Raw genomic sequence first — 113,297 nt, 5'->3', positions numbered from 1 at the left:
CGCGCCGCCCTCGACGCAATCCGGCAAGCGCGGCGTGCCTGGCATCCGCTCGATCATCGCGGTCGCGTCCGGCAAGGGCGGCGTCGGCAAGTCGACGACGGCAGTCAACATCGCGCTCGGCCTTTCCGCCCTCGGCCTCAAGATCGGCGTTCTCGATGCTGACATCTACGGTCCGTCCATGCCGCGTCTTCTCGGCATCAGTGGCAAGCCGGAGACGGTCGATGGCAAGACGCTGAAGCCGATGGAAAATTACGGCGTCAAGGTCATGTCGATGGGCTTCCTCGTCGAGGAAGAGACGCCGATGATCTGGCGCGGCCCGATGGTCATGTCCGCGCTGACGCAGATGCTGCGCGAAGTGCAGTGGGGCGAACTCGATGTGCTCGTCGTCGACATGCCGCCCGGCACCGGCGACGCGCAATTGACCATGGCGCAGAACGTGCCGCTCGCCGGCGCCGTCATCGTCTCGACGCCGCAGGACCTCGCCCTGATTGATGCCCGCAAGGGCTTGAACATGTTCCGCAAGGTCGACGTACCGCTGCTCGGCATCGTCGAGAACATGAGCTATTTCATCGCGCCCGACACCGGCGCGCGCTACGACATTTTCGGCCATGGCGGGGCCGAGCGCGAGGCCGAACGCCTTGGCGTGCCGTTCCTCGGCGCCGTTCCGCTGACGATGGACGTGCGCGAGACATCGGATGCGGGAACGCCTGTCGTGGTCTCAAACCCGACCGGACCGCAGGCCGGCGTCTATCGCGGCATCGCGCAAAAGGTGCTCGAACGGCTGCGCGCGGAAGTGGCTGCAAGCGAAGCGGCGACGCCGAAGATCGTCTTCGAATAGTTGCGAAAAGGGGGAGGGGAGGCCATGAGCCAGAACGTCGTCATTCACGAGAAGCGGGACGGCTATTCCGTCATCACGCTCAACCGGCCGGACCGGCTGAATTCGTTCAACGAGGCGCAGCACCATGCGCTGCGCGCCGCACTGGACGAATGCGAGAAGGACGCGAACTGCGGCGCGATCCTCTTGACCGGCGCCGGCCGCGGCTTTTGCGCGGGCCAGGACCTTTCGGACCGCGACCCGGCGATGATGGGCGAGCGCCCCGATCTCGGCAAGACGCTGGAAAATTTCTACAATCCGCTGGTACGCAAGCTACGCGCGATGGAAAAGCCGGTCGTCTGCGCGGTCAACGGCGTCGCGGCCGGTGCCGGCGCCAACATCGCCTTTTCCTGCGACATCGTGCTGGCCGCAAAGTCGGCGAAGTTCATCCAGGCCTTTTCCAAGATCGCGCTCGTCCCTGACGCTGGCGGCACCTACTGGCTGACCCGGCATCTCGGCGAAGCGCGCGCCAAGGCGCTCGCCATGACGGCCGAACCGCTTTCTGCCGAAGACGCCGCCAATTGGGGCCTGATCTGGAAAGCCGTTGATGACGAACGGCTGATGGACGAGGCGATCAAGCTGGTCGAAACCTTCGCCAAAGGCCCAACCAACGCCTATGCGCTGACCAAGAAGGCGATCCACGAAGCATCGACCAACGCGCTCGACGCGCAGCTCGACGCCGAGCGCAAATACCAGCGGGAGGCGGGCATGTCGGACGACTACAAGGAAGGCGTCGCCGCCTTCCTCCAAAAGCGCCCGGCCGACTTTCGCGCCGCGCGCAAGGGGTGATTTCGTCTAGGGTAGCGGCTGTGGACAGTGCGCTACCCCCACCCTTTATCCCTCCCCACAAGGGGGAGGGAGGGCATCCACGCTGCGCCCTTCCGCTCGGCCCATTGGCTGAAGTCCGAGCGCAGCGCCCGCGACTCCCTCCCCCTTGTGGGGAGGGTAAGGGTGGGGGTCAATTTACGAAAAATGTGAACCGGAACCGCGCGCGCCCCCGACCCATGGGGCTCAAACCTCTGCCCGACTGCCGCTCACCTTGGCATTGAAATTCGAGAAGAACTCACCCGCCAGCTTCTTCGAGGTCGAGGTGATCAGGCGCGAGCCGAGCTGGGCCATCTTGCCGCCGACATCGGCCTTGGCGGCATAGGTCAGGATTGTGGCGTCGCCGTCTTCCTTCAGCGACACGTCCGCGCCGCCCTTGGCGAAGCCGGCGATGCCGCCCTTGCCTTCCCCTTGGATTGTATAGGAGTGGGGCGGGTTCAGATTGACGAGTTGGACCTCACCATTGAACCGCGCCTTGATCGGCCCGATCTTCAGCGAGACGACCGCAGCCATCTCCGTATCGGATTTCTTGTCGAGGCTCTCGCATCCAGGGATGCATTCGCGCAGGATTTCGGGATCGTTGAGCGCTTCCCAGACCTTCTGCACCGGCGCTTCGATCTTCTCCTCGCCCTCGATGATCATCGCCATGGCAGAAATCCCTCCCTCGATTGTTCTTGCCAACGCCTAGCCCAGCGCCGCCGTCTTGTCCATTACACCAAGGTCAGTGCCCCATCGCGCTGCGCGGCAGGCGAATTTCCGGATGCCGCGCGCGGAGCTTGTCGTCGAGCACGCGCGAGACATGGCGCGGGAAGTGCGTGGCCAGAATGCGCTTCTTTTCGGCGATGGCGCGCTGGAGAATGTCGGGCTTGCCCTTCTCGGCCCATTTCTTCGGGCTGAACCGGTCGGCGATGGCGGGGTAGAAATATTCGCGCTGCATCAGCTCCAGCGTCTGGCTGTGGCCAAGATAATGGCCGGGTCCGTTGAGGCAGACATCGCTGATCGCGTCGATCGACAGGGACGGCTCCGACATGTCGATGCCGCGCACGCAGCGCAGGCACTGTCCGATCATATCGTTGTCGATGATCAGACTTTCGAGGCAGAAGCCGAGCAGCGAGGCGTGCATGCCGGCCGCCTCATAGACGAGGTTGAGGCCGGACAGCCCCGCCATCACGTCGGTGATGCCCTTTTCGAATCCGGACTGGATGTCCGGCAGCTTGGAGTCCGCCATGCCGGCCGCCGATCCGCCCGGCAGGTCGTAATACTGCGCCATCTGCGCGCAGGCTGCGGTCAATAGGGCTTGCTCGGCCGAGCCGCCCGACATCGCGCCGGTGCGCAGGTCGGAGACGAAGGGCCACGTGCCGAAGATCGCCGGATGGCCGGGCTTCAGTGCGTTGACATAGACGAGTCCGGCCAGCACCTCCGCCACCGCCTGAACGACCGCCCCCGCAATCGCCGCTGGCGCGGTGGCGCCAGCTTGCCCGGCGGAGAGAAGCAGAATCGGGATGCCGCCCTTGACGCATTCCTCAAGCACGCCACACGCGTCTTCGGCGAACTTCATCGGCGGCACGACGAAGCAATTGGAGTTCGACACGAAGGGCCGCGCGCGAAACTTCTCCTCGCCGCCGGCGATCGCGTAGAGCATGTCGAGCGCGGGGCGCACGTTGTCCGCTGTGGTGAAGGACGTCCCGACATGCTTGGTGGTCCCGGTCACGCAGGCATAAAGCGTGTTCAAATCCATCTCGAACGGATCGGGAATGTCGCGCGGCACCATCGGGCGCTGGAAGAAATGGATGTTGTCCATCCGGTCGACGATGCGTGCCGCGTCGTAGATATCCTGCAGCAGCGACTCGCGGTATTCGCGCTTTTCCACGTCGACGACATGCACCGCCGCGCCGGCCGTGCCGTAGTGGACGCGGGTGCCTTGGAGCACCAGATCGTGCTGCGGCTCCTGCCCGTGCAGCGTGAACCCGCGCGCGGCATTTCGGATGGTCTCGAGCACCAGACGCCTTGGGAACCGGATACGCTTGTCGGGGCCGTAGCTTGCTCCGGCGCGGGTCAGCGCCTCGAGGCAGGACGGGATCGCATTGGCAAAGCCGACCGTTTCAAGCACGGTCAGCACCGCTTCATGAATACGGTCGAGATCGGCGCGGTCGAGCGGCCTGTAGCGCCCGCCTTCGAGCCCCGCGCGGACGGGGCGGATGTCCTCGGCGAGCGGGGCTGCGCGGATGGCCCGCCGCGCTTCGCGCCCGCCCGAGCGTCGCGACCTTTGGGCTTCGTGATCTTCGAGAACGACCGACATCTGACGCTCCACCCAAGCGAAAAAGGTGGCTCAACTATGCGTCCGAAATTACTGGTCGGTTAGTCCACCGGGATTTTGCCCGATGGACCAAATTCGGCTCAGGCGGCGGCCGGTCGCCGCCCTGCCGCGGTCGCGAGTTCCCGGATGCCCGGCTCGATGTGCTGGAGCGCGATCGACGAGATGCCGAGCCGCACGAAGCGGCCATTCTTCTCCGGCTGGTCGAAGAAGCGTGCGCCTGGCTCGATCAGCACGCTGCGCGAGGCGGCGAGTTCGGCCAGCGCCTTGCCGCTGGTCCCGTGCGGGCCTTCGAGCCAGAGCGAGGTGCCGCCCGGCGTATCGGTGATGCGCCATTCGGGCAGGTAGGACGACACCGCGCCGATCAGCCGCTCGCGCCGTTCCTGGAAGGCGGTCGACAGCCGGCGCACCAACGCTTCGTGATGGCCGAGCGAGAGGAACAGCGCGACGGCGCGCTGGTTGTTGGCCGGCGGGTGACGCAGCATGAAGCGGCGCAGCGCGCGCAATTCGGCGATCAGCTCGGCCGAGGCGACGATGTAGCCGAGCCGCAGGCCCGGCGCGAGCGTCTTCGACATCGAGCCGACATAGATAACGCGGCCGGAGCGATCGATCCCGCGCAGCGCCTGCTGCGGTGCGTCGTCGACGAGCTGGCTGTCATAGCCGTCCTCGATGATGATGCGGTCGTGCTTCTGCGCGTCGGCGATCAGCTTCTGCCGCCGCTCCTCGGAGAGCGACACCATGGTCGGGCACTGGTGGCTCGGCGTGACGAAAGCGAAGCCGCAATCGTCGGGAATGGCGTCGGGATCGATGCCCTCGCGATCGACCGGCACCGGCACGACATCGGCGCCGGAGAGCCGAAAGATCGAGCGCGCATCGGGGTAGCCGGGATTTTCCATGGCGACCTTGGTGCCGCGGCCCATTAGCAGCGTCGCCAGCATGTAAAGCGCGTGCTGCGCGCCGAGCGTGACGATGATCTCGTCCGGATTGGCGAAGATGCCGCGCCGGGGCAGGAGCCGCGCCTGGATCTGCTCGATCAACAGCGGATCGTCGCGGTCCACCATGTCCGACGCCCAGTTGCGGATTTCGAGCACCGCCAGCGCCATGCGGTTGCACTCGCGCCATTCGGCGGTTGGAAACAGGCCCGGATCGAACTGCCCGTAGACGAAGGGGTAGGAGGCCCTGATCCAGTTTTCCTGCTTCGACGGCTCGGGCATTTCGGAGGCGGCGACCTTGCGCCGGCTCTTCCAGTCGAGCGTCGGGTCGCTCTTGCGGATCGCGCCGGGCGCACGCGCCGGCAAGGTCAGCATTTCCGGATTGACGAAATGGCCGCGCCGCTCCTTGGCGATCAGGAAGCCTTGGTCGACGAGCTGCTGGAAGGCGAGGACGACGGTGCCGCGCGCCACGCCCAGCTTCTCCGCCAGCACCCGGCAGGAGGGCAGGGGCATGGAGGCCGCGATCTGGCGGTCGAGAATGGCGGCGACGATCGCCTGGCGGATTTGCGCCTGCAGCGTCTGGCCCGATTCGGGCGAGATGCGGAACAGTCCGGACCAGATAGCGGGATCAGTGCGAGCAGCCATGGCGATATCCTTCACATGCGAACCAGCCTATGCCTGTGGTCCAACGGGATCAAGTCTGGTCCAATTGGTTGCGCCAATGATATTTATTGATCCATCCAGTGTGCAAAAGTGATTGGTCCTTGACGCAAGGGCTGCCCTTGCGCTCGTGAGCGGGCGCTGATTAACCTTCGCGACCCCGTCAGACCGAAAGTTGCCAGCTTGCCAAACTCCACGCTCGAAGCCGCCCGCACCGAGATCATCGCGCATCAGGGAGCCCGCGCGCCGGTCGACATGCGGGTCCTGTTCGCCGCCGATCCGGGTCGCTTCGATGTGTTTTCGCTGACGCTGGACGACCTGCTGCTGGACTATTCCAAATGCGCGGTGGACGCGCAGACGGTCGACCTTCTGGTCGCGCTCGCCGAGGCGGCAAATCTTGAAGCACGGCGCGACGCGATGCTTTCCGGCGAGCCGATCAACATCACCGAAGGGCGCGCGGTCCTCCACACCGCGCTCCGCCTGCCGCGCGAAGCCTCGCTGGTCGTCGACGGCGAGGATGTCGTGCCCGGCATCCACCGCGTGCTGGATGCGATGGCCGCCTTCGCGGACGAACTGCGCGCCGGCGCCATCACCGACGTCGTCAATATCGGCATCGGCGGCTCCGATCTCGGCCCGGCCATGGCGACGCTCGCGCTCGCGCCGTACCATGACGGACCGCGACTTCACTTCGTCTCCAATGTCGATGGCGCGCATATCGCCGACACGCTGAAGGGCCTCGATCCGAAGACGACCTTCTTCATCGTCGCCTCGAAGACCTTCACGACCATCGAGACGATGACGAATGCCGAGACCGCGAAACGCTGGATCGCCGACGCGCTGGGCGAGGCGGCCGTCGCCGACCACTTCGCCGCCGTCTCGACCGCGCTCGACAAGGTCGGCGCGTTCGGCATTCGCGAAGACCGCATCTTCGGCTTCTGGGACTGGGTCGGCGGGCGATATTCGCTCTGGTCGGCCATCGGTCTGCCTGTCATGTTTGCCGTTGGCCCGGACGATTTCCGTCGAATGCTCGCCGGCGCGCATTCCATCGACCGTCATTTCGCAGAAGCGCCGCTGGCGCAAAACCTGCCGGTAATGCTCGGCCTGATCGGCTGGTTCCACCGCGTCGCCTGCCGCTATCCTTCGCGCGCGATCATCCCCTATGACCAGCGCCTCGCGCGCCTCCCGGCCTACCTGCAGCAGCTCGACATGGAATCGAACGGGAAGGGCGTGACCGTCGACGGCGCGCCCGTCGCGACGCCGACCGGGCCGGTCGTCTGGGGCGAGCCCGGCACAAACGGACAGCACGCATTCTTCCAGCTTCTCCACCAGGGCACGGATATCGTGCCGGTCGAGTTCCTCGTCGCCGCCGAGGGCCACGAGCTTGAGTTGAAGCACCAGCACGATCTCCTGCTCGCAAACTGCCTCGCGCAGGCCGAGGCGCTGATGAAGGGGCGCACGTTGGAGGAAGCGCGCGCGCAGATGCTCGCCAAGGGCATGGACGCAGCCGAAGTCGAAAAGATCGCCCCGCACCGCGTTTTCACGGGCAATCGGCCCTCCATGACGATCCTCTATCGCACCCTCGACCCCCTCACGCTCGGCCGGCTGATCGCGCTCTACGAGCACCGGGTCTTCGTCGAGGCGCAGCTTTTCGAAATCAACGCATTCGACCAGTGGGGCGTCGAACTCGGCAAGGAACTCGCGACCGGCCTCCTTCCCATCGTCGAGGGCAAGGAAGGGACGGCGGGCCGCGACGGCTCGACGGCCGGCCTCGTCGCTCGCATTCATGCGCTGCGTGGAAACGCGTGATGGCGATCAAGGCAATCCTGTTCGACAAGGACGGCACCCTGGTCGACTTCAACGCGACCTGGTTCTCGGTCGGCGACCATCTGGCGCTCGAAGCTGCCGGCGGCGACCGCGCCGGGGCAAACCTCCTGATGGAGCGCGCCGGTTACGACTTCGCTGCGGGACAATTTCGTGCCGATTCGGTCTTCGCGGCAGGCACCAATGCCGAGATCGTCGATTGCTGGTATCCGCAGGCGAGCGCCACGGAACGCCGCGAGCACGTTGCCCATTTCGACACGGTCACGGCCATCGAGGGCGCCGCCCGCGCCGTCGCGCTGCCCGGCATCATCGACGCGTTGTCCGCACTGCACGCGCGCGGCTTCCGCCTCGCCGTCGCAACCAACGATTCGACGCAAGGCGCGGAGCGCACGCTGGCGACGCTCGGCGTCTCGCAATTGTTCGAGGCTGCATACGGCTATGACGCCGTGGCCAACCCCAAGCCCGCGCCCGACGTCATCGTCGCCTTCGCCGACATGGCCGGCCTGAAGCCGTCCGAAATCGCAATGGTCGGCGACAACAACCACGACATGGAGACGGGCAGGGCCGCTGGCGCCGGCCTGCGCGTCGCCGTCCTCAGCGGGACCGGCACCCGCGCGACGCTGGAGCCGCTAGCGCATGTGGTGCTCGGGTCCATTGCGGAGCTGCCGGGATATTTGAACGGCCGGTAAGGCCTAACGAAAAAGGCCCGCCGAAGCGGGCCTTTCGATTTCTATCGCAACTCGCGCCGCAGGATCTTGCCGACATTCGTCTTAGGCAGTTCCTTGCGGAATTCGACATGGCGCGGGCGCTTGTAACCGGTGAGCTTGTCGCGCGTGAAATCGATGATTTCCTGCTCGGTCAGCTTCTCGTCCTTCTTGACGACGAAGAGCTTCGGCACCTCGCCTGAATGCTCGTCCGGCACGCCGACCGCGGCGACCTCGAGAACGCCCGGATGCTCGGCGACGACCTCTTCCAGCTCGTTCGGATAGACGTTGAAGCCGGAGACGAGGATCATGTCTTTCTTGCGGTCGACGATCTTGACGAAGCCACGCTCGTCGATGAAGCCCATGTCGCCCGACTTGAAGAAGCCGTCATCGGTCATGACCTTTCGGGTCTCGTCGGCCCGGTTCCAGTAGCCTGCCATGACCTGCGGCCCGCGAATGCAGATTTCGCCGACCTCGCCGGACGACACGTCCTTGCCGTCCTCGTCGCGGATGACGATTTCGGTCGACGGGATCGGCATGCCGATCGTGCCCGAGAACTCGTCCGCGTCGAAGCGGTTGGCGGTCGCGACCGGTGCCGTCTCCGACAGGCCGTAGCCCTCGGCGATGACGATGCCGGTAAGCTTCTGCCAGCGGTCGGCGACGGGCTTCTGCACCGCCATGCCGCCGCCGAAGGTCAGGATCAGCGGCTTGAAGTCGAGCTTCTGGAAGTCGGCATTGTTGAGGAGCGCGTTGAACAGCGTGTTGAGGCCCGGGAAGACGTGGAACGGGGTCTTCTGCAGTTCCTTGACGAAGGCCGGAATGTCGCGCGGATTGGGGATCAGGATGTTCTGCGCACCCTGCTGCATCCCCATCAGCGCGTTCACGGTCAGCGCGTAGATATGGTAGAGCGGCAGCGCGCAGATATAGACGACGTCCTTCGGCTTCGGCTTCTTGGAATAGGCAGCCTCCACCCACAATGCGTTCTGCGCGACGTTGGCGAGCACGTTGCGATGAAGCAGCGTCGCGCCCTTCGAAACGCCCGTCGTCCCGCCCGTATATTGCAGGAACGCGACGTCGTCCTGGCCGACATCGATCTTGCGGAACGTCTTCTTGGCGCCTTCCTTCAGCGCATCGTTGAACGGCACGTGACCCGGAAGCGACCAGTTCGGCACCATCTTCTTGACGCGGCGCACGACGAGATTGACGACGATGCCCTTGAGCCCGAGCCGGTCGCCCATCGCCGCGACGACGACGTGCTTCACCTTGGTGCGGCCGATCACCTGCTGCAAGGTGGCCGCGAAGTTCTCCAGGATGACGATAGCTTCGGCGCCCGAATCGTTGAGCTGATGCTCGAGTTCGCGGGGCGTGTAGAGCGGGTTGACGTTGACGACCGTATAGCCTGCCCGCAGCACCGCCATCATCGCGATCGGGTATTGCAGCACGTTCGGCATCATGATGGCGACGCGCGCGCCCTTCGACAGGCCCTTGCCCTGCAGATAGGCGGCAAACGCTGCCGACTGCTTCTCGAGCTCGGTGAAGGTGATCGACTTGCCCATGCAAGTGAAGGCCGGCTTCGAGCCGTATTTGCGGCAGGAATCGACCATCAGATCGCCGAGCGACTGATATTCGAGCGGTGCGATTTCGGCCGGAACGCCGTTCGGATAATTGGCGAGCCAGGGCTTGTCGGCCTTTGCCGCCGACTGCTTGGCCACCGCTGCCGGGGCAGCGGCAGGCTCAGCCTTCGTTGCCGTGGCGGCAGCCGGCTTGGGCTTGGCGGTGGACGCTTTGGCCTTGGAAGCCGCCGGCTTCGAAGCAGCCGGTGCTTCCGCTGCCTTTTCTGCAGTGGGCTTTGCGGCCTTGGCCGCAGGCTTCTTCGCGGCTGGTTTCGCAGTGGTCTTCGGGGTGGAGACCTTGGCGGCGGCAGACTTTGCGGGTGCGGGCGCAGCCGCCGGTGCATCGACGGGTGTGGCGGCTGCGGCTGCCGCTGGCTTTGCGGCCGGCTTCTTTGCAGCAGTCTTTGCCGGCGCAGATTTCGGCTTGGCGGCAGTGCTCGTCTTGGCGGCAGCGGGCTTTGCGGCTGCGGCCGCCTTTACGGCCGGCGCCTTCTTGGCTGCTGGCTTCTTCGCTGCCGGCTTTGCGTCGTCCTTCGCAGCCTTGCTCGTCTTTTCGGTCGCTTTGGCCAATTCGTCCTCCCTGGGAATGTTTCGCATGGAGGCGGGATCGGTCGACTGACGCGGCCGGATTCTTGATTTGCCCGCTCACCCAGCACCGGATGCCCGCCTGCATCCTGGAATTTGTTGCTCGCGCCAATCTAGGGCCACAATTCGCTGCGGTGCAAGCCGTGCCGCAGCGGAATGCTCAACTGACAGGAATCGGCCGTCACTGGCCGTATCCGGCATGCCCTTCCATGAACTTGCGTTCCGCATCCGTCGTCTGGCGCCCGAGCGCCTTGTTTCGATGCGGGAACCGACCGAATTCCTGAATGATGTCGCGATGCTCGATCGCGTATTTCAGGCCGTCCTCGTTGTCGAGTGAACGGAAGAGATCGACGCAGCGCTCCTGGTCGGCCGAAATCTCCGAATGCATGAACGGCATGTAGAGAAACTGCTTCTCGGTGTTGGTAAGCCCGTGGTCGAGCCGTTTCTCGGTCGCGTTGCGCGCGATCTCGATGGCCAGATTGTCCGTGCCGAAGGCTGCGGGCTGACCGCGGAACATGTTGCGCGGAAACTGGTCGAGCACGATGACCGCGGCGAGTGCGGTGCGCTGGTCGTCGACCTTGTCCGGGTCGAGCCCGGTCTTCAATTGTTCGTAGAGTTCGGCAAAGCGCGAACGGATATTGTCGTCTACGTCGCTCTTGCCGGTGTACCAGTCTTCGGCGGTCAATTCGCCGAACCAGAAAGACAGGACATCGTCTTGCCAACCCTGCTTCATCTCGTCCTCCCTCTTGTTCTTGGAAGAGGGCGCCGATGGCGCCACTCTTCATCTTTTCATTGCATCTAAACGTTGTGTCAGATGCGGCCTTCCTCGACACCGTGACAAGCCGTCTCGCCCTCACCGTTCCACAGGAGCTGCGGAATTTCCATCCGGCAGCGCTCGTTTGCGAACGGGCAGCGCGGATGGAAGGCGCAGCCGGGCGGCGGATTGATCGGGTTCGGAATCTCGCCCTCGACCTTCTTGCGCTTGCGGCCGGTCATCTCCAGGTCCGGCACGGCGTCGAGCAGCATGCGCGTATAGGGGTGGCGCGGCTTGGCGAAGAGCGTCTTGGAATCGGCGACCTCGGCGAGACGGCCGAGATAGAGAACGCCGATCCGGTTCGCCATGTGGCGCACGACCGAAAGATCGTGGCTGATGAACAGGAAGGTCAGGCCGAACTCGTCCTGCAAGTCCTTCATCAAATTGAGAATCTGCGCTTGCACCGAAACGTCGAGCGCCGAGGTCGGCTCGTCGCAGACGATGAAGTCCGGACGCGCCGCGAGCGCGCGGGCGATGGCCACGCGCTGGCGCTGGCCGCCCGAGAATTCGTGCGGGAACTTGACGCCGTCGTCGGGCGAGAGACCGACCAGCGTCAGGAGTTCGCCGACGCGCTTGCGCCGTTCGAGCGACGACAGGCCGCCCTCGAACACTTTCAACGGCTCGCCGATGATGTCAGTGACGCGCCAGCGCGGGTTGAGGCTGGCGAACGGGTCCTGGAAGATCATCTGGAAGCGGCGGCGCAGGCGCCTTGCCTCGCCGCCCTTCAGGCCCTTCTTCAGCGACTTGCCGTCGAAATGGATGTCGCCTTCCGACGGATCGAGCAGGCCGACGATCAGCCGCGCGATGGTCGACTTGCCCGAACCGGATTCACCGACCAGCGCGAGCGTCTCGCCCTTGTTGATGCGGAAGGTGACGTCGTCTACGGCGCGCACATAGGCCTTGTCCGTCCGCTCGATGACGCGGTTCAGCCACGGCTTCGAAACGTCGAACCGGCGTGACAGGTGATTGACTTCGACGAGAGGGGTCTGGGTCGTCATGCGGCTTGCTCCTCGGGCGCATGCAGCCAGCAGGCGACGCGGCGGGTGCCCGAGACGATCGGCTCGGGACGCTCGACGAAGCAGCGGTCGAAGGCATGCGGGCAGCGTGGGTTGAAGGCGCAGCCTTTCGGGATCGCCGACAGGCGCGGCATGGAACCTGGGATCTGCGTCAGGCGGTCGGAGTTGGTGGCGAGCGTCGGGATCGAGCCCATCAGGCCGGCCGTATAAGGGTGCTTGGCATCTGTGATAACGTCGCGCACCGGCCCGATCTCGGCGATGCGGCCGGCATACATGACCGCCACGCGATCGGCCGTCTCGGCGATGACGCCCATGTCGTGGGTGATCAGCATGATCGCCGCGCCATATTCGGCGCACATGTTCTTCATCACATCGATGATCTGCGCCTGCACCGAAACGTCGAGCGCGGTGGTCGGTTCGTCGGCGATGACCAGCGCCGGGTCCGCGCAAAGCGCGAGCGCGATCACGACGCGCTGGCGCATGCCCCCGGAGAACTGATGCGGATAGTCGTCGATGCGCCGGTCGGCGGCCGGAATGCCGACATCGTCGAGGAGTTTGATCGCCCGTTTGCGCGCGTCGGCCTCGGACAGGGGCATGTGCGTGCGGATCGTCTCGATGAGCTGCTCGGCGACCGTGTAGAGCGGGTTGAGCGATGTCAGCGGGTCCTGGAAGACCATGCCGATGCGCTTGCCGCGATAGCGCCGCATCTGGTCAGGGCTCAGATTGTCGATGCGCTCGCCCTGCAGCAAAATCTCGCCGCTCGAGATACGGCCGGGCGGATCGATCAGGCCGATGACGGCCGAACCGGTCATCGATTTGCCGGCGCCGGATTCGCCCACCATGCCGAGCACTTCGCCCGGCATGATGTCGAAGGAGATGTTGTCGACCGCCGTCAGGATGCCACGGCGCGTGGGAAACTGGACGGTCAGGTTCTTGACGGAAAGGACAGGTTGCATACGCCTACCTCAGTCGCGGGTTGAGCGCGTCGCGCAGCCAGTCGCCCAGAAGGTTGACCGAGAGCGCAAGCAGGATGAGCGTGAAGGCGGGGAAGAACAGAATCCACCACTCGCCCGAGAACAGATATTGCTGGCCGATGCGGATCAGCGTGCCGAGCGAAGGCTGCGTGGGCGGAACGCCGACGCCGAGGAACGACAGCGTCGCCTCCTCGATGATGGCGAGCGCAAGCCCGATCGTCGCGATGACCAGCACCGGTCCCATCACGTTGGGCAGAACGTGGCGGGCGAGGATCAGGATCGGATGGACGCCCATGATGCGCGCCGCCGACACGTAATCCTTCTGCCGCTCCACCATCGTCGCGCCGCGAACCGTACGCGCGAACTGTGCCCAGTTGGCAAGGCCGATGGCCACGATCAGCACGTAGACCGCCATGCTTTCCTGTTGCGAGGGCGGGATGATGCCGCGCGCGATGCCGAAGATCAAAAGCGCGATGAGGATCGCCGGGAACGAAAGCTGGATGTCGGTCACGCGCATGATGATCGCGTCCGTCGTCCCGCCCTGGTAGCCGGCGATGAGGCCGAGCGAGATGCCCAGCGCCATGGCGAACAGCGTCGCCGAGAAGCCGACGAAAAGCGAGATGCGCGAGCCGTAGAGGATCGTCGAGAAGACGTCGCGGCCCTGATTGTCCGTTCCGAGCAGATAGTAGTTGCCCATCCGGCTTTCCGAGAAGGGCGGCGTGAAGCCGTCCATCAGGTTGAGCGAGGCCGGGTTGAACGGATTGTAGGGCGCGATCCAAGGCGCCAGCAGCGCCGCGCCGACGATGATGACGACGACGATCGATGCGATGATCGTCACCGGCGAGCGGCGGTAGGAGTAGAAGATGTCCGAGTCCCAGGCGCGATAGAGGCGGCCGGGCGGCTCGGGCGGAAGGATCGGCTTGCCGTCGCCGGCGGCCATGAGTTTGGGATCTGGAAGCGTGGTCATGCGATCACCGTTTGCCAGTGCCGACGCGCAGGCGCGGATCGACCGTGTAGTATAGAATGTCGACGATAAGATTGATGACGACGAAGACGAAGGCGATGAACATCAGGTAGGCCGCCATCACCGGGACGTCGACGACCTGCACCGACTGGATGAAGAGCGAGCCGACGCCCGGCCACTGGAACACCGTCTCGGTGACGATCGCGAACGCGATGACCGAGCCGAGCTGCAGGCCGGTGATGGTGATGACCGGAACCAGCGTGTTCTTCAGCGCGTGGCCGAAATTGATCGCCCGGTTTGAAAGGCCGCGCGCCTTGGCGAAGCGGATATAGTCCGCGCGCAACACTTCCAGCATCTCCGCGCGCACGAGGCGCATGATCAGCGTCAACTGGAAGAGCGACAGCGTTATCGCCGGCAAGATGAGCGATCTCAGTCCGCTTTCGGTCAAAAGCCCCGTTCGCCACCCGCCGACCATTACGGTCGTCCCCCTGCCGAAGGAGGGAAGCCACCCAAGCTCGACGGCGAAGATGTAGATGAGGCCGATGCCGATCAAAAAGGTCGGCAGTGAAACGCCGGCGAGCGACAACGTCATCACCACGGAGGTCAGCGGCGATTTCGGTTTCAGCGCCGTGTAGACGCCGAAGAACAGGCCGAAAACCAGCGCGATCGTCGCGGATGCGAAGGCAAGTTCGATCGTTGCCGGCAAGCGCTCCATGATGAGGCGCGTCACCGGCTCCTGGAGCCGGTAGGAGATGCCGAAATTGCCCTGGACGGCATTGCCGACGAAGGTCGCGAACTGGATGTAGAACGGGTCGTTCAGGCCGAGGCGATCACGCATCGCTTCGCGGTCCGCAAGTCTTGTATCCTGGCCCACCATGGAGTCGACCGGGTCGCCCACATAGCGGAACACGAGGAATGCCACGAGCGAGACCGCCAGCATCACGATGATGGATTGCAGCAGGCGCCTTATGACAAAGGCTGTCATGTTGTTTGTCTCCGGATCGGGAGCGGGACGGCAAAGCCGCCGCTTGAGGCTCCCGGTGTGTCGGTACGGGTGCTGACGGCACTTCAGCTCAGGCAGCGAGATGGGCACGCAACCGGCGCCGGCGCCGCGAAAGGCGCCCTTTTGGCGACTCAGACCGCCACAATCAAGCCCATAATGCTAGCCCGCCGCGCAATTGCTTGCACGGCGGGCGAGGCTTTTAGGAATGTTGCGCGGATTACTCGCCGATCGTCACATTCGACATGTTCGGCTGGTTTTCCGGATGCACGTCGATGGTGAAGTTCGACTTGGTCGCGTAGGCTAGCACCTGGTTGTGGACCGGCAGGAGAACGCGGTCCTCCTGGATCGTCGCCCAGATTTCGGCGATCGTCGCGTCGCGGGCCTCGAGGTCCGTCTGCGTGCCGAGCGACTCGATCTTCGCGTCGAGTTCGGGATTGGAATAGCCGGACGGGTTGTAGGCGCCGTAATTGCCGGCCTTCGTGTGGATCAGATCGTTGAAGATGTAAGCCGAATCGAAGGTCGGGACGCCCCAGCCGAGCAGGTAGAAGTCGGTGTCGCCATTGGTGACCAGCGGCGAGTGCTGCGCGACTGGGCGCGAGGCCAGCGTCACGCGGATGCCGATCTGGCCGAGCATGCCGACGACCGCTTGGCTGATCGCCTCGTCATTGACGTAGCGGTTGTTCGGCGTGTCGAGCGTGACGGTGAACCCGTCCGCATAGCCTGCCTCTTCCATCAGCGCGCGAGCGCGCTCGAGGTCCGGCGCCGGGTAGGCGTCGAGCTCTTCGGTCCAGCCATTGACGAAGGGCGGGGTGGCAACGCCGGTCGGAACCGAATTGCCGCGCATCACGACTTCCTTGATCGCGTCGCGATCGATGGAAAGATGCATGGCCTCGAGCACCTTCGGGTCGGCGAAGGGGTTCTTGTCGGTCACGTCCGAGCTTGCCAGCGGCTCTTCGCCGAGCCGGTAGCCGAAATAGATGATGCGGTTTTCAGGGCCGGTCGCGACCTTGATGCCGTCGGTCGACGAAAGGCGCTCGATGTCCTGCACCGGCACGTCCTGAACGAAGTCGACTTCGCCCGAAAGCAGCGCGGCAACGCGGGTCGCGGCATCCGAGATCGGCGTGTAGATGATCTCGGTCACGGCCGGATCGGTCTCGGCCCAATGGTCGGCGTTGACTTCGAGAACCGAGCGTACGCCCACTTCGCGCGAGACGAGCTTGTAGGGGCCGGTGCCGTTGGTGTTGCGCACGGCGTAGTTGTCTTCGCCGCCGGCATAGTCCTGAACCTCGACGACGTCGTTCGTCTCGGACCAGGTCTTGTCCATCATGAAGGTGTTGGTCAGATTGTTCGGGTAGAGCGGGCTCGGGCCCTTGAGCTTGACCTCGACCGTGTAGTCGTCGACGGCGGTCACGCTTTCGACGTCGGCGTGGAGCTGGCGCATGTTCGAGCGCTCCGAACGGGCGCGGTCGAGCGAGAAGACGACGTCTTCGGCGTTGAACTCGGCACCGTCATGGAAGGTGACGCCTTCACGCAGCGTGAAAACCCAGGTCGTGTCGTCGCCGTCCTTCAGCGCCCATTCGGTGGCCAGGCGCGGGATCAGCGTGCCTTCCGTGTCGCGCCAGACGAGCGTCTCGTAGATGTGGTGGGCGAAAGTGTGGGTGGTGCCTTCGTTCTGCGAATGCGGGTCCAGCGTCAGCGCGTCGGCGCCACGTGCCCAGCGGATCGTTTCGGCCGACGCCGGCATTGCCGTCGCGGCGAGGGCCAGAACGCTGGCCGTCAAGAGAAGTTTACGCATGATTGCTCCCATGTTTTTCTTTTAGAGATCCCCGCAGTGGCATTTTCCGCCTCCCACGATTGGCGCGTACCATAAAAGAGGGTTTTCGATATGGGAAGCGGGCGAAAACGCTTTGGCCGCACAGCGTAAATGACGTTGCGGCAAGAATTCTAGGAAAGTCTAGATTGTCCGGCGTCCACCTTGCTGAGGCGTGACATGGAAGAATAGTCAGTAGAACCGTCATTATCCGCTGCAGGGCCAACCTTACCAAAATGTCATGATGCGGTTCACGTTGAGTTCATGTGGGAACCTTCATTCTGCTTGGGCGTCTTTGAGGACAAAGGAGTTAGCGAAATGAAGAAGTTTCTTTCGATCATCTGTGCCACGACAATGGCGTTCACCGGCGTCGCCGCAACGAGCGTAACCGCGAGTGCATCTCCGGCATTGATCCGTGCCGTCGATGCTGGTGCCGGCACATCGAACGTCATCGATGTCCAGTATCGCCGCGACGACCGTCGTTTCGATCGCCGGACCGAACGTCGTATCGATCGGCGCATCGATCGCCGTCAGAACCAGCGGGCCGCACAGCGCGGTTTCTATCGCCAGGGCAATTACAGCTACTACAACGGCCACCGCGGCTACCGCGACCGCCGTGCCGGCTACCGCCAGCACAACGGCTTCTGGTTCCCGGCAGCGGCCTTCGTCGCCGGCGCCATCGTCGGCGGTGCGGTGAGCCAGCCCTCGCGCACGGTCGTCGTCCAGCCGGGTCGCATGTCGCAGGCCCATGTCGATTGGTGCTACTCGCAGTACCGTTCCTACCGGGCATCGGACAACACCTTCCAGCCCTACAACGGCCCGCGCCGCGCCTGCTCTTCGCCCTATGGCTAAGAGACTGCCAGACGGCTTTAGAAAAGAGGGCGGCCTTCGGGTCGCCCTTTTTCGTCGGTTCAGTTGCGGTGCTGTCGCAGATAGTCGCTGGGTGCGCAGCCGTAGCGGCTCTTGAACGAGCGATTGAAATTCGAGATGTCGTTGAAGCCTGCGCCGAGAGCGGCATCGGTTATCGAATCCGTTCCGCCACCGACACGCAGGAATTCGGCGACGAGCCTCAGCCGCTTTTCTCGCAGAAGGCGCACGAAGCTGGTCCCCCTGGCGAGAAAATCCCGCTGCAACTGGCGTTCCGAAATATTCAGACGCCGCGCCAGCCAGCCGAGCGACATGTCGGGTCGATGCAGATTGCGCTCCATCAACGTCACGGCCATCTCGCACCGGTTCTCGGCGCTGCTGGCGCGTGAGGCGTCGATGCCGTGATCGCCCGGCGTAAACGCGATCCGCGTCAGGTCATAGAGCAGGCGCGGGTCGCCCCGCGTCTTCTGTTCTGCCATCGCCGTGCGTCCGGCGCTGAAAAAACCGCGCATCGGCGCGTGCATCGGATGGTGCGCATCGAGCTTGTGCCCGATCCTGAGCTGGTTGTCGGCTTCGAGCAGGAACGAGCCGCGCGGCATGTGGACGGAAATGAACTGCGCCTCGCGTCCGCCATAGCCGATCGACGCCTCGCGGGTGGAATCGAGCAGGTAGAATTCGCCCGGGTCGAGCGTCTCGCGGCGGCCCCTGTGATCGATACGCGACTGCCCTTTGATCTGCACGACCAGAAAGATGTATTCGCTGTCGTCCTGCTGGATGCCCTTGCGCGTGCGGATGATCTGGTCGAGGTCGCACGCGAAATCCGCAACGTCGAGCCCGTGAAAGGCGAAGCTGCGCACATAGCCTTTGACTTCGCGCTGCCGGGTGCCGGGAACGCCGTAGTAATTGCCGCAAGTGGTGCGCAGCCGCGCATCCCAATCTTCGAAATGCACCCGGAACTCCTCCCAGATTTCCGCGCGGCGAAATTCCGCAAGGGAAGTCTAGCCACGTGAGGCGGCAATGCAAGCGCGGGCAGCAGGACTTTGGTCGCACCATGCCGGCACCGGCTGCGATGGCGTAAAAGTCCAAGCCAAGTGCGAAACGCGCTTCTACGCTGCGATTTGCGATGACGCATGGGAGGAGACCGATGCGCCGTCGCGAACATGACGGGAGGAGCGCATGCCACGTAGCCATCTTCTGGCGACCGCAGCCGCGTTGTCGGTTCTGACATCGGTTGCCGCTGCCCAATCTCTGACACCCGAGGCGATTTCCGCGGCCGTCGCCGGCGTCAATGCCGAGGCGATCATCCAGAACCGCGAGACGACGCGCAACTGGCTGACCCACGGCCTCGACTTTCAGGAAACGCGCCACTCGAAGCTCGACGCGATCGATGCGACAAATGTCGGCGAGCTTGGCCTCGCCTGGGCCACGAGCCTCGAATCGCGCCGCGGCGTGGAAGCGACGCCGATCGTCGTCGACGGCGTCATGTATGTCACCGCGTCGTGGAGCGTCGTCCACGCGCTGGACGCCAGAACCGGCGAGGAAATCTGGCGCTACGACCCGGAAGTCCCGCGCGAGCACGCGTCCAAGGGCTGCTGCGACGTGGTCAATCGCGGCGTCGCGCTGCATGAGGGCGTCGTCTATGTCGGCGCCTTCGACGGCAATCTTCATGCCATCGACGCCGTCACCGGCGAGCGCAAATGGATGGTCGACACCATCGAAAATCGCGACATGGCCTATACGATCACCGGCGCCCCGCGCGTCTACAAGGGCAATGTGATCATCGGCAATGGCGGCGCCGAATATGGCGTGCGCGGCTACATCACCGCCTACGACGCCGAAACCGGCGACGAGAAATGGCGCTGGTATTCGGTCCCCGGCGATCCGTCCAAGCCGTTCGAGAACGAGAGCATGGAAAAGGCCGCCGAGACCTGGGACGCCTCGGTTCCCTATTGGGAAGCGGGCGGCGGCGGCACGATGTGGGATTCGATGGCCTACGATCCCGAACTCGACCTGATGTATGTCGGCACCGGCAATGGCAGCCCGTGGAACGCAAATCTGCGCAGCCCCGCCGGCGGCGACAATCTCTATCTGGCCTCCGTCGTGGCCTTGAACCCCGACACCGGCGAATATGTCTGCCACTATCAGGAAACGCCGGGCGATAGCTGGGACTACACCTCGACGCAGCACATCATCCTCGCCGACCTCGAAATCGAGGGCGAGGAGCGCAAGGTGTTCCTTCACGCCCCGAAGAACGGTTTCTTCTACGTCGTCGACCGCACCGACTGCTCGTTCATCTCGGCGGAAAAATTCGTCGAGGTGACCTGGGCCGAAGGCTACGATGCGGATGGACGTCCGATTGAGAACCCGGCGGCGCGTTCGCGCGAAGATAGCTGGGAACAGGTGCCGAGCGCCTATGGCGCGCACAACTGGCACCCGATGTCGTTCAATCCGCAAACGGGTCTCGTCTACATTCCCGCGCAGGGCGTCCCGCTCGTCCAGCAGCACGATCCCGAATGGTCGTTCAACGAGCATCTGCCCGGACGCGCCCACTCCAATCTCGGCTGGAATCTCGGCTACCTTTTCAACACGACGGCACCGACCGCGACGCCCTTCGGCCATCTTCTGGCCTGGGACCCGGTCGCGCAAAAGGAGGTCTGGCGCGCCGAGCACGTCTCGCCGTGGAATGGCGGCACGCTGACGACGGCCGGCAACCTTGTCTTCCAAGGCACCGCCGACGGTCGCTTCATCGCCTACAATGCTGCGACCGGCGAAATGCTCTGGCAGACGCCGGTAGGCTCCGGCGTCGTCGCCGCGCCCGTCACCTACATGATCGACGACGAGCAATATGTTTCGGTCGCGGTCGGCTGGGGTGGGGTCTACGGCCTTTCGCAGCGCGCGACCGAGACGATCGGGCCCGGCAAGGTCTACACGTTCAAGGCCGGCGGCACGGCTTCGATGCCCGAAATGGTCGAGAACGATCCGGCCGAACTCGTCGAAGGCGTCGCCTACAGCCCTGACGACATCGCACCCGGCGGCGCGCTCTACGTCTCGAACTGCCTGTTCTGCCACGGCGTTCCGGGCGTCAACAATGGCGGCAACATTCCCAATCTCGGCTTCTCAGACGCCGCCATGCTGGAAGGCGCGCCTGAGCTTCTGTTGAGCGGCGCTTTCGTCGAAGGCGGCATGCCGACCTTCGAGGGCAAGCTCACCGAGGCGGAGATCAAGCAGATCGTCGCCTTCATCCAGGGCACAGCGGACGCGGTACGCCCCAAGCCGTGACGCGTCGGGCCGCGGGATCGATGGGTTCCGCGGCCTCTTCAAAGAGAGGTGCGAACGAAGAAAGGGAGGGAAGGAACTGGTGCCGCTTAGGTGACTCGAACACCTGACCCCATCATTACGAATGATGTGCTCTACCAACTGAGCTAAAGCGGCCCGTCGAAAACCGCCCGGAACTGCGGGGGCTCGAAAGTGAGCGCTTGATATCGCCATCGGCCGGCAAATTCAAGCACCCTGCGCGGAATTTCGAGACCCGCGATCGGCACCGGCGCAAATGCCCGCAAGGCGCGGCTCCGGTGCCGTCGATGTGATGCAACGAAGGTTGTAAGTCCTTGCTGCGGCTGTGGACTCCTGACCAAGCTGCGCTAAAGTTTTGCCCAGGCCTTCTGGGCGTGATCGGAAAAGTGGAGGGAGAACGAATGTCGGACGTTTCTATGGTCGTGAATGGCCGCAAGGTCTCGGGCAATGTGGAGGACCGGACATTGCTCGTCCATTATCTGCGCGAGCATCTGGGTCTGACCGGCACGCATGTCGGTTGCGACACGTCGCAGTGCGGCGCCTGCGTGGTTCACATGGACGGCAAGGCGATCAAGTCCTGCTCCATCCTCGCCGCCCAGGCCTCCGGGGCCGAGATCACCACCATCGAGGGCCTCGCTCCCGGCGCCGATCTCCATCCCATGCAGGCCGCCTTCAAGGAGCATCACGGCCTCCAATGCGGCTTCTGCACGCCGGGCATGATCATGACCGCCGTCGACATGGTCCGCCGCCATCCGGAAGGACTGGACGAAAAGACCGTCCGCAACGATCTCGAGGGCAATATCTGCCGCTGCACCGGCTACCACAACATCGTCCAGGCGATCCTGTCGGGCTCGAAGACAATGGCCGGAACGGGCGAGACCAAGGCGGCCTGACCGCCGGTCCGATCCTTTGAAAATTCACTCGGTTCGGTAACCGGAGGAGGTACTGAAAATGGGTATGGAAGGCATTGGCGCCCGGGTGGCGCGTAAGGAAGACAAGAGGTTCATCACCGGCGCCGGGCGCTACACCGACGATTTCGTCGTCCCCGGCATGAAGTTCGCGGCCTTCGTCCGCAGCCCGCATGCGCATGCCCGCATTCGCGGCATCGACGTCGAGGCGGCGCGGGAGATGCCCGGCGTCATAGACGTCCTGACCGGTCCCGAGATGAAGACGGACGGCATCGGCAACATCATCTGTGGCTGGATGATCCATTCGAAGGATGGTTCGCCGATGAAGATGGGCGCCTGGTCGCCGCTGGCGACGGATACGGTGCGCTATGTCGGCGACGCGGTGGCGATCGTCGTCGCCGAGACCAAGGGCCAGGCGCGCGACGCCGCCGAGGCGGTCGACGTCGACTATGAGGAACTCGAAGCCGTCATCCTGCCGGAAAAGGCGATGGACGCGGGCGCGCCGCAGGTCCATCCCGAGGCCGACAACAATTTGATCTTCGATTGGGTGATCGGCGACGAAGGCGCGGTCGAGGAGGCGTTCGGGAAGGCTGCGCATCGCGTCAAGCTCGACATTTTGAACAACCGGCTGATCCCGAACGCGATCGAGCCGCGCTCGGCCATCGGCCACTACAACAAGGCCGAAGATCACTACACCTGCTACACCACCTCGCAGAATCCGCATGTGGCGCGTCTCGTCATGAGCGCGTTCTACAATGTCGCGCCCGAAAACAAGCTGCGCGTCATCGCACCGGATGTAGGCGGCGGCTTCGGCTCGAAAATCTACATCTATCCGGAAGAAATCACCTGCCTTTGGGCTTCGAAGAAGACCGGCGTGCCGGTGAAGTGGACGGCGGATCGCTCGGAAAGCTTCCTGACCGACGCCCACGCCCGCGACCATGTGACGACGGCCGAGATTGCGCTCGACGCCGACCACAAGATCACCGCGCTTCGCGCCGACACGATCGCCAATCTCGGCGCCTACATGTCGCTCTTTTCGTCGGCGACGCCGACCTATCTCTACGCCACGCTCCTGTCGGGCCAGTACGAGATCCCGGCGATCTACTGCAACGTGAAGGCGGTCTATACGCACACCTGCCCGGTCGATGCCTATCGCGGCGCGGGCCGGCCCGAGGCCACCTATGTCGTGGAACGCCTGGTCGAAACGGCCGCGCGCGAACTCGGCATCTCGCCGGTCGAACTGCGCCGGAAGAACTTCATCAAGTCCTTCCCCTACCAGACGCCGGTCATCATGAATTACGATTCCGGCGACTTCAACGCGCTGATCGATGCCGCCACCAAGGCCATCGACTATGACGGCTTTACCCGCCGAAAGGAGGAAGCCAAGGGCCGCGGCAAGCTGCGCGGCATCGGCATGAGCTGCTATATCGAGGCCTGCGGCATCGCGCCGTCGGCTGCTGTCGGCTCGCTCGGCGCCGGCGTCGGGCTTTGGGAATCCGCCGAAGTGCGCGTCAATGCGGTCGGTACGGTGGAAGTCCTGACCGGCGCCCACAGCCATGGCCAGGGTCACGAGACGACATTCGCACAGCTCGTCTGCGACCGCTTCGGTCTGCCGATGGACAATGTGTCGATCGTCCATGGCGACACCGACAAGGTACAAATGGGCATGGGCACCTACGGCTCGCGCTCCGGGCCGGTCGGCATGTCTGCCATCGTCAAGGCGCTCGACAAGGTCGAAGCCAAGGCCAAGAAGATCGCAGCCCATATCCTCGAAGCCGACGAAGGCGACATCGTCATCGAGAATGGCGAGTGCAAGGTCGCCGGCACCGACAAGACGGTGCCGTGGTTCCAGTTGGCGCTCGCCGCCTACACCGCGCACAATTTGCCGGGCGGCATGGAGCCGGGCCTGAAGGAAGGCGCGTTCTACGACCCGACCAACTTCACCTTCCCGTCGGGCTGCTACATCTGCGAGGTCGAAATCGATCCCGATACGGGCAAGACCGAGATCGTGCAGTTCGTCGCCGCCGACGATTTCGGCCGCGTCATCAACCCGATGATCGTCGAGGGTCAGGTCCATGGCGGCCTGGCGCAAGGCATCGGCCAGGCGCTTCTGGAAGGCGCGGCCTATGACCGCGATACCGGCCAGCTCGTCACCGGCAGCTACATGGACTACACCATGCCGCGCGCCGACGACCTGCCATCCTTCCAGGTGCCGATGACCGAAACGATCTGCCCCGGCAATCCGCTCGGCATCAAGGGCTGCGGCGAGGCCGGCGCGATCGGCTCCCCGCCGGCCGTCATCAACGCGATCACCGATGCGATCGGAAACAACGACCTGTCGATGCCCGCCACGCCACAAAAGGTGTGGGCGGCGCTGAACGCGGCAACGCGGCACTAGGAGGACGCACATGTACCAGACCAATTATCACCGCGCGTCGTCCCTCGAAGACGCCGCAAAGCTGCATTCCGGCGCGGATGAGGCGAAGTATGTGTCGGGCGGCATGACGCTCATCCCGGCCATGAAGACGCGCCTGTCGGCACCGTCCGACCTGATCGACCTGCGCCATGTCGATGGCTTGAAGGGCATCAGGGTCTCCGGCCGCGAAGTCGAGATCGGTGCGGCGACGACCCATGCCGACATCGCGCAGTCGAAGGAGATCGAGAGCGCCTGTCCGGCCCTGCACTACATGGCGAACCATATCGGCGATCCGCTGGTACGCCATCTGGGCACCATCGGCGGTTCGGTCGCCAACAACGATCCGGCGCAGGACTATCCGGCGGCACTTCTGGCTGTCGACGGCACGATCGTCACCAACAAGCGCGAGCTCAAGGCCGACGCCTTCTTCACCGGCCTGTTCGAAACCGCGCTGGAAGAGGACGAGATCGTGACGGCAGTGAAGTTCACCGCGCCGGAGAAATGCGGCTACGAAAAGTTCCGCAATCCCGCTTCGCGCTACGCGATGACGGGCGTCTTCGTGGCCAAGGGTGCCGGCGGCGTTCGCGTCGCCGTCACGGGCGCGGGCGAGAACGGTGTCTACCGAGCGAAGGAGTTGGAGGAAAAGCTCGCCTCCAACTTTTCGGCAGGCGCGCTCGACGGGGCCACCGTGCCGTCGTCCAATCTGATGTCCGACATGCACGCCTCGTCGGAATACCGCGCCAATCTGGTGGTGGTGATGGCAAAGCGCGCCGTCGCGAAGGCGGCGGGCTGAATTGGCCGCGGGCGGCTTCGGCCGCCCGCTCGCCTATCTTGTGATCACCGGTGAATTGCGGCGATTGATGCGCTCCCGCCATGCGATGGTGATCGCGCTGGCGATGATCAGCGCCGCGCCGATCCAGCTTGCCAGCGCCGGCACCTCGGCGAACAGGATGTAGTCGTAGAACGCCGCGAAGATCAGCGTCAGGTAGAAGAACGGCATCACGAAGCTCGCTTCGCCGCGCCGCAGCGCCTGGATGAAAAGCGCTTGCACGGAAATCATTGTTGCGCCTAAAGCCGCCATCAATATCCATTGCCCGGAGTTCGGCGCGACCCACACGAAGCTCGCGGCGGTCGCCGCCAGTGCCGCGCCGGCGAAATTGTTGATTGCAAGAATGCGCAGTGGTGGCTCGCTGTCGGCGAGCTTCTTGATCAGAATCGCCTCCGCGCCCATGAAAAGCGCGGCGAGCAACGCCACCAGCGCGATCGGCTGGAACGCTGCCGACCCTGGCTGGACGATGACCATCGCGCCGATGAACGCGACCGCCGCCGCGCCCCAGCGCCACGGCCCCACCTTCTCGCCGAGCAGCGGGATCGAGAGCAGCATCGCGACCACGGGATTGAGGAACGAGATGGCGTTGGCGTCTGCCAGTCGCATCAGCCCCGATGCCGCAAAGAGCGCGCTGACGCCCGCCCAGCCGAACAGAACGCGCAAGGCGTGATTGGCCCACCGCGTCCCGGCGAAGGAGGGGCGCCACGCCATAAGAAACGGCGTCAGGACGAGCGCTGCGAAGCAGAACCGACCCGCCGAAATCTGGAACGGATGAAGCGGGTTGTCTCCGCCCGCAGGTCCCAGCATCTTGGCGACCAGTGTCGTGCCGGCAAGAAGCGCGCAGGCCAGAACCATCAGCCCGACGGCGACGGCCGCATCCTTCGGGCTGTGCTTCGCCGGGCGATCGCTCAAGCGGCGAGCTTCTTCTTCGCGTCCTCGTATTCGCGCGCCAGCCTGTCGACGAGTTCGGCCGCGCCGATAACGGAATCGACCGCGCCGATGCCCTGGCCGCAACCCCAGATGTCCTTCCACGCCTTCGACTTGTCGCCGCCGAAATTCATTTTGGACGGGTCGGATTCGGGCAAATTGTTCGGGTCCATGCCGGCTTTTTCGACCGAGCCCTTGAGGTAGTTGCCATGAACGCCGGTAAAGAGGTTGGAATAGACGATGTCGGCGGCCTTGGAATCGACGATCATCTGCTTGTAGTCGTCGGACGCACGCGCTTCCCGCGTGGCGATGAAGGGCGAGCCGATATAGGCCATGTCGGCGCCCATCGCCTGCGCAGCCAGCACTGCGCCGCCATTGGCGATTGCGCCCGAAAGCAGCAGCGGACCATCGAACCACTGCCGGATTTCCTGGACGAGGGCGAAGGGCGAGAGCGTTCCGGCATGACCGCCGGCGCCTGCAGCAACGGCGATCAACCCGTCCGCGCCGCGCCTGATGGCGTTGCGCGCATGTCGGTCGTGGATGATGTCGTGCAGCACGATGCCGCCATAGGAATGAACGGCCTGATTGACCTCCTCGACCGCGCCCAGCGAGGAGATGACGATCGGCACCTTGTATTTGACGCAGAGCGCCAGATCCTCTTCCAGCCGCGTGTTCGACTTGTGGACGATCTGGTTGACGGCGAATGGCGCCGCCTTTGCTTCCGGGTTCGCCGCGTCATGTGCCGCGAGTTCTTCGGTGATCTGCGCCAGCCATTCGTCGAGCTGCGAGGCCGGGCGCGCATTGAGCGCCGGGAAGGAGCCGACGATGCCGGCCTTGCACTGGGCGAGCACCAGCGGCGGATGCGAAATGATGAACAGCGGCGAGCCGACGACGGGAATGCGCAGATTGGTCTTCAGGATGTCGGGCAGCGCCATTCGGGTCCTCCGCGGAAAATTTGACGTTTGCGTAAACGTCATTACTAGAGCATCGAACCGAAAAGTGGAAATCGGTTTTCGCGCGGCGAGCGTCGTTCGGTCACATGCGGGGCGCTGCGGCATTGAACCTCGCGCCGGGCACGTTTAACGATGTCGCAACGATCGTGGTCAATGATCGGTAAACAATAAAAGGGTGCCGCTTGGACGGGATCGAGCAAGCAATCAGACGAGCCCTCGCCAAGGGAAATTCGGACGACCGCGCTTTTCGCGAAAAGGTCTATCGCTCGGCATTCGCCGCGCTGGATCGCTCGTTGAAGGAAAAGCCAGAGCTGACCGTCGAGAACGCGATCAAGCGGCGCAAGACGCTGCAGGCGACGGTCAAGTCCATCGAAACCGAATATGTGCCTGCATTGGCGCCGGAGCCGATCGCGGTCGCGCCGGTTCAGCCGCAGCTGACGCCTGCCGTCGCGCCCGAACTGCGCGCCGAACGGCGGGTGGCAGTGGCCGATGCCGCGCCGCGTCTCGAACCGGAAACGCCCGCGCAAGCGCGCCGGCCCGTCAGGCTCGACCAGCCGCGCCCGGCACGCGAGCCTCGCAAGAAACGGCGTGGCGGCGGACGTGTTCTTTCCCTCATCACCGGCCTCGTCATCCTCGTGGTGCTCGGCACCGGCCTCTGGTGGGCCTACGCCAATTTCGGCCACTTCATCGGCAGCGACATGCGCCAGATCGAAGCGGCCATCAACGAAAGCCGGGGCCAGTCGGGGCCGCCCCCGCTTTCCGCCGACGGCGCGAATGCCGAAGCGGGATGGACGACCATCTTCCGGCCGGAGGACATCCAGCTCGTCTCTCCGCCCGAAGGTGCCTCAGTCGACGCGATCGAGGATGAAACGGGCGCTTATCTACGGATTCGCTCGGATGCCTCGGGCACCCCGATCGCCTTCAACGTCGCGCAAAATCTTCTCGAGCGCTTCGCCGGTGAGCGCGTCGTTTTCAACATCGTCGCGCGCGGCATCGACGGCGAAGCGACGCAGATGTCCGTCGAGTGCAATTTCGGCGCCATGGGCAATTGCGGGCGCACCCGCTACGACGTGGGAACGGCGCAGGAAGATCATCTGTTCGAAGTCGCGCTTGCCGACGCGGCGGCAGGCCGATCCGCCTCCATCGCAATCAACACGGATGTGTCCGGCGAGGGTCGCGGCGTGGAAATCTTCGCGATCCGCATGCGCGCGGCGGATTGATCAGCCGTCGAGCATCGACAACAGGACATCGAGCCGGTCGGCCTCGCCGGCCGGCTTGTCCCATCGTAGGCGCGAGACGCGCGGAAAGCGCATCGCAACGCCGGATTTGTGCCGCGTCGAGCGATTGAGCCCTTCGAACGCCACTTCGATGACGAGCCCATGGTCCGGCTCCGCCCGCACCGAGCGCACCGGCCCGAAGCGGTCGATCGTGTTGTCGCGGATGTATTTGTCGAGCAGCTTCAGTTCCTCGTCGGTGAAGCCGAAATAGGCCTTGCCGACAGGCACGAGTTCCGGTTGGTCCTCAGGCCCGGTCCACACGCCGAACGTATAGTCCGAATAGAAGCTCGAGCGCTTGCCATGCCCGCGCTGCGCATACATCAGCACGGCATCGACCGTGTAGGGATTGCGCTTCCACTTGAACCACGGCCCCTTCGGCCGCCCCGGGACATAGGTCGAATCGAGCCGCTTCAGCATCACCCCCTCGATCACCGGATGCGGCGGCGTCTGGCGCATGGCGTCGAGTTCGCCCCATTCGGTGAAATCGACCAGCGGCGACAGGTCGAACCGGGTCGGATCGAGCGTTGCCACGAAGGCTTCGAGCCGCTCCCGGCGCTCGGCGAAGGGCAGCTTGCGCAAATCCTCCTCGCCAAGCTGGAGAAGGTCGTAGCAGCGCACGAAGGCCGGAAACTGCTTCTGGATTTTCGGCGCCACGACCTTGCGGTTGAGCCGCTGCTGGAGGCCCGAAAACGTGCCCGTATCCCCGTCCGGCGCGCCGACCAGCAATTCGCCGTCGATCGCGGCATCGAAATCCATCGCTTCGAGAAGGTCGGGGAAGGTGCCGGAAATGTCGTCGCCGGTGCGCGAATAAAGCCGCGCGACGCCGTCCTCGCAAACGACCTGCACCCGAATGCCGTCCCATTTCCATTCGGCCGCGTAGTCCGCCGGCTCGATCCGGGCGAGGTCCGCATCCTCGACCGCATTGGACAGCATGACCGGCCGGAACATCGCCCGCGCGGCGTGGACGGGCTTTTCGCCTTTGCCATCGAGCCAGGCAAAGAGGCTGAGATAGGGCGGCTCCAGCCCGTGCCACAACTCCTCGATCTCGTGAACATGCACCTTGCCGTAATCGGCCAGCGCCTGCTTGGCAAGACGCGCCGAAACGCCGACGCGCAAGCCGCCGGTGACGAGCTTCAGCACCGCGAAGCGCGACGCCGTCTCCATGCGATCGAGCAGTCCGGCGAGCACCTTCGGTGCGTCCGAGCGGCTGGCGGCATGAAGCTGCTCAACCGCTTCGGAAAGCGATACCCCGCCGGGGATCGCTTCCACCTCGGCATCGATGCCCCAGACGAGCGAGACCGTCTCGGCAAGATCGCCGACATAGTCGTAGGAATAGGCGAACAGCGTCTCGTCCATCCGATCGGCCATCAGGGCGCGCAGCACCCCGGGCTTGACCGCGTTGAACGAGAGATTGCCGGTGATCGCCGCCAGCGCCAGCCCGCGATCGGGGTCTGGCGCCTCGCGGAAATAGTCCTGCATCAGCGTCAGCTTCGCATTGCGCGAGGACGTGATCAGCAGCCGGTCGAGCAGTTCGGCGAAGCGGTCCATTATTCTGCTTCGTCCTCGTAGCCGACGAGATGCAGCGGCCGCGCCTTGATGCCGTTGAGCTCGCACCAGCGCACCAGCGCTTCCTCGCGGCCATGCGTCACCCAGACCTCGCCCGCCTTCACCTCGCGGATCGTCGCGATCAGTTCGTCCCAGTCGGAATGGTCGGAGATGATCAGCGGCAGCTCCACCCCGCGCTGCTTCACCCGCTGCCTGATCCGCATCCAGCCCGACGCGAAGGAGGCGACGGGGTCGGGAAAGCGGCGTGCCCAACGGTCGGCGAACGCCGACGGTGTTCCAACGACGATCGCCCCGGCGAACTGCGCCTTCGACCCGCGCTCGATGGTCGCCGGTTCGAGCGATCCCAGGTCGATGCCCTGGCTCTGGTAATAATCGCACAGCTTCTGCAGCGCGCCGTGGATGTAGATCGGCTCGTTATGGCCCGCCTGGCGGATCAACTTGATGACGCGCTGCGCCTTGCCGAGCGCATAGGCGCCGACGAGATGGGCGCGCTCGGGAAACTGGCGGACGGATTTCAAGAGCCGCGCGATCTCGGCCTTGTCGTCCGGATGGCGGAAGACGGGGAGGGCGAAGGTCGCCTCGGTGATGAAGACGTCGCACTCGACGGGCTCGAACTCCTGCGCCGTCGCATCCGGCCGTCGCTTGTAGTCGCCCGACGCCACGATCCGCAGTCCGTCCTTCTCGACCGCGATTTGCGCCGAGCCGAGCACGTGCCCCGCCGGATGAAACGAGACGCGCACCCCGTTGATGTCGAGGTTGTCGCCGAAATCGATCGCCTGCGATGCCCCCGCGAAATTCTCGCCATAGCGGATGCCCATGATGTCGAGCGTCTGCGGCGTTGCCAGCACGTTCGCATGGCCAGGCCGCGCATGGTCGGCATGGCCGTGCGTGATCAGCGCGCGCGCGACCGGACGCACCGGATCGATGAAGAAATCGCCGGGCGGGCAGTAGAGGCCTTCGGGACGCGGGATCAGCAACTGGTGCGGGTTCATGGTTCCCAACAGATAGGATTTCCGCGCCGCTCGGAAAGGGATTGCGAAAGCTGCGAAATTGGCAGATAAGCCGCGCGCCCGATCATGGGTCGCGAGCCCTTCGAACATGAAGACTATTGTGTACTCGTCCGGCGACGCTGCCGCCGACCGTCGTGCCGACTATGCCGAAATGCTGTTCGCCTCAGGCGACCATGGCGCCGCATCGGAACTGATGGCCGACATCATGACCCTCGCGCCCGGCTGGGCGACGGGCTGGTTCCGGCTCGGCGAGATGCGCGAGGCCGCGGGCGAGATCGCGGGCGCGACCGACGCCTGGCGCGAGGCGCTGCGGCTCGACCCGGCCGATCGGCTGGGCAGCGCCCTGAAGCTCGAACTCGTCGGCGCGATCGAGAATGCCGGCGGCATTTCGAGCGCCTTCGCCGAGACCCTTTTCGACCAGTATGCCGGCAAGTTCGACGCCGAACTGGTCCAGAAACTCGGCTACCGCGTGCCCGAACTGATCGCGGACGCCCTGCGCGCGACCGGCCGCACCAGCTTCGCCCACGCGCTCGACCTCGGCTGCGGCACTGGCCTGATGGGCGAGCGCCTGCGCGCAATGGCGAGCTTCCTCGAAGGCGGCGACCTGTCGGAGAACATGCTCAAGAAGGCTCGGGCCAAGGGCGTCTATGACCGGCTGGCAAGGCAGGACCTTCTGACGTTCGAAACCGAGCGCAATTCGGCCGATCTCGTCACCGCCGCCGACGTCTTCCTTTATGTCGGGCGGCTGGAGCGCATCTTCGCGCAGGTCTCGGGCGCGCTCGTGCCGGCCGGTCTCTTCGCCTTCTCCGTCGAGCGCCACGATGGCGCGGGCGATCTCCAGCTCGGCGAATCCCGCCGCTACGCCCATGCGCCCGACTATCTGCGCCGCCTCCTTTCCGAGAATGGCTTCGATCTCGTCGCGATGGACGATGCGATCATCCGCCGCGACCGAGGCACGGATGTCGCCGGCTTGATCGTCGTCGCCCGGCGCCAAACACTGCCCACACGGCTGGACGCCACGGTCACCAACGCGCCAACGCTCGGCGCGCACCCGCACTGACCTTGGCGCGTCGCCGAGCCGACGCTACATCTCGTCCGTGAACCGACCCATCGACGATCGAGCGCTTGAAGGCGCCACCCTGTTGCCCGAGGCCTTTTCGCGCTGGTTCGCCCTGCGCGGATGGCAGCCGCGCGCCCACCAGCTCGACCTGCTCGCCCGCACCGAAGCCGGTCGTTCCGTCCTGCTCATCGCCCCGACCGGCGCGGGCAAGACGCTCGCCGGCTTCATGCCATCGCTGGTGGACTTGGCGCGGCGCGGCAAGCGCAAGCCCGGCGCGGCCGCGCAGGGCGTCCACACGCTCTACCTCTCGCCGCTGAAGGCGCTCGCCGTCGACATCGAGCGCAATTTGACCCGGCCCGTCACCGAGATGGGCCTGCCGATCTCGATGGAAACGCGCACCGGCGACACGCCCGCGCACAAGCGTCAGCGCCAGAAGCAGGCGCCGCCCGACATCCTCCTGACGACGCCCGAACAGCTCGCGCTGATGCTGGCCTCGAAGGATGCCGAGCGCTTCTTCGCCGATCTGCGCTACGTCATCTTCGACGAACTCCACGCGCTGGTCACCTCCAAGCGCGGCCAGCTCCTGTCGCTCGGCCTCGCGCGCCTGCGCAAGTTCGTCCCCGACCTGCGCACGATCGGCCTTTCCGCCACGGTGGCCGAGCCGGACGAATTGCGGCGCTGGCTCGTCAGCCAGAACCCGCCGGGCGAGATGGCGGACCTGATCACGGTCGCTGGCGGCGCAAAGCCGCACATCACCATTTTGCAATCCGCCGAGCGCGTACCCTGGGCCGGGCACTCGGCGCAATATTCGGTCCCGGACGTTTACGAGGCGATCAAGGCGCACCGCACGACGCTCCTCTTCGTCAACACCCGCAGCCAGGCCGAACGCCTGTTCCAGGAACTCTGGCACGTCAACGCCGACACGCTGCCGATCGCGCTCCATCACGGTTCGCTCGATGTCGGCCAGCGAAGGCGCGTCGAAAAGGCGATGGAGACGAACAGCCTGCGCGCCATCGTCGCCACCTCCACGCTCGATCTCGGCATCGACTGGGGCGACGTCGATCTCGTGGTCCATGTCGGCGCGCCGAAGGGCGCGAGCCGTCTCGCCCAGCGCATCGGCCGCTCCAACCACCGCATGGACGAGCCGAGCCGCGCGATCCTGGTGCCGGCAAACCGGTTCGAGGTGCTGGAATGCCAGGCCGCGCTCGACGCCAACTATCTCGGCGCGCAGGACACGCCGCCGGTGGGCGAGGGCGGCCTCGATGTTCTCGCCCAGCATGTCATGGGTATGGCCTGCGCCGAACCCTTCTTTGCCGACGAGCTTTACGCCGAAATCGTCAGTGCTTCGCCCTATGCACGCCTCGACCGCGAGACCTTCGACCGCATCGTCGATTTCGTCGCGACAGGCGGCTACGCGCTGCGCACCTATGAGCGCTTCGCTCGCATCCGCCAGATGAAGGACGGCCGCTGGCGCGTCTCGCATCCGATGATCGCGCAGCAGTATCGCCTCAATGTCGGCACCATCGTCGAGGCGCCGATGCTCAACATCCGCCTCGTGCGCGGCAAGACCAAGAGCGCATTGGCGGGCGGCTATTCGCTCGGCAAAATCGAGGAATATTTCCTCGAAACGCTGACGGCGGGCGACACCTTCATCTTTGCTGGCCAGGTGGTCCGCTTTGCCGGTATCCGCGAGAACGAGTGCTACGTCACGCCCGCCCCGGGAGCCGATGCGCTGGTCCCGTCCTATGGCGGCGGCAAGTTTCCGCTTTCGACCTACCTTGCCGCCGAAGTGCGCGCCATGCTCGCCGATCCGTCGCGCTGGCATCGCCTTCCCGATCAGGTCTCCGAATGGTTGACGATCCAGAACGCGAAATCGGTCCTGCCCGGCCGCGACGATCTCCTGATCGAGACCTTTCCGCGCGGCAACCGCTTCTACATGGTCGCCTATCCCTTCGAAGGCCGCCTTGCGCACCAGACGCTCGGCATGCTGCTGACACGCCGGCTGGAGCGCGGCGGCGCGCGTCCGCTCGGCTTCGTCGCCACCGACTACGCCATTGCCATCTGGGGCCTGCGCGACATGGGCGCGCTGCATCGTTCGGGCAAACTCACCTTCGGCGAACTCTTCGACGAGGACATGCTGGGCGACGATCTAGACGCCTGGCTCGCCGATAGCTGGCTGTTGAAGCGCACCTTCCGCAATTGCGCCGTGATTGCCGGCTTGATCGAGCGTCGCCACCCCGGCAAGGAGAAATCCGGCCGGCAGGTGACGGTCTCGGCCGACCTGATCTACGACGTCCTGCGCAGCCACGACCCTGACCACATCCTGCTGTGCGCGACGCGCGCGGATGCGGCATCCGGGCTTCTGGATGTCAGGAGGCTTGGCGAGATGCTCTCGCGGGTGAAGGGTCGAATCATGCATAAGGACCTTCCGCGCATTTCGCCGCTCGCCGTGCCGGTCATGCTCGAGATCGGCAAGGAGCGCGTGGCGGGTGGTGCCGAGGACGAACTTCTCGGCGAGGCCGCGGACAGTCTGATCGACGAGGCGATGGGTACGGAATGAGTTTGAGGGTGCAGAGCCGGTTTTCAGCGACGAGCGAGACGGCGGTGCGCGGCGAACGCGTGGTCTGCGATGCGCGCGGCGTCGCTTGGTTCCCCGAAATGCGCCTGCTCGCCGTCTCCGACCTGCATCTGGAAAAGGGCTCCCGCCAAGCCCGCCGCGGCTACATGCTGCCGCCCTACGACACCGCCGCGACACTCGCACGCCTTGGCGCCGTCATCGCCGATTACGATCCGGCGATGGTGGTCTCTCTCGGCGACAGCTTCGACGATATCGGTGGCGCCGCGCGGATGCCGGCAATCTACCGCGACCAGCTTCTCGCGCTGATGAAGGGCCGCGACTGGTTCTGGGTCGCCGGCAATCACGACCCGGAAAAGCCGGCCGACCTTCCCGGCGCGACCGTTCAGGAACTCGGCATCGGCGGCATCGTCTTCCGTCATGAGCCGTCGGCCGGGCGGCTTGCCGGCGAAATCGCGGGCCATCTCCATCCCGGCGCCCGCATCGTCCAGCGCGGCCGCTCCGTGCGCCGCCGCTGCTTCGCCGCCGATGGAAACCGCCTGATCATGCCCGCCTTCGGCACGTTCACCGGCGCGCTCAACGTCCTCGACCGCGCCTTCGCCAACCTCTTCTGCCCCGACAATTTCGTCGCCTACATGCTCGGCACCGACCGCGTCTATCCGATGGATCGGCGGCTGCTGCGCGCAGACTGAAGCAATTCCAGCAAAAGTGCGAAGCGGTTTTGCGTCCGGAATTGCGTAAAATGCCTCAGTCCCGCTTGAAGATCATCCGGCCGAGCCAGCCGGTGATGACGGCGAGGAACACGGCGAAGATGCCGAACAGCAGCCCGTTCTCCTGCGCCGTGCGATAGATCCGCTGTTCGAGGCCCGCCTTGACGATGGTGAGCTGCGCCGAGGTTTCCTTGACGAACGTGCCGTTGCGAAACAGGAACGCCCGCGCGCGATGCGTGCCGACGGGCACGTTGGGCGCGAGCGCCACGGTTGCGCGAAAGAGGCTCGGCGACAGGAACTGCACACCGCCCACCCGCTCGTTGTAGAGCCCGGCCGCGCGCTTCTGGTCGCGCAGCGCCGCGGTGAATTCGGTCACCTTCTCGGGGTCGCGCTGGCCTTCTTCCTCGACCGCGCGCAGGAAGATGTTTTCCGAACCGAGTGCCAGTTGCCGGTAGACCTGCGGCTGCGTCACGTCCTGCAAGGGCCGCGTCGTCGAGACGGAATAGGAAACCGGCACGCTGGTGAAGCTTTGCGACTGGGTGTTGATCCACACGCCCAGCACCCGGCTCTTCTTGCGCACGACGATCGGCCGGGCCGGACCTTCGAGGACCACGATGATGTCGTATCGACCCTGCCGCGCGAGCATCTGGTCGGCATTGTCGAGCGCACCGAAAATCGTCAGATCGGCGCCCGAAAAATCCGACGAGATCGCGACGCGGTTCGTCGAAAGGCCGATCTGGAAGGATTCCGGCGCATCCGGGTCCTGCGCGTGCGTGGACGTCATCGGCATCAGCAGCGCCAGGGCGATCAGCAGCGCCCGCATCAAAGGCCTCCCGCCGTTGCCAGCGAGTAGGGGCTTGCGGGCGGCACGAAAAGGTCGACCGCAAGGCGTCCCGCAACCATCAGCACGAGCAGTGCGAGGAGCGCGCGCAACTGTTCGCCGCGCAGCTTCTGCCCGGCGCGCGCGCCATATTGCGCGCCCGCCACGCCGCCGATCATCAGGAGGAAGGCGAGAACGATGTCGACGGCCTGGTTGGTCGCGGCGTGGACGATGGTGGTGTAGGCGGCCACGAAGATGATCTGGAAGAGCGATGTGCCGATGACGACGTTGGTCGGCACCTTGAGCAGGTAGATCAGCGCGGGCACCATGATGAAGCCGCCGCCGACGCCCATGATCGAGGCGAGAAAGCCGATGACGGCACCAAGACCCAGGACCGGGATCACGCTGACGAAGAGCTTCGAGGTGCGAAACCGCATCTTCAGCGGCAGGCGGTGAATCCAGTTGTGCTGGCCCGGCTTGCGCAGGCTGGCGACCTGTCCGCCCTTGGCGCGCCGCAGCGCACGGACGCTTTCGGCCAGCATCAGCCCACCGACCGTGCCGAGCAGCCCGACATAGAGGAGCGAAACGACCAGATCGAGCTGGCCGAGCCCGCGCAGGAAGGCGAAGACGAAGACGCCGATCGTCGAGCCGAATATGCCGCCCAGAAGCAGCACCGTCCCGAGCTTGAAGTCGAGCGTCCCTTTCTTCAGATGCGCCAGGACGCCCGAGACGGACGAGGCGACGACCTGGTTCGCGCCGGTTGCGACCGCGATGGCCGGGGGGATGTTGTAGAAGATCAGGAGCGGCGTGATCAGGAACCCGCCGCCCACCCCGAACATGCCCGACAGGAACCCGACCGCCCATCCCATGCCGAGCAGAACCAGCATGTTGACGGACAATTCGGCGATCGGGAGATAGATGCCCACCGGCTCATCTCGCTCAGTGTTCGGGAAAGGGGATTTCCCTTGGATTTCATGGTCGAAGCATAGTCGTTCTTGCGCTTTGGAAAAGGCGAAGTCAAACCGCTGCGGCGACATTGGCCGAAAAAGTTGCGCCCGCCGAAAAGGGCGGGCGCGGTGGTTGCGGAACTGATGCGGGAAAGCGTCAGCCGAGCGCGAGCAGGGCGCGGACCAGCGGTTCGTCGATGCGCCCGGTCGGCTCCATCTCGTTGTCCTTCTGGAAGGTCGCGATGGCGGAGGTCGTCCGGGTTCCCATGATCCCGTCGGCGCTGCCGGCATCGTATCCGTTCGCGTTGAGGATGGTCTGCACGCGCTTGATCGCGGCGCCCAGATCGACGCTTGCGGTCGCTTCCATGTCCTCGGTCCAGGCGTCCGGGATCGTGACCGAATTGGCTTGCGCATTGAGCGGCTTGGGCGCCCACAATTCGGCGGACTTCTTGGCCCTTTCGAGATCGGCCGGCTGAAGCAGCGTCGCGACCTCGTCGCGCTTGGCGGCTGCATCCGCGTCGCCGGCTTCGGCGACGATGGCGAGCCATTTGTAGGCGGCCGCCAGATCCTGCTTCATGCCGACGCCCTTGGCCGCCAGTATGGCGAGGTTGAACTGGCTGTCGCGCACGCCGAGTTCCGCGGCCTTGGTGAAGTTGCGCGCTGCCGCTTCGTTGTCGGTGCGCCCGCTCGCGCCCATCGCGTGGAGGACGGCGAGATTGTGCATGGCGCTGGCGTTGCCCTTCGCCGCGGCCTTTTCGTAGAGGTCGATCGCGCGCGGCACGTCGCGTTCGATGCCTGTCGCCTTTTCGAGCATGTTGGCGAAACGATACTGGGCGGGCGCAAGGCCGGCCTCCGCCGCGCTCTCGTACCAGAGGGCCGCAGCCTTCATGTCCGCCGCGACGCCGCGGCCTTCGGCATAGCGATTGCCGATCTCGAACCAGGCCTTCGGATCGCCTGCCTCGGCGGCCTCGCGCAGCACGGCGTTGCCGGCTTCCAACGGAACGGCCGTGACGGTCGGCGCCTCGTCCGCGTCGTCGTTAGCCGTATCTGCCGGCATCGTCGGCTGGATCGGCGCGGGATTGCGAACGTCGGGCGCGATCGAGGCGGTCTCGATGCGGGCGTCGTCGGCCGCAGGCGCCTTCACGGCAGCGAGCACCGGCTTCGCGGCAGGGGTGGCGGCCGGCTCCTTGGCCATGGCCGTCAGGTCGCGGACAGCTTGCGGCTGGGCAGATGCGGTGATCGTCTCGGCAGGCTCGGTGCCGACGGCGGCAAGCGTGACCGGTTCCGAGGGCTCGACGCTGGCAACCGCCTCGTCTGCGGTCAGCGTCTTGCCGATCTGGACGCCGGCAAGAGCCAGCGTCACGGCGACGATGCCCATCGACACGGCCCGATTCTTGGACTTGAGAAGCTTCGCCAGGCTGAAGCGCTGCGAGCCGTCGGCCGATTTGCCGGATTTCAGCGTCTCGGCTTCCGCGGCAGCGGCCTGCGCTGCGCGGCGCGCGGCCGCGATGAAGTCCGCCTTGGCATCGACGCCGGGAGCCGCCGTGCCGTCCTTTCCGGAGACGGTCCGCTCGTCGCGCACTCGGCGCATGATCGCGCTGAGATCGGGCGAGCCGTGGCCCGGCTCGATCGGCTGGTTCACGATGGCCGGATCGATCGGCGCATCGAGCTGGAGTTCCGCGGTTGTGGTGGTGACAGCCGGTTCTTGCTTGTCCCGGCGCTTGCGGCCGAGAACCCTTGCGATCATCGAGCGCGGCTGGCTCGCATCCGCGCGTGCCTCGGTGGCCCGCTCGCTGACGACGGGCATATCCGTATCGAGCGCCGTATCCATCGACATGTCGTCGACGTCGGCATGGAGCGCCGGCGTTTCGGCGATGCCGACGCGCGGAGCCTCGTGCTCGTCCTGCGTGTCGTACTCCATGGCCCCGAGGCGTTCGACGATCTTCAGGAGCGTGTCGTGAATGGCCTCGAAGGTCTTGGTGTTACGCTCGTCGGAGCGGCGGGCGAGCGCTTCGAGCGCACGCAGATCGTCGGCCAGGCCCTGGACGACGTCATTGTCGCCCGAACCGGCTTGTCCGATCGTGCGTGCCGCCTGTTCGGCTGCCTCGCGGGCGGATTCGAGCATGGCGGCGTGGTTGTCGGCGATGATGCGTTCGAGCCGTTCCAGCCGCGGCGCGACGTCCTCGAACTCGGCCGGCATGCGCGCCGGGGACTGGATCGCGTCGGCAAGGCTCGCGACCTGCGCTTCGAGGCTCTTCACCAGTTCCGGATCGATCGAGACCAGCGTCGCCGTGGTCGTCTCCAGCCGTTGCGAGATGCCGCCGAGGCGTTGTTCGAAGCTGTCGGCGAAGACGGCAAGCCGCTCGTCCATGGCAGCCATCAGCGCTTTGTGCGACTGCCCGGCCTGGACGGCTTCCAGCTTCTCGGCGAGCGCGCCGAGGCGCAGATCCAGTTCGGCGAAGAGCTGCTCGCTCTTGGCCGCTCCGGCCACGCTGCGTTCGTCCACGGTCTGCGAGAAGGCCGCGAAGCGGCTTTCGACGCCCTTGAAGATTTCGGACAGGTCCGGCGAGGCCGGGATCGCATCGACCTTGCCGGCGATCGCGTTCATCTGTTCGGCCAGGCGCGCCATCGTCTCGTGCGGCATCGCCGAGCGCGCGGCGATCTCGTCGATCCGCTCGCTCATCGCGGCGATCTGCGCGCCGATGTCTGCGGTCGGGCGATCCTCGATCAGTTCGTCGATCTGCTTGGCCAGCGAGCCGATCCGCGCCTCGATGCGCTCGAACGGCTTGCCATCGACGATTAGGCCGCGCCCTGCGCCGGCCGAGGCCGCGATGGCGCGCGAGATTTCGTCGAGGCGTTCGTCGATCAGCGAAAGCGCGCCGTCGCCGAGCGGCCCATGCTTCTGCGCGAAACGGTCCATGGCGGCCGCAAGCACCTTGAGCTTGTCGTCCAGCGCATGCATGGCGGCCGGCTCCGGCAGCGTCGCGACGACCGAGCCCATTTCCTCGAGGCGGCTCTGGATCGTCTTCACCAGCTCGGATTCGGGGCCGGCAAAAGCCTCGAACCGGCGGTCGAATTCGTCCCAGCGCTTTTCGGCCGTCGATTCGCGGGCGACATCGGCGAGCGCCTGCCGGATCTCTTCCATTTCCGCCTGGAGCCGGACTGCATTGTCCTCGCCGCCGCGGGCGGCCAGCGCGTCGATCATCCCGCCGAGACGCTCCACCTCGCCGGAAATTTCATCGGCTCGGCACGCGGCGGGCGCGGTGCGGGCGCCTTCGATCTGCGTCTTGAGCGCGGCGAATTCGCGTTCGATGCCCGCTGCCAGCTTTGCATTGAGATCGTCGCGCAGGAGCTTCAGCTCGGCCGCGATCGAACCGGCAGCCTCGACGCTCTCCTCGCGCTGGCGCTGCGCTTCGATGTCGGCAGCGAGCTTTTCCGCCGCGATCGGCGCTGCGGGTTCGTCCGCGCGCCCCGCGATGCGCGTCTCAAGTTCTGCCAGCGTCCGATTGAGATCGTCGATGGAGGTCGTCGGGCGCCGGCGGCGACCGCTGGTCAATGCATCGAGATAGGCTTGCTTCTGTGTCATCCTAGACGCCCGTTGCCCTCTGCCGGCCTTTGCCGAACCCGTTGACGTTCCGGCGACGTCCCGGCGCCGGAGGATCAAGCCGTGAGGAACAAGATACGAGACAGATCACGGTGAGTCGCTGACGGTCACCTTTCCTCATCCATGGTAAACAAGCCGTTAACCAAACTTACCAAAGGTTGAGTGCGGGTGTGCGCGCAAGCCGTGCGCAAAGTGGCGCAGGCGGGCGTTTCGCACTTGCAGCACAATCCGTCTCGGATTATATGCGCGCCCCATGCCTCGCTTGCCTTACGGAAGGCGAGGGGGACTCATTTGCGAAGGCGTCCTTCGCCTCGCCACAAATTTTCGCGACAAGCGAACCGAATCAAGAATCACGGGATCTGACATGAACATCATGCCGGCCGGCACGGACGTGGCCTCCTTTTCCAATGCCTCGGGCGAAGACGATGGCGAACTCATGCGCATCGGCGATGTCGCGCGCAAGTTCGACGTCAGCCTGCGCACGCTGCGCTTCTACGAGGACAAGGGGCTCATCCAGCCCAAGCGCGAGGGCACCACGCGGCTTTACGCCCACCGCGATCTGGCGCGCCTGAAGCTCATCACCTTCGGCACCAAGGTCGGCTTCTCGCTGCGCGAGATCAAGCAGATGATGGATCTCTACGATCCGACCGGCACCAACATGAAGCAGTACCGCTTCGTCCTCGACAAGTCGGAGCGCCAGATCGCCCGTCTGGAAGAGCAGCGCCGCCAGCTCGATGAGGCGATCGACGAACTGCGCCAGACGCGCGACGGTGTCGCCTCGCTGGTCGAGGAGCGTCAGCGCGCCAACGCCGCCTGATCGCTTTTTTCACTCCGCATTCGAAAGGCCGGCCCGCAAAGCCGGCCTTTTTCTTTGCTGCGGCCCAACGCTGCGACAAACTTTGACGTTTACGAAAACGTCAAAGTTTGATAGTCATCATCTCCGGATCAGCGCCCCGCCGGCAGGACCGGGAAAGGGGCTTTCAGCTTTCTTTCGGAGGACTGCCATGCCGACCTACAAGGCGCCCGTCGCGGACACGCTTTTCGTTCTGAATGAAGTTCTCGGCTACGAGCGCTACGGCAACCTCGCCGGCTTCGCCGATGCGACGCCGGACGTCCTGGAGGCGATCCTCCAGGAAGGTGCGAAGCTCGCGGAGAATGTGCTTCATCCGCTGAACCGCATCGGCGACGAGGAAGGTTGCAGCCGCCACGAGGATGGCTCGGTGACGACGCCGAAGGGCTTCAAGGCTGCCTACGATCAGTATCGCGAAGGCGGCTGGATGGGTCTTGCCGTTCCGGCCGAGTATGGCGGGCAGGGGCTGCCCTACACCGTCCATTCGGCGATCGGCGAATACATGTCGTCGGCCAACATGGCGCTGATGATGTATCCCGGCCTGACGCAAGGCGCGGTCGCCGCAATCCTCGCGCATGGCTCCGACGAGCAGAAAGAGACCTATCTGCCGAAGATGGTCGATGGCGTCTGGACCGGCACGATGAACCTGACCGAGCCGCATTGCGGCACCGATCTCGGCCTCCTGCGCACCCGCGCCGTGCCGAACGGCGACGGCACCTACAAGATTTCTGGGCAGAAAATCTTCATCTCCGCCGGCGAGCACGACATGTCGGAGAACATCATCCACCTGGTGCTCGCCCGCATCGAGGGCGCGCCGGAAGGCGTCAAGGGCATCTCGCTCTTCATCGTGCCGAAATTCAAGCTCGATGCGGATGGCAATCCGGGCGAGAAGAACCGCGTCTCCTGCGGCTCCATCGAGGAAAAGATGGGCATCCACGGCAACGCCACCTGCGTCATGAATTATGACGAAGCCGAAGGCGTCCTGATCGGTCAGGAAAATGGTGGCCTCAAGGCCATGTTCGTCATGATGAACGAGGCCCGCCTCGGCGTCGGCCTGCAGGGCCTGTCGATCTCCGAGATCGCCTATCAGAACGCCGTCGTCTACGCCAAGGACCGCATCCAGGGCCGCTCGCTCTCGGGCGCCAAGGCGCCGGAAAAGAAGGCCGACCCGATCATCGTTCACCCCGACATTCGCCGCAAGCTGATGACGATGCGCGCCATCAACGAGGCCGGCCGTGCGCTGATCCTGTGGACCGCGCTCAAGTCCGACGTCGCCCATCGCTCGGAAGACGCAGCCGCCCGCGAGCAGGCCGAGGACCACATGAGCCTGATGACGCCGGTCATCAAGGGCGTATTGACGGACAAGGGCTTCGACAATGCCGTTATGGCGCAGCAGGTCTATGGCGGCCACGGCTATATCGAAGAATGGGGCATGAGCCAGTTCGTGCGCGATGCCCGCATTGCTCAGATCTACGAGGGCGCCAACGGCATCCAGGCGCTCGACCTCGTCGGCCGCAAGCTCGGCCAGAATGGCGGCCGCGCCGTGCAGGCCTTCTTCAAGGATGTCGGTGCGTTCTGCGAGGAAAACCGCGCCGACGAGACGATGGCACCCTACACCAAGTCGCTGAAGAAGGGCCTCAACGACCTTCAGGCCGCGACCATGTGGCTGATGCAGAACGCGATGGGCAAGCCCGACAATGCCGGCGCCGCCTCGACCGACTACATGCACCTCTTCGGCCTCGTCTCACTCGGCTACATGTGGGCGATGATGGCAAAGACCGCGCAGGAAAAGATCGCCGCCGGCGCCAACGGCTCGGCCGAGTTCTACGAGAACAAGCTCGCCACCGCGCGCTTCTTCATGGACCGCCTGATGCCCGAAACCACGGCCCATCTCGCCCGCATCTCGTCGGGCGCCGATTCCATGATGGCGCTTTCGGCGGACGCCTTCTAAGCTCTGCCGCATTCTAGCCTGATCTGTTCAGGCTTGAACTTTTTTGCTACCAATCTGGCCGCGCCCGGAAGAGGGGGCGCGGTCGTCGGAGGAGACCCAATTGGCAACGCATCCCGCAACCGTTCTCGGCCTGCCGAAGCCCGACTGGGCCGGCGACGACGTCGCCATGCTCTACGACATGGCCGAGAAGTTTCTCGATGCCGAGATCGCGCCGCGCTACGAGGAATTCGAGAAGGCGGAATGCTTCGACCGCGCGAGCTGGATGAAGGCCGGCGAGGCGGGACTTCTGTGCGCCTCGATGCCGGAAGAATATGGAGGTTCGGGCGGCACCTACGCCCATGAGAGCGCCATTATCGAGGCGATCGGCCATGTCGGCGTCGACGGCTTCGGCATCTCGCTGCACAATTCCATCGTCGCACCCTACATCCTGCACTATGGCTCCGAGGAGCAGAAGAAGAAGTGGCTGCCGAAGATGGCCTCCGGCGAGCTGATCGGCGCCATCGCCATGACAGAGCCGGGTGCCGGCTCCGACCTCCAGGGCGTCAAGACGCGTGCGGAGAAAGACGGCAACCACTATCGCATCAACGGCTCCAAGACCTTCATCACCAACGGCCAGCTTGCCAACCTCATCATTGTCGTGGCCAAGACCGACCCGTCGGCCGGCGCTAAGGGGACCTCGCTGATCGTGGTCGAGACCGACGAGGTCGAGGGTTTCGAGCGCGGCCGCAACCTTGACAAGATCGGCCTCAAGTCGAACGACACCTCCGAGCTCTTCTTCAACGACGTGCGCGTGCCGACCTCGAACCTGCTCGGCCACGAGGAAGGGCAGGGCTTCGTCCAGTTGATGCAGCAATTGCCGCAGGAGCGCCTCCAGATCGGCGCCGGCGCCATCGCCATGATCGAGCGTGCCCTCTCCCTCACCATCGACTATGTCAAGGAGCGCAAGGCTTTCGGCAAGGCGGTGATCGAGTTCCAGAACACCCAGTTCAAGCTCGCGGAACTCAAGACCGAGGCGACCATCGGCCGCGTCTTCTACAATGACTGCGTGGCGCGCCACGTGAATGGCGGCCTCGACCCGGTCACCGCCTCGATGGCGAAATACTGGCTGTCGGACCTGCAGAACAAGATCGTCGACGAGTGCCTGCAGCTCTTCGGCGGCTATGGCTACATGAACGAATATCCGATCGCCCGCATGTTCCGCGACGCGCGCGTCCAGCGCATCTATGGCGGCACCAACGAGATCATGAAGCTCCTGATCGCCCGCTCGCTCTGAGGAGAAGGAATGTCGCAGCACGTCGCCGAATTGAGCTGGACGCAGGAAGCCGGAGCGGACTTCCTCGCAGGCCGCTATTCGCGCGTCCACGAGCTGCGCTTCGACGGCGGGGCCGTTTTGTCGGCATCGGCCGCGCCCACCATCGTGCCTGCCCCTTACAGCGACGCTTCGGCCATCGACCCCGAGGAAATGTTCGTCGCCTCGCTCGCCTCCTGCCACATGCTGTGGTTCCTCGATTTCGCCAAACGGGCAAAGATCGACATCCGCTCCTATATGGATCGTGCGGAAGGTGTGATGGCGAAGAATGCGGATGGCCGCATGGCCATCGTGAAGGTCACGCTGCGCCCCCGTGTCGAATCCGACGGCGATGCGGTGACCATCGAAGAGCTGCATCACAAGGCGCACGACGCCTGCTTCATTGCCAATTCGGTCACGACCGATGTGACGGTCGAACCCCAGTTCTGAGGATCAGAGGAGAAGCCCGATGACTGACGTATTCGTCTACGACGCCGTGCGCACGCCGCGCGGCCGCGGCAAGAAGGACGGCTCGCTGCACGAAGTGCCGGCCGTGCGCCTTGGCGCCAAGGTTCTGGAAGCCGTGCGCGACCGCAACGGCATCGACACCGCCAATGTCGACGACATCATCTTCGGCTGCGTCGACCCGGTCGGCGAAGCCGGCTCCGTTATCCCGCGTTCGTCCGCCTTCGAGGCCGGCTACGACATGAAGGCGCCCGGCATCCAGCTCTCGCGCTTTTGTGCCTCGGGCCTGGACGCCATCAATCTCGGCGCGGCTAAGATTGCCGGCGGCTCGGACGAACTCGTCGTCGCGGGCGGCGTCGAATCCATGTCGCGCGTCGGCATGGGCATGTCGGGCGGCGCCTGGTTCATGGACCCCTCGGTCGGCCTGCCGGGCTATTTCATGCCGCAGGGCGTCTCCGCCGATCTGATCGCGACCAAATACGGCTTCTCCCGCGACGACGTCGACGCCTATGCCGTCGAGAGCCAGAAGCGCGCGGCCAACGCCTGGAAGAACGGCTACTTCAAGAATTCGGTCGTGCCGGTGAAGGACCAGAACGGTCTCACCATCCTCGACCATGACGAGCACATGCGCCCGTCGACCGACATGCAGTCACTGGCCTCGCTCAACCCGTCTTTCGTGATGCCGGGCGAGATGGGCGGCTTCAACGCCGTCGCCATCCAGCGCCATCCGGAAGTCGAGGCGATCAACCACGTCCACCATGCCGGCAATTCGTCCGGCATCGTCGACGGCGCGGCGGTCGTTCTGCTCGGCTCGAAGGAGGGCGGGGAAAAGCTGTCGTCCAAGCCCCGCGCGCGTATCAAGGCGTTCACCAATATCGGCTCCGAACCGTCGCTGATGCTCACCGGCCCGGTCGACGTGACCGAAAAGCTGCTCGAGCGCGCGGGCATGCAGCTTGGCGACATCGACCTCTTCGAGCTCAACGAGGCCTTCGCCTCGGTCGTGCTGCGCTACATGCAGGCCTTCGACATTCCGCACGACAAGATCAACGTCAATGGCGGCGCGATCGCCATGGGCCACCCGCTCGGCGCGACCGGCGCGATGATCTTCGGCACCGTGCTCGATGAGCTTGAACGCCGCGATTTGAACACCGCACTCGTGACGCTGTGCATCGGCGCGGGCATGGGCACCGCAACGATCATCGAGCGTGTTTGAGACGGGCGGAGGAGATTTGAAAATGGCTGACTACAAGAACTTCACCGTCGAAACCGATGCCGACGGCATCGCCCTCGTCACCTGGGAAATGCCCGACCGTTCGATGAACGTCTTCACCGAAGAGGTGATGGACGAACTCGACAGGATCATCGACCAGGTCGCCGGCGACGCCGCGATCAAGGGCGCGGTCATCACGTCCGGCAAGGACAGCTTCTCCGGCGGCGCCGACCTGACCATGCTCAACCGCATGCTGGGCATCTTCGCCAAGGAAAAGGCGACCAACCCCGACGCCGCGATGAAGATGCTCTTCGACGGCGCGGGCCGCATGTCGTGGCTCTGGCGCAAGCTCGAGACGAGCGGCAAGCCCTGGGTCTCGGCCATCAACGGCACCTGCATGGGCGGCGCGTTCGAGCTTTCGCTCGCCTGCCATGGCCGCGTGGCGGCCGACAGCGACAGCGTCAAGATGGCGCTGCCCGAGGTCAAGGTCGGCATCTTCCCCGGCGCCGGCGGCACGCAGCGCGTCCCGCGCCTGACCGATCCGCAGTCGGCCCTCCAGATGCTGACGACCGGCCAGAACCTGTCGCCGAAGAAGGCGAAGTCGATGGGCCTGATCCATGAGATCGCCGCCCCCGACAAGCTGATCGAGACCGCGAAGGGCATGATCAAGAATGGTCTCAAGGCCACGCAGCCTTGGGACGAAAAGGGCTTCAAGCTGCCCGGCGGTCCCGTCTATTCGGCCGCCGGCGCAAACCTTTGGCCCCCGGCGATCGCCATCCTGCGCCGCGAGACCTACGGCAATTATCCGGCCGCGTCTGCGATCCTGAAATGCGCCTATGAAGGCCTTCTCGTGCCCTTCGACACCGCGCTCAAGATCGAGCAGCGCTACTTCACCGAGATCCTGCGCTCGACCGAAGCGGCGATGATGATCCGTTCGCTCTTCATCTCGTTGCAGGAACTGAACAAGGGCGCACGCCGCCCGGCCGGTGTCGCACCGACCAAGTTCTCGAAGATCGGCGTCCTCGGCGCCGGCTTCATGGGCGCAGGCATCGCCTATGTCACCGCCAAGGCCGGCATCCCGGTCGTCCTCCTCGACCGCGACATGGCGTCGGCTGAAAAGGGCAAGGCTCATTCGGAGGGCCTCGTCGACGGCGCGATCAAGAAGGGCCGCGCGACCGAGGACGACAAGCAGAAGCTCCTCTCGCTCATCACCCCCACGGATGACTACGCCAAGCTCGAAGGCTGCGACCTCGTCATCGAGGCCGTGTTCGAGGATTCGGAAGTCAAGAAGGGCGCGACCGAAAAGACCGAGGCCGTCATCGCCGACAGCGCGATCTTCGCCTCCAACACCTCGACCATCCCGATCTCGGGCCTGGCGAAGAACTCGAAGCGGCCCGACCAGTTCATCGGCATCCACTTCTTCTCGCCGGTCGACAAGATGATGCTCGTCGAGATCATCATGGGCGAAAAGACCGAGGACAAGGCGCTGGCGACCGCCATCGACTACGTCCGCGCGATCAAGAAGACGCCGATCGTCGTCAACGACACGCGCGGCTTCTACGTCAACCGCTGCGTGCTGCGCTATATGGCCGAAGCGTTCAAGATGCTGATCGAGGGCGTCCCGCCGGCGATGATCGAAAACGCGGCCAAGATGGCCGGCATGCCGGTCGGCCCGCTCGCGCTTACCGACGAGACCGCGATCGACCTCGCGCAGAAGATCATGAAGCAGACCATCCGCGACATGGGCGAGGGCTCCGTCGATCCGAAGCAGTTCGAGCTGATCAACACCATGGTCGACACGCACGGACGCCAAGGCCGCAAGAACGGCAAGGGCTTCTACGACTACCCGGCGAAGCCCGCGAAAAAGCACCTGTGGCCGGAGCTGAAGACGCTCTACCCGCAGCAGGACGCCGATAGCGTCGATGTCGAGGAGCTGAAGCAGCGCTTCCTCGTCGTCATCGCGCTGGAGGCCGCACGCGTCATGGAAGAGGGCATCGTCACCGACCCGCGCGAAGCGGATGTCGGCTCGATCCTCGCCTTCGGCTTCGCGCCCTATACGGGCGGCGCTCTTTCCTACATCGACGGCATGGGCGTAAAGAACTTCGTCGCGCTCGCCGAAAAGCTCGGCGCCAGATACGGCAAGGAGTTCGACGTACCGGCGCTCCTGAAGGACATGGCTGCCAAAGGCGAGACCTTCTACCAGCGCTTCGATCCTTACGCGGGTGCCAAAAAGGCCGCCTGATACGATCTCTACGCCGTCTTTCCTCTCCCCCGGTTTCGGGGGAGAGGTGGCTCGGACGAAGTCCGAGACGGAGTGGGGGTCTTTTTCCCGGAGCCAAGAATGTACGTTTGGGGGCGCCTCGCGCGCATGGTCGCCACCGCGAAATCGCGCGGACCGTTCCGTCCGGGCGACGAAAGCCGGCTGAAATTCCGCTGCCTGCCGTCCGATATCGACCGCAACATGCACTTGAACAATGCGCGCTACATGATGCTGGCCGATGTCGGCCGCGTCGACATCTTCCTGCGCCTCGGCTTTTTGAAGCTCGCGCGCGAGCGCGGCTGGGGCCCGATGATGGGCGGGCTGCAATCGGTCTATGTGCGCGAGATCAAGCTGTGGCAGCGTTTCGAGGTCGTCACCACCGTCGAGACCTGGACCGATCGCCATTTGATCGGCCGTCACCGATTCCTGCACGACGACGGCCGCACCGCCGCCGTCATCATGACGACGGCAGGCGTCTACGACCGCAACAACCGCCGCTTCGTGCCGATCGACGAACTCATCGCTGAGCTCGGCATCGAAGCCACCCCACGCCCGCTTCTGCCCCAGGAAGAAGCCTTCCTCGCCTCCCATCAAGGCTTGCGCGATTTGGCGAAGTCCTCACATTGACGCAAGGATTGGAGAAGGCGAGAATGGCGTAAAGCCGGAGAATGAGATGACCAAGCTTGAACTGGCCGTCAAGGACGCCGCGCAGCTTCCTCCTGATCTGCAGGAGCGATTGGGCGAAGACCTCTTGCATGTTGTGCACCGCATTCTCGCGCTGCAGGACGAGTTGGCCATCGGCATCGAACAGCTTGAGCGTGGCGAGGGGATACCGGGCGAAGAAGTCATGGCGGACTTGAAACGGCGCTATGGCGCTTGAGATCATCTTCGCCCCCGCTGCGCAAAAGGATGTCGATAGCGCCGCGCGATACCTCTCGGCGTGGAACCCCGAAGCGGCAGCCAATATGCTCCGGCAACTCGATCGTACCCTGGAGTTGATGAGCGGTCGCCCATTCATGGGGCCGGTCGTTTCGGCCGGCAAATATCGCGACATGCGCAAGATCACGATGCCGCCCTATGCCGTCTACTATCGCGTCTTGGGGAACTCGATCGAAATCGCTCGCATGCTCCATCACGCACAGGAAAGCGAACGACGAAAGCTATGACCCGCATCATCGACTACTACCTCATCGGCTCCTCGCCCTACGCCTATCTCGGGCACAACGCCCTGCACGAGATCGCGGCGCGTCACGGCGCGACGATCCGCTACAAGCCGATCGACATCATGGGCGTCTGGGCGAATTCGGGCTCGGTCCCGCTCGGCCAGCGCACGCCGCTGCGCCAGCGCTACCGCCGCGTCGAACTGCAGCGATTTCGCGAGATGCGAGGCCTGACGCTCAATCTCGAGCCGGAATTCTTCCCCGTCGATTCCGCCCTTGCCGACCGCGTCGCCATCGCGCTCGTTGAAGCCGGCGCCGACCCCGCCGGCTATCTGTGGCGCGTCCATGAGGGTGTCTGGGCGAAGGACGAGAACGTCGCCGACCGCGCGCAACTCGCCGCCTACCTGACGGCCGAGGGCCACGACGCGGACGCTATTCTCGCCGCCGCCGACACGCCGCAGGTCGAGGAAAGCCGCAAGGTCAACACGCAGTCGGCCGCGGCCAGCGATGCCGTCGGCGCGCCGGTCTACGTGCTCGATGGCGAGGCTTTCTGGGGGCAGGACCGGCTCGAGCTGCTGGACGCCATGCTGGCGACCGGCCGCGCCGCCTACCGTCCATGACGCTGGACAAGCCGGCCGTGCCGCGCTAACACGTTCAAGGTATATTTTCCTCTAGCGGGGTGGCGCCATGCTCTCCCATGACAAGGTCTGGGCCGCGATCGACGCGCTGGCCGCGCGCAATGCGCTGTCGGCCTCGGGGCTGGCCAAGCGCGCGGGCCTGGATTCCACCGCCTTCAACAAATCGAAGCGCCAGTCCGCCGACGGCCGTCCGCGCTGGCCGTCGACGGAATCGCTCGCCAAGGTCATGGACGCGACGGGCGCCTCGATCGACGATCTGCTCGGCCTGTTCAAGGCCGATGGTGAGGCGCGCCCGACGTCCTCGACGGTGCCTTTGATCGGTTTCGCGCAGGCCGGCGCCGGCGGCTATTTCGACGATGCGGGCTTTCCCGCCGGCCATGGCTGGGATCAGGTGCCGCTTCCGGCCGGTGCGGGCGAGGGCGCCTATGCCCTGACGGTGCAGGGCGATTCCATGCTGCCGCTCTACCGCGACGGCGACGTGCTGATCGTCGACCCGGCAGCGCAGGTCCGCAAGGGCGACCGCGTCGTCGCCAAGACCGCCAGTGGCGAGGTGACCGCCAAGGTTCTGGCACGGAAAAGCGCGAAGATAGTCGAACTCCAGTCGCTCAACCCGGACCATCCCGATCGTTCCATCCCCGCAGATGACATCGTCTGGATGGCGCGGATCGTCTGGGCGAGCCAGTAGCATGCGTCCGGCCGCGCTCCTCGTGGGTGTCGGCGGTCTGGTCCTGGTCGGCGCCATCGTGTTCGGCTGGGGCCAGAGCGAACTGGCGTCGGGTCCGTCCGACCGGCAAGTTTCGGTAACTCCGCCCGTCGCACCTGAGCCAACACCGCCCGCGCCAAAATCCGAGCGCGTCGGCCGCCCCGTCGCGCCGACCATCGCCGCCCCGCCCGTCGACATCACGCAACTGGAGCGCGTCGCGCCGCGCGAACCGCTGAGCCCGCTCGGCGCGCCGGAAGACCCGGCAACCCGCCCGCCGCGCGAAACGCTCCTTCATCGGCCCGTCGCCATCGATGCCGGCACGATCGAGGCGGAAGGCCACCGTGTTGCGCTGGAGGGAATCGAGATCGTCGCCGCAGACGAGATTTGCGGGGAGGGCGGCGGTTCCTGGCCGTGCGGCGTTCATGCCCGAACGGCCTTCCGCAACTATCTGCGCGGCCGCGCCATCGCCTGCACCGTGCCCGGCACGCCGGGCGGCGAGACGATCGTCAGCCGCTGCAAGCTCGGCCCTGCCGATCCCGCCGAATGGCTGGTCGCTCAAGGCTGGGCACATGCTGCGCCCGGCAGCGGCTACGAGGATGAGGAAAGGGCGGCGAGCGAAGCCGGGCGCGGCATACACGGCGCCGCTCCCGGCTCGAATTGACTACTGCAATTCGCCCTTGAGCGCCTTGTCGATCAGTACCCGCGTGTTGTCGATGCCATAAAGAGCCACGAACGAGCCGAAGCGCGGACCCCGTTCCTGACCGATCAGCACCTGATAGATCATCTGGAAGAAGGCGACCGAAACGCCCGGCCCGCCGGTCGGGCTCTTCTTGGCGTGGTCTTGGTAGCGCTCGATGGAGCGTGCCACGTCGAGCGCCGCATTCTGGATCGCCTCGCCGTCGGCATCGGCGGGAAGCGCCGCCAGCCCTTCCGAAAGTGCCGCCAAGGCCTCCCGCTCCGCCTCGTCCGGTGCGCGGAATGCCTTCGTCGGCTTCACGAAATCGTCGAAATAGCGGATCGCATAGGCGGTCAGCCGGTCGAGTTCGGGGTGCGTCTGCGGCGTCACGCCCGGCGCATGGCGCGAGATGAAGCCCCACAGCACCGCCTTGTCGTGCGCGTTCGACGCGGAAACGAGGTTGAGCAGAAGCGCGAAGGTCACCGGCAGTTCGATTTCCGGCGGATTGCCGTCATGGATATGCCAGACGGGATTGCCGAGCCGCTCCTTCCAGTCCTGCCGCGGATAGGCGGCGAGGAACTGGTAATATTCGTCGACCGCGCGCGGGATGACGTCGAAATAGAGTTTCTTCGCCTGTCGCGGCCGCTGGAACATGTAGAGCGCCAGGCTCTCGGTGGGCGCATAGGTCAGCCATTCGTCGATGGTCAGGCCGTTGCCCTTGGACTTCGAGATCTTCTGGCCGTTCTCGTCGAGGAAGAGCTCGTAGACGAAATGCTCCGGCGCCCGGCCGCCGAGCGCCTCGCAGATCGCGTCATAGACGCCCATGTTGGGTCCGTGATCCTTGCCGAACATCTCGAAGTCGACACCCAGCGCGGCCCACCGCGCGCCGAAATCCGGCTTCCACTGCAGCTTCACCTGGCCGCCGGTCACGGGCAGCGTCGTCTCCTTACCGTCCTCGTCGTCGAAGGTGATGGTGCCCGCTTCCGCGTCCACATTCTTCATCGGGACATAGAGCACGCGGCCGGTCTTCGGCGAGATCGGCAGGAAAGGCGAATAGGTGGCGCGGCGTTCTTCGCCCAGCGTCGGCAGCATGATGGCCATGATGTCGTCATAGCGTTCGGCGACGCGCCTCAAGATCGCGTCGAGCTTGCCCGACTTGTAGTATTGCGTCGCGCTGGCGAACTCGTAGTCGAAGCCGAACGTGTCGAGGAAGCGGCACAGCATCGTGTTGTTGTGGTCGGCAAAGCTCGCATAGTCGCCGCCGAACGGGTTCGGCACGGCGGTCAGCGGCTTGTGCATGTGCGGCTCGAGAAAGGCGCGATCCGGCACGTTGTCGGGAATCTTGCGCATCCCGTCCATGTCGTCGGAAAAGCACAAAAGGTTCGTCGCCACCTTGTCCTCGGTCAGGATGCGGAAGGCATGGCGCACCATCGAGGTACGGGCCACCTCGCCGAACGTGCCGATATGCGGCAAGCCGGATGGCCCGTAGCCGGTCTCGAACAGCACGGTCTTCGGCCAGGCCTTGCCCTCGTAGCGTTTGACGATCTTGCGCGCTTCCTCGAACGGCCAGGCTTTCGATACCTTAGCCGCTTCGAGAATTTCCGGGGTCAAATGGAGCGCGTTCGATCCTGTGGTCGCCATCGTGTCGATATCCGGTTTCTGGAAACCCGCAAGCCAGCGGGCGGGCATGGTCTATGCTTGCAAGGGGCGAGCGTCAATCTTTGGCGGCCTCGGCCGCGCCGATTGCATTGCGGTTCGGCGGCGTCGCTCCTAGATTTGAAACTGAATCCAGAAGAGGGCGAGAACCATGGCGAAGACGAAACCCGAGGAAGCCTACCGCGTCCGCGAGCCCGCGCCCAAATTGTCGCCGCAGGAGGCGATGGTCTACATCATGGTCATCACCTCGGCCGCCGACCGCGACATGGGCGACGAGGAACTCGCGCGCATCGGCGCGATCGTGCGCACGCTCCCTCTCTTCGCCGGGTTCGACCAGGCCGGAACGCTGCGCGTCGCGCAGGCCTGCCAGAAGGCGCTGGCGGCGGAGGGCGGCCTGCCGGACGTTCTGGAGGCGATCCGCGACGCGCTGTCGCCGCGCCTGCGCGAGACTGCCTATGCGCTGGCCGTCGACGTTGCAGCGATCGATCTCGACATCCGCGAGGAGGAGGATCGCATCCTCGACATCGTCAAGGCGCGTTTTTCCATCGACCCGCTCGCCGCCGCCGCCATCGAGCGCGCCGCAGCGATCCGGCACCGCGTGGAAGACTAGAAGAAACTCACCGGGAAATAGCGCAGGTAGAGTTCGGCGAAGCGTCCGCTGGCGTCGATTTCCCGAAGCGCCGAATCGAAGGCGGTCGCCAGGTCGGCATTGTCGCGCGCAACGGCGATCGTCAGCCCCTGGCCGAGATGGTCCGGCGCGAGATAGGGCCCGCCGACAAGGGCGCAGCAATCCTCCGGTTCGTCTCCGGCAAGCCAGTTGGCGATGCGCAAACCGTCCGCAAAGGCGGCATCGATCCGCCCGGCCTTCAGGTCGCGCAGCATCCAGTCGGCGCGCGAGAACGGCACCGGTACGGCATCGGCGAAATGCGCGCGCAGGAGAGCTTCATGCGCCGAGCCGGCCACGACGCCGATCCGTTTTCCGGCCACCGAGCGGTGAAGGGGCTCGGCAAGGTTCGCCGAACGCGCCGCCACGAAACGGGCGGGAAACTTGAGATAGGGTCGCGTGAACGCCAGGTCTTCGCGCAACTGCGCCGTCGGCGCGAGACCGGCGATGATCGCCTCGCCGTCCCCGTTTTCCAGCGCCGGCACGAGTTCGTCCCAGGGCAGCGCCTGGATCTGGCAGACGGCATCGAGAGACAATTGCCGGCATATGTCGCGCGCGAGATCGACATTGAAGCCCGTCAACTGGTTGTTCGCGTCGAGGAAGTTGAACGGCGCGAAGTCCACCGTCGTCAGGAAGCGAAGGCGGGGCAGGTCCGTCACCTGCGGGCGTTCGATGCGCTCGCGCGCATCCCAGAAGCTGGGAATCTGCGGGCTTTGCGCGGCAGCCTGCATCGGGAGGGCCGCAAGCAGCAGAAAGAGAATGGCAGCGCGCATCATCGGGCGGTCTGGTCCTTGGCAAGCGGCAGGTGCATGGTGAAGGTCGCGCCGTCGCCCGGCGTCGAGCGGATCGTCAGCCTTCCCTTGTGACGGGTCAGGATATGCTTGACGATGGCAAGACCAAGGCCCGTCCCCTTCTGCACCCGGCTGGTTTCCACGTCGACGCGGTAGAACCTTTCCGTCACGCGCGGAATATGCTCGGCCGGAATGCCCGGCCCATGATCGCGAACCGAAAGCGCGGCTTCCTCGTCGTCGCTCGACAGCGTGATGTCGAGCCGCTTGCCGGCCTGTCCGTACTTGCAGGCGTTCTCGACCAGGTTTTCGACGACCTGTACGATCTCGTCGGCATTGGCGAGCACGCGCACGGGCTGTGCCGGCAGGTCGAGCGAAAGCTCCATTTCGTTATCGCGGATCATCTGGCCGAGTGAATCGGTGACCTGCCGCGTCAGCGCCACGAGGTCGACGGCCGTCCCCGCGCCGGCGAGCGGCTTCATCTCCAGCCGCGACAGCGACAGAAGGTCGTCGATCAGCCGCGCCATCCGGCCGGTCTGGGTGTGCATGATCTGGAGGAACCGCTCGCGCGCCTCGGCATCGTTGCGCGCCGGGCCGCGCAGCGTCTCGATGAAGCCGGAGATCGAGGCGAGCGGCGTGCGCAATTCGTGGCTGGCATTGGCGATGAAATCGGCCCGCATCCGGTCGATCCGCCGGGCTTCGCTCTGATCGCGAAAGTGGAGCGCGAAGCGGCCGTCCTCGCCGATCCGCGTCACGCTCACCTTGAAGCTCCGCTTGATCGGAACGCGCTCGGCATAATCGATGGGCCGGACATGGCTGCCGGCGAGCGCCGCTTCAATCAGATCGTGCATTTCCGGGCTGCGGAAGCGCAGTGCGACGAGTTCGCCTGGCTGGATGCGGCCGAAGGCGAGCGAAGCCGCCGCATTGGCGATCAGGACGACGCCGTTCGCGTCGCAGACGATCAACGGGTCGGCGATCGCGGCCGCCAGTTCCAGTCCGCTCGGATGCGCTTCGTGCTCGGAATCGCTGCCAAGGGGGCGCGGGGACGCTGAGATCGCGGGCTGCCTGCGCGGCGCGCCGGCCCCCATGATCGCTGCGGCCAACACCGCCATCGCGGCGATCAGGCCCAGAATTGGGCGTCCCGCGACGCCTGCCACCAGCGCGATGGCGCCAAGCGATACGCACACCACGACCGCCTGATCGCGCAGGCGCATGCGCCAGCGCGCGCCAAGTCGTCTGGCCGACGAAAGCGATGCGGAACTGTCGCTTGCCACCTTTGCCCCTCGCTCAACTTCGGCTGGACCGGAACCTGGCCCCCACATAGCATGAACCCCGAAAATCGAAAGGATATCCGATGAATGCGACGCTTTTGCCCGGCGATCCGATCGCGCCCATACGCCTGAACGTTCGCGGTAAGGAGCGCGTGTTCGACATCGACGATCCCGACCTGCCGGACTGGATCGACGATCATCACCTGACCGCCGACGCCTTCCCGTATGCCGAGCGCATGCCGAAGAAGGACTACGAGGCGGCGCTCGAGAAGATGCAGGTCGAACTCGTCAAGCTGCAATACTGGCTTCAGAAATCCAGCGAGCGCGTCATGATCCTGTTCGAGGGGCGCGACGCTGCCGGCAAGGGCGGGATGATCTTCGTCATCCGCCGCTACATGAACCCCCGCACCGCGCGCAACGTCGCCTTGACCAAGCCGTCCGAGGTCGAGCGCGGCCAATGGTATTTCCAGCGCTACGTCGCCCATTTCCCCACCGACGGCGAATTCGTCACCTTCGACCGCTCCTGGTACAATCGCGGCGTGGTGGAGCCGGTAATGGGCTTTTGCACGCCGGCCGAGACCGAAAAATTCTTCCGCGAGGTGCCGACCTTCGAGGCGACCCTCGTCGACGACGGCATCCACCTTTTCAAGTTCTGGCTGAACATTTCGCACGAAACCCAGCTCAAACGCTTCCACGACCGCCGTCACGATCCGCTGAAGACATGGAAGTTTTCGCCCATCGACGTCGCCGGCATGTCGCGCTGGGATGACTACACCGCGGCGCGCGACGCGATGCTGGAACGCACGCACAGCCAGGTATCGCCCTGGATCGTCGTGCGGGCCAACGACAAGCGCCGTGCCAGACTGGCCGTCATGTCGCGCATCCTGCGCGCGCTCGCCTATGATGGCCGCGATCTCGACGCAATCGAGTCGATCGATGCCAGCATCATCGCCGATTATCGAGCCGCAGCGCCTCTGCCGGGGTGATCGCCTCGCCGGTTTGCCGCCGGACCAGAATCCGGCTCGGCGGATGCGGCGTCTTTTCCCAGTGATGGGGCTGGCGGATCAGGTGCCAGACGGCCCGCCACGCGCCATGCGATAGGGCGAGCCAGTAGAGCGGCGTCGCGGCCGCCACCGTCCAGAAGCCGGGCCGCTCGGAAGGTGACAGCGTGCGTCGTCCCAGAAGCAGGAAGGCCGCGTAGCCGGCGGCGACGTTGAAGATGTCGAGCGCCAGGATTGCCGCATGGTTGGTCGGCAGCGCGCCCTTCACCGCAAGTGTCGTGCCGAGCGCGATGATGGTGATGACGAAGAACACATGCGCCAGTGCGGAAAGCACCATTCCCGCAAACAGCACCTGCATGAGCACGAAATTGCCGAAGCCGAGGTCGCGCTTCAGGGTGCGCGGCGACCGCATGTGCACGAGCCAGGTCTGCATCCAGCCCTTGAACCAGCGCGTGCGTTGCGGCAGCCACGTGTCATAATCCGCCGGCGCGGTCTCATGGGTCGGCCGCGTGATGAGGTCGACGCGATAGCCGAAGCGCGTCAGCCGCAAGCCCAGGTCGGCATCCTCGGTGACATTGTAGGGGTCCCAGCCGCCCACGGCGTCGAGCGCCTCGCGCCGGAAGTGGTTGGACGTCCCGCCAAGCGGAAGCAGTGCGTTCCACGACGCCAGCCGGGGCAGAAGCCCGCGAAAGAGCGCCGCATATTCGAGGGCGAACAGCCGCGGCAGCAGGGGCCGTGATCGTGAGATGACGAGCGGCGCCTGCAGGCAGCCAAGCTCGCGGCCCTCGCGGCTGAACCGATCCCACGCCTCGCGCAACTGCAACGGGTGCGGCCGGTCCTCCGCATCATAGAGCACCACGAACTCACCCTTGCATTGCGGCAAGGCGTAGGCGAGCGCCTTCGGCTTCGTGCGCGGATTGCCGGCTGGCACCACGATCACCTCGACGCAAGGATGCAGATCATGCGCAGCGAGCGCGGCGCGCGTCGCCGCATCGTCGCTCTCGCAGATCAGCTTGATCTCCAGTCTCGATCGCGGCCAGTCGATCTTGCCGAGCGCAACGAGCAGTTCGGGCACGATGTCGGCCTCGTGCCGCAACGCCACCAGCACGGAGTAGATCGGCACCGGCGCGCAAGGGTCGGTCTCGATCCGGGCAAGTTTCAGCGGCCTTGCGACCATCGCCGCCGCGACGCGCAGCAGGACGCAGGCAAGGAATGCCAGGCTGCCGGCCGCGTGGATGACCAGCGCCAGCCGGCCGAAGTCGAAAATGGCGAGTGCGGCAAGACTTGCGCCGAGCAGCCCGAGCACGAAGCCCTGATACCCCGTCATCACGGTCCGTGCCGAATGCGAGGGCGCGGCTTCGGCAAGTCCCGAGACGGCCGCACGCATGAGCGAAGCGCGGCTGCGCGCCTGGATCGCCTTGCGCAAGGTCGTGGGCGCGACGATGCGCAGGCGGTGGCGAAATTCCGGCTTGCCGCGGGTCAGTCGCAAAAGGTCGTCGACGGAGGCGTTGAGCGGAGCGACCAGCAGGAGCGGGCGCTCGTGCGAATAGTAGAAGACCGGCGGCAGATCGCCGTCGCGCGACAGCGCCTCGAACCGCACCGCCTTGCGCATCACGACGAGCGACGGTTCGATCTGTTCGAGGAAGGGCAGGCCGAGCAGCGTGGCGAGCGCGCGGCAATAGCGCTCTTCGGTGACGACCTGCGCCGCGATCAGTTCCGCCGCGAGGCTCGTCCCGTTCATCCTGCATCGGGCCGAAGCCGTTGCGAGGTCAGCGGGCGTCAGGCCAAGTGCACGCGCGAGTTCTTCGGTCGGCGGCGGTGTCCGCAACACCGGCTCTTGAGTGCAATCCGTCACCAAAGACGTTCGCGGACCGGAAACATCGCCGATGGCGGTGCTCTCAGCCGCGTCGTCGAGCATGCCTAGGCAGCCCCGAGCAGGACATGGCCGTCCTGTCGGCAACCCGCAAAGTTCGTCATCGAGGCCCGTCCCGCCCTGAAAGCTGCACTTTCGTGCAACGTTAGGTTTAGCCGCAAATGATGTCCAGTCGAAATCGATCGCCCGTATCGGTCTAGCGGCGAAAGACTGCGCCGATGCCTATTCTCGGAAAGTCCGGGCCGCGATGACGATGCGCGAAACGGCGGTATAAAAGCACAGCGCAGCGAAAACGAACGCAAGCACCGCGAACCATTCCGGAAAGAGGCAGAAGGCGACGAAGAAGGCGATCGTCTCGGTCGCCTCGGCCAGTCCGGTGGTGAAGAAGAGGGATTTTTCCCCCCTCGCGTCGGTGGAGAGGCCACGCTTTTCGGCCATGACCGCATAGGCGAGGAAGCTTGCGCCATTGACGTAGAACGACAGGATCAGAACGGCGCCGGCAACGGAATTTGCGGACGGATCGGCCAGCACGAAGCCGAGCGGGACCAGCCCGTAGAATGCGAAGTCGAGCACGATGTCGAGATAGCCGCCGAAATCCGACTTGCGCGTGTGGCGGGCGACCGCTCCGTCGAGGCCGTCGCCGATCCGGCTGAGGAGTAGCAGGAAAAGTCCGCTCAGATAGGCTTCGAGCGCGATGGCGACGAAGGCTGCGAACCCGGCCGCGAAAGCTGCCAGGGTGACGGCGTTTGCGGTGACGCCGCTTCGCGCAAGGCTGCGGCCGGCGCGGTCCAGCGCCGGATCGATCCTTGCTCGTGCCCAGCCGTCCAGCATTGCATTGCTCTCCTCGGTTCGGTCATAGGTGAAAGCGCGACGGCCGCATGATCACTTTCGCTTCAACTTTCACGCGCCGCGCACCCAAAGCGTCCCCGTATGCGTTATTTTTCGAGGAGTGAGTGTGAGCAAGCCGATGTACCGGACGACCACCAGCGGGATCGAGGTCACCGTGGAGCCCTTTTTTCTCGAAGAGCGCTCCCAGCCGGAGGTTGGCCGCTATTTCTGGGCCTATCGGGTCACGATCGCAAATCGGGGCACGAAGGCCGTCAAGCTCGTCTCCCGGCACTGGCGCATCACCGATGCCAGCGGAAAGCTCGAGGAAGTGCGCGGCGCCGGCGTCGTCGGCGAACAGCCGGAACTGGAACCCGGTGACAGCTTTCAGTACACGTCGGGCTGTCCGCTCGCCACCTCGTCCGGCTTCATGGTCGGTGACTATACGATGCGCGACGAGGCCGGCCGCGAGTTCGACGTCGCCATTCCCGCCTTCTCGCTCGACCTTCCCGGCGAGCGCCATTCCGTCAATTGAGCGTATCCTCGCCGTCGCCGGCGACCGGAAAGAGCGAGCGGTCGACGAGCGCGCGCCCGAACCGCAGCATCAGATCCGCAGCCAGCGTCTGGTCCCGTCCGAGATGCCGGTTGTAGGCCTTGCCGGCAGCGAAGTTCATTCGCTGCGCGGCTTCGGGATCGATCTGGTGGATGGCCTGAGCGAGAAGGACGGCGATCTCGCAGACGGCCTCTGCAATCTCTTCCTCGTGGCCGGCTGACAATGCGGGCATGCTTATTCCGATCGGCTGTGATTCACGGCCGACCTTGGCAGCTTATGGTTTCCGCAATGCTAATCAGTTGAGCGGGGCGCCCGCAGTCGGCCCAGAGCAATCCGGATTCGACCATTCGTCGCAAGGCGAACCCGCGCGGTCTGCCCGCCCGACCGTGTCGGACGTCACCAGTTCCGCAAAGCCTGCCGCAAAGCCCGCGACGAGGAGCCAGATTATTGCCAGTCTTATGATCATCGTTCATCCGGTAGCGATGCCCCCCGCTTGCCGAATTCCGGGGCATACTGCAACCGCACGCTTGATGAAGGTTTAAGTCACACGTTAACAAAAGTGGCGCAATTGTGGCTAAGGCTGCTCGATGCACGACGCCAGAGGCGGTTCGTCTGCGCCGGCCATTTCGTCGAAGAGCGTCGCCTCGCTGCCCTTCGACCACCACACATAGCGTCCGCCGACGTAGCGCACACCGGAAGCGGCAATGCCGGCCGAAGCCACGATCCGCTCGCCTTCCCAGTCGAAAATCGCAAGCGATACCGGCCCGGCATTGACGTAGCGCACGTCGATTTCGGTCGATCCGCAAAGATAGGCGAGGGTGGTTTCCTCGACCTCCGTCCCGGGAAAATCGATCATCACTTCGCCGGCCCGGGCGGCCGGAGCCGCCAGAGCCGCAATGAGCAGAAGCGAAGGCAGAAGCCCTTGGGCCATCTTCAATTCCGCGTGACGAAGTCGGTCGGATCGAACTCGTAATGGGTCGAGCAGAACTCGCACGAAACCTTGATCTTCCCGTCCTCGATGCTGTCGGAGATTTCCTCTTCCGTGAAGCCGTCGAGAATTCCGCGGATTTTCTCGCGCGAGCAGGAGCAGTCGTCGATGACGTCCGAGCCTTCGAAGACGTGGACGCCGTGCTCGTGGAAGAGCCGGTAGAGAAGGCGCTCGGGGCCGACGGTCGGATCGATCAGCTCGTCCGCCTCGATGGTCGAGACCAACGCCTGCACCTCGGCCCAGGCATCGTCGGTCGGATCGGGCATCTCGCCATTGTCGCCGTCGCCGCCCGGAAGATCGGGCAGGCGCAGACGCTCGGGCGCCTCGGGCAGGAACTGCGAGAGCAGACCGCCGGAGCGCCAGTGCCCGTCGAAGCCGTTCTGGCCCTTGATCATCTGGCGCGCGACCGACAGCCGAACCTCGGTCGGAATCTGCTCCGACTGGCGGAAATAGGTGCGCGCGGCGTCTTCGAGCGAAGTCGAGTCGAGCTGGACGATGCCCTGGTAGCGCTGCATGTGCTGGCCCTGGTCGATGGTCAGCGCCAGAACGCCCTTGCCGAGGAGATCGGCGGGCGAAGATTTGCCTGCCGCGCTCGCCTCCGCCACGCGCTCGGCATCGAAGCTGGCATAGGCGCGCAGTGAGCCGGGCGTGGTGAAGTCGGCGACGAGCATGTCCACCGGCCCGTCGGAGCGGGTCTGGAGAATGAACTTGCCGTCGAATTTGAGCGAGGTGCCGAGCAGCACCGTCAGCGTCATCGCCTCGGCGAGCAGCCGCGCGACGGGCTCGGGATAGTCGTGCCGGCCGAGGATCGCGTCGAGGATCGGGCCGAGCTGGACGACGCGGCCGCGCGCATCGAGCGGGCCGACCTGAAACGGAACGACGGTGTCGTCACCGGCGAAACCGAAATCGCCGAGCTTTGCATGCGGTGCAGTCACGGGAACATTCCTATCCTCGGGGAAGCGCGATTATCGCCGCGCCGCGCCCGCTGGCCAAGCCAGATCTATCAACTGTGCCCGGCAGATAGGTGCCGCGCCGCGTTCAATCAAGCGCCGAAGCACCACGCAAGCACGGCCTTCTGGGCATGCAGCCGGTTCTCCGCCTCGTCGAAGACGACCGAATTCGGTCCGTCGATGACCTCGTCCGTCACCTCCTCGCCGCGATGGGCGGGCAGGCAGTGCATGAAGAGGGCATCGGGCTTCGCGCCGGCCATCAATTCGGCATTGACCTGATAGGGCTGGAAGACGTTGTGGCCGCGCGCGCGATGCTCCTGATTCATCGAGACCCAGGTGTCGGTGACGACGCAATCGGCGCCCGCAACCGCTCGGTCGGCGCTGTCGTGGAATTCGATGCGCCCGCCATTGGCCCTCGACCAGTCGACGAATTTCGCGTCCGGCTCGCTGCCCGCCGGAACGGCGATGTTGAGCCGGAAATTGAAGCGTGCGGACGCTTCGGCCAAAGAGTGCAGCACGTTGTTGCCGTCGCCCGTCCAGGCGAAGAGCTTGTCCTCGACCGGCCCCCGATGTTCCTCGAAGGTCATCAGATCGGCCATGATCTGGCACGGATGCGTGTCGTCGGTCAGGCCGTTGATGACCGGGATCGTCGCGTGCTCGGTCATTTCCAGCAGGCGGTCATGCTCGGTCGTGCGCATCATGATGGCATCGACATAACGCGACAAGACGCGCGCCGTGTCGGCGATCGTCTCGGACCGGCCGAGCTGCATTTCCGTGCCCGTCAGCATCAGGGTCTCGCCGCCGAGCTGGCGCATGCCGACGTCGAAGGAGACGCGCGTGCGGGTCGACGGCTTGTCGAAGATCATCGCCAGCACCTTGCCTTCCAGCGGACGCTCGCGCCCGCCCGCCTTGAGGCGCGTCTTGCGCGCGCGCGCGTCGTCCAGGATGGCGCGCAGCTCGCCCGATGCGATGGCGGAAAGGTCGGTGAAATGCCGGAATGCTGAAGCCATGATCTCGTTTCTCAGGCGGCCGAGCCGGCCTTGCGCGCGGGCAGCGCGAGGTCCGATGCGGCGTCGCGGATCGCTTCGACGGCGATGCGGATTTCCTCGTCGGTGACGTTGAGCGGCGGCAGCAGGCGGACGACGTTGTCGCCGGCAGGCACCGCCAGGAAATTGTGCCGCCTGAAGGCGAGGTTCACTTCGCCATTGGGCATCCGGCATTTGAGGCCGAGCATCAGCCCCGACCCGCGCACGCTCTCGAAGACCTCCGGGAACTCGTCGACGACCGAGGCGAGCGACTGCTTCAGGAGCAGGGACTTGCGCTTGACCTCGTCGAGGAAGCCCTCTTCGAGGACGACGTCGAGGACGGCATTGCCAACCGCCATGGCGAGCGGGTTGCCGCCGAAGGTGGTGCCGTGGACGCCCGGCACGATGCCGGATGCGGCCTCGTCGCTGGCCAGGCACGCGGCCATCGGAAAGCCGCCGCCGATGCCCTTGGCGATCGCCATGATGTCGGGCGCGACGCCCGACCACTGATAGGCGAACAGCTTGCCGGTGCGTCCGATGCCGCACTGGACCTCGTCATAGATCAGGAGCAGGCCGTGCTTTTCACAAAAGCCGCGCAGGCGCGCGAGCATGTCGGCTTCGATCGGACGGATGCCGCCTTCGCCCTGCACCGGCTCGATCAGGATCGCCGCCGTTTCCTCGGTGATCGCCTTTTCGAGAGCTTCGAGGTCGCCGAACGGAACCTGGTCGAAGCCCTGCACCTTCGGGCCGAAGCCTTCGAGATATTTCGGCTGGCCGCCGGCCGCGATCGTCGCCAGCGTGCGGCCGTGAAAGGCGCCCTCGAAGGTGATTATGCGGTAGCGCTCTGGATTGCCCTTGGCGTAGTGGTAGCGGCGCGCCGTCTTGATCGCGCATTCGAGCGCCTCGGCGCCGGAATTGGCGAAGAACACCTTGTCGGCGAAGGTCGCGTCGGTCAGGCGCTCGGCAAGGCGCGTCTGTTCGGGAACCTCATAGAGATTGGAGACGTGCCACAGCTTTTCGGCCTGCGTCTTCAGCGTCTCGACGAGATGCGGATGCGAATGGCCGAGCGAATTGACCGCGATGCCGGCCGCGAAATCCAGATAGCGCTCGCCGCTTTCCGTATAGAGCCAGACGCCTTCGCCACGTTCGAAACGCAAGGGCGCGCGGTTGTAGGTTTCGAAAAGGGCCGAACCGCCCATGGCCTCACTCCATCCGGGGGACGCGATCAAAAACAAAAAATCCGCCTCGAGGGCGGCTTCTGCCCGTCTTTATCAGCGTTCGCGGGCGCGCTGTCAATTCTTTGCAACGCAGCGTCATGCGCCGGGGCAATGCGACAGATCGGCGACAGACGAAGCGCCCAAGTTGGGGAAAACCGAAAAAACAGAATCGGTGTGTCCGGCCGACTCTTGTCACCGAGTCGGCGCATATTGTAGTTTCGGGCCAGTAAAGAACTAGATTTCGTGCGGCGGATCTAATCACCAAGCTCAACGCGGTGCCCACTCGGCAGTTGCCGGGCGGGAAAGGATTCGGATTCCGCACCTCACTTAGGAGCGTGTCGCCATGAACTGGACCGACGAGCGGGTGGAACTTCTCAAGAAGCTTTGGGCCGAAGGCCTGAGCGCCAGCCAGATCGCAACCCAGCTCGGTGGCGTCAGCCGCAACGCCGTCATCGGCAAGGTCCACCGCCTGAAGCTGTCCGGCCGGGGTCGGGCCTCCTCGGCAACGCCGCGTCCCAAGAAATCCGCCCCGTCGGCTCCCAAGGCGCCGCGCCCGAGCCGCCCGATGACGACCACGATCGGCGCGACCGCTCTTCAGGCCCGCTTCGATGCACAGCCGGAAGCCGCGCCCGCGCCGCGCCTGTCCAGCGTCGTCGTGCCGCTGTCGCGCAATCTCAAGCTGATCGAACTGTCGGAACGCACCTGCAAATGGCCGAATGGCGATCCGCTGGCCGAGGAATTCTCGTTCTGCGGCAACGATGTCGGCGATTGCGGTCCTTATTGTGCCTATCACTCGCGCGTCGCCTACCAGCCGGTCGCGGAGCGCCGCCGTCGCGGGTAAGCCTACTGCGCCGCGAACCGCGCGGCGTCCATCACCACGCGATGGCTCTCGTCCTCCTTGGGACGCTCCGGCGGCAATTGCTCGCCCGTGACGATGAAATAGACCGTCTCGACGATGTTGGTCGCGTGGTCGCCGATCCGCTCGATGTTCTTGGCGCAGAACAGGAGATGCGTGCAGGCGGTGATGTTGCGCGGATCTTCCATCATGTAGGTCAGGAGCTCGCGAAACAGCGAGGTGTACATCGCGTCGATCTGCTCGTCGCGGTCGCGGATGAACGGCACGCGCTCGACCGATCGCGTCGCATAAAGGTCGAGCACATCCTTGAGTTGCGTCAGGGCAAGGTCGGAAAGCGCTTCGAGCCCACGGAAGAGACGGGGCGGCTGGCGCGTCTCGGCAACGGCGCCGACGCGCTTGCCGATGTTCTTGCCCATGTCGCCGACGCGTTCGAGATCGGCCGCGATGCGGATCGCGCTCAGGATTTCGCGAAGATCGCCGGCCATCGGCTGGCGCCGCGCGATCAGCGCGACGGCCTTTTCGTCGATCTCCCGATGTGCCTCGTCGAGGGCCTTGTCCGCCTCGACGACATGCCGCGCAAGCGTCAGGTCGGCGTTGACGAGCGCGGCGACCGACTGTTCGACCAGCCGCTCGGCCTGGCCGCCCATCGCCGCGATGCGTGCGCCGAGCCTGGCCAGATCCTCGTCATAGGCGCGGACGATGTGACCTGACGACATGTCATTGCTCCAGAATCAGTTCGCTCAAGTTTAGGTGCCGGACATGACGGAAAAAAGAACCCACCATCATGACCGCTGTAAATGGCGCCGCGCACAAGTGAAAGTTGTTGCGTGACATCAGTTTGAGCCCATACTATCGTTTCACACCGGATACAAAAGGGCATCGGCCGTGCGCTCCTTCGACGAGACGCTTCAATTCGCATCCGACCTGCAATCCGCCCATGCCATCGACACCGTTCGAAACAAGTTCCTGTCGCTGACCTCGCTCTATGGTCTCGACCGGGTGCTCGTCGGCACGCTGCCCGATGACGGTCTCAGCCCGGAGGACCAGAAGGCCCACGTGCTGATGCATAGCTGGCCCGAGGAATGGCTGGATCACTATGTGGGCGAAGACTATCTCGAATGCGATCCGCTGGTCGACATCATTCGAAATGGGCCGCGTCCCGTTCCCTGGAAAGGGGCCGGCGCGCTGCCCGGCCTGTCTCCCCGCGCACGCCTGATGTTCGACGAGGCAAGCGAATTCAAGATCAAGGAAGGGCTCGTCCTCCCGATCATCACGCTCGAAGGCGTGGTCGTCTTCGTCTCGCTGTCGGGCGAGATGCTGGACATCGATCCGTTCGAGATCGGCACGCTCCAACTGGCGGCGACCCATGCGGTGACGCGGGCGCTGCAATTGTCGGAGATCGCTAGGGTGCAGCGCACCCGGCCCGAACTCACCGCGCGCGAGCGCGAGTGCATAAGGTGGGCCGCGCTCGGCAAGTCGGAATGGGAAATCTCGCAGATTCTCGGCATTTCCGAACACACGTCCGAAAAGCACCTGCTCAGCGCCAAGACCAAGCTGGGCGCCGTCAATCGCGTGCAGGCCGTCGCCGAGGCCATCCGCCTCGGCTACATCACCTAGCCGCTCGTCGCGCCTAGACCGTCTCCAGCGCCCGGTCGAGATCGGCGATCAGATCGTCGGCGTCCTCGAGCCCGACCGAAAGCCGCACCGTGCCGGGCGTGATGCCAAGCTCCATGCGCGCCTCTTCCGTCAGGTTCTTGTGGGTCGTCGTCGCCGGATGCGTGATCAGGCTCTTGGCATCGCCCAGATTGTTGGAAATCCTGACGATGTCGAGCGCATTCTGGAAGCCGAACGCACCGGCCTTGCCGCCTCTCGTCTCGAAGCAGACGAGCGTCGAACCGCCCGTCATCTGGCGCGCGATGATGTCGGCCTGCGGATGATCGTTGCGACCGGGATAGATGACGCGCGAAACCTTCGGGTGGCAGGCGAGATGCCCCGCGATCCGCGCCGCACTCTCCGTCTGCTGCTTCACCCGGATCGGCAGCGTCTCCAGCCCCTTGAGCAGCGTCCAGGCATTGAACGGCGACAGCGACGGTCCGGTGTGGCGGAAATAGTCGTGCAAATTCTCGTCGATCCACTGCTTGTCGGACAGGATGATGCCGCCGAGGCACCGGCCCTGGCCGTCGATATGCTTCGTCGCCGAATAGACGACGACATGGGCGCCGAGTTCGAGCGGCTTTTGCTGCAGCGGCGTCGCGAAGACGTTGTCGACGACGACCCGCGCGCCGATGCCGTTGGCGATCTTCGCAACCGCTGCGATGTCGACGACTTCGAGCGTCGGATTGGTTGGGCTTTCGAGAAAGAACAGCTTGGTGTTCGGCCGCACCGCCGCCTCCCACTGCGCCATGTCGCGGCCGTCGACGAGCGTCGACTCGATGCCGTATTTCGGCATTAGCGTCTCGACGACCCAGCGGCAGGAGCCGAACAGCGCGCGCGCTGCGACCACATGGTCGCCCGCTTTCACCGAGCAGAGAAGCGCGGCCGAGATCGCCGCCATGCCCGATGCGGTCGCCCGTGCATCCTCGGCGCCTTCGAGCGCGCACATGCGCTTTTCGAACACATCGACCGTCGGGTTGGCGTAGCGCGAATAGATGAAGCCCGGCTCGTCCCCCTTGAAGCGTGCTTCGGCCGATTCCGAACTGTCGTAGACGAAGCCCTGCGTCAGATACATCGCCTCCGACGTCTCGCCGAACTGCGAGCGCACGGTCGCGCCATGGACGAGTTGGGTGGCGGGCTTCCAGTTCTTCTCGTTCGACATCGGCATCATCCAGACACAAAAAAACCGGCCGCGAAAAGTCGCGCCGGTCCATACAGCCTTGCGGCCCACGGTCCTTTAGCGACTTGTTTTACGTGGCTGCAAGCCGACCGGCAAATCACCACGGGATAAAGCGCCGTCTACCGGCTTTCTCGCCTTGCGTCAATTCGTGTCCTGTTTAAACCTCCCCGCCAATCGAGAGGGGTGAGCAGGGTGCGTCAGACGGGAATATTGCCGGACCGGCAGATCGGCGAACTGTTCGCCAGCGGCGCTCTGTCCTGCGACAGAGCTCTCGACGCCGACCAGATCCAGCCCGCCAGTCTCGACCTTCGCCTCGGCAAGCGCGCCTACCGCGTCCGCGCCAGCTTCCTGCCGGGGCCGGGCAAGCGCGTCGCCGACAAGCTCGAACGCTTCAAGCTGCACGAATTCGACCTCGAGGCCGGCGCCGTCCTGGAGACGGGCTGCGTCTACATCGTGCCGATCTTGGAGAAGCTGAAACTGCCGGCCAACATCGCCGCCTCGGCGAACCCGAAAAGCTCGACCGGTCGCCTCGACATCTTCACCCGCGTGATGACGGATTTCGGCGCCGAGTTCGACAAGATCCCGGCCGGCTACGAAGGGCAGCTCTATCTCGAGATCAGCCCGCGCACCTTCCCGATCGTGGTCCGCACCGGCTCGCGCCTGTCGCAGATCCGCTTCCGGATCGGCAACGCGCTGCTCGACGAAACCGCGCTCCACGCACTCCACCAGGCCGAAACGCTTGTCGCGTCGACCAATCCCAACATTTCCGGCGGCGGCATCGCGCTCTCGATCGACCTGACCGGCGATGCGAGTGGCCTGATCGGCTACCGCGGCAAGCACCATTCCGCCGTCGTCGACGTCGACAAGCGCGCCGCGCAGGACGTGCTCGACTTCTGGGAACCGCTCCACGATCGCGGCCAGAAGGAACTGATCCTCGACCCCGACGAGTTCTACATCCTCGTCAGCCGCGAAGCCGTACACGTCCCGCCGGACCATGCTGCCGAGATGACGCCCTTCGATCCGCTGGTCGGCGAGTTCCGCGTCCACTATGCCGGCTTCTTCGATCCCGGCTTCGGCCATTCGGCCGCCGGCGGAACCGGCAGCCGCGCGGTGCTCGAAGTGCGCAGCCACGAAGTGCCCTTCATCCTCGAACACGGCCAGACCGTCGGCCGTCTCGTCTACGAGCACATGCTGGAGCGCCCGAAGGCGCTCTACGGCACCGACCTCAAGTCGAACTACCAGGCGCAGGGCCTGAAACTGTCGAAGCATTTCCGTCAGCCCTGAGCGCCCGGATTTCCTGACGCAGCGCCCGCACCTCCTGCAGGATCATGTCCTGCTCGTCCTTCATCTGCGAGCGCTCTTCCGACGCGGTCGACTCGTGCTCCTCCTGCATGGCCGACACGATGATACCGATGAAGAGGTTGAGCACGGCAAAGGACGTCGTGACGATGAACGGGATGAAATAGAGCCACGACCAGGGATAGACCTCCATCACCGGCCGCACGATCCCCATCGACCAGCTTTCCAGCGTCATGATCTGGAACAGCGTATAGGCGCTTTCGCCGATGTTTCCGAACCATTCGGGGAACGACGCGGCAAAGAGCTTCGTCGCCATCACCGAGAAGACGTAGAAGACCAGCGCGAGCAGAAGCACGATCGAGCCCATGCCGGGCAGGGCCGCGACGAGCCCGCCGACGACCCGGCGCAGCGACGGCACCACGCTGACGATGCGCAGCACCCGCAGGATGCGCAGCGCGCGCAGCACCGAAAGATTGCCCGTCGCCGGCATCAGCGCGATGCCGACGACGACGAGGTCGAAGACGCGCCACGGATCGTTGAAGAAGCGGCTGCGATAGACGAGCGCCCGCGCCGCCAGTTCGGCGACGAAAACGAACAGGACCACACGGTCGACCACCAGAAGCAGCGGCCCGAACCGCGACATGATCGACTGCGACGTCTCCAGCCCGAGCGTGATCGCGTTGACGATGATGAGAATGGTGATGAAGAGTTCGAAGCGGCGCGATTCGATCAGCGTCTGCAAGCGTGTCACGTCGGGCGTCCTGGATGGAGGAAATTCGCCGCACCAGTCGCCGAGGACGGCCCTCGCGTCAACTGTCGATCCGGACAAATGCGCTTGACGCCAACCTTGGCCTCGCCGATTAATGAGCGCGTCGCGGGTGTAGCTCAATGGTAGAGCAGCAGCTTCCCAAGCTGAATACGAGGGTTCGATTCCCTTCACCCGCTCCAGCCGACTTGAAGCGTCCGTCTCGAATGCGTATGTGCGGCCTCGCACAACGGAGACGCGACATGTCGGCAGTGAACCGCTTTCTCGGCGACAGCCCCTTGCGGGTTCTGGTCAAGCTGATCGTGATTTCGTTCCTCGTCGGCATCGTCATGAGCGTGATGGGCTGGTCGCCCTATGACGTCATCTACGGCGCGCGCGACCTCGTCGTGAACGCCTACTATATGGGCTTCGACGCATTCGGCCGCTTCATCGACTATTTCCTCGTCGGCGCCATCATCGTCGTCCCCGCCTTCTTCATCATCCGGCTCCTCAGCTACCGGCGAGGTTGATCAGCAGAATTCGGCCGCGGTCTCGAAAAGGATCGCATGGCGCGCCGCCAGCGCGTCGATGTCGTTCGAATAGCCGCCCCCGATGACGCCGCAGACCGGTATGCCACGCTCGCGGAAATGGCCGATCACGGCGCGGTCGCGGGCGCGAAGCCCGTCGTCGGAAAGCGCCAGGCGCCCGAGCTTGTCGTCGCGATGCGGGTCGACGCCGGCATTGTAGAAGACGATCTGCGGCCGCGAATATTCGCTCAGCATCGGCAGGATCGCCGTCAACCGGCCGAGATACGCCTCGTCCTCCAGGCCGTCGTCGAGCGCCATGTCGAGATCGGACACCGCCTTGCGAACCGGGTAGTTCTTCGCCGCGTGCATGGAGAAGGTGAAGACCCTCGTCTCGCCCATCAGGATTTCCGCCGTCCCGTCGCCCTGATGCACGTCGAGATCGACCACCAGCGCGCGCTTGACCGTCCCTTCGGCGAGCAGCGTGTTGGCCGCGACTGCGACGTCGTTGAACGTGCAGAACCCCGCGCCCTGCGCGTGCCGCGCATGGTGGCTGCCGCCGGCCGCGTTGCACGCGATGCCATGATCGAGCGCCAGCCGCGCTGCCATGACGGTCCCGGCGCTCGCAAGCTGGGCGCGGCGCGAAACGCGTTCTCTGACCGGAAAGCCGATTTCCTTTTCGATCGCGGGCGGAACGGCGCAGTCCAGCACCTGCCGCACATAATCGGCGGCATGTGCCCGTGCGAGCGTGTCGAAGTCGGGCTCGTCGGGCATATGCTCGTTGTCCGGCCCCGCCACGCCCCGCTCCCGCAGCACCTCGATCAGCCGCGCATATTTGCTCATCGGAAACCGATGGTCGGCCGGAAATCGGGCATCGTAGTCGGGGTGGTGGACGATCGGCAGTTTCATCGCGAGATCAGATAGGCTTTGTTCGATATCGGCAAAGGCGGGCGAATCGCCGCATCAACTGTTGAGGATAACCGCCTTGGACGAACGGACGGACAATTCGGAGCGGCACTTTACCGTTACGAACAAAATGGTCCTGCGGATCGCCGTTCCGATGACGCTCGCCTATCTGACGACGCCGCTGATCGGCATCGCCGACACGGCAATCGTCGGCCAGCTTGGCGACGCGGCGCTTCTCGGCGGCCTTGCCGCCGGCGCGATCGTCTTCGACGTCGTCTTCGCAACTTTCAATTTCCTGCGCTCGGGCACCACCGGCCTCGTCAGTCAGGCCTATGGCAGCCGCGACCGTGCCGAGGAGCAGGCGATCTTCTGGCGCGCGCTGATCCTCGCGCTCTTGATCGGCACCGCGCTGATCCTGCTCGGACCGCTCATCGCCGCGCTCGGCGCCTGGTTCATCGCCGGCGAACCGCGCGTCACCGAGGCGCTGCAGACCTATGTGCTGATCCGCCTGTGGTGCGCGCCGCTCGCGCTCGGCAACTACGCGATCCTCGGCTACGTGCTCGGCCGCGGCGAGGGGGGCGTCGGCCTCGCGCTGCAATTCGCCATCAACCTCACCAACATCGCCCTGTCGCTGTGGCTCGGCCTCTGGCTCGGCTGGGGGCTCGAAGGCGTCGCCTGGGGCACGGTCATGGGCGAGGCGATCGGATTTGCCGTCGGCATCGCCGTCCTTACGACGCGCTTCGGCCGGCGCGGCCCCATGCGTCCCGGCGCCCTGCGCGACATGGCCAGGCTGAAGGCGATGCTGACGCTCAACCGCGACATCATGATCCGCTCCTTCGCCCTTCTCGCCGCCTTCGCGCTTCTGGCGCGGCAGGGCGCGCAGCTCGGCACGGTGACGCTCGCGGCCAATGCCGTCCTGATGAACTTCTTCCTCGTCGCGAGCTACTTCCTCGACGGCTTCGCAACTGCCGCCGAGCAGCTTGCCGGCCGCGCCGTGGGGGCGCGCTGGCGTCCGGCCTTCGATCGTGCGGTCAGGCTGACGGCGATCTGGGGTTTTGCGCTGGCGGGCATCATGACGCTTCTGGTGCTGGTCTTCGGCGATCATCTGATCGCGCTCGTCACCACGGCGCCGCAGGTTCGCGACGTCGCTGCGACCTACCTTCCCTGGGCGGCGCTGACCGCCGTCACCGCCGTTCTCGCCTTCCAGATGGACGGGGTCTTCATCGGCGCGACATGGTCACGCGACATGCGCAACATGATGCTCCTGTCGCTGGCGCTCTATGTCGCCGCGCTTTGGACGCTCGGCCCGCTTTTCGGCAATCACGGCCTGTGGGCCGCGCTGCACGTCTTTTTGCTGGCGCGCGGTCTCAGCCTTCTCGCTGTCCTGCCGCTCCGCGCCCGGCAGACCTTCGCTCAGACGGTCTGACCGGCCCAGTGGTTCGTACGGCTGTCGCGAATGTCGCTGAGCGTCGCGAGCCCCTGCGCGGCCGCGAACCGACCCATTCCACGCAGGATTTCGCCCGGCAGCGTCGGCCCGGCATAGACCATGCCGGTATAGACCTGCACGAGATCCGCGCCGGCCCGGATCTTCTCCAGCGCCGCCTCGGCCGTGTCGACCCCGCCGACGCCGATCAGCGGCAGATGCGGCCCGACGAGACGGCGCATCCGCGCCAGCATGATCGTCGAGCGGGCAAAGAGCGGCCGCCCCGAAACGCCGCCACTCTCCTGCGCCAGCCGGCTCGTCAGCCCGTCGCGCGAAAGCGTCGTGTTGGAGACGATGATCCCGTCGATGCCGTTGGCCGCGACCGTCTCGGCGATGTCTTCCAGATCGGCATCGCCAAGATCCGGCGCGATCTTCAGGAAGATCGGCGTCGCCCTGTCGCCCCGCGCCGCCGCAACCGCGCCGAGCAGCTCCTCGAGGCTCGCCCGCGCCTGCAAATCGCGCAGGCCCGGCGTGTTGGGCGAGGAGATGTTGACGGTGAGATACGAGGCGACGTCACGAAAGCGCTCGACCCCGAGCACATAGTCGCCGACCCGGTCCGCGCTGTCCTTGTTCGCCCCGATATTGACGCCGACGATCCCGCCGCCCTTGCGGTCGCGCAGTTTCGCCAGCGCCGCCGCGTGGCCTTCATTGTTGAAGCCCAGCCGGTTGACGATCGCCTCGTCCTCGACGAGCCGGAAGATGCGCGGCTTCGGATTGCCAGCCTGCGGCTTCGGCGTCACCGTGCCGACTTCGGCAAAACCGAAGCCGAGCTTCAACAGCGCATCCGGCACTTCGGCATTCTTGTCGTATCCGGCCGCCATCCCCAGCGGATTGGGGAAGGAGAGCCCGGCTATATCGACGCGAAGCCACACGTCGGCGACCGGCGGCGGGCAAAGCGGCACGCCGCTCTTCAGCCCCGCGATCGAAAGCCCGTGCGCGCGCTCGGCATCGAGGCCGAACAGAAGCTTGCGGCCGATCGTCCGGTAAAGCTGGTTCATGCCGGCAGCTCCGGAAAGACGTGGCGTCCGTCTGCACCGACGGGCAAGGGTTTGACCCAGAGCGCAAGGCGAGGATCGAGCGGCGCGTAGAGATGCGGGAAGAGGGCGCCGCCGCGCGACACCTCGTAACGCAGCGCCTCTCCGAGCGCATCGCCGTCGAGCGCGACGAGCAGGAGCCCGTCCTGGCCGGAGAAATGCTTCGCCGCCGTCTCGCGCACCTGCGCACCGGTCGAAAAATGGATGAACCCGTCGGCAAGGTCGACCGGCGCGCCGTCGAAACGGCTACGGTCCACTGCCTCTTGCCACATTGGCGCCGGGACGATCTTGTAGATGATGCCTGTCATGTCCGCGCTATAGCGGTCGCGCGCGCCGATGAAAAGCGCCGCCGCCGCCGATGCCAAGGAGGAACGCAAATGCGCCATCTCGTCGTCGCCGCCGTTCTCGGCGGAATGCTCGCCGCTCCGGCCTTCGCGCAGGAGACGGAGCGCTACAGGCTGGAGCGCACCGATACGGGCTTCGTGCGCATGGACACCACGACCGGCCAGATGTCGGTCTGCGAGGAACAGTCCGGCCAGCTCGTCTGCCGTACCTCGACCGACGAGCGCGTCGCCTACGAGGAACGCATCGACGATCTGGAGCGCCGGGTCGAAGCCCTGGAACGGCAGGCCCGCGCCGGTTCGGATGATGGTACGCGCGTCTTGCCGTCCGAAGAGGAGTTCGAACGTTCGCTCGGCTACATGCGCCGCTTCTTCCAGAATTTCTTCGACATCGTCGAGGGCTGGGAGAAGGATCTGCGCACGCCCGAAGAAGGGCCGGACCGGACCTAGGGCAGGTCAGTAGAAACTGAAGCCGATGGCAAAGAAGGTCTGCGAAACCACGAACATGCCGCAGGCCACCATCAGCGACACCTGCGCGAACCGTCCATAGACCTCGCTCAGGACCTTGCCGAAATAGCTGACGGCGTGGTCGTTCTTCGGCTTCATCCGGTCGTCGAGATAAATCCAGACTTCCGTGCGGCTGGGTTGCTTGTGCTTTGCGGTCTGGGCCTTGAAGAGCAGGACGGCCGCCATGAAGAGCGTCATGATCGCGCCGGCGCGAAACGCCCAGGCCGGATCGAACGAGAAGGACAGCATCACGAGGCCGATGGCGAGGGCGCCGAACATCACGGCCCGCCCGACACAGAAAACGGCAATCTGGCGTATCGCTTCCATCGTGATGGTTCCGGTTCGGGATGTGCCTCAACGCCGCGCCTGCGCCCCGGTTCCGCAAGGAAATGCGGTTTTGCACGACTAAAGTCGAATATCGCACGATCCGCGCTGCGGCGGCGTTCACAAAATCCGGCGCGCGGCCACAATCGCACTAGCGCCTTGGCCGCATCCGTCTAAACTCCGCCCGGCGGGCCGGAACAGGGAGGGGTTTTTGGATCAGCGCTATCGGTTCGTCATTGCCGACGATCATCCATTGTTTCGCGGCGCGCTCAAGCACGCGCTCTCCTCGTTCGGCGATGCCCGGATCGAGGAGGTGGGTGATTTCGATGCGGCGAAGGCCAGCGTCGTTGCCAATGACGACATCGACCTCCTGCTTCTCGACCTGACGATGCCGGGCTCGAGCGGCCTGTCGGGCCTCGTCGCCCTGCGCGGCATTTCGTCGAACTTTCCGGTCGTCATCGTCTCCGCGCGCGACGATGCCGAGACCGTCCGCCGCGCGATCGAGCTTGGCGCGTCGGGCTTCATCTCCAAGTCCGCGGGCATGGACCAGATACGACGGGCGGTCGAGACGGTGCTGGCCGGCGGCATCGCTTTGCCGGACGGGCTCGATCTGGGCGAGGAGCGGGACGCGGAAGTCTCCGACCTGATCCAGCGCCTCCAATCCCTGACCCCGCAGCAATCGCGCGTCCTGACGATGCTCGCCGAGGGTCTCCTCAACAAGCAGATCGCCTATGAGCTGGGCGTGTCCGAGGCGACGATCAAGGCGCATGTCTCCGCCATCCTGCAGAAGCTGGGCGTCGACAGCCGCACCCAGGCCGTCATCCGCCTCTCGCGCATCGGTATGGAGCAGCAGGCGAACGCCTGATTATTCGGCCGCCGAAAGCAGCTTGCGATAGCGCGTCAGCATCGTGCGCAGCGCCGCCGGCTTGACCGGCTTCTGCAGCACCGGAACGTCGAGCGCAGTCGCCCGCTCGCGAACGTCGTTCGACCGGTCCGCCGTCACGAGGATCGCGGGCAGCGCGTCGCTCCAGATCTGCCGCGCGCGCGCAATGGCCTGGAAGCCGTCCTCCTGGTCAAGATGGAAATCGGCCAGCACCACGTCCGGCGTCGGCATCGCCGCCGTCAGGCCGGACGACCCGCCAGCCGTGGTCACGCGGCAGCCCCAGCCTTCGAGCAGCTTGCGCATGCCGTCGAGAATGCGCGGTTCGTTGTCGATGCAAAGCACCGAGACGCCGTCGAGCCTGATATGGGCGCCGACCTGGGGCCGGATGTCGCTGGCCAGCGCCGCCGGCGGGGCCTCGGTGATCGGCAGCAGAACCGAAAAGCACGAACCCTTGCCCTTCACCGAATGAATGCGGATTTCGAGCCGCAGCACGCGTGCGATGCGGTCGACGATCGACAGCCCGAGCCCCAGCCCCTGCGCCTCGCGCGCGCCGTCCTGCAATCGGGTGAACTCGCTGAAGACCGTGTTGAGCTTGTCGCCGTCGATGCCGATGCCGGTATCGTGGACCTGCAGTTCGAGCAGGTCCCCGCGCCGCTTCACGCCCACCAGCACCGTGCCGGAGCGGGTATACTTGATCGCGTTCGAGACGAGGTTTTGGACGAGACGGCGAAACAGGTTGCGGTCCGTATGGACGGCGAGCCCAGTCGAGACGATGCGCAGGTCGAGCTTCTTTTCCTGCGCCAACGGCTGGAAATCCGTCTGGATCTGGCGCATGAGCCCGTCCAGCCTGAAAATGGTGTCGACCGGCCGCATCGCGCCGGTGTCGAGCCGCGATATGTCGAGCACCGCGCCGAGGATCGTCTCGACCGAATCGAGCGAGGATTCGATGTTGGCGACGCCATCGCCGACCGGGCTTTGGCCGACGCTTTCGGCGAGCGAGGCGCAATAGAGCCGCGCCGCGTTGAGCGGCTGAAGGATGTCGTGGCCGGCGGCGGCGAGGAAGCGCGTCTTGCCGAGATTGGCCTCCTCCGCCAGCATCTGCGCCTGTGCCAGTTCCTCGTTCACCCGCGTGAGCTCGGCCGTGCGCCGCGCGACGCGGTTTTCCAGCGTCTCGTTCACCCGCTTCAGCGCCAGATCTGCTTCCACGCGCTGCGTGATGTCCGCATAGGTCGCCACCAGCCCGCCATCGGGCATCGGGTTGGAGCGCAACTCGATGATCCGCCCGGTGCTTTTCAGTTCGAGTTGCCAGGGCGAGCGGAAGGCGGCGAGCCGGTCGATCGTCTGGTGGATCGTGTCGAAATTGATGTCGCCGCGATCCGCTAGATGCCGCAGGATTTCGTCGAGCGAGACGCCGACCCGCCCCATCGAATCCGGCAGGTAGAACAGCGAGCGGTACTGCCTGTTCCAACAGATCAGCCGGAAGTCGCGGTCGAAGACGGTGATCCCCTGTTCCATCTGGTCGAGCGCGATCTGGAGAAGGTCGCGATTGTGCTGCAGCGCTTCCGAAGCGTCGTCGAGAAGCCGCAGCGCCTCGCGCGGCGAGCGGTCGTGGCGCTGGAAGAGAAGCGACAGGACGAGCCGCGCCGATGACGAGCCGACGGCGCTGGTCAGAAGTTGCTCGGAAAAGCGGATGACGGCCATGTTGGCCGGGTCCTTGCCGACCAGCGGCAGGCTCTGCTTCGCCTCGAAATTCTGGAACGAGCGCTCCGTGCGCTCCACCCCCAGATAGCGCGCGATCGTGTCCTTCAGATCATCGACCGTAACCGCCGTGCGGAACCGGCGGAAGCTCGGCATCGGGCTCGTATCGCGCGGGACGAACAGCGCCGCCTGGATGCGCTCCAGCGGCTTGGCCGTGCGCGAGAGCGAGCCGAGCACGAAGAACAGCGTGTTGACCGACAGGCTCCACAGCACGCCATGGACGAGCGGCTCGGCGCTGGTTCCGAACAGCGAGTGCGGGCGCAGCGCCTCGAGGCCGAAAAGCCCGAACTGTACGATCGCCGTGTCCGGCGGCGCGAGCGAAGGCAGGAGCAGCGTGTAGCCCCAGAGCGCGATGCCGGCGAGCATTCCGATCACCGCGCCGCGCGCATTCGCCCCGCGCCAGACGAGCCCGCCGAAGAACGCGGGCGCGAATTGTGCGATGGCCGCGAACGAAATCAGGCCGATCGACGCCAGCCGCGTATTGTTGGTGATTTCCCGATAGTAGAGGAACGCCGCGATCAGCACGGCGAAGATCGCAGCGCGGCGGATGTTGAGGATGACCTTGGACAGATCGTCCCGCTGGACGAGATACTGCTTCGCCATTCCGCGCAGGAAAAGCGGCAGAATGAGGTCGTTGGAGATCATGATCGCCAGCGCCACGCTGGCGACGATCACCATCGCCGTCGCCGCCGACAGCCCGCCGATGAAGGCGAACATCGCCAGCCAGTCCTGGCCGAAGAGAAGCGGGATCGAGACGACGTAGAGATCGGCGTTCTGTTCGGGCCCGAGAAGCACGATGCCCGCAAAGGCGATCGGCACGACGAACAGGTTGATCATCACCAGATAGGCCGGAAACAGCCATGTGGCCGTGCGCAACTCGCTCTCCGAGCGGTTCTCGACGATGGTGACGTAGAACTGGCGCGGCAGCATGATGATGGCGATGGCGCTCAGCGTCGTCATGGTGATCCACACCGGCAGCGAGGTCTGGAAGTCGTAGGCGGCCATGGCGGCAGCCGAATTGCGCACCTCGCCGATCAGTTCGCTCGGGCCTCCGAAGAAGAAGAACGAGACGGCGATGCCCACCGCGAGGAATGCCGCCAACTTGACGATCGATTCGACCGCCACGGCCAGGATCAGCCCGTCCTGATGCTCGGTCGCGTCCGCATGACGCGTGCCGAACAGAATCGCGAAGATCGCGAGCAGGACGGTCACGATGAGCGAGATGTCGCCGAAGACGAAATCGACCGGCGGCGCGCCGTTATAGTGCTCGACCATCAGGCTGACGCTGCCCGAGATCGCCTTCAACTGCAGCGCGATGTAGGGAACCGTCCCCATCGCCGCGATCATCGTGGCGATCGATGCGACGGCGAAGCTCTTGCCGTAGCGCGCGGCGAGGAAGTCGGCGATCGAAGTGATTTTTTCGGATTTCGCCAGCCGCATGATCCGGCGCAACAGCGGAAACCCGAACAGGAACACCATGATCGGGCCGATATAGATGGCGAGGAACTCGAACCCGCGCTCGCTGGCAAGCCCGACCGAGCCGAAAAATGTCCAGGAAGTGCAGTAGATCGCCAGGCTGAAGGAGTAGATGTAGGGCCGCGCCCGGATCGGCCCGTGGCGCGCCGAATGCCGGTCACCCAGGCTCGCTATGCCGAAAAGCAGCGAGACATAGGCGACGGCGACGATGACAACCACCCAGCCCTGCATACCCGTTCTGTCCTCCTCCAGCGCATTCAGGCAACCACAGCGAGATCGGCCTGTCCATCGAACTTGCGTCTGATCGAAATGGCTGTGGGGCCAGTCGAGATTGCATCTTTAGCGCGCGAAAGCTTCTGCTATCTTCTGCCGTGTTGCGGAGCAGCCGTCCGCATCCTGCGCTCACTCGGCTCCAAGGGGACATGGTGGCTGTCATGATCAAGGAATTTCAGGAGTTCATTGCCAGAGGCAATGTGATGGACCTCGCCGTCGGCGTCATCATCGGCGGCGCGTTCGGGCTCATCGTCTCGTCGCTGGTCGACGACATCATCATGCCGGTCGTCGGCGCGATCTTCGGCGGCTTCGACTTTTCGAACTACTTCCTGCCGCTGTCGTCGGAAGTCACGGCGAACACGCTGGCGGCTGCGCGCGAACAGGGCGCGGTCTTCGCCTATGGCAGCTTCCTCACCGTGATGATCAACTTCCTGATCCTGGCCTGGATCATCTTCCTGATCGTCAAGGCGGTGAACAATCTGCGTCGCCGCATGGAGCGTGAGGAGAAAGTCGCGGACGTGCCGCCGGCACCGCCCGCCGACGTCGCCCTCCTGACCGAAATCCGCGACCTGCTCGCGCGCCGGCCCGTCTGACCTTTTCTGGCGCCCGGCCGACCGGCGGGGCGCTTCTTCCCGGGAACACTGAATGTCACTCGTCGATCATCTGCGTGGCGAAGCCCGTCTTGCGCCCGAAAGCGGCATCGTTGCCGTCGTCAACCATGGCCGCACCAAGCCAGGCCTCATTCCGCTCTGGGCAGGCGAGGGCGACAAGCCGACGCCGGACTTCATCCAGAACGCGGCCATCCAGGCGCTCCAGGCCGGCGAAACCTTCTACACCTGGCAGCGCGGCATACCCGAACTGCGCCAGGCGCTCGTCCGCTACCACAAGCGCCATTTCGGCTACGAATTCAGCCACGAGGAATTCATCGTCACCGGCTCGGGCATGCAGGCGATCCAGCTTGCCATCGATGCCGTCGCCGGCGCCGGCGACGAGGTCGTCTACCTGACGCCGTCCTGGCCGAACTTCCCCGCCGCCCTCGGCGTCGCCGGCGCGGTCCCGGTCCCCGTTCCGCTCGTCCATTCGGGCAATGGCTGGACCTGCGACGTTGACGGCATCGAGGAGGCGATCACGGACAAAACCAAGGCGATCTTCGTCAACACGCCCTCGAACCCGACCGGCTGGACCGCCGACCGCGAGACGCTGGAGGATATTTTGGAGATCGCGCGCGAGCGCAATCTGTGGATCATCGCCGACGAGATCTATTCGCTGTTCTACTATGACGGCCCGCGCGCCCCGTCCTTCATGGACGTGATGCGCCCCGACGACCGCATACTCTTCGTCAATTCCTTCTCCAAGAACTGGGCGATGACCGGCTGGCGCGTCGGCTGGCTGAAGATCCACCCCGAACTGCAGCAGGTCTTCGAAAACCTGATCCAGTATTCGACCTCCGGCACGCCGGCCTTCCTGCAGAAGGGTGCGGTGGCCGCGCTCGACGCAGGCGATGATTTCCTCAAGTCCGAGATCGCCGCCGCCCGCATTGCGCGCGACACGATCGCCCAGCGGCTGCTCGCCACTGGCCGCGTCGACCTCACGGTCCCGCCGGGCGCTTTCTATCTGTTCTTCAAGATCGACGGCATCCGCGACACGAAGCGCGCTGCGTTCGAGATCGTCGATGAGGCCAATGTGGGCCTCGCGCCGGGAACGGCCTTCGGTCCGGGCGGGGATGAATTCTTCCGCCTCTGCTTCCACCGCCGCCTCGACCATGTCGAGGAAGCTGCGGATCGACTGGCGCGCTGGATCGAAAGTCGCTGAACTTGGTTTGTGCGCTTTCGGGCGCCCCCTCCGTCCCTACGGGCCACTTCCCCCGTAAACGGGGGAGGATCACCGTCGGGGACGACCGCGACCTTCGTCCTCCCCTGCGAAGCGGGGGAGGGGGACCGCCGAAGGCGGTGGAGGAGGCCGCTGTTTGAAAGACTTGAAGCTAGCCGCCAGCCTTCGCGGTCACCAATGAGACAACACGCTCCGACCGGCCTTCCTGCGTCTCCGCAGGCGCCGTCTGGAACGGAATCCCAAGCGCCGTCCACGTCTCCAGCAGCGCATCCTTCAGGCCCGCGATCAGCGCGTCCGAATGGAACGGCGTCGGCGTGATGCGCAGCCGCTCCGTGCCGCGCGGTACGGTCGGGTAGTTGATCGGCTGGATGTAGATGCCGTGCTTGTCGAGCAGCCGGTCGCTCGCCTGCTTGCAAAGCTCCGGATCGCCGACGAGCAGCGGCACGATATGCGTCTGCGACGGCATCACCGGCAGTCCTGCCCCTTCGAGCGCATCCTTGGCCTGCTGCGCCTGGCGCTGATGCGCGACGCGCTCGCTCTGGCTCTGCTTCAGGTGCCGGATCGAGGCCGTCGCCGCGGCGGCGAGTGCCGGGGGCAGGGCGGTGGTGAAGATGAAGCCCGGCGCATAGGAGCGCACGGCGTCGATGACGGCGCGCTTGCCGGTGATGTAGCCGCCCATGACGCCGAACGCCTTGGCGAGCGTGCCCTCGATGATGTCGATGCGATGCGCGAGCCCCTCGCGCTCACTGATACCGCCCCCGCGCGCGCCATACATGCCGACCGCGTGGACCTCGTCGATATAGGTCATCGCGTTGTAGCGCTCGGCCAGGTCGCAGATTTCCTTGATCGGCGCGATGTCGCCATCCATCGAATAGACGCTTTCGAAGGCGATCAGCTTGGCGCGCTCGATAGGCGCTGCCTGGAGCAGGCTTTCGAGATGGGCAAGGTCGTTGTGGCGGAAAATCTTCTTCTCCGCGCCCGATTTCTTCACGCCCTCGATCATCGAGGCGTGGTTGAGTTCGTCCGAAAGGATCAGGCAGTCGGGCAGCAGCTTCGCGATGGTCGAGATCGCCGCCTCGTTGGAGACGAAGCCGGAGGTGAAGACGAGCCCGGCTTCCTTGCCGTGCAGGTCGGCGAGTTCCGCCTCGAGCTCGACGAGCGGATGGTTGGTGCCGGAAATGTTGCGCGTGCCGCCTGCGCCCGAGCCCATGCGGCCGGCGGCAACCTGCATCGCGCCGATCACGCTCTCATGCTGGCCCATGCCGAGATAGTCGTTCGAGCACCAGACGGTGATCTCGCGCGCCGCGCCATTGGAACGCCAGATCGCGCGCGGGAATTCGCCCGCGATGCGCTCGAGATCCGCGAAGACGCGGTAGCGGCGCTCTGCGTGAAGCTGCGCGATCGCCTCGTCGAAAAATCGGTCGTAATTCATTCCTGGCCCCGTATGTCGCGCGGAACATAGGCTTGCGCCTCGACGGCGTCACATCGACAAATTGCCACGCCTTGGAACGCTTCTAGACTCCGCTTTTCGGCCAAAGCACGAGCACAATCAAGGCTCCGGCTCCTTTTTCGCTTGAATCCCGGACGGGAGCAGCAGATCGGCCGCCCGCACGAGCCCGGTCACGATCGCCTCGCGATCCGGCGCAGATAAAGCTCCAAGACGCCCGGCAAGCGCATCGCCGAGCGGCTCGGGCGCAGCCTGCGCCTTCGCCGCGCCCGCCGCCGTCAGCCGCGTATGCACGATCCGCCGGTCATGCGCCGAGCGGTAGCGCTCGATCAGCCCGCGTTCTTCCAGATTGTCGAGGATGGTCACGACGGTCGCCGCGCTGATGTCGGCATGGGCGGAAAGCGCCGTCGTCGTCACCTCGCCGAGTTCCGCGATCCCCTTCATCAGGACGAGTTGCGCCGCCGTCAGCCCGACCGCCTTCGTCAGCGCCTTCGACTGCAAATCATGCGCCCGCACGATGCGGCGGATCGCCTTTTCGATCGTCTTGAGGTCGGCCCGCGGGAACTCTCGCTGGCCTTCCGCGTTCGTCGGGACATCAACCACGACAACCTCATTAATTTGACATCTAATCATTTGAACTATAAATGATTGGACGACGAAATTCAATCGAACAACGGAGGGTTGGAAAAACAACCGTGTGTGGAATTTGCGGAGAGATCAGGTTCGACGGCGCGCAGCCATCGGCTGTCGCCATTTCGAAGATGATGGATGCCATTGCGCCGCGCGGCCCGGACGGGTCGGGTCTGGTGATGCACAACAATGCCGCGCTCGCCCATCGCCGCCTGTCGATCATCGATCTGTCGCAAAAGGCCCGCCAGCCCATGGTGGACGGGGAACTCGGCCTCACCATCGCGTTCAACGGTTGTATCTACAACTATCCCGAACTGCGCGCCGAGCTTGAGGGCAAGGGCTACAAGTTCTTCTCCACCGGCGACACGGAAGTCATCCTCAAGGCCTACCACGCCTGGGGCATCGATTGCGTGAAGCGCTTTCTCGGCATGTTCGCCTTCGTCATCCACGAGCGTGATTCTGGCCGCGTCGTCGTCGCGCGCGACCGCTTCGGCATCAAGCCGCTCTACATCGCCGACACGCCGAACGCGCTGCGCTTTGCCTCCTCGCTGCCCGCGCTTTTGAAGGCCGGCGACATCGACACGTCGATCGACCGCATCGCGCTCCACCACTACCTGTCGTTCCACGCCGTCGTGCCGCCCCCGCGCACCATCATCAACGGCGTCAAGAAGATGCCGCCGGCGACGATCCGCGTCATCGAGCCCAATGGCGCCCAGAAGGACACGGTCTACTGGCGCCCGCCTTATGAGCGCGATCCGGACTATTCGCTCTCTTCCGATGAGTGGCGCGACCGCGTGCTCGACGCGCTGCGCGTCGCCGTCAAGCGCCGCATGGTCGCCGACGTGCCGGTCGGCGTGCTCCTGTCGGGCGGCGTCGATTCCTCCGTCATCGTCGGCCTCCTCGCCGAACAGGGTCAGCATGGGCTGATGACATTCTCGGTCGGCTTCGAAGAGGCGAACGGCGAAAAGGGCGACGAGTTCGTCTATTCGGACCTCATCGCCAAGCATTTCGACACGAAGCACCACAAGATCTTCGTACCGTCGAACGAGCTGATGGATGCTCTCCCCGGCACCTTCGCCGCAATGTCCGAACCGATGGTCTCTTACGACAATGTCGGCTTCTATCTCCTGTCGAAGGAAGTCTCGAAGCACATCAAGGTCGTGCAGTCGGGGCAGGGCGCCGACGAGGTCTTCGGCGGCTATCACTGGTATCCGCCGCTGGCGGATTCCAACGACGTCGTCTCCGACTATGCCAAGGTCTTTTTCGACCGCAGCCACGCGAAGATGGCCGAGCACATCAATCCGCAATGGCTGCCCGATCACGATCCGAGCCTCGACCTGGTCTCCCGTCATCTGCGCATGCCGAACGCCGACACCCCCGTCGACGCCGCGCTGCGCCTCGACTCGGAAATCATGCTCGTCGACGACCCGGTAAAGCGCGTCGACAACATGACCATGGCCTGGGGCCTCGAGGCGCGCGTCCCGTTTCTCGATCACGAACTGGTCGAACTCGCCGCGAAGATTCCGCCCGAGGAAAAGCTGAAGCAGAACGGCAAGGGCGTCCTGAAGGAAGCCGCCCGCAAGGTCATCCCGCACGAGGTGATCGACCGCAAGAAGGGCTACTTCCCGGTCCCGCAGCTCAAATATGTCGACGGCCCCTATCTCGACCTCGTCCGCGACGCGCTGACGTCGCAGGCGGCGAAGGATCGCGGCATTTTCCGCGACGACTATCTGCAGCGGCTTTTTGCCAACCCGTCGGATCATATCACCCCCCTTCAGGGTTCTGAACTCTGGCAGGTCGGGCTTCTGGAACTCTGGCTGCAGACCCACGAGGTCTGAGCATGGCCCGCAGATCAGCGGCCGCCGAGCGCGGCCGCACCGATAAGGCCCTCGGTCATCGCTTGAGAAGGATGCGAAACGAAACGATGAACCCCATCGCGCAGCACGACCAGGCGGCGGCCGTCCCCAAACCCAACGCATCCATCGATTGCGGCTGGGGCAGGCTCCATTTCTGCCAGACCTATGACGACAACGAAGCCATCGTGGACGCGCTGCGCGAGGAGGGGCCCGCGCGGCGCGACATCGCGTTCTACGTCCGCGATCCGCATGTCCTGCTCGCCATGGCGCCGCAGGAAATCTTCCTCGACCCCTCGCACACCTTCCGGCTCGATCTTTCCACCTACCGCCCGGCGCGCAAGCAGCCGAAGGGCTATTTCATCCGCCGCCTCTCCTCGGAAGCCGATGCGGATGCCGTCAACACCATCTACGCTTCGCGCGGCATGGTGCCCGTGCGTCCCGATTTCTTCTGGCGCAACCGCGACAGCCGCTCGCTGACCTACCTCGTCGCCGAGGACGAGATCACCGGCGAGATCATCGGCACGGTGACCGGCGTCGACCATAAACGCTTCTTCGACGATCTGGAGAAGGGCTCATCGCTCTGGTGCCTCGCAGTCGATCCGCAGGCCCGTCATCCCGGCATCGGCGAGATGCTGGTGCGCCGTCTCGCCGAGCATTTCGCCGCGCGCGGCTCGGCCTTCATGGACCTCTCCGTCCTGCACGACAATGATCTGGCGATCGGCCTTTACGAGAAGCTCGGCTTCCGGCGCGTCCCGGTCTTCGCGGTCAAGCGCAAGAACCCGATCAACGAAAAGCTCTTCGCTTCGCCGCTCGCCGAATATGACGCGCTCAACCCCTATGCACGGCTGATCGTCGATGAAGCGCGCCGGCGCGGCGTCCATGTCGAGATCACCGACGCCGAAGGCGGTTTCTTCCGCCTGTCCTATGGCGGCCGCTCGGTCCATTGCCGCGAGAGCCTGTCGGAAATGACCTCGGCCGTGGCGATGTCGATCTGCGACGACAAGTCCGTCACCCGCCGCGTGGTAGAAAATGCCGGCATCGTCGTGCCCGAGCAGATCGTCGCCGGCGACGACGATTCAGCGCTTTCGGCCTTCATCGGAAAGCACGGCAAGATCGTCGTGAAACCTGCGCGCGGCGAGCAGGGCAAGGGCGTCGCCGTCGGGCTCGACAATCTCGACGATGCGAAGGCGGCGATCGCCGCCGCGCGCGAAATCTGCGACCGTGTCCTGCTCGAAGCCTGTTTCGACGGCGATGATCTGCGTCTCGTCGTCATCGACTTCCGCCTCGTCGCCGCTGCGATGCGCCGTCCGCCTTGTATCGTCGGCGACGGCCAGACCGATATCCGTTCGCTGATCGAAAAGCAGTCCCGCCGCCGCGCCGCCGCCACCGGCGGCGAAAGCACGATCCCCATCGATGCCGAGACCGAGCGCTGTCTGGCAGAAAAAAACCTGACGCTCGACGACGTGCCGAAGGAAGGCGAGGAGATCGTCGTGCGCAAGACCGCCAATCTCCACACCGGCGGCTCGATCCACGACGTCACCGCGCAGGTCCATCCGAAGCTCGTCGATGCGGCGATCAAGGCCGCGCGCGCGATTGATATTCCTGTCGTCGGCATCGATTTCATGGTGCATTCGCCCGGCGAGCCGGACTATGTGTTCATCGAGGCCAACGAGCGGCCGGGCCTCGCCAATCATGAGCCGCAGCCGACGGCCGAGCGGTTCGTCGATCTTCTTTTCCCCATGTCGGGGCAAAGGTCGGCGTCGCAGGCGCTCGGCCGAAGCTAATCGAGGTTGAATCTTGAAGATCGACGAAGCCTATCTCGCTCGACAGCTCCACAATCTGCTCTCGATCAACAGCCCGACCGGCTACACCGACCAGGTCGTGCGCTATTGCTCCGAAGAGCTCGAACGGCTCGGCCTGACGCCGGAACTGACGCGTCGTGGTGCCATCCGCGCCGTGCGCCAGGGCTCGCGCCGCCGCGGCGCCCGCGCGATCATCACCCATCTCGACACGCTCGGCGCGCAGGTGAAGATGGTCAAGGACAATGGCCGCCTCGAACTCGTGCCCATCGGCAACTGGTCGGCGCGCTTCGCCGAAGGCGCGCGCGTGACGATCTACACGGAGCAGGGCGCCTATCGCGGCACGATCCTGCCCCTGAAGGCATCCGGCCACACCTTCAACGAGGGCGTCGACACGCTTCCCGTCGGTTGGGACTTCATCGAGCTGCGCATCGACGCGCTGACGAAGAACCGCGAGGAAACCCATGCTCTCGGCATCGATGTCGGCGATTTCGTCGCCGTCGATCCGCAGCCCGAATTCCTCGACAATGGCTATATCAATTCGCGCCATCTCGATGACAAGGCCGGCGTCGCCATCGCGCTCGCCGCGATCAAGGCGCTGGAGGATGAAAAGGCCACGACGCCCGTCGACATTCATTGGCTCTTCACCATCGCCGAGGAAGTCGGCGTCGGCGCGGCCTCCATCGTCACGCCTGAAATCGCCTCGATGGTCACCATCGACAACGGCACAACCGCGCCCGGCCAGAACTCGTCCGAATTCGGCGTCACCATCGCCATGGCCGATCAGGCTGGCCCCTTCGACTACCATCTGACCCGCAAGCTGGTCGATCTGTGCCGCGAGAACGGGCTCCAGTACCAGAAGGATATCTTCCGCTACTACCGCTCGGATTCCGCCTCCGCCATCGAGGCCGGCCACGACGTGCGCACTGCCCTCGTCGCTTTCGGCATCGACGCATCGCACGGCTACGAGCGCATCCACGTTCACGCACTGATCTCGATCGCCGAACTCATCGCGCGCTATGTCGTCAGCCCGCTCGAGATCGAGCGGGACGTCAGCGAAGTGTCGAGCCTCGAAGGCTTCACCGAACAGCCGATGGAAGAGGCCGAACAGCCGGAATTCGATCCGGAGATCATCCACGTCCATTCCGACGATCAGCGCTGAACGACGATCCGCGTCTGCTTCAGCCCGACGCGTTGCGTCAGCGAAAACAGTCGTGCGGCGTGTTCGGGATGAAGGCGCACGCACCCCGCCGAGGCCGGCCGCCCGAGCCGGTTCACCTGATTGGTGCCATGCACCGCGTAATGTCCGTTGTAGAAGATCGCGTAAGGCATCGGCGCGTTCTCATACCGGCTCGACCGATGGTTCTTCGAAAGCCACTTCGCCGACCACTGCCCGGTCGGCGTGATCTTGCCCTTGCGCGCCGTCGAGACCGGCCAGCGATAGAGCACCTTGCCATTGTGGCTGACGGTCATCGTCTGGGTGGCCAGGCTCACCTTGGCAACGAGACTCGCCGCATGAGCCGAAACCGGCGCGATGGCCAGAATTGCCGCGAGGATGAGGGGAACGAACCGAACCATAAAAAGCGCTCCTGCAACCAGAGCGCTAGTAAATCACATCGCGAATATAACGCTACGTAACGTAGCCGTGAGAACCTGCGTTACTTCGCGCCGTGGTTAATCGAGGTCGGCAAGACGTTCGATGACGATTTGAACTTGCCCGCGTTAAGAGCAGTCGTCGGCCTTATGAGCGGGACGCCGACGACTCCCTCCCCCTTGTGGGGAGGGATAAAGGGTGGGGGTCACTTCAGAAAGACAGCAACATTACCCGCCGTGACGACTTGGCATCAAACGAAGCACTGCCGCCGTCCGTCCAATCAATTCCAGCGCCAGCGGCTCTGGTGCCGTTCGGCTTCTGCCTGCTGGCCGAGCACGAAGCCGATCACGCCGGCGAGCACCGAGGCGACGAGGATCGAGGTGCCGGGATTGTCCTTGACGACTTCATAGGCTTGCTGCGCCCGCTCGCTGGCCGCGCTCTGCAGTGAGGCCAGTTCCTCGCGCAAATCGGCGATCTGGCGCTCCAGGCCGTGCGTTTCGCGGTCGTCGTTCTGCATCGGGTCCATGGTCATGTCCTTGGTTGGGGATTGGACTTGCAAAACGAGCGGATGAACCGAGTGTTCCGGCGCGTGTGGAATATCGATGTGCGGACGTGAAAAAGCCGGGCGCAAGGCCCGGCTTTTCAAATCGCGCCCCGCCAGTACATCCGTGGTCGGCACGCTATCGCAACAAGGTGCGCCAGATTGGTTAACGAAAGGTTAACGCCGCGCAAACGAAGATCACGATTGGAAATTCGAAATGGTGCCCAGGGACGGAGTCGAACCGCCGACACTGCGATTTTCAGTCGCATGCTCTACCAACTGAGCTACCTGGGCAACCGCTCCGGTCGGCCTTGAAAGGCCGGGGCGGTGTTGGTTTCCGCCGGAAGCGAGCGGGTTATAACACGCCAAATCGCCCTGTCCAGCGGCTGACGTTGCGAAAGCCGGCGAAAAATTTGCGCCCTTTTCAGCCGCGCTCGTCCTCGCTGCCGTCATCCTCGTCCTCGGTCGCGGGGATCACGTAGGAGCCGGTCAGCCAGCGATTCAGGTCGACATTCTTGCAGCGCTCCGAGCAGAACGGAAAGCTCGCGCGCTGTGATTGCTTGCCGCATTCGGGGCACGCGCGCTTGGGGCGCAGCGGCGTCACGTTGGCGGCGTCGAGCGCCATCAGACCGCCGTCCCGGTCGGTGCGCTTGCCGTGACCTTATAGCCGTCGCCGGCAAGAAGGCTAACCGTCTCGTAAAGCGGCAGGCCGACGACATTGGTGTACGAGCCGACGAGTTTGACGACGAACGCGCCCGCGAGCCCCTGGATCGCGTAGCCGCCCGCCTTGCCGCGCCATTCGCCCGAAGCGAGATAGGCATCGATCTCCTCGCGCGACAGACGCTTGAAGCGCACGCGCGTTTCGACGAGGCGAAGCCGCGACTTGCCGGCCGGCGTGATCACGGAGACGCCGGAATAGACCCGGTGCGCGCGGCCCGAAAGAAGCCGCAGGCAGTCCTGCGCGTCTTCCAGCGTTTCGGCCTTGGGCAAAATGCGCCGGCCAACCGCGACGACCGTATCGGCGGCCAGCACGAAAGCCGGCTCCTCGCCGAGGCGCTTCATGCCTTCGGCGGCCTTGTCGGCCTTGCCCTGCGCGAGCCGCTTGGCCAGCGAGCGCGGATGCTCGGCCCGGTTGGGCGTCTCGTCGATATCGGTCGCGAAGATGCGGTCGGGCTCGATGCCTGCTTGCTGGAGAAGCTCGATCCGCCGCGGCGAACCGGATGCAAGGACAAGCTTCTGGAGAATGCTCATCGAAATCCTGCGCCGCCGGGTGCGGACTTACTTGAAGCGATAGGTGATGCGGCCCTTGGTCAGGTCGTAGGGCGTCATCTCGACCTGCACCTTGTCGCCGGTGAGGACACGAATGCGGTTCTTGCGCATGCGGCCGGCCGTATGGGCAATGATCTCGTGATCGTTTTCAAGCTTGACCCGGAACATCGCATTCGGCAACAATTCGACGACGACGCCCGGGAACTCGAGGACTTCTTCCTTCGGCATTCGGAACCTTTGGTTTGTGCTGGTTTCGGCTATATAGGCCGCGATTGGCGCGGAACCTATAGGAAGTTGGCGATTTTGGGAACACGCATAATGCGCGTGTCCGCTACGCTTTTCCAAACCGCTTTTGAATCTGCAACTTGAGCCGGTCGCGCACGTCGCGATAGGCGCCCATGATCTGCTCGCGCGTGCCCGTCGCAGTCGAAGGATCGGCCGTCGGCCAGTATTCGACGTCGATCGCCATCGACCGCGTCAGTTCGAGCGCGGCGTGGTGCGCCTCGGGCGCCAGCGTCACGATCAGGTCGAAATAGCTGTCTTCGAGATCGTCGAGAAGCTGTGGCGCATGGGCAACGCCGTTCAGCCCGGCTTCCTTCAGCACCGCCTCGACGAAGGGGTCGCGCTCGCCCGGCCGCACACCGGCGGAGGCAACGAAGACACCCTTCGGCAGATCGTTTCGCGCCAGCGCCTCGGCCATCGGCGAGCGGATTGCGTTCATGCCGCACAGGAACAGGATCGATTTCGGCGCTGGTTTGTCGCCCGGCATCTGGCGTCAGCCCCGCCAGTGCAGCACGCAGACCAGCGTGAAGAGCCGCCGCGCGGTGTCGAAATCGACGTCGATCTTGCCCGACAGCCGGTCCATCAGCGTCTGCGAGCCCTCGTTATGAAGCCCGCGCCGGCCCATGTCGATCGCCTCGATCTGGCTCGGCGTCGAGGTGCGGATCGCCTCGTAATAGCTTTCGCAGATCAGGAAATAGTCCTTCACGATCCGCCGGAAGGGCGTCAGCGACAGGATATGCGTGACGACGGCCGCGTCGTCCTCGCGCGAGATGCCGAAGACGAGGCGGGAATCGGCCAGCGAGAGCTTGAGCTTGTAGGGGCCGCCCGCATCGTCGCTGACCGGGTGGAAGCTGTTGTCCTCGATCAGGTCGAAGATCGCGACGGCGCGTTCGTGCTCGACATCGGGCGTTGACCGGCCGATCGATTCGTCGAGCTCGACGTCGATCAGGCGGTTGCGTGTCGTGTCGCCGCCGTCCATCGCGCTCACATGTTCAGCCGGATGGAGACGGCGCGACCGTGCCCGGCAAGCCCCTCGGCTTCGGCCAGCGCGATCGCCGCCGGCCCGAGCGCGCGAAGCTGGTCCGGGCCACATTTCAGGATCGACGTCCGCTTGACGAATTCCATCACCGAAAGGCCGGACGAAAACCGCGCCGAGCGCGCTGTCGGAAGCACGTGGTTCGACCCGCCGACATAGTCGCCGATCGTTTCGGGCGTGTGCCGTCCGAGGAAGATCGCGCCCGCATTGCGGATGCGCGCCATCAGCGCCTCGGGGTCGGCGACTGCAAGTTCAAGGTGTTCCGCCGCGATGCGGTCGATCAGCGGCAGCGCCGCGTCGAAATCCGAAACATGGATGATCGCGCCGAAATCGCGCCAGCTCGCGGCTGCGATCTCGCCGCGAGGCAACGCCGCGATCTGCCGTTCGACCTCGGCCGCCACGCGTTCGCCGAACGCCGAATCGTCGGTAATCAGGATCGACTGCGCCGCGACGTCGTGCTCGGCCTGCGCGATCAAATCGGCCGCGATCCAGGCCGGATCGTTGTCGGCGTCGGCGACGACGAGGATTTCGGACGGTCCCGCGATCATGTCGATGCCGACCGTGCCGAACACCTGCCGCTTGGCCGCCGCCACATAGGCATTGCCCGGTCCGACGATCTTGGAGACGGGGCGGATCGTCTCCGTCCCATGGGCGAGCGCCGCGATCGCCTGCGCCCCGCCGATCCGGTAGATTTCGCTGACGCCGGCAATGTGCGCCGCCGCCAGCACCAGCGGATTCACCACGCCATCCGGCGTCGGCACCACCATCACGATGCGCTCAACACCCGCGACGCGCGCCGGCACGGCGTTCATCAGCACCGAACTCGGATAGCTCGCCGTGCCGCCCGGAACGTAAAGCCCGACGGCCTCGATCGCCGTCCAGCGCGAGCCGAGCTCGACGCCGATCGCGTCGACATAGCGGTCGTCCTTCGGCATCTGCCGCTCGTGGTGCGAGGTGATCCGCTCATGTGCGAGTGTCAGCGCATCGAGCGTCGCCGCATCCACGGCACGCACCGCCGCCTCGATCTCCGCCGCCGAGAACGCGATGCCCGTATCTGAAAAGTCGAGCCGGTCGAAACGGATGCTGTAATCCAGCAGGGCCTCGTCGCCGCGCGCGCGCACATCGGCGATGATCGCGCGCACCGTGTCGTCCACGTCCTGCGCGGCCTCGCGCTTGGAGCCGAGGAACGCCGAGAACCCGGCCTCGAAATCGGCGTCGGTCATGTCGAGGCGAATGGCCATGTCGCTGCTGTCGTCCTTAGGTCGTGTGCTGGGGGCGGCTGCCGGTTTCCCATGCCGCGCCGAGGTCGGCAAGCCGTGCCTCGATGTATTCCACCTCGAGCCGCATGGCGGCATTGCCGGCAAAGACGAGCTCGATCGTTCCGCCCGGCAGTTCCCCGGCCATGAAGCGGATCGCCAGCAGTTCGTGAACGTCCTGCGGCCGCGTCCGGTCGACGCCCGAAAGCTTGATGCCGCTCACGCGCTCGAAATGCAGCGCCGCGCGGCGGCGCTCGTAGTCGCGGCGGAAAAAGCCGGTCTTCTTTTCCCAGACGAAGCGGTTCATCGCGACGACGAGCCGCTTCTCGGCCGGAAAATAGGCGATGTCGCCGGTCTTCAGGAGGGCGTCCTGGCAATGAGCGGAAATGACCTTCAGATCCTCTTCGTCGAGTGCGACGAGTTTCAGTTCGCTCATTCCACAGGCCCCGATCTCGCATTGTCGAACGCCGGCAGGTGCCGGCGCTTTCAATGATATAGTTTAGTTGCAGCGCAACGAAAACCCGATCAGGAGGACAGCCGCTCGATCGCCGCGCCGCATTCGGAAAGCTTGGTCTCCAGCCGCTCGAAGCCGCGGTCCAGATGATAGACGCGGTTGACGATCGTCTCGCCCTCGGCCGCCAGCCCCGCGATCACCAGCGACACGGAGGCGCGAAGGTCGGTCGCCATTACCGGCGCGCCGCGCAGCCGGTCGACGCCGTCGATGATCGCCGATTGGCCGGAGAGCGAAATCCGCGCACCCAGCCGCGCCAGTTCCTGCACGTGCATGAACCGGTTCTCGAAGATCGTCTCGGTGATCTTCGAGCGCCCGTCTGCCTTGGTCATCAGCCCCATGAACTGCGCCTGCAAATCGGTTGGAAAGCCGGGGAAGGGCTCCGTCGTGATGTCGACCGGCCCGATGCCCGAGCCGTTGCGCACGATGCGCAGGCCCGAATTCGTCTGGGTGATCTCCGCGCCCGTCTGCGAAAGCGTGTCGAGCGCGTTCTGCAACAAATCCGCCCGCGCGCCTTCCAGCAGCACGTCGCCGCCCGTCATCGCGACGGCCATCGCATAGGTGCCGGTCTCGATCCGGTCCGGAATGACCTCGACGCGGGCGCCGTGGAGGCGTGCGACGCCGTCGATCACGATGGTCGCCGTGCCCGCGCCCGAAACCTTGGCGCCCATGGCGTTGAGGCATTCGGCGAGATTGACGACTTCCGGCTCCTGCGCCGCGTTTTCGAGGATCGTCTGCCCCTTGGCCAGCGTCGCGGCCATCATCAGGACATGCGTCGCGCCGACGGAAACCTTGGGGAACGCGTAGCGCGCGCCGATCAGGCCCTTCTTCGCCTTGGCGATGATATAGCCCTGCTCGATCTCGATCTCGGCCGAAAGCGCGCGCAGACCGTCGATGAAGAGGTCGACCGGACGCGTGCCGATCGCGCAGCCACCTGGCAGCGACACGCGGCATTCGCCCATGCGCGCCAGAAGCGGCCCGATGACCCAGAAACTCGCCCGCATCTTGGAGACGAGTTCATAGGGCGCGGTCGTGTCGACGATTTCCTTGGCGGTGAAGTTGATCGTCCGCGAATAGCCTTCCTGCTGCGAAAGCCGCCGTCCATTGACCGAATAGTCGACGCCGTGATTGCCGAGGATGCGGATGAGCTGCTCCACGTCGGCCAGATGCGGCACGTTGTGCAGCATCAAGGTCTCGTCGGTCAGGAGCGAGGCGATCATCAAGGGGAGGGCGGCGTTCTTCGCGCCCGAAATCGGAATGGTGCCGCGCAGTTCGTTGCCGCCGACGATGCGGATGCGATCCATCTTGTGTTTCTCTTTCCCGGTCCAGGCGAGGACTCGGCCAGTGTTCGCAGGGGTAGGTGTTCGCAGGGGTAAAGGCGGGGCTGTAGCGTATCGAAACGGCCGGTTCAAGGAACGCGCCGGGATGCGCTCACGAATCCCCGTCGCCGTCATTCTCCTGCAACAGCCCCTCCGGCCGCTCGTCGGCCTCGCCCGCCCGCCGCGCGCGCGACTGCGCCTTGCGCTTTTGCAAATTGGCGCGCAGCCGCTCGGCAAGGCGCTTTTGTCGCGCTTCCTCCTGGCGCTCGGCTTCGCTGGTCTTGGGGGGCGGACGTGTCTGGCTGGTCATGGCCGATATCTAGCGTCTGTCCCGCGCCGACGGAACAGCTTTCGCAAGGTCGCCTGAAAAGCTGGTTACCCCGCTTGCGCTCTCCCCCCTCCTATGGCAGAAGACCGCCGCATCCGGAAGCTGCGGTAGCTCAGTGGTAGAGCACTCCCTTGGTAAGGGAGAGGTCGAGAGTTCAATCCTCTCTCGCAGCACCATTAACCTCTTGAAATTGCTAGAAATTTAGCATTTTGTGACAATCAAGAAGTCTTAGCACGCTATTAGCACGTGTTTGCCCTGTTGATTATTTTTCAATAGGTTAGGGGCACGCTGCTCCGTGCTATTAGCACGCAGCTAGCGCGCTAGTGCACCACAGTAAATCGCTGGTGGCGACCCCGTGCTTGATTCTCCAAAGAAGCCCTACGAAGTGTTCCAGCGCAAAGACAGTCCGAATTTCTGGATGCGTTTTTCGCTGCCCGGGCATGGCCAGAAGCGCATCGGCTTGAAAACGCCGGACCGCGATGAAGCCGATAAACGCGCCGAACAGGAATATCAGAAGGCCGTATGGAGCGCGGAAAAGGGCATTCTTGAGGGCAGGACCTCGTTCGACAAGGTGGCTCGGCAATACCTCGCTCATGTTGAGGCTCTTGGGCTGACAAGCCAGCGGCACAAAAAATTGGCGATCGCTGATCGCGGTGTCATCGAGCGCTATCTGATCCCCTTCTTCAGCCGTGCGACCGTCACGTCCATCAATCAGACGAAGCTCAATGCCTATTTGGACATGGCGCGGAGGCCAGACGCCGATCCAGACTGACCGGTTCCCGCCGAACATGTCGGTTCCCTCCGACACGCCCGCGCCGCTGGGACATTCAGCTCCAGGAAGCCGCGGGCGGTAGGCACGGCGAGGCGACTACCTGCCGACCATATACCTGCCGCCGCAAGTCTTCTGAATTGGTCGCAACAAACCATTTGAAAACGCGGCCACGCGTGCCACTGCGGTAGAGGGCGCGGGTAATCGCGATCGCCATATGTGACTTGCCCTTTCCATTCTGTGACTAAATCGCCCCTAGATTTGTGGACGCCCTCTTCACTGTCAATCGGCGCGCAAACTTGACCCCGGATTGGAGTGGGCCCCTCGGAGCGGACAGAATGGGTTTCAGCAATTGACCGAGTAGCCGGCCTTTCAGAGGATGAAGGCCCATGGCAAAACACCGAACCCACAGCATCAAGTTCAAGCGGCAGGTTTCGCAGGAATATCTCGAGGGAGAGACGCTGCATGCTGTGTCGAAGTGCCAGGATTCGTTGCCGGTCTCGATGATCCCCCAGTGATGTGCGAGCCGGTCGAGGAGCGCGGTGGTCATTTTGGCGTCGCCGAAGACGGCGGGCCATTCACCCGAACGCGAGGTTGGTGGTGACGATGATCGAGGTCTGCTCGTAGAGCCGGCTGATCAGTGGAAGAGGAGTCGGCCGCCGGCCTGGGCGAAGGGAAGGTAGCCAAGTTCGTCAAGCACGACGTCGTCGATGCCGGGGCAGTTTCCTGCCCCGGCCGGTGTTCGTCACGCCCAAAGCCTCAAGCCCTAGTCGGCGGGCTTTTCTTCCGCATCGGTCGCGGCAGGTTCTTCCGGTGCGTCGGTTGCGGCAGGTTCGGCCGCTGCATCGGCCGCGGGCTCCGTTGCCGCAGCTCCGCTCGCATCGGTTACCTGCCAGCTCTGGATGAGCTCGTCATAGCCGATCGTGATCGGGTCCTCGTCCTCGTTTTCCTTCTTGAGCTGCGGGGCGAGCGTGCCGTTCGCCTTTGCCTGCTCGTTCCAGTATTCGAGGCTTTCCTCGGGGTTGAGTACCGGGCCGATTTCGCCCTGGATGCCAGCGCGTTCCAGGCGCTCCATCACGGCTTCCTGTTCGGCGCAGAGCTGGTCCATCGCTTCCTGCGCGGTCTTTTCGCCGGACGACGCATCGCCGATCGCCTGCCACCACAATTGCGCCAGACGCGGATAATCCGGTACGTTGGTGCCCGTCGGCGACCACTGGACGCGGGCCGGCGAGCGGTAGAACTCGACGAGGCCGCCGAGTTCCGGCGCCCTTTCGGTGAAGCTCTCGTGCTGAATGGTGGATTCGCGGATGAAGGTAAGGCCGACATGGCTCTTCTTCACGTCCACGGTCTTCGAGGCGATGAACTGGCCATAGAGCCAAGCCGCCTGGGCGCGATCGACCGGGGTCGACTGCATCAGCGTGTAGGAGCCGGCATCCTGATAGCCGAGCTTCATGCCGTCGACCCAGTAGACGCCGTGCGGCGAGGGCGCCATGCGCCATTTCGGCGTTCCGTCCTCGTTGAGCACGGCAGCCGCGCCATCCCCCACCATGTCGGCGGTGAAGGCGGTGTACCAGAAGATCTGCTGGGCGATGGCTCCCTGTGCCGGCACGGGGCCGGATTCGGAGAAGTTCATGCCCTGCGCTTCCGGCGGAGCGTAGGCTTCCAGCCAGTCGAGATATTTCTGGATGGCGTAGACCGAAGCCGGGCCGTTGGTGTCGCCGCCGCGCGCGACGCACGAGCCGACCGGCTGTGAGTTCTCGTTGACGCGAATACCCCATTCGTCGACCGGCAGGCCGTTCGGGATGCCCTTGTCGCCATTGCCGGCCATCGAGAGCCACGCATCGGTAAAGCGCCAGCCGAGTGAGGGATCGCGGCGGCCATAGTCCATGTGGCCATACATGGACGTGCCGTCGATATCCTTGCCGGTAAAGAATTCCGCAATGTCCTCATAGGCCGCCCAATTGACCGGAACGCCCAGCGCGTAGCCGTATTTTTCCTGGAACTCGGCCATGATCTCGGGATCGGTGAAGAGGTCGTAGCGGAACCAGTAGAGGTTCGCGAATTGCTGCACGGGAAGCTGATAGACCTTGTCGTCCGGGCCGGTCGTGAACGAGATGCCGATGAAGTCCTCGAGGTCGAGCTCGGGATTGGTGAACTCGGCGCCCTCGCCCGCCATCCAGTCGGTCAAATTGCGCACCTGCTGGTAGCGCCAGTGGGTGCCGATCAGGTCGCTGTCGTTCACATAGGCGTCGTAGAGGTTTTCGCTCGTCTGCATCTGCGACTGAAGACGCTCCACCACGTCGCCTTCGCCGATCAGATCGTGCGTCACCTTGATGCCGGTGATGGCCGTGAAGGCCGGCGCCAGCACCTGCGACTCGTATTCATGCGTGGTGATGGTTTCCGACACGACGCGGATTTCCATGCCCGAATGGGGCGCGGCCGCGTCGATGAACCATTGCATTTCCGCTTCCTGCTCCTCGCGGGTCAGCGTCGACATGTCGCCGATTTCGGCGTCAAGGAAAGTCCGCGCTGCCTCCATATCGGCATGGGCGATGCCCATTCCAAAGAGCAGCGCAAGCGCGGTCGTCGATGTATAGAGTTGCTTTCGCATAGTATTCCTCCCTTGGGTGCGACTGCAATTTTACCGACTCGTCTACCGGCAGCGTCGCCGGTCATTCCCTCCACCTAGACCAGTTTGAATACGCCGATCGCGTAGACGACTGATATGGCCAGAGCCCACCACAGGTCGGGGCCGACGAGCCTCAACCATGCAAGATGTATGAATGCGGAACCGAGCAGGGACAGGAACAGCCTGTCGCCGCGCGTCGTCTCGAAGCGCAGGATGCCGACCCGCGGATGCCCTCCCGGCGAGGCGTATTCCCAGGCGCCCATCGCCAGGAGCAGCACCAGGATGCCAACGAAGAAGAGCGCCGTCGGCGGTGTCCAGGCCATCCATGAGAAGTCCATGATGCGTTCTCCTCAAACCCGGCCGAGGGCAAACCCCTTGGCGATGTAGTTGCGGACGAAATAGATGACGAGCGCGCCTGGAATGATGGTCAGCACGCCGGCTGCTGCCAGCACGCCCCAATCGAGGCCGGACGCCGAAACGGTGCGCGTCATCGTGGCGGCGATCGGTTTGGCGTCGGTCGTCGTCAGCGTGCGGGCCAGCAACAGTTCCACCCAGGAAAACATGAAGCAGAAGAAGGCGGCTACGCCGATGCCTGACGCGATCAGCGGCATGAAGATCTTCACGAAGAAGCGCGGGAAGGAATAACCGTCAATATAGGCGGTCTCGTCGATTTCCTTGGGCACGCCCGACATGAAGCCTTCGAGAATCCACACCGCGAGCGGCACGTTGAACAGGCAGTGCGCGAGCGCCACCGCGATATGCGTGTCGATCAGGCCGAAGGACGAATAGAGCTGCAGGAACGGCAGCGCGAACACCGCCGGCGGCGCCATTCGGTTGGTCAAAAGCCAGAAGAACAGATGCTTGTCGCCCAGGAAGCGATAGCGCGAGAAGGCGTAGGCGGCCGGCAGCGCAACGCTGATCGAGATGACCGTGTTGAGCGAGACGTAGATGATCGAGTTGATATAGCCCGAATACCAGGCCGGATCGGAAAAGATGACGGCATAGTTCCGCAATGTCGGGTTCTGCGGCCACAGCGAGAATGTCGACAGGATTTCCGAGTTCGTCTTGAAGCTCATATTGATGAGCCAGTAGATCGGCAGCATCAGGACGACGATGTAGATCGTCGGCACCAGCCAGGAAAAACGGGCCTCGCGGCCGCGCCGGCGCATGCGGCGCGCGACGTCCTCTGTCTGCCCGAGCGCGGCCATGCTGCCGGGGCCGGCCGGAGCTGCGCGCACCACGGTCGTCGATGCGCCGGCCATCGTTCGTGTTGCGCTCTCGACCATCACGAGCGCTCCGAATCGTGGTTGGTCATCACTGTGTAGAACACCCAGGACAGCACCAGGATGATCAGGAAGTAGATGATCGACATCGCCGCTGCCGGGCCAAGATCGAACTGGCCGATAGCGATCTTCACGAGGTCGATCGACAGGAAATTGGTCGCGTTGCCGGGGCCGCCGCCGGTGACGACGAAAGGCTCGGTATAGATCATGAAACTGTCCATGAACCGCAGCAGCACGGCGATCAAAAGCACGCGGTTCATCTTCGGCAACTGGATGTAGCGGAAGACGGACCAGCGCGAGGCGCCGTCGATCTTGGCCGCCTGGTAGTAGGCGTCCGGGATCGAGACGAGGCCGGCATAGCACAGGAGCACGACCAGCGACGTCCAGTGCCAGACATCCATGATCACGACGGTCAGCCAAGCATGGGTCGGGTTGGTCGCGTAGTTGTAGGTAATGCCGAGCGCGCGCAGCGTATAGCCGAGTAGGCCGATATCGGCACGGCCGAACACCTGCCAGATCGTGCCGACGACGTTCCAAGGAATGAGAAGCGGCAGCGACATCAGCACCAGGCAGACCGGCACGCCGAGCCCCTTGCGCGGCATGTTGAGCGCGATGAAAATGCCGAGCGGGATCTCGATCGCCAGCACGACGAGCGAAAAAATCAGGCTGCGGGCAAGAGCGCCGTGGAACCGCTCCGAGGTGATGACCTGCTCGTACCAGCTCGAGCCGGCCCAGAAGAAGACGTTGTTCCCGAACGTGTCCTGCACGGAATAATTGACGACCGTCATCAGCGGAATGACGGCGGAAAACGCGACCAGCACCAGCACCGGCAGAACGAGGAACCAGGCCTTGTTGTTGTGCACCTTCTGCATGGTCAGGCTCCAACGCGCTGGGGTTCGACACGCCAGGAATCGGCGTAAAGATTGATGCCGGCAACGTCAAAGACGATCTTCGGATCGAGCGGGATGTCGCCGTCTTCGGGCAGCGTCACGGCGAGCAACTGTCCGTCGAGCTGGACGCGGACGATCTTGTGGCGGCCGATGTCCTCGACCTTGGAAATGCTGACCGGCAGGCCCTCCCGGCCGAGCCGGATATATTCGGGCCGAACGCCAAGCTCGGTTCGTGCGCCGCTCGGAACCGTCAGGCCGCCGGGCATCTGGATGTGGTGTGCGCCCAACCGCGCCCGGTCGCCCTCGACCGTCACGGGCATGACGTTCATGCCGGGCGAGCCGATGAAATAGCCGACGAAGGTGTGGCGCGGGCGCTCGAAAAGCTCCGCCGGCGTTCCGATCTGGACGATCTCGCCTTCATGCATCACGACGACCTTGTCGGCAAAGGTCAGCGCCTCGGTCTGGTCATGCGTGACATAGACCATCGTGAAGCCGAAGCGCTTGTGCAACTTCTTCAACTGCGAACGCAATTCCCATTTCAGGTGCGGATCGATGACGGTCAGCGGCTCGTCGAACAGGATCGCATTGACGTCGTTGCGCACCAGCCCGCGTCCAAGCGAAATCTTCTGCTTCTGGTCGGCGGTCAGATTGCGCGCCTTGCGTTTCGTCCAGTCGACGAGGTCGATCATCTCGATCGTCTCGCTGACGCGCCGGTCGATTTCGGGCTCGGGCACGCCGCGATTGCGCAGCGGAAACGCCAGATTGTCGTAGACGGTCATCGTGTCGTAGACGACCGGAAACTGGAACACCTGCGCGATGTTGCGCTCTTCGGTGGACAGCCCCGTGACATCGACGCCGTTGAACAGGATCTGGCCGTGCGAGGGGCGCAGCAGCCCCGAAATGATGTTGAGCAGCGTGGTCTTGCCGCAGCCGGACGGCCCAAGCAGCGCGTAAGCGCCGCCATCCTGCCAGGCATGGTGGACTTCCTTCAGCGCATAGTCGGCGTCCGATTTCGGGTTCGGCATGTAGGCGTGGCGGATGTGATTGAGATCGATGCGCGCCATGGCCCTCTCCTCACGCCGCCATTGCCGCAGGCCGGGACGCCGCCCGCCCGTGCTCGTCGAACGCCAGAAGCCGCCTTGGATCGACGTAGACGCTGATCTCCTCGTCGGGCTCGAACTCGCGGATGCCGTGCGCCAGCGACACCCAGCGCTCGTCCTGCACGGTCAGATGGACGAAGCTCTCCGAACCGGTGATTTCCGTGATCGTGACCCGTCCCCCCAGCGGCTGCGCGTCGATGCTCGGGGGATCGAGCTTCAGGTGATGTGGATGGAAGGCCAGCGTGTACCAGCCATCGGCGAGTTCGCGCAGATGGTCCGGCACCGGGATTTCGGCTCCCATGCCGAGCACGAAGCGCACACCCAATTTGTTCACCGCGACCGTGTTGAGCGGCGGATCGGCGAAGGTCTGTGCGGTCAGAAGATCGACGGGCGCACGGTAGACGTCGATGGTCGGCCCGAACTGCGTGATCCGGCCCTTCGACAGCGTCGCGGTATTGCCGCCGAGCAGCAGCGCCTCGGATGGCTCCGTCGTCGCGTAGACGAAGATCGTGCCGCTTTCGGCGAATATCCGGGGCAGTTCGGCGCGCAGTTCCTCGCGCAATTTATAGTCGAGGTTCGCCAGCGGCTCGTCGAGCAGGACGAGGCCGGCATTCTTGACGATCGCGCGGGCGAGCGCGGTGCGCTGCTGCTGGCCACCCGACAGGCTGAGCGGCGCGCGGTCGAGATAGGGTGTCAGGCGCAGGAGATCGGCCGCCTTGCGGACCTCGCGGTCAATCGTCGCCTTGTCCGTGCCGGCAACGCGCATCGGCGAGGCAATGTTCTCGTAGACCGTCATCGTCGGGTAGTTGATGAATTGCTGATAGACCATGGCGACGTCGCGCTTTTGCACGGCAACGCCGGTGACATCCTTGCCGTCGAAATGGATGGTGCCGGAAGTCGGCTTGTCGAGACCCGCCATCAGCCGCATCAGGCTGGTCTTGCCGGACAAGGTCGGACCAAGCAGGACGTTGAGCGTCCCGCGTTCAAGGCGCAGATCGACCGAACTGATATGGGTTTCGGCGCCGACCATCTTGGTCGCGGCCTTCAATTCAATCATCGTCTCCCTCCTGTCGTGCAGTTCGGTGCGCTTGGGGCAGATCCGGAAGTCCCTGGCTTGGTCGAACGCGTCCCCCACAGTCGGACGCGCACGGCCATATTGCGCCGACGTCACGCTCTCTCCAACTGCAAACTAGCGGGATACGGCCGCGGCCAGTCTAATGAATCGCTTTCGCTTTGCCCTGCAACTCGAGAGATTTGAAACTTTTCGAAACAATATCGAAACCCAAATCAAAGTCAAAGGCAAAGTGCCGTTACGGCATCCGTACGGCAATGACGCAGGCCGCGTCACCTTGGGCTAAAATCCTAAAATCGCGGCAAGCGATGTCCTCTGCGGATGGGTCATAGTGCCGCTTTGCCTCGACCAGTCCCTTGCAGTTTTCCGCCTAGGCCAATTCGCACGATCCGCCTCGTTCTCCTGCATGAAATCGGCATAGGCGGTGCCGGCCGCATTCGGTTGGGCGGCCGTAAGAACGGAGCGTGCCCACTTGACGTTTTCGGCGGACCGCTTCGCAAAGCCTTGATCCCATTGAGCATCATCCGCGTTGCTCGTCGCGCTCGCCCTTCGATGCATATGGAAACATAACGAAAGTCGCAGAAATGCGATCGTTTGTGAGGTTTCCATGAAACAGGCACGGGTTCTGACCGGCGTCGAGCTGAAGCGGCCCCTGGCAGTAATCGCGCTGAGCAAACACGCTGCGCGCAACCGGCTCGCCATCATGCTGTCGCATCTCGCCGGGTTGCGGGTAGGGGAGATTGCATCGCTTCGGGTCAGCGATGTCATCGACAACGACGGGCAGGTGCGTGATCAGATCAGGTTGAGCGCGGCGGTCACGAAGGGCGGCCATGCGCGGGTTGTGTTCATCGGGGAGAAGCTGCGCCGAGAGATCGATCGCTTCCGAGCGGAATGGGAGAGGTCACCTCTGAAGAATGCGCCCCTGCTCGTTACCCAGAAACACCCGGCCTTTTCGGCGAATACGCTGTGTCAGCTCATGTCCAAGCTGTACCGCGAAGCTGGCCTGGACGGAGCCACCTCCCATAGCGGTCGGCGCTGGTTCATCACGAAGCTGGCGCATTCCGGTGTGAGTGCAAAAGTCATAATGACGCTGGCCGGTCACAAGAACCTCACGACCACCCAGCGATACATCGATGTGCGTGACGACATGATGCGCACTGCTGTTGAGCTGCTATAGGCCCTCAATGTGTCGTTGATCGAACGGCGGTTTCGCCGTTTCCCGGCCAAAAATAGACAATCAGCATCGGCCCCCGTCGCTGCCGCAGTGCGAAGACCCTGGCTTCCTGGTATGCAGCCAGGGTGGCTGCAGCTGCTCCAAAGATATTGAATAGACCGTCAAACGGGACAATATATCCAAGTCCGTATTCATTCTGGATGGGGCTACTGCATTCATTATCGCTGGAAGCAGCTTACAAGTTCCGCTTATCAATATCCGCAATAGCGACATCCCAGCGGTTTTATAATTAGTGACCGCACTTTCGGCACTATCGTTGATGTTCGCCGTCATGGCGTTCACCAATGTTGCAATTTACGATCAAATAATTATCTGGTTTGCAAAGAGCGATCAAAGGGAATAGTTGATCCCGAATTTGTAGTCGCCGTCCACACGAATTTTGAGTTTCTTGTGAAAACCATTCGAGGGGAATGCATAATATCTGGCGACGATTTATATCGTCCAAGATTTCGATTTGTATCAATTTCTAAACTGATAAACGTTATAAATTGATTTATATTTACAATATTTCCAGTAATTCACTTTTGCTTAATATACCTCTCCATCTATGAAGCTCTATCTAAGCATAGGCTTTCTTTAGTATATATACTTTATGCAATAGTCGTATTATTGATTTCTGCACTAACAATTCTCATTGCAGTTGTTCCTTGGCTCAATTTTGATTTTGATTCTGATACGGAGGACGCGCCCACGTTGGAAAAGCGGCGTTCCCGCCTTCGCTAGTTCCTAGCTGCGGGGTCTCCGAACGCCTGAGTATCTGCCCCGCGCATACCCGTTGCTGATTGCCGAGACCGCTTCAGTAAGTTCGTCCTGTAGGTAGGCATTGGCGATCAAGACTGCCTTCACAGCCGCACGCGCATCGCCGCCATAGTGCGCGATGGTCGCGGCAACCTCCCTGTCGAACTCTTCGGCTTCCCGCAGGCATCCCATGGCGTCGGCTCCCTTAACGTGACCGCCTAACCATGCACTAGTCCGATTGACCGCTCAAGGGATTCGTTCCCATTTTGTTCTCATGAGGAAACCAGCCGCCCCAACGCCACTTAGCATCGCCGAACTGGCGGAAAGGATGATTGAGCGCGGCAGGGCTGGAAGGCGTGTGATCCTGATGCCGGATACCGCGTGGCGCGTAGGGCTCAATTTGCAGGTAGTGGCCGAGCAACCCGATCGGGACACCATTGCACGGTTCCTCTGCGGTCACCGATGCCTAACGATTTGCTCAACATGCCTCTTGGCGGCAAACTCGATTTCCAATGCTTTCAGCGAGGGAACCCCGCTGCCGGCGCGAATACGGAGGCAGATGGAATGAGCGGATACGATCGAGACGAATGGACGCCTGAATCGCCGTTGTGGGCGCGCCTGATCTTCGCCGCGTTCGCCTTGGTGGCGAACGTCGGAACTGTCGGTATCGTCTTTGCGTGAAGAGAGGCGCTCGACTTGACCAAATTAAATTATGCGCAACCCCTTTACGTTTCTGAAACCACTTGCGCAGTAGACATTGATTAACCTTGGTGATTAAGCAGTTCGCAACAAGGCTTCTATAGGTTCGGTCATGTCAACACAGGGGCGACCAAGAGCCCCACGAAACCGGGGGCAAGGAGCCCAGAGCACATGAAGAACCTTCTGAAGCGCTTCAAGAATGATGAGTCTGGCGCGACCGCAATCGAATACGGCCTGATTGCCGCGCTGATTGGTGTTATGATCATCGGTGCGGCAGGTGCAGTCGGTGACGGCCTCAAGGGAACGTTCAACAGCGTTGCCACAGCAGTAGGTGGAACTGCCGCCGATTAACGAAATTCTCCCTCCCGCTTTGTGACAGAAATGGGCCGGGGAGATGATGGGCGACCGCCTGATCAGCGGTCCCCCTTTTCTTTGGGGATCTGTAAATTACGAGCGCCCAATCCACTCGATTTCAATCCTCTCTCGCAGCACCATCCAAATCCGTGAAATTGCTTGATCTGCCCCGCCGGGTTGTCGTTGGGACACCTCGCTGTGCGCGTTCACAGCGCTGAGGCAGGCGAATCCGGGCCTGCCGAGCGGCCTCCGCTGGCTGGAGGCCTCCCGGCGATGTGCATTTGTTGCGGATACCAAACCGCTACGGTCTCAGCAGCCCTTGTGCCGCATCCTCACGCCGCGCGAACTTCCGCCCTTGGCCGAATATTCTGGTTCATCCGGAACACATTCAGCGGGTCGTATTTCAGCTTTGTCTCGACGAGGCGCTGGTAGTTCGCGCCATAGGCCGCCTCGACCCGGTCCGTCTCGTCCTCGGGCATGAAGTTGATGTAGGCCGTTCCGGCCGCATAGGGCCGTGCGGCGTCGAACAGGTCGCGGGCCCAGTCGATGCACGGGCGGTCCATGCGGATTTCGCGCCAGCGGGCGTGGACGTTCATGACGTAATGCGAACTGCGCTGCGGGAAGGCCGTCGCGTCGGTCGGGATGCGGCCGGCAGCGCCGCCGACATGGCCGAGAAAGACTTCGCATTCGGGGCCGGGCAGACGCCCGATCGCGTCGACGAGCACGTCGATCGCCTTGTCCGAAAGCTCGGTGAAGTCGTGGCTCTTCCAGTAGTTGCGCGCGCCGGGGGTGAGGAGCGGGTCGAAGGCCTGCTGCCAGGCGACGAACGGCGTCGGGCCGACGACGTCCGCGATCGGCGTCCCGATCGAGCGCAGTTGCGCCGTCGCCTTTTCGCCGTCCTCGAGGTTGCCGCAATAGCACATGGCAAGGACGATGACCTCCTTGCCGTGCCATTCGGCAGGCAGGAAGGGCAGCGGCGGCGCCTGGCGCATGACGACCCAGCAGGTGAGCTCGTCGGGCGCGGTTTCGAGCGCCTTCCGATAGGCCTTCAGGACCGAACGCGCATCGGCGAACGGATGAACGACGAGGCCCGAAAGGACCTGCGGGCCGACCTGATGAAGCTGGAATTCGAAGGCCGTCACGATGCCGAAATTGCCGCCGCCGCCGCGGATCGCCCAGAACAGGTCCGGATTTTCCGAAAGGCTGGTGCGCAGCAATTCGCCATTGGCCGTCACCACGTCGGCGCTGATCAGATTGTCGATGGTGAGGCCGAACTTGCGCGTCAGCCATCCGAAGCCGCCGCCGAGCGTGAGCCCCGCAACGCCGGTCGTCGAGTTGATGCCGGTCGGCACTGCGAGCGCAAATGCCTGGGTCTCCTTGTCGAGATCGGCCAAAAGCGCACCGGGTTCGACCCACGCGCGCCGGGTCGACGGGTCCACGCGAACCGAGCGCATCTGCGACAGGTCGATCAGCAGTCCGCCATGGCAAACGGCGTTGCCGGCGATGTTGTGCCCGCCGCCGCGCACCGAGACGAGCAGGCCGTGCTCGCGCGCAAAGCGGACCGCTTGGACGACGTCGGAGGCGCCTGCACAGCGCACGATCAGTCCCGGACGCCTGTCGATCATGGCGTTCCAGATCGCGCGCGCCTCGTCGTAGGATGCGTCGCCCGGTTCGATCACGGTGCCGCGCAATCTGGCTGCCAGCGCTTCGATCTCGCCGGCACCGATCGTGGTCGATCCGGTGTCGAGGTTGACGATGTTCGTATCGAGCATGACCCGTTCCTCCCGGTGACTGGGTCCGCCCACCGCCACGGTCATGGTGCGCCCGCCAAGGTGTCCCGGCAAGTTGCACAAGTGACTAGGGGCCTCAACTCTTCGGGCTACCGATTTAACTGAACACGAATGATGTTTCTGCCTCCAGATGCCAGACGTAGACGAACCGGATTTATCGTCGGATACTGGCGAGACCTCAAATAATCAAAGCCGGATGGTCAGATGAAAAACTTGGTCCTTCGAACGGTCGCAGCAATCATGATCCTGGGCCCATCCTCCGCTTTCGCGCAGGATCTGGCCGCCGGCGAAAAGCTCTACCAGAGCACATGCCGGGCCTGCCACGGGCCAAGCGCCCAGGGGATGGCCAGTTTCCCCAAGCTGTCGGACAAGACCGAAGAAATTCTCGTCGAGCGGCTGCAGACCTATCGCGAAGGCGAGAAGGTCGGCCCCAATTCCGCACTGATGATCCCCCATGCGACCAAGCTGACGGACGAGGATATCGAGAACATCGCAGCCTATATCACGACGACGTTTCCGTAGGACTTCTTGACCCGCCATCCGCAATAGATGCCGGGCGCCACTCCATTGGGTGTCCGGCCGCCGGTTTCACTGCTTGATGTAGCAAGACGGCGGCGTTAGCCTCGTGATCCCGTTGAGGAACGGGAGGAGAATTGCACCAACGTTCGAGGCTGCCGCCTCGACAACACCGGGAGGAGTGAATGTTGGAAAGATCTCGTATCGCGACTACTTTGCCTTATGCAGCCGCGCTGGCCTGTTCGACCGTCATTGCCGTGCCGACGCTCGCGATGGCCACGAACACGACCAGCCTTCAGCACACCGTCGTGCTGGAAGGGTTGCAGGCGCCCTGGGACATGGCGTTCCTCCCGGATGGAACGATGTTCTTTACCGAAAAGTGTCACGGCCTCTCGGTTCTTCTGCCCTCGGGCGAGGTCAACAAGCTGCTCGGCATGAACGAGGCGGAAGGCTACGCCACGACGGCCGACGATCTCGTTTGCGAGGGACAGGCGGGCATGAACGGCGTTGCCGTCGATCCCGACTTCGAGGAAAATCGCCGCATCTACGTCTATTCGACCTCCGCCATGTCGGACCCGCGAACCAACAGGGTCATGCGTTTCGAGGTCGACGATGCGTTGAGCAACGTCTCCGAGCGAACCGATATCGTCGACGACATCCCCTATAAGGTCGCCGAATCCGACCATCCGTTCGGCGGCCCCGGCGCCCACAATGGCGGACGCATCCGCTTCAGCCCCGGCGACGGCTTTCTCTACGTGACGACCGGCGACAATCACAACAGCGAGGTTCCGCAGAGCCCGACCCTCATGGGCAGCAAGGTGCTGCGCATCGACACCGACGGCAACGCGGCGCCCGACAACGCCCCGCCCGAAGGCTTCGACCCGCGTACCTACACCTACGGGCATCGGAACGTGCAGGGCATCGCCTTCCACCCCCAGACCAACACGCCGATCGTCGCCGAGCACGGCCCATGGCACTCCGACGAGATCACCGTGCTGGTCAATGGCGGCAATGGCGGCTGGGACCCACGGCCGAACATGGCCGGGCGCGAAGAGTGTCCGGACGACTATTGCGGCTATTCGCCCAACCAGATGGAAGGCATGAACCGCTACGAACGCGCGTCCTTCATGCCGATGACGGACCTCGAAACCTACCCCGACGCCATGAAGCCCATCTGGGACAACAATGGCTGGTCGCAAGGTTCCGGCTCGGCCGCTTTCCTGACGGGCGAGCAGTGGGGCGACTGGGACGGCGCGATGGTGGTCGGCATCATGGGCATCGGCTTCGGCGGCACGCCGATCGGCCAGCGCATCGATGTCATCCAGTTGAACGAAGAGGGCACCGAAGTCCTCGACGTGACCGAGATGACCCTGCCGATGGAAGCGGGCCGCTTCCGCTCGGTCGTTCAGGGTCCTGACGGCAGCCTCTACACGGCCGTCGACGAGGGCATGATCCACAAGCTCACGCCCTGATCTGAATGCTGATCGCATCTGCGCCATTTTCGGATGGCGCAGATGCGGTATCCAGCCGCGGATCTATCGCAGCAGCGAGCGCCCCGTCATCGCATCCGGTTGCGCGACGCCCATCAGTTGCAACAGCGTCGGCGCGACATCCGCCAGCACGCCATCGCTCACCGTTCCGTCCCACGGCCCGACGATCACCGGCACCGGGTTCGTCGTGTGCGCCGTGTGCGGCTCGCCGGTCACGCGGTCGATCATTTCCTCGCAATTGCCGTGGTCGGCGATGACCATCAGCCTGCCGCCGCGCCGCTCCACCGCCGCCGCGATGCGCCCGAGCGAAGCGTCCACCGTCTCGACGGCACGGATCGCCGCGTCGAGATCGCCGGTGTGTCCGACCATGTCGGGATTGGCGAAATTGACCACGACGAATTCGTAACTGCCGCCGTCGATCGCCTCCAGCACCCGTTCGGTGAGTTCGGGCGCCGACATTTCCGGCTTGAGGTCATAGGTCGCGACCTTGGGCGAGGGCACCATGACGCGGTCCTCGCCGGGGAAGGGCGCTTCCTCGCCGCCATTGAGAAAATAGGTGACGTGCGGATATTTCTCGGTCTCGGCCAGATGCACCTGCCGCAGTCCGGCCTTGGACACGGTTTCGCTCAAGCCCTCGGCCAGCGTCTGCGGCTCGAACAGCACCTTCATGTAGGCGTCGAGCCCGCCGCCATAGGACACCATGCCGACGCGCGCCGCAAAGTCGATGCGCCGTGCCCGCGCGAACCCGTCGAACGCCGGATCGACCAGCGCCAGGAGGATTTCCCGCGCCCGATCGGAGCGGAAGTTGAAGAAGACCAATCCATCACCGTCCCTCATGCCGCCATAGGTGCTTATCGCCGTCGGCGTTATGAACTCGTCGGTCTCGCCGCGCGCCTGCGCCGCAGCCAGCGCGTCGCCCACCGTCGCCGCCCGCGCGCCCGCCGCGTCCACCATTGCGTCATAAGCGAGCTTCACGCGGTCCCAGCGCCTGTCGCGATCCATCGCGAAATAGCGGCCGCTCACCGTCGCCACGAAGGCGCCCTCCGGCCGCCGGCGCTCCAGCTCTGCCAGGAACTGCGGCGCGGAATTCGGCGCCGTGTCGCGTCCGTCGGTGAAGGCGTGGATGGAGACCGGAATGCCCGCGCCGGCAATGAGACCGGCCAGCGCCAGCGCGTGCTCGATATGCGCGTGCACGCCGCCATCGGAGACGAGGCCGGCCAGATGGCAGGTGCCGCCGCTTGCCCTCAGCCCGTCGATCAGCCCGCTCGCCGCCAGCCGCTCGGCGAGCTCGGAGCCTGCAGCGGCATTGTTGATGCGTGGCAGGTCCTGGTAGACGATCCGTCCGGCGCCGATATTGAGATGCCCGACCTCCGAATTGCCCATCTGGCCTTCCGGCAGCCCGACGCTCGGGCCGAAGGTCGTCAGCGTCGCATGCGGCCAGGTCGCCCACAGCCGGTTGAAATTCGGCGTCGCCGCCAGCGCCACCGCATTGCCTTCCGCCCGCTCGCTGAGCCCCCAGCCGTCGAGGATCGTCAAAACCACCGGTGTGCTCATTCTGGGCCCTCTCTTGCTTGAGATCGCCCGTAGATAGGCCAGCTACGCCCAAGGCCAAAGCGGAAAATCGTCATTTGCCGCCGCGCGCCGAAGGGTCGAATATCGCCCGCTTGGTTGACAAGCGGACAGCCGGTCAGTCATCTGCCGCGACTTTTGAGCCTCGAGGAATTTTTGATGACGAATGTCGCCCTGACGGGGCTTGCCCGCGATCTCGCCCGCCGCGCCGAAAGCGGCCGCCCGGTGCGCATCGGCGTCATCGGCTCGGGCGAAATGGGCACGGATCTGGTCACGCAGGGCATGCTGATGCCGGGCATAGAGGTCGCGGCGATTTCGACCCGCCGCCCCTGGACCGCCCGCGCCGCGATCGAGATCGCCTATGGCGACGATTCCCGCGCCGCCGAGGCCGACACGCAGTCGAAGGTCACCGCGGCCATCGAGGCCGGCCGCATCGCCATCACCTCCGTGGAAACCATGGTGACCAACCCGCTGATCGATGTCGTCATCGACGCCACCGGCAAGCCCGGCGTCGCTGCCGATTACGACCTGATGGCGATGGAGCACGGCAAGCATCTCGTGATGATGAATGTCGAGGCGGACGTGACGATCGGCGCGTATTTGAAGCGCGAGGCGGACCGGCTCGGCGTCGTCTACACGGTCGGCGCCGGCGACGAGCCATCCTCTTGCATGGAACTGATCGAATTCGCCACCGCGCTCGGCCTGCGGGTCGTCTCCGCCGGCAAAGGCAAGAACAACCCGCTCAACCACGACGCCGTGCCCGATCAGTATCGCGAGGAAGCCGAGCGGCGGAACATGAACCCGCGCATGCTGGTCGAGTTCATCGACGGCTCCAAGACCATGGTCGAAATGGCCGCCATCGCCAATGCGACGGGCCTCGTGCCCGACAAGCCGGGCATGCACGGCCCCAGCGCTGGCCGCGACGACCTCGCCCGGGTGCTGATCCCCCGCGCCGATGGCGGCGTCCTGTCGAAAAAGGGCGTGGTCGATTACACGATCGGCAAGGGCGTCGCCCCCGGCGTCTTCGTCGTCGTCGAGGCGACGCACCCACGCGTCATCGAGCGCATGGACGACCTTCATGTCGGCAAGGGCCCGTACTACGCCTTCCACCGGCCCTACCATCTGACCAGCCTCGAAGTCCCGCTCTCCTGCGCCCGCGCTGTCCTCTACGGCAAGGCCGACATGGTGCCGCTGCCCAAGCCCGTCGCCGAAGTCGCCGCCCTCGCCAAGCGCGATCTTGCCGTCGGCGAAACCTTCGACGCCATCGGCGAGACCTGCTACCGCTCCTGGACCATGACGGCAGGCGAGGCCGCCGCCGCGCGAGCCGTTCCCGTCGGGCTCCTGGAAGGCGGCAAGGTGCTGAAACCGGTCAAAAAGGGCGACCTCCTCACCCTCGAAAACGCCACCCCCGACACCACCACCCGCCTCTGGGCCCTCCGCCGCAAACAGGAAGAAATGGTCGCCACTGTCGGATAGTGGCGAGCTGTTGCGCTCGACGAACACCCCCACCCTGTATCCCTCCCCACAAGGGGGAGGGAGG

The 113,297-nt window shown here is 64.5% G+C and carries 105 protein-coding genes, 4 tRNA genes, 1 pseudogene and 1 riboswitch (1 of these 111 running past the window's edge); of the genes and pseudogenes, 49 read left to right on the top strand and 61 right to left on the bottom strand.

Features of this window, described 5'->3' with window-relative positions; genetic code table 11:
* Positions 1–838: the 3' portion of an Mrp/NBP35 family ATP-binding protein gene (locus ALII_RS0117725; RefSeq protein ID WP_024588567.1), read on the top strand. 317 nt of this gene lie to the left of the window's left edge; 838 of the gene's 1,155 nt are visible here — the last part of the coding sequence; the start codon falls outside the window, past its left edge; its stop codon occupies positions 836–838.
* Between the two features lie 24 nt (positions 839–862).
* On the top strand, positions 863–1,663 hold the full coding sequence (gene paaG / locus ALII_RS0117720) for a 2-(1,2-epoxy-1,2-dihydrophenyl)acetyl-CoA isomerase PaaG (protein ID WP_024588566.1): 801 nt from the start codon (positions 863–865) through the stop codon (positions 1,661–1,663).
* Positions 1,664–1,885: 222 nt separating this feature from the next.
* On the opposite strand, the gene ALII_RS0117715 is transcribed toward paaG, so the two are convergent.
* The 3 genes from ALII_RS0117715 to ALII_RS0117705 form a co-directional block, all read right to left on the bottom strand.
* On the bottom strand, positions 1,886–2,347 hold the full coding sequence (locus ALII_RS0117715; RefSeq protein WP_024588565.1) for a carbon monoxide dehydrogenase subunit G: 462 nt from the start codon (positions 2,345–2,347) through the stop codon (positions 1,886–1,888).
* 73 nt (positions 2,348–2,420) lie between these two features.
* Positions 2,421–3,998, bottom strand: a complete 1,578-nt coding sequence (locus tag ALII_RS0117710; protein ID WP_024588564.1) for a trimethylamine methyltransferase family protein — start codon at positions 3,996–3,998, stop codon at positions 2,421–2,423.
* A 98-nt stretch (positions 3,999–4,096) separates the two neighbouring features.
* The gene (locus tag ALII_RS0117705; RefSeq protein ID WP_024588563.1) at positions 4,097–5,590 is read right to left on the bottom strand and encodes a PLP-dependent aminotransferase family protein; all 1,494 of its coding nucleotides are present in this window, start codon (positions 5,588–5,590) and stop codon (positions 4,097–4,099) included.
* A 270-nt stretch (positions 5,591–5,860) separates the two neighbouring features.
* Between ALII_RS0117705 and pgi the strand changes: the two genes are divergently transcribed.
* Positions 5,861–7,411 (top strand): glucose-6-phosphate isomerase, encoded by a 1,551-nt coding sequence (pgi, locus tag ALII_RS0117700; protein ID WP_244437463.1) that lies wholly within the window; start codon positions 5,861–5,863, stop codon positions 7,409–7,411.
* Positions 7,411–8,115 carry an HAD family hydrolase gene (locus tag ALII_RS0117695; RefSeq protein ID WP_029660682.1) on the top strand — a complete coding sequence of 235 codons (705 nt, stop codon included), beginning with the start codon at positions 7,411–7,413 and terminating at the stop codon, positions 8,113–8,115. Before pgi ends, ALII_RS0117695 begins: the two co-directional genes overlap by 1 nt.
* A 41-nt stretch (positions 8,116–8,156) precedes the next feature.
* Here the strand turns inward: ALII_RS0117695 and ALII_RS0117690 are convergent, their stop codons facing one another.
* The 7 genes from ALII_RS0117690 to ALII_RS0117655 all read right to left on the bottom strand — a co-directional run bounded on the left by ALII_RS0117690 (position 8,157) and on the right by ALII_RS0117655 (position 16,894).
* Entirely contained in the window at positions 8,157–10,313 is a 2,157-nt protein-coding gene (locus tag ALII_RS0117690; RefSeq protein ID WP_244437462.1) for a long-chain-fatty-acid--CoA ligase, read from the bottom strand.
* A gap of 196 nt (positions 10,314–10,509) precedes the next feature.
* Entirely contained in the window at positions 10,510–11,061 is a 552-nt protein-coding gene (locus ALII_RS0117680) for a DUF924 family protein (protein WP_024588558.1), read from the bottom strand.
* A gap of 77 nt (positions 11,062–11,138) precedes the next feature.
* Entirely contained in the window at positions 11,139–12,140 is a 1,002-nt protein-coding gene (locus ALII_RS0117675; protein ID WP_024588557.1) for an oligopeptide/dipeptide ABC transporter ATP-binding protein, read from the bottom strand.
* Positions 12,137–13,114 (bottom strand): ABC transporter ATP-binding protein, encoded by a 978-nt coding sequence (locus ALII_RS0117670; protein ID WP_024588556.1) that lies wholly within the window; start codon positions 13,112–13,114, stop codon positions 12,137–12,139. The genes ALII_RS0117675 and ALII_RS0117670 overlap by 4 nt, the downstream gene beginning before the upstream one ends.
* Positions 13,115–13,118: 4 nt before the next feature.
* On the bottom strand, positions 13,119–14,072 hold the full coding sequence (locus tag ALII_RS0117665) for an ABC transporter permease (RefSeq protein WP_035450131.1): 954 nt from the start codon (positions 14,070–14,072) through the stop codon (positions 13,119–13,121).
* Positions 14,073–14,103: 31 nt separating this feature from the next.
* Positions 14,104–15,081, bottom strand: a complete 978-nt coding sequence (locus ALII_RS0117660) for an ABC transporter permease (protein WP_024588554.1) — start codon at positions 15,079–15,081, stop codon at positions 14,104–14,106.
* Between the two features lie 235 nt (positions 15,082–15,316).
* Positions 15,317–16,894: an ABC transporter substrate-binding protein gene (locus ALII_RS0117655; RefSeq protein ID WP_024588553.1), complete on the bottom strand. Its 1,578-nt coding sequence runs from the start codon at positions 16,892–16,894 to the stop codon at positions 15,317–15,319.
* A 333-nt stretch (positions 16,895–17,227) separates the two neighbouring features.
* On the opposite strand from ALII_RS0117655, the gene ALII_RS0117650 reads away from it, so the two are divergent.
* Positions 17,228–17,761, top strand: a complete 534-nt coding sequence (locus ALII_RS0117650) for a BA14K family protein (RefSeq protein WP_024588552.1) — start codon at positions 17,228–17,230, stop codon at positions 17,759–17,761.
* Between the two features lie 59 nt (positions 17,762–17,820).
* Here ALII_RS0117650 and ALII_RS0117645 read toward each other — a convergent pair whose 3' ends face one another.
* Entirely contained in the window at positions 17,821–18,726 is a 906-nt protein-coding gene (locus ALII_RS0117645; RefSeq protein ID WP_024588551.1) for a helix-turn-helix domain-containing protein, read from the bottom strand.
* 226 nt (positions 18,727–18,952) lie between these two features.
* Here ALII_RS0117645 and ALII_RS0117640 point away from each other — a divergent pair, with 226 nt between their 5' ends.
* Positions 18,953–21,055, top strand: coding sequence for a PQQ-dependent dehydrogenase, methanol/ethanol family (locus ALII_RS0117640; protein ID WP_024588550.1), 2,103 nt, complete (start codon positions 18,953–18,955; stop codon positions 21,053–21,055).
* 77 nt (positions 21,056–21,132) lie between these two features.
* Here the strand turns inward: ALII_RS0117640 and ALII_RS0117635 are convergent.
* Positions 21,133–21,208 (bottom strand) — tRNA-Thr (locus tag ALII_RS0117635).
* 263 nt (positions 21,209–21,471) lie between these two features.
* On the opposite strand from ALII_RS0117635, the gene ALII_RS0117630 reads away from it, so the two are divergent.
* From ALII_RS0117630 to ALII_RS0117620, 3 genes are read left to right on the top strand one after another with little or no spacing between them, the layout of a single operon-like run.
* The gene (locus ALII_RS0117630; RefSeq protein ID WP_024588549.1) at positions 21,472–21,963 is read left to right on the top strand and encodes a (2Fe-2S)-binding protein; all 492 of its coding nucleotides are present in this window, start codon (positions 21,472–21,474) and stop codon (positions 21,961–21,963) included.
* A gap of 58 nt (positions 21,964–22,021) precedes the next feature.
* Positions 22,022–24,376, top strand: a complete 2,355-nt coding sequence (locus tag ALII_RS0117625) for a xanthine dehydrogenase family protein molybdopterin-binding subunit (protein WP_024588548.1) — start codon at positions 22,022–22,024, stop codon at positions 24,374–24,376.
* Positions 24,377–24,386: 10 nt separating this feature from the next.
* Positions 24,387–25,187, top strand: a complete 801-nt coding sequence (locus tag ALII_RS0117620; RefSeq protein WP_024588547.1) for a xanthine dehydrogenase family protein subunit M — start codon at positions 24,387–24,389, stop codon at positions 25,185–25,187.
* A 33-nt stretch (positions 25,188–25,220) separates the two neighbouring features.
* Here ALII_RS0117620 and ALII_RS0117615 read toward each other — a convergent pair whose 3' ends face one another.
* Both ALII_RS0117615 and ALII_RS0117610 read right to left on the bottom strand, forming a co-directional pair.
* A complete protein-coding gene (locus ALII_RS0117615) occupies positions 25,221–26,135 on the bottom strand; it encodes a DMT family transporter (RefSeq protein ID WP_024588546.1) in 915 nt (304 codons plus the stop codon).
* Entirely contained in the window at positions 26,132–27,085 is a 954-nt protein-coding gene (locus ALII_RS0117610; protein ID WP_024588545.1) for a nitronate monooxygenase family protein, read from the bottom strand. Before ALII_RS0117610 ends, ALII_RS0117615 begins: the two co-directional genes overlap by 4 nt.
* A 200-nt stretch (positions 27,086–27,285) precedes the next feature.
* Between ALII_RS0117610 and ALII_RS0117605 the strand changes: the two genes are divergently transcribed.
* Positions 27,286–28,323 carry a hypothetical protein gene (locus ALII_RS0117605; RefSeq protein WP_024588544.1) on the top strand — a complete coding sequence of 346 codons (1,038 nt, stop codon included), beginning with the start codon at positions 27,286–27,288 and terminating at the stop codon, positions 28,321–28,323.
* On the opposite strand, the gene ALII_RS0117600 is transcribed toward ALII_RS0117605, so the two are convergent.
* Together ALII_RS0117600 and ALII_RS0117595 are read right to left on the bottom strand one after the other, a co-directional pair.
* Positions 28,324–29,928 (bottom strand): cisplatin damage response ATP-dependent DNA ligase, encoded by a 1,605-nt coding sequence (locus tag ALII_RS0117600; RefSeq protein WP_024588543.1) that lies wholly within the window; start codon positions 29,926–29,928, stop codon positions 28,324–28,326.
* Entirely contained in the window at positions 29,928–30,938 is a 1,011-nt protein-coding gene (locus ALII_RS0117595; protein ID WP_024588542.1) for a ligase-associated DNA damage response exonuclease, read from the bottom strand. The genes ALII_RS0117600 and ALII_RS0117595 overlap by 1 nt, the downstream gene beginning before the upstream one ends.
* A 106-nt stretch (positions 30,939–31,044) precedes the next feature.
* Here ALII_RS0117595 and ALII_RS0117590 point away from each other — a divergent pair, with 106 nt between their 5' ends.
* The 3 genes from ALII_RS0117590 to pdeM are packed head-to-tail and all read left to right on the top strand — an operon-like array spanning position 31,045 to position 35,283.
* Complete coding sequence (locus ALII_RS0117590; RefSeq protein ID WP_024588541.1) at positions 31,045–32,016, top strand: methyltransferase domain-containing protein; 972 nt, start codon at positions 31,045–31,047, stop codon at positions 32,014–32,016.
* Between the two features lie 37 nt (positions 32,017–32,053).
* The gene (locus ALII_RS0117585; RefSeq protein ID WP_024588540.1) at positions 32,054–34,576 is read left to right on the top strand and encodes a ligase-associated DNA damage response DEXH box helicase; all 2,523 of its coding nucleotides are present in this window, start codon (positions 32,054–32,056) and stop codon (positions 34,574–34,576) included.
* A complete protein-coding gene (pdeM, locus tag ALII_RS0117580; RefSeq protein ID WP_024588539.1) occupies positions 34,573–35,283 on the top strand; it encodes a ligase-associated DNA damage response endonuclease PdeM in 711 nt (236 codons plus the stop codon). Before ALII_RS0117585 ends, pdeM begins: the two co-directional genes overlap by 4 nt.
* Before the next feature lie 55 nt (positions 35,284–35,338).
* Here the strand turns inward: pdeM and ALII_RS0117575 are convergent, their stop codons facing one another.
* From ALII_RS0117575 to ALII_RS0117565, 3 genes are all read right to left on the bottom strand, one after another.
* Positions 35,339–36,124 (bottom strand): TIGR02186 family protein, encoded by a 786-nt coding sequence (locus ALII_RS0117575; protein ID WP_024588538.1) that lies wholly within the window; start codon positions 36,122–36,124, stop codon positions 35,339–35,341.
* The gene (locus ALII_RS0117570; RefSeq protein WP_024588537.1) at positions 36,124–37,047 is read right to left on the bottom strand and encodes a sulfite exporter TauE/SafE family protein; all 924 of its coding nucleotides are present in this window, start codon (positions 37,045–37,047) and stop codon (positions 36,124–36,126) included. The genes ALII_RS0117575 and ALII_RS0117570 overlap by 1 nt, the downstream gene beginning before the upstream one ends.
* Before the next feature lie 178 nt (positions 37,048–37,225).
* Positions 37,226–40,654 (bottom strand): peptidoglycan-binding protein, encoded by a 3,429-nt coding sequence (locus ALII_RS0117565; protein ID WP_024588536.1) that lies wholly within the window; start codon positions 40,652–40,654, stop codon positions 37,226–37,228.
* Positions 40,655–41,036: 382 nt separating this feature from the next.
* On the opposite strand from ALII_RS0117565, the gene ALII_RS0117560 reads away from it, so the two are divergent.
* From ALII_RS0117560 to ALII_RS0117505, 12 genes are all read left to right on the top strand, one after another.
* Positions 41,037–41,489, top strand: a complete 453-nt coding sequence (locus tag ALII_RS0117560; protein ID WP_024588535.1) for a MerR family DNA-binding transcriptional regulator — start codon at positions 41,037–41,039, stop codon at positions 41,487–41,489.
* Positions 41,490–41,676: 187 nt separating this feature from the next.
* Positions 41,677–43,473, top strand: a complete 1,797-nt coding sequence (locus ALII_RS0117555) for an acyl-CoA dehydrogenase C-terminal domain-containing protein (protein WP_024588534.1) — start codon at positions 41,677–41,679, stop codon at positions 43,471–43,473.
* 166 nt (positions 43,474–43,639) lie between these two features.
* Positions 43,640–44,746: an acyl-CoA dehydrogenase family protein gene (locus tag ALII_RS0117550; protein ID WP_035450146.1), complete on the top strand. Its 1,107-nt coding sequence runs from the start codon at positions 43,640–43,642 to the stop codon at positions 44,744–44,746.
* A 9-nt stretch (positions 44,747–44,755) separates the two neighbouring features.
* The gene (locus ALII_RS0117545; RefSeq protein WP_024588532.1) at positions 44,756–45,211 is read left to right on the top strand and encodes an OsmC family protein; all 456 of its coding nucleotides are present in this window, start codon (positions 44,756–44,758) and stop codon (positions 45,209–45,211) included.
* A 19-nt stretch (positions 45,212–45,230) separates the two neighbouring features.
* Positions 45,231–46,439, top strand: coding sequence for an acetyl-CoA C-acetyltransferase (locus ALII_RS0117540; protein ID WP_024588531.1), 1,209 nt, complete (start codon positions 45,231–45,233; stop codon positions 46,437–46,439).
* Positions 46,440–46,461: 22 nt separating this feature from the next.
* A complete protein-coding gene (locus tag ALII_RS0117535) occupies positions 46,462–48,678 on the top strand; it encodes a 3-hydroxyacyl-CoA dehydrogenase NAD-binding domain-containing protein (protein ID WP_024588530.1) in 2,217 nt (738 codons plus the stop codon).
* Between the two features lie 99 nt (positions 48,679–48,777).
* On the top strand, positions 48,778–49,323 hold the full coding sequence (locus ALII_RS0117530; RefSeq protein WP_024588529.1) for a thioesterase family protein: 546 nt from the start codon (positions 48,778–48,780) through the stop codon (positions 49,321–49,323).
* A 46-nt stretch (positions 49,324–49,369) separates the two neighbouring features.
* Entirely contained in the window at positions 49,370–49,576 is a 207-nt protein-coding gene (locus ALII_RS0117525; protein WP_024588528.1) for a hypothetical protein, read from the top strand.
* Positions 49,566–49,862 carry a type II toxin-antitoxin system RelE/ParE family toxin gene (locus ALII_RS0117520; protein WP_024588527.1) on the top strand — a complete coding sequence of 99 codons (297 nt, stop codon included), beginning with the start codon at positions 49,566–49,568 and terminating at the stop codon, positions 49,860–49,862. Before ALII_RS0117525 ends, ALII_RS0117520 begins: the two co-directional genes overlap by 11 nt.
* Positions 49,859–50,476, top strand: coding sequence for a 2-hydroxychromene-2-carboxylate isomerase (locus ALII_RS0117515; protein ID WP_024588526.1), 618 nt, complete (start codon positions 49,859–49,861; stop codon positions 50,474–50,476). Before ALII_RS0117520 ends, ALII_RS0117515 begins: the two co-directional genes overlap by 4 nt.
* Before the next feature lie 67 nt (positions 50,477–50,543).
* Entirely contained in the window at positions 50,544–51,179 is a 636-nt protein-coding gene (locus tag ALII_RS0117510) for a helix-turn-helix transcriptional regulator (RefSeq protein ID WP_024588525.1), read from the top strand.
* A 1-nt stretch (position 51,180) separates the two neighbouring features.
* Positions 51,181–51,858, top strand: coding sequence for a thermonuclease family protein (locus ALII_RS0117505; RefSeq protein WP_024588524.1), 678 nt, complete (start codon positions 51,181–51,183; stop codon positions 51,856–51,858).
* On the opposite strand, the gene ALII_RS0117500 is transcribed toward ALII_RS0117505, so the two are convergent.
* Complete coding sequence (locus tag ALII_RS0117500) at positions 51,859–53,514, bottom strand: lysine--tRNA ligase (protein WP_024588523.1); 1,656 nt, start codon at positions 53,512–53,514, stop codon at positions 51,859–51,861. It lies immediately after the preceding gene.
* Between the two features lie 166 nt (positions 53,515–53,680).
* On the opposite strand from ALII_RS0117500, the gene ALII_RS0117495 reads away from it, so the two are divergent.
* Positions 53,681–54,139 (top strand): tellurite resistance TerB family protein, encoded by a 459-nt coding sequence (locus ALII_RS0117495; protein WP_024588522.1) that lies wholly within the window; start codon positions 53,681–53,683, stop codon positions 54,137–54,139.
* Here the strand turns inward: ALII_RS0117495 and ALII_RS0117490 are convergent.
* Positions 54,136–54,969, bottom strand: a complete 834-nt coding sequence (locus ALII_RS0117490) for a transporter substrate-binding domain-containing protein (RefSeq protein ID WP_024588521.1) — start codon at positions 54,967–54,969, stop codon at positions 54,136–54,138. The two genes, ALII_RS0117495 and ALII_RS0117490, sit on opposite strands and share 4 nt — an antisense overlap.
* Positions 54,966–56,255 (bottom strand): ATP-binding protein, encoded by a 1,290-nt coding sequence (locus tag ALII_RS0117485; protein WP_024588520.1) that lies wholly within the window; start codon positions 56,253–56,255, stop codon positions 54,966–54,968. Before ALII_RS0117485 ends, ALII_RS0117490 begins: the two co-directional genes overlap by 4 nt.
* Positions 56,256–56,335: 80 nt before the next feature.
* Here ALII_RS0117485 and ppk2 point away from each other — a divergent pair, with 80 nt between their 5' ends.
* Positions 56,336–57,238, top strand: a complete 903-nt coding sequence (gene ppk2, locus ALII_RS0117480; protein WP_024588519.1) for a polyphosphate kinase 2 — start codon at positions 56,336–56,338, stop codon at positions 57,236–57,238.
* Here ppk2 and ALII_RS0117475 read toward each other — a convergent pair.
* Entirely contained in the window at positions 57,198–58,994 is a 1,797-nt protein-coding gene (locus ALII_RS0117475) for a glycosyltransferase family 2 protein (RefSeq protein ID WP_024588518.1), read from the bottom strand. The two genes, ppk2 and ALII_RS0117475, sit on opposite strands and share 41 nt — an antisense overlap.
* A gap of 354 nt (positions 58,995–59,348) precedes the next feature.
* Complete coding sequence (locus ALII_RS0117470; RefSeq protein ID WP_024588517.1) at positions 59,349–59,957, bottom strand: CDP-alcohol phosphatidyltransferase family protein; 609 nt, start codon at positions 59,955–59,957, stop codon at positions 59,349–59,351.
* A gap of 136 nt (positions 59,958–60,093) precedes the next feature.
* Between ALII_RS0117470 and apaG the strand changes: the two genes are divergently transcribed.
* Positions 60,094–60,486, top strand: coding sequence for a Co2+/Mg2+ efflux protein ApaG (gene apaG, locus ALII_RS0117465; RefSeq protein ID WP_024588516.1), 393 nt, complete (start codon positions 60,094–60,096; stop codon positions 60,484–60,486).
* Here apaG and ALII_RS0117460 read toward each other — a convergent pair.
* From ALII_RS0117460 to ALII_RS0117440, 6 genes are all read right to left on the bottom strand, one after another.
* Positions 60,479–60,736: a hypothetical protein gene (locus ALII_RS0117460; RefSeq protein ID WP_035450124.1), complete on the bottom strand. Its 258-nt coding sequence runs from the start codon at positions 60,734–60,736 to the stop codon at positions 60,479–60,481. The two genes, apaG and ALII_RS0117460, sit on opposite strands and share 8 nt — an antisense overlap.
* Positions 60,737–60,799: 63 nt before the next feature.
* The gene (locus ALII_RS22740; protein ID WP_161632278.1) at positions 60,800–60,970 is read right to left on the bottom strand and encodes a hypothetical protein; all 171 of its coding nucleotides are present in this window, start codon (positions 60,968–60,970) and stop codon (positions 60,800–60,802) included.
* A 108-nt stretch (positions 60,971–61,078) separates the two neighbouring features.
* Positions 61,079–61,435 (bottom strand): MliC family protein, encoded by a 357-nt coding sequence (locus tag ALII_RS0117455; RefSeq protein WP_035450123.1) that lies wholly within the window; start codon positions 61,433–61,435, stop codon positions 61,079–61,081.
* A 2-nt stretch (positions 61,436–61,437) separates the two neighbouring features.
* Entirely contained in the window at positions 61,438–62,427 is a 990-nt protein-coding gene (locus ALII_RS0117450) for an Hsp33 family molecular chaperone (protein WP_024588513.1), read from the bottom strand.
* A 107-nt stretch (positions 62,428–62,534) separates the two neighbouring features.
* Entirely contained in the window at positions 62,535–63,452 is a 918-nt protein-coding gene (argF, locus tag ALII_RS0117445; RefSeq protein ID WP_024588512.1) for an ornithine carbamoyltransferase, read from the bottom strand.
* 11 nt (positions 63,453–63,463) lie between these two features.
* Positions 63,464–64,666 (bottom strand): aspartate aminotransferase family protein, encoded by a 1,203-nt coding sequence (locus tag ALII_RS0117440; protein WP_024588511.1) that lies wholly within the window; start codon positions 64,664–64,666, stop codon positions 63,464–63,466.
* A gap of 361 nt (positions 64,667–65,027) precedes the next feature.
* Here ALII_RS0117440 and ALII_RS0117435 point away from each other — a divergent pair, with 361 nt between their 5' ends.
* Entirely contained in the window at positions 65,028–65,525 is a 498-nt protein-coding gene (locus ALII_RS0117435; protein ID WP_024588510.1) for a GcrA family cell cycle regulator, read from the top strand.
* Positions 65,526–65,527: 2 nt separating this feature from the next.
* Here ALII_RS0117435 and phoU read toward each other — a convergent pair whose 3' ends face one another.
* Entirely contained in the window at positions 65,528–66,256 is a 729-nt protein-coding gene (gene phoU / locus ALII_RS0117430) for a phosphate signaling complex protein PhoU (protein WP_024588509.1), read from the bottom strand.
* 169 nt (positions 66,257–66,425) lie between these two features.
* Here phoU and ALII_RS0117425 point away from each other — a divergent pair, with 169 nt between their 5' ends.
* A complete protein-coding gene (locus ALII_RS0117425) occupies positions 66,426–67,157 on the top strand; it encodes a LuxR family transcriptional regulator (protein WP_024588508.1) in 732 nt (243 codons plus the stop codon).
* Between the two features lie 13 nt (positions 67,158–67,170).
* Here the strand turns inward: ALII_RS0117425 and ALII_RS0117420 are convergent, their stop codons facing one another.
* Positions 67,171–68,355, bottom strand: a complete 1,185-nt coding sequence (locus ALII_RS0117420; RefSeq protein WP_024588507.1) for an O-succinylhomoserine sulfhydrylase — start codon at positions 68,353–68,355, stop codon at positions 67,171–67,173.
* Positions 68,356–68,410: 55 nt separating this feature from the next.
* Positions 68,411–68,487: riboswitch (SAM riboswitch) on the bottom strand.
* A gap of 78 nt (positions 68,488–68,565) precedes the next feature.
* Between ALII_RS0117420 and ALII_RS0117415 the strand changes: the two genes are divergently transcribed.
* A complete protein-coding gene (locus ALII_RS0117415) occupies positions 68,566–69,657 on the top strand; it encodes a 2'-deoxycytidine 5'-triphosphate deaminase (protein WP_029660672.1) in 1,092 nt (363 codons plus the stop codon).
* Here ALII_RS0117415 and ALII_RS0117410 read toward each other — a convergent pair.
* Positions 69,599–70,423, bottom strand: a complete 825-nt coding sequence (locus ALII_RS0117410) for an ion transporter (RefSeq protein ID WP_024588505.1) — start codon at positions 70,421–70,423, stop codon at positions 69,599–69,601. The two genes, ALII_RS0117415 and ALII_RS0117410, sit on opposite strands and share 59 nt — an antisense overlap.
* Positions 70,424–70,546: 123 nt before the next feature.
* On the opposite strand from ALII_RS0117410, the gene ALII_RS0117405 reads away from it, so the two are divergent.
* Both ALII_RS0117405 and ALII_RS0117400 read left to right on the top strand, forming a co-directional pair.
* Positions 70,547–70,620: transfer RNA gene (locus tag ALII_RS0117405), tRNA-Gly, on the top strand.
* A gap of 60 nt (positions 70,621–70,680) precedes the next feature.
* A complete protein-coding gene (locus ALII_RS0117400) occupies positions 70,681–70,947 on the top strand; it encodes a DUF6460 domain-containing protein (protein ID WP_024588504.1) in 267 nt (88 codons plus the stop codon).
* On the opposite strand, the gene ALII_RS0117395 is transcribed toward ALII_RS0117400, so the two are convergent.
* Positions 70,948–71,850, bottom strand: a complete 903-nt coding sequence (locus ALII_RS0117395; RefSeq protein WP_024588503.1) for a histone deacetylase — start codon at positions 71,848–71,850, stop codon at positions 70,948–70,950.
* Positions 71,851–71,977: 127 nt separating this feature from the next.
* Here ALII_RS0117395 and ALII_RS0117390 point away from each other — a divergent pair, with 127 nt between their 5' ends.
* Positions 71,978–73,273 carry an MATE family efflux transporter gene (locus ALII_RS0117390; protein WP_152529668.1) on the top strand — a complete coding sequence of 432 codons (1,296 nt, stop codon included), beginning with the start codon at positions 71,978–71,980 and terminating at the stop codon, positions 73,271–73,273.
* Here ALII_RS0117390 and ALII_RS0117385 read toward each other — a convergent pair.
* Together ALII_RS0117385 and ALII_RS0117380 are read right to left on the bottom strand one after the other, a co-directional pair.
* Entirely contained in the window at positions 73,261–74,328 is a 1,068-nt protein-coding gene (locus ALII_RS0117385; protein WP_024588501.1) for a quinone-dependent dihydroorotate dehydrogenase, read from the bottom strand. The two genes, ALII_RS0117390 and ALII_RS0117385, sit on opposite strands and share 13 nt — an antisense overlap.
* The gene (locus ALII_RS0117380; RefSeq protein WP_024588500.1) at positions 74,325–74,672 is read right to left on the bottom strand and encodes a DUF952 domain-containing protein; all 348 of its coding nucleotides are present in this window, start codon (positions 74,670–74,672) and stop codon (positions 74,325–74,327) included. The genes ALII_RS0117385 and ALII_RS0117380 overlap by 4 nt, the downstream gene beginning before the upstream one ends.
* A 69-nt stretch (positions 74,673–74,741) precedes the next feature.
* On the opposite strand from ALII_RS0117380, the gene ALII_RS0117375 reads away from it, so the two are divergent.
* Complete coding sequence (locus ALII_RS0117375) at positions 74,742–75,155, top strand: hypothetical protein (protein WP_024588499.1); 414 nt, start codon at positions 74,742–74,744, stop codon at positions 75,153–75,155.
* 6 nt (positions 75,156–75,161) lie between these two features.
* On the opposite strand, the gene ALII_RS0117370 is transcribed toward ALII_RS0117375, so the two are convergent.
* Positions 75,162–75,539: a hypothetical protein gene (locus ALII_RS0117370; protein ID WP_024588498.1), complete on the bottom strand. Its 378-nt coding sequence runs from the start codon at positions 75,537–75,539 to the stop codon at positions 75,162–75,164.
* A gap of 208 nt (positions 75,540–75,747) precedes the next feature.
* Between ALII_RS0117370 and ALII_RS0117365 the strand changes: the two genes are divergently transcribed.
* Complete coding sequence (locus ALII_RS0117365; protein ID WP_024588497.1) at positions 75,748–76,401, top strand: response regulator transcription factor; 654 nt, start codon at positions 75,748–75,750, stop codon at positions 76,399–76,401.
* Here ALII_RS0117365 and ALII_RS0117360 read toward each other — a convergent pair whose 3' ends face one another.
* Complete coding sequence (locus ALII_RS0117360) at positions 76,402–79,884, bottom strand: PAS domain-containing hybrid sensor histidine kinase/response regulator (protein ID WP_024588496.1); 3,483 nt, start codon at positions 79,882–79,884, stop codon at positions 76,402–76,404.
* Between the two features lie 203 nt (positions 79,885–80,087).
* Here ALII_RS0117360 and mscL point away from each other — a divergent pair, with 203 nt between their 5' ends.
* Together mscL and ALII_RS0117350 are read left to right on the top strand one after the other, a co-directional pair.
* Complete coding sequence (gene mscL, locus ALII_RS0117355; protein WP_024588495.1) at positions 80,088–80,519, top strand: large conductance mechanosensitive channel protein MscL; 432 nt, start codon at positions 80,088–80,090, stop codon at positions 80,517–80,519.
* 52 nt (positions 80,520–80,571) lie between these two features.
* Complete coding sequence (locus tag ALII_RS0117350; protein WP_024588494.1) at positions 80,572–81,738, top strand: pyridoxal phosphate-dependent aminotransferase; 1,167 nt, start codon at positions 80,572–80,574, stop codon at positions 81,736–81,738.
* A 169-nt stretch (positions 81,739–81,907) separates the two neighbouring features.
* Here the strand turns inward: ALII_RS0117350 and hemA are convergent, their stop codons facing one another.
* Both hemA and ALII_RS0117340 read right to left on the bottom strand, forming a co-directional pair.
* Positions 81,908–83,188 (bottom strand): 5-aminolevulinate synthase, encoded by a 1,281-nt coding sequence (gene hemA / locus ALII_RS0117345; RefSeq protein ID WP_024588493.1) that lies wholly within the window; start codon positions 83,186–83,188, stop codon positions 81,908–81,910.
* A gap of 117 nt (positions 83,189–83,305) precedes the next feature.
* Positions 83,306–83,806 carry a MarR family winged helix-turn-helix transcriptional regulator gene (locus tag ALII_RS0117340; protein ID WP_024588492.1) on the bottom strand — a complete coding sequence of 167 codons (501 nt, stop codon included), beginning with the start codon at positions 83,804–83,806 and terminating at the stop codon, positions 83,306–83,308.
* Positions 83,807–83,898: 92 nt separating this feature from the next.
* Here ALII_RS0117340 and ALII_RS0117335 point away from each other — a divergent pair, with 92 nt between their 5' ends.
* Genes ALII_RS0117335 through ALII_RS0117325 form a run of 3 tightly spaced genes read left to right on the top strand, consistent with a single transcriptional unit; the run spans position 83,899 to position 88,650 of the window.
* Positions 83,899–85,671 carry an N-acetylglutaminylglutamine amidotransferase gene (locus ALII_RS0117335; RefSeq protein ID WP_024588491.1) on the top strand — a complete coding sequence of 591 codons (1,773 nt, stop codon included), beginning with the start codon at positions 83,899–83,901 and terminating at the stop codon, positions 85,669–85,671.
* A gap of 2 nt (positions 85,672–85,673) precedes the next feature.
* Positions 85,674–87,473, top strand: coding sequence for an N-acetylglutaminylglutamine synthetase (gene ngg / locus ALII_RS0117330; protein WP_029660668.1), 1,800 nt, complete (start codon positions 85,674–85,676; stop codon positions 87,471–87,473).
* Between the two features lie 10 nt (positions 87,474–87,483).
* Complete coding sequence (locus tag ALII_RS0117325) at positions 87,484–88,650, top strand: osmoprotectant NAGGN system M42 family peptidase (RefSeq protein ID WP_024588489.1); 1,167 nt, start codon at positions 87,484–87,486, stop codon at positions 88,648–88,650.
* Here ALII_RS0117325 and ALII_RS0117320 read toward each other — a convergent pair.
* From ALII_RS0117320 to ALII_RS0117265, 12 genes are all read right to left on the bottom strand, one after another.
* The gene (locus ALII_RS0117320; protein WP_024588488.1) at positions 88,641–89,066 is read right to left on the bottom strand and encodes a L,D-transpeptidase; all 426 of its coding nucleotides are present in this window, start codon (positions 89,064–89,066) and stop codon (positions 88,641–88,643) included. The two genes, ALII_RS0117325 and ALII_RS0117320, sit on opposite strands and share 10 nt — an antisense overlap.
* Positions 89,067–89,362: 296 nt before the next feature.
* Positions 89,363–89,608 (bottom strand): hypothetical protein, encoded by a 246-nt coding sequence (locus ALII_RS0117315; RefSeq protein ID WP_152529666.1) that lies wholly within the window; start codon positions 89,606–89,608, stop codon positions 89,363–89,365.
* Between the two features lie 233 nt (positions 89,609–89,841).
* Positions 89,842–89,917, bottom strand: a tRNA-Phe gene (locus ALII_RS0117310).
* A 130-nt stretch (positions 89,918–90,047) separates the two neighbouring features.
* Positions 90,048–90,248: a DNA gyrase inhibitor YacG gene (yacG, locus tag ALII_RS0117305; RefSeq protein ID WP_024588486.1), complete on the bottom strand. Its 201-nt coding sequence runs from the start codon at positions 90,246–90,248 to the stop codon at positions 90,048–90,050.
* Positions 90,248–90,874, bottom strand: a complete 627-nt coding sequence (locus ALII_RS0117300) for a Maf-like protein (protein WP_024588485.1) — start codon at positions 90,872–90,874, stop codon at positions 90,248–90,250. Before ALII_RS0117300 ends, yacG begins: the two co-directional genes overlap by 1 nt.
* Before the next feature lie 27 nt (positions 90,875–90,901).
* A complete protein-coding gene (gene infA, locus ALII_RS0117295; protein WP_024588484.1) occupies positions 90,902–91,120 on the bottom strand; it encodes a translation initiation factor IF-1 in 219 nt (72 codons plus the stop codon).
* Positions 91,121–91,223: 103 nt separating this feature from the next.
* A complete protein-coding gene (locus ALII_RS0117290) occupies positions 91,224–91,661 on the bottom strand; it encodes a low molecular weight phosphatase family protein (protein WP_024588483.1) in 438 nt (145 codons plus the stop codon).
* A 6-nt stretch (positions 91,662–91,667) separates the two neighbouring features.
* The gene (locus tag ALII_RS0117285; RefSeq protein ID WP_024588482.1) at positions 91,668–92,153 is read right to left on the bottom strand and encodes a UPF0262 family protein; all 486 of its coding nucleotides are present in this window, start codon (positions 92,151–92,153) and stop codon (positions 91,668–91,670) included.
* A gap of 5 nt (positions 92,154–92,158) precedes the next feature.
* Positions 92,159–93,451: a histidinol dehydrogenase gene (hisD, locus tag ALII_RS0117280; protein ID WP_024588481.1), complete on the bottom strand. Its 1,293-nt coding sequence runs from the start codon at positions 93,449–93,451 to the stop codon at positions 92,159–92,161.
* Between the two features lie 16 nt (positions 93,452–93,467).
* Positions 93,468–93,902 (bottom strand): DUF2948 family protein, encoded by a 435-nt coding sequence (locus ALII_RS0117275; RefSeq protein ID WP_024588480.1) that lies wholly within the window; start codon positions 93,900–93,902, stop codon positions 93,468–93,470.
* Between the two features lie 89 nt (positions 93,903–93,991).
* Positions 93,992–95,281: a UDP-N-acetylglucosamine 1-carboxyvinyltransferase gene (gene murA, locus ALII_RS0117270; protein WP_024588479.1), complete on the bottom strand. Its 1,290-nt coding sequence runs from the start codon at positions 95,279–95,281 to the stop codon at positions 93,992–93,994.
* A 127-nt stretch (positions 95,282–95,408) separates the two neighbouring features.
* Complete coding sequence (locus tag ALII_RS0117265; protein ID WP_024588478.1) at positions 95,409–95,606, bottom strand: hypothetical protein; 198 nt, start codon at positions 95,604–95,606, stop codon at positions 95,409–95,411.
* Between the two features lie 119 nt (positions 95,607–95,725).
* Here ALII_RS0117265 and ALII_RS0117260 point away from each other — a divergent pair.
* The 3 genes from ALII_RS0117260 (at position 95,726) to ALII_RS23260 (ending at position 96,911) form a co-directional block, all read left to right on the top strand.
* Positions 95,726–95,800, top strand: a tRNA-Thr gene (locus ALII_RS0117260).
* 179 nt (positions 95,801–95,979) lie between these two features.
* A complete protein-coding gene (locus ALII_RS0117255) occupies positions 95,980–96,396 on the top strand; it encodes a hypothetical protein (protein WP_152529665.1) in 417 nt (138 codons plus the stop codon).
* Positions 96,397–96,782: 386 nt separating this feature from the next.
* A complete protein-coding gene (locus ALII_RS23260) occupies positions 96,783–96,911 on the top strand; it encodes a hypothetical protein (protein WP_280113773.1) in 129 nt (42 codons plus the stop codon).
* Here ALII_RS23260 and ALII_RS22110 read toward each other — a convergent pair.
* The 7 genes and pseudogenes from ALII_RS22110 to ALII_RS0117220 all read right to left on the bottom strand — a co-directional run.
* Positions 96,869–97,096, bottom strand: a pseudogene (locus ALII_RS22110) (ATP-binding protein); the annotation flags it as partial. The gene ALII_RS23260 and the pseudogene ALII_RS22110 overlap by 43 nt on opposite strands.
* A gap of 63 nt (positions 97,097–97,159) precedes the next feature.
* The gene (locus ALII_RS0117245) at positions 97,160–99,004 is read right to left on the bottom strand and encodes an ABC transporter substrate-binding protein (protein WP_024588476.1); all 1,845 of its coding nucleotides are present in this window, start codon (positions 99,002–99,004) and stop codon (positions 97,160–97,162) included.
* A gap of 74 nt (positions 99,005–99,078) precedes the next feature.
* Entirely contained in the window at positions 99,079–99,360 is a 282-nt protein-coding gene (locus ALII_RS0117240) for a DUF2160 domain-containing protein (RefSeq protein ID WP_024588475.1), read from the bottom strand.
* Between the two features lie 12 nt (positions 99,361–99,372).
* Entirely contained in the window at positions 99,373–100,191 is an 819-nt protein-coding gene (locus ALII_RS0117235) for a carbohydrate ABC transporter permease (RefSeq protein WP_024588474.1), read from the bottom strand.
* Positions 100,192–100,307: 116 nt separating this feature from the next.
* Positions 100,308–101,177 (bottom strand): sugar ABC transporter permease, encoded by an 870-nt coding sequence (locus ALII_RS0117230; RefSeq protein ID WP_024588473.1) that lies wholly within the window; start codon positions 101,175–101,177, stop codon positions 100,308–100,310.
* A 2-nt stretch (positions 101,178–101,179) separates the two neighbouring features.
* Positions 101,180–102,259, bottom strand: coding sequence for an ABC transporter ATP-binding protein (locus ALII_RS0117225; protein WP_024588472.1), 1,080 nt, complete (start codon positions 102,257–102,259; stop codon positions 101,180–101,182).
* Positions 102,260–102,269: 10 nt separating this feature from the next.
* Positions 102,270–103,352, bottom strand: coding sequence for an ABC transporter ATP-binding protein (locus ALII_RS0117220; RefSeq protein ID WP_024588471.1), 1,083 nt, complete (start codon positions 103,350–103,352; stop codon positions 102,270–102,272).
* Positions 103,353–103,974: 622 nt separating this feature from the next.
* Here ALII_RS0117220 and ALII_RS0117210 point away from each other — a divergent pair.
* The gene (locus ALII_RS0117210) at positions 103,975–104,544 is read left to right on the top strand and encodes a site-specific integrase (RefSeq protein ID WP_024588469.1); all 570 of its coding nucleotides are present in this window, start codon (positions 103,975–103,977) and stop codon (positions 104,542–104,544) included.
* Between the two features lie 1,665 nt (positions 104,545–106,209).
* Entirely contained in the window at positions 106,210–106,389 is a 180-nt protein-coding gene (locus tag ALII_RS0117195) for a Flp family type IVb pilin (protein WP_024588467.1), read from the top strand.
* A gap of 335 nt (positions 106,390–106,724) precedes the next feature.
* Here ALII_RS0117195 and ALII_RS0117190 read toward each other — a convergent pair whose 3' ends face one another.
* The gene (locus ALII_RS0117190; protein ID WP_024588466.1) at positions 106,725–108,164 is read right to left on the bottom strand and encodes an FAD-binding oxidoreductase; all 1,440 of its coding nucleotides are present in this window, start codon (positions 108,162–108,164) and stop codon (positions 106,725–106,727) included.
* A 222-nt stretch (positions 108,165–108,386) separates the two neighbouring features.
* On the opposite strand from ALII_RS0117190, the gene ALII_RS0117185 reads away from it, so the two are divergent.
* Both ALII_RS0117185 and ALII_RS0117180 read left to right on the top strand, forming a co-directional pair.
* A complete protein-coding gene (locus tag ALII_RS0117185) occupies positions 108,387–108,704 on the top strand; it encodes a c-type cytochrome (RefSeq protein WP_024588465.1) in 318 nt (105 codons plus the stop codon).
* 179 nt (positions 108,705–108,883) lie between these two features.
* Positions 108,884–110,170, top strand: a complete 1,287-nt coding sequence (locus ALII_RS0117180; RefSeq protein WP_024588464.1) for a PQQ-dependent sugar dehydrogenase — start codon at positions 108,884–108,886, stop codon at positions 110,168–110,170.
* A 63-nt stretch (positions 110,171–110,233) separates the two neighbouring features.
* Here ALII_RS0117180 and gpmI read toward each other — a convergent pair whose 3' ends face one another.
* Positions 110,234–111,742 carry a 2,3-bisphosphoglycerate-independent phosphoglycerate mutase gene (gpmI, locus tag ALII_RS0117175; protein WP_024588463.1) on the bottom strand — a complete coding sequence of 503 codons (1,509 nt, stop codon included), beginning with the start codon at positions 111,740–111,742 and terminating at the stop codon, positions 110,234–110,236.
* A gap of 174 nt (positions 111,743–111,916) precedes the next feature.
* Here gpmI and ALII_RS0117170 point away from each other — a divergent pair, with 174 nt between their 5' ends.
* Entirely contained in the window at positions 111,917–113,233 is a 1,317-nt protein-coding gene (locus ALII_RS0117170; RefSeq protein WP_024588462.1) for an NAD(P)H-dependent oxidoreductase, read from the top strand.
* Positions 113,234–113,297: the final 64 nt, after the last annotated feature.

The organism is Aliihoeflea sp. 2WW (assembly GCF_000497755.1).
Classification (GTDB): Bacteria; Pseudomonadota; Alphaproteobacteria; order Rhizobiales; family Rhizobiaceae; genus Aliihoeflea.
This window is presented reverse-complemented; position numbering and strand designations above follow the sequence as displayed.

Coding starts and splice junctions, on each gene's coding strand:
- paaG (WP_024588566.1), top strand. CDS start 863: ATGAGCCAGAACGTCGTCATTCACGAGAAGCGGGACGGCTATTCCGTC.
- ALII_RS0117715 (WP_024588565.1), bottom strand. CDS start 2,347: ATGGCGATGATCATCGAGGGCGAGGAGAAGATCGAAGCGCCGGTGCAG.
- ALII_RS0117710 (WP_024588564.1), bottom strand. CDS start 3,998: ATGTCGGTCGTTCTCGAAGATCACGAAGCCCAAAGGTCGCGACGCTCG.
- ALII_RS0117705 (WP_024588563.1), bottom strand. CDS start 5,590: ATGGCTGCTCGCACTGATCCCGCTATCTGGTCCGGACTGTTCCGCATC.
- pgi (WP_244437463.1), top strand. CDS start 5,861: ATGCGGGTCCTGTTCGCCGCCGATCCGGGTCGCTTCGATGTGTTTTCG.
- ALII_RS0117695 (WP_029660682.1), top strand. CDS start 7,411: ATGGCGATCAAGGCAATCCTGTTCGACAAGGACGGCACCCTGGTCGAC.
- ALII_RS0117680 (WP_024588558.1), bottom strand. CDS start 11,061: ATGAAGCAGGGTTGGCAAGACGATGTCCTGTCTTTCTGGTTCGGCGAA.
- ALII_RS0117675 (WP_024588557.1), bottom strand. CDS start 12,140: ATGACGACCCAGACCCCTCTCGTCGAAGTCAATCACCTGTCACGCCGG.
- ALII_RS0117670 (WP_024588556.1), bottom strand. CDS start 13,114: ATGCAACCTGTCCTTTCCGTCAAGAACCTGACCGTCCAGTTTCCCACG.
- ALII_RS0117665 (WP_035450131.1), bottom strand. CDS start 14,072: ATGGCCGCCGGCGACGGCAAGCCGATCCTTCCGCCCGAGCCGCCCGGC.
- ALII_RS0117660 (WP_024588554.1), bottom strand. CDS start 15,081: ATGACAGCCTTTGTCATAAGGCGCCTGCTGCAATCCATCATCGTGATG.
- ALII_RS0117655 (WP_024588553.1), bottom strand. CDS start 16,894: ATGCGTAAACTTCTCTTGACGGCCAGCGTTCTGGCCCTCGCCGCGACG.
- ALII_RS0117650 (WP_024588552.1), top strand. CDS start 17,228: ATGAAGAAGTTTCTTTCGATCATCTGTGCCACGACAATGGCGTTCACC.
- ALII_RS0117640 (WP_024588550.1), top strand. CDS start 18,953: ATGCCACGTAGCCATCTTCTGGCGACCGCAGCCGCGTTGTCGGTTCTG.
- ALII_RS0117630 (WP_024588549.1), top strand. CDS start 21,472: ATGTCGGACGTTTCTATGGTCGTGAATGGCCGCAAGGTCTCGGGCAAT.
- ALII_RS0117625 (WP_024588548.1), top strand. CDS start 22,022: ATGGGTATGGAAGGCATTGGCGCCCGGGTGGCGCGTAAGGAAGACAAG.
- ALII_RS0117620 (WP_024588547.1), top strand. CDS start 24,387: ATGTACCAGACCAATTATCACCGCGCGTCGTCCCTCGAAGACGCCGCA.
- ALII_RS0117610 (WP_024588545.1), bottom strand. CDS start 27,085: ATGGCGCTGCCCGACATCCTGAAGACCAATCTGCGCATTCCCGTCGTC.
- ALII_RS0117600 (WP_024588543.1), bottom strand. CDS start 29,928: ATGGACCGCTTCGCCGAACTGCTCGACCGGCTGCTGATCACGTCCTCG.
- ALII_RS0117595 (WP_024588542.1), bottom strand. CDS start 30,938: ATGAACCCGCACCAGTTGCTGATCCCGCGTCCCGAAGGCCTCTACTGC.
- ALII_RS0117590 (WP_024588541.1), top strand. CDS start 31,045: ATGAAGACTATTGTGTACTCGTCCGGCGACGCTGCCGCCGACCGTCGT.
- pdeM (WP_024588539.1), top strand. CDS start 34,573: ATGAGTTTGAGGGTGCAGAGCCGGTTTTCAGCGACGAGCGAGACGGCG.
- ALII_RS0117575 (WP_024588538.1), bottom strand. CDS start 36,124: ATGCGGGCGCTGCTGATCGCCCTGGCGCTGCTGATGCCGATGACGTCC.
- ALII_RS0117565 (WP_024588536.1), bottom strand. CDS start 40,654: ATGACACAGAAGCAAGCCTATCTCGATGCATTGACCAGCGGTCGCCGC.
- ALII_RS0117560 (WP_024588535.1), top strand. CDS start 41,037: ATGAACATCATGCCGGCCGGCACGGACGTGGCCTCCTTTTCCAATGCC.
- ALII_RS0117555 (WP_024588534.1), top strand. CDS start 41,677: ATGCCGACCTACAAGGCGCCCGTCGCGGACACGCTTTTCGTTCTGAAT.
- ALII_RS0117550 (WP_035450146.1), top strand. CDS start 43,640: ATGCTCTACGACATGGCCGAGAAGTTTCTCGATGCCGAGATCGCGCCG.
- ALII_RS0117545 (WP_024588532.1), top strand. CDS start 44,756: ATGTCGCAGCACGTCGCCGAATTGAGCTGGACGCAGGAAGCCGGAGCG.
- ALII_RS0117540 (WP_024588531.1), top strand. CDS start 45,231: ATGACTGACGTATTCGTCTACGACGCCGTGCGCACGCCGCGCGGCCGC.
- ALII_RS0117535 (WP_024588530.1), top strand. CDS start 46,462: ATGGCTGACTACAAGAACTTCACCGTCGAAACCGATGCCGACGGCATC.
- ALII_RS0117530 (WP_024588529.1), top strand. CDS start 48,778: ATGTACGTTTGGGGGCGCCTCGCGCGCATGGTCGCCACCGCGAAATCG.
- ALII_RS0117525 (WP_024588528.1), top strand. CDS start 49,370: ATGACCAAGCTTGAACTGGCCGTCAAGGACGCCGCGCAGCTTCCTCCT.
- ALII_RS0117520 (WP_024588527.1), top strand. CDS start 49,566: ATGGCGCTTGAGATCATCTTCGCCCCCGCTGCGCAAAAGGATGTCGAT.
- ALII_RS0117515 (WP_024588526.1), top strand. CDS start 49,859: ATGACCCGCATCATCGACTACTACCTCATCGGCTCCTCGCCCTACGCC.
- ALII_RS0117510 (WP_024588525.1), top strand. CDS start 50,544: ATGCTCTCCCATGACAAGGTCTGGGCCGCGATCGACGCGCTGGCCGCG.
- ALII_RS0117505 (WP_024588524.1), top strand. CDS start 51,181: ATGCGTCCGGCCGCGCTCCTCGTGGGTGTCGGCGGTCTGGTCCTGGTC.
- ALII_RS0117500 (WP_024588523.1), bottom strand. CDS start 53,514: ATGGCGACCACAGGATCGAACGCGCTCCATTTGACCCCGGAAATTCTC.
- ALII_RS0117495 (WP_024588522.1), top strand. CDS start 53,681: ATGGCGAAGACGAAACCCGAGGAAGCCTACCGCGTCCGCGAGCCCGCG.
- ALII_RS0117490 (WP_024588521.1), bottom strand. CDS start 54,969: ATGATGCGCGCTGCCATTCTCTTTCTGCTGCTTGCGGCCCTCCCGATG.
- ppk2 (WP_024588519.1), top strand. CDS start 56,336: ATGAATGCGACGCTTTTGCCCGGCGATCCGATCGCGCCCATACGCCTG.
- ALII_RS0117475 (WP_024588518.1), bottom strand. CDS start 58,994: ATGAACGGGACGAGCCTCGCGGCGGAACTGATCGCGGCGCAGGTCGTC.
- ALII_RS0117470 (WP_024588517.1), bottom strand. CDS start 59,957: ATGCTGGACGGCTGGGCACGAGCAAGGATCGATCCGGCGCTGGACCGC.
- apaG (WP_024588516.1), top strand. CDS start 60,094: ATGTACCGGACGACCACCAGCGGGATCGAGGTCACCGTGGAGCCCTTT.
- ALII_RS0117460 (WP_035450124.1), bottom strand. CDS start 60,736: ATGCCCGCATTGTCAGCCGGCCACGAGGAAGAGATTGCAGAGGCCGTC.
- ALII_RS22740 (WP_161632278.1), bottom strand. CDS start 60,970: ATGATCATAAGACTGGCAATAATCTGGCTCCTCGTCGCGGGCTTTGCG.
- ALII_RS0117455 (WP_035450123.1), bottom strand. CDS start 61,435: ATGGCCCAAGGGCTTCTGCCTTCGCTTCTGCTCATTGCGGCTCTGGCG.
- argF (WP_024588512.1), bottom strand. CDS start 63,452: ATGGCTTCAGCATTCCGGCATTTCACCGACCTTTCCGCCATCGCATCG.
- ALII_RS0117440 (WP_024588511.1), bottom strand. CDS start 64,666: ATGGGCGGTTCGGCCCTTTTCGAAACCTACAACCGCGCGCCCTTGCGT.
- ALII_RS0117435 (WP_024588510.1), top strand. CDS start 65,028: ATGAACTGGACCGACGAGCGGGTGGAACTTCTCAAGAAGCTTTGGGCC.
- phoU (WP_024588509.1), bottom strand. CDS start 66,256: ATGTCGTCAGGTCACATCGTCCGCGCCTATGACGAGGATCTGGCCAGG.
- ALII_RS0117420 (WP_024588507.1), bottom strand. CDS start 68,355: ATGTCGAACGAGAAGAACTGGAAGCCCGCCACCCAACTCGTCCATGGC.
- ALII_RS0117400 (WP_024588504.1), top strand. CDS start 70,681: ATGTCGGCAGTGAACCGCTTTCTCGGCGACAGCCCCTTGCGGGTTCTG.
- ALII_RS0117395 (WP_024588503.1), bottom strand. CDS start 71,850: ATGAAACTGCCGATCGTCCACCACCCCGACTACGATGCCCGATTTCCG.
- ALII_RS0117390 (WP_152529668.1), top strand. CDS start 71,978: ATGGTCCTGCGGATCGCCGTTCCGATGACGCTCGCCTATCTGACGACG.
- ALII_RS0117385 (WP_024588501.1), bottom strand. CDS start 74,328: ATGAACCAGCTTTACCGGACGATCGGCCGCAAGCTTCTGTTCGGCCTC.
- ALII_RS0117380 (WP_024588500.1), bottom strand. CDS start 74,672: ATGACAGGCATCATCTACAAGATCGTCCCGGCGCCAATGTGGCAAGAG.
- ALII_RS0117375 (WP_024588499.1), top strand. CDS start 74,742: ATGCGCCATCTCGTCGTCGCCGCCGTTCTCGGCGGAATGCTCGCCGCT.
- ALII_RS0117370 (WP_024588498.1), bottom strand. CDS start 75,539: ATGGAAGCGATACGCCAGATTGCCGTTTTCTGTGTCGGGCGGGCCGTG.
- ALII_RS0117360 (WP_024588496.1), bottom strand. CDS start 79,884: ATGCAGGGCTGGGTGGTTGTCATCGTCGCCGTCGCCTATGTCTCGCTG.
- mscL (WP_024588495.1), top strand. CDS start 80,088: ATGATCAAGGAATTTCAGGAGTTCATTGCCAGAGGCAATGTGATGGAC.
- ALII_RS0117350 (WP_024588494.1), top strand. CDS start 80,572: ATGTCACTCGTCGATCATCTGCGTGGCGAAGCCCGTCTTGCGCCCGAA.
- hemA (WP_024588493.1), bottom strand. CDS start 83,188: ATGAATTACGACCGATTTTTCGACGAGGCGATCGCGCAGCTTCACGCA.
- ngg (WP_029660668.1), top strand. CDS start 85,674: ATGGCCCGCAGATCAGCGGCCGCCGAGCGCGGCCGCACCGATAAGGCC.
- ALII_RS0117320 (WP_024588488.1), bottom strand. CDS start 89,066: ATGGTTCGGTTCGTTCCCCTCATCCTCGCGGCAATTCTGGCCATCGCG.
- ALII_RS0117315 (WP_152529666.1), bottom strand. CDS start 89,608: ATGGACCCGATGCAGAACGACGACCGCGAAACGCACGGCCTGGAGCGC.
- yacG (WP_024588486.1), bottom strand. CDS start 90,248: ATGGCGCTCGACGCCGCCAACGTGACGCCGCTGCGCCCCAAGCGCGCG.
- ALII_RS0117300 (WP_024588485.1), bottom strand. CDS start 90,874: ATGAGCATTCTCCAGAAGCTTGTCCTTGCATCCGGTTCGCCGCGGCGG.
- infA (WP_024588484.1), bottom strand. CDS start 91,120: ATGCCGAAGGAAGAAGTCCTCGAGTTCCCGGGCGTCGTCGTCGAATTG.
- ALII_RS0117290 (WP_024588483.1), bottom strand. CDS start 91,661: ATGCCGGGCGACAAACCAGCGCCGAAATCGATCCTGTTCCTGTGCGGC.
- ALII_RS0117285 (WP_024588482.1), bottom strand. CDS start 92,153: ATGGACGGCGGCGACACGACACGCAACCGCCTGATCGACGTCGAGCTC.
- hisD (WP_024588481.1), bottom strand. CDS start 93,451: ATGGCCATTCGCCTCGACATGACCGACGCCGATTTCGAGGCCGGGTTC.
- ALII_RS0117275 (WP_024588480.1), bottom strand. CDS start 93,902: ATGAGCGAACTGAAACTCGTCGCACTCGACGAAGAGGATCTGAAGGTC.
- murA (WP_024588479.1), bottom strand. CDS start 95,281: ATGGATCGCATCCGCATCGTCGGCGGCAACGAACTGCGCGGCACCATT.
- ALII_RS0117265 (WP_024588478.1), bottom strand. CDS start 95,606: ATGACCAGCCAGACACGTCCGCCCCCCAAGACCAGCGAAGCCGAGCGC.
- ALII_RS23260 (WP_280113773.1), top strand. CDS start 96,783: ATGGCAAAACACCGAACCCACAGCATCAAGTTCAAGCGGCAGGTTTCG.
- ALII_RS0117245 (WP_024588476.1), bottom strand. CDS start 99,004: ATGCGAAAGCAACTCTATACATCGACGACCGCGCTTGCGCTGCTCTTT.
- ALII_RS0117240 (WP_024588475.1), bottom strand. CDS start 99,360: ATGGACTTCTCATGGATGGCCTGGACACCGCCGACGGCGCTCTTCTTC.
- ALII_RS0117235 (WP_024588474.1), bottom strand. CDS start 100,191: ATGCGCCGGCGCGGCCGCGAGGCCCGTTTTTCCTGGCTGGTGCCGACG.
- ALII_RS0117230 (WP_024588473.1), bottom strand. CDS start 101,177: ATGCAGAAGGTGCACAACAACAAGGCCTGGTTCCTCGTTCTGCCGGTG.
- ALII_RS0117225 (WP_024588472.1), bottom strand. CDS start 102,259: ATGGCGCGCATCGATCTCAATCACATCCGCCACGCCTACATGCCGAAC.
- ALII_RS0117220 (WP_024588471.1), bottom strand. CDS start 103,352: ATGATTGAATTGAAGGCCGCGACCAAGATGGTCGGCGCCGAAACCCAT.
- ALII_RS0117210 (WP_024588469.1), top strand. CDS start 103,975: ATGAAACAGGCACGGGTTCTGACCGGCGTCGAGCTGAAGCGGCCCCTG.
- ALII_RS0117195 (WP_024588467.1), top strand. CDS start 106,210: ATGAAGAACCTTCTGAAGCGCTTCAAGAATGATGAGTCTGGCGCGACC.
- ALII_RS0117190 (WP_024588466.1), bottom strand. CDS start 108,164: ATGCTCGATACGAACATCGTCAACCTCGACACCGGATCGACCACGATC.
- ALII_RS0117185 (WP_024588465.1), top strand. CDS start 108,387: ATGAAAAACTTGGTCCTTCGAACGGTCGCAGCAATCATGATCCTGGGC.
- ALII_RS0117180 (WP_024588464.1), top strand. CDS start 108,884: ATGTTGGAAAGATCTCGTATCGCGACTACTTTGCCTTATGCAGCCGCG.
- gpmI (WP_024588463.1), bottom strand. CDS start 111,742: ATGAGCACACCGGTGGTTTTGACGATCCTCGACGGCTGGGGGCTCAGC.
- ALII_RS0117170 (WP_024588462.1), top strand. CDS start 111,917: ATGACGAATGTCGCCCTGACGGGGCTTGCCCGCGATCTCGCCCGCCGC.